Raw genomic sequence first — 115,343 nt, forward strand, 5'->3', positions numbered from 1 at the left:
GAACAGCGCGTTGTCATCACTGAGCCGGTCGATGGCGAGCGTCAGCTCCTGGGGGTGAATCGTCGTGTTGCTCTTCGTATCGTGCGCCGACTTCTCGAGGGATTTTTTATAGCGTTTCAGGCATTTATCGAGCCAGCTCGTGTGCTCGTTGGCCTGGACACTTTGCACCAGCGCCTCGCAAGTTTCGGCGATGGTGCCAACGATGCCGACATCTACCGGATAGCGCTTGCCGATCTGGGTCGGCTCATGGTCGACCTGGATGATGTTCGCTCCGTCCGGATAGAACTGGGCAAACGCGAAACTGCAGCCGAGCAGCAGCAGCGTGTCGCACTCCGCCACCGCGTGGTAGCCGCCTTCCAGCCCGTATACGCCGGTCATGCCGACCTGGTAAGGATTGTCGTACTCGATGTAGTTCTTGGCCCGCGAGGTCCAGGCGATCGGCGCCTTGAGCTTTTCGGCCAGCGCAATCACCTGATCGCGTGCGTCCTCACAGCCGGCGCCAGCGAAAATGGTGATCTTGCCGCCCTTGTTGAGCTCGCGCACCGCCGGTACCAGCGCCTGGGCGCTGGGGCGAATCGAGTAGTCGAAGGTGTGAGCCTTGAAGCTCAGCTCGCCGGACGGTTTTTGGGTCATGACGTCGCCGGGCACGATCAGCACCGCCACACCGCGCTTGGCAATCGCCGCCTGGGCGGCCATGGCCGCCGTGCGCCCGGCCTGCTCAGCCGACACGATGGTTTCGCAAAACACGCTGTACTGCTTGAAGATCGCGCTTTGATCCACCTCCTGGGGAAAGTGGTTACCGACCTCGCCCAACGCAATTTGACTGGCGATCAGCACCACCGGTGCGTTGTTACGGTGGGCGTCGAACAAGCCGTTGACGAAGTGCAGACTGCCCGGCCCGCAGGAGCCTGCACAGAGCGCAAGCTCGCCAGTCATGTACGCCTCGCCGCCAGCGGCAAAGCCCCCGACCTCTTCGTGGCGCACTCCCACCCACTCGATTTCGCTCGTCCTGAGCGCATCAGTGAAGTGGTTGAGCGAATCGCCTACCACGCCGTAGCAGCGCTTGGCGCCGGCGTCTTGTAGGGTATCGACCAGGATTTCAGCTACGTTCTTGCTCATTTGGCGACTCCGTTCGCGAAAGGGAAAACCTCCCCAAGCCTAGCTCCTGCTGCGCCGGTTTGCCGGATTAAAGCGCCGATACGGATAAAAATCGCTTAATGCTGCAGCGCAGCAAGAAAGCGACTATACTGTGAGTGTTCGCACACAAGGAGCACGCGAAAATGTCTACCATGTTGCAGGACCTCGGCCGTAACGAGGTATGGAACTTCTGGGAAGAGCAGGCCAGATGGCAGCGCTTGGCAGCGGAAGGATTCGCCGCTCACGTTGGCTAACGCAGGTCCTCTTAAAAGCGACCAGCATCGTCGCGAACATTGTTACCTACACCGCCACAAACACAGAGCCAGCGCCTAGCGCTGGCTTTTTAGTGTGGCGTGCTAGCGCTTTCTAATCGCGGGAGCCAAGGCGCTTTAGATAGGCGTCCTGGAGCACGTACATGCGCTTGACGTCACGGTAGCGGCCGTTGATGAAAAACTCCTGCACCAGATGCCCCTCCTCGATGAAGCCACAGTCGCGGTAAAGGTGCACCGCCCGGGTGTTCTCGACGGCGACGATCAGGTACACCTTGTGCAGGTTTAAAATGGTGAAGGAGTAGCCGAGCGCCTGATGGATCATCGAACGCGCGTAGCCGCGCCCCTGATGCTCCGGGGCGACGATGATCTGAAACTCGGCACTTCGATGGATGTAATCGATTTCGATCAGCTCGACCAGGCCGATGGCCACGCCAGCGGCGTCTTGCACGACGAAACGGCGCTCGGCGTTGTCATGGATATGCTTGTTGTAGAGCTCCTCGAGCTCATCGAAGGATTCGTAGGGCTCCTCGAACCAATAGGACATGACGCTCTGGTTGTTGTTGAGCTCATGAATAAAGCGCAGATCGCTTCGCTCAAGCGCGCGCAGGTACAGAACCGGGGTCATCGTCGGACTCGCTGAGATGGCGTTCAAAGGAGAAAAAGTCGGCTAGTGGGTGTGGCGTGCCTTCGATCAGCGCGCGCAGAAGCGGTGCGCCCATCATCGAGTAGCTAATGCCGTTGCCGCCGTAAGCCAGGGCGAAGTAGACGTGCGGCCCCCACCGGTTGCAGGCGCCAAAATACGGCAGCCCATCCTCGGTTTCGGCGAAGGTGCCCGCCCAGCTAAAGGTCGGGTTGATCTCTAGATCCGGCCACAGGGCCTCGACCTTGCGGGCCAGGCCATGGGCCTTGTCCATGACCCGTTCGTCGCGCCGCGCCGGAATATCGGTGTCATCGTCGTCGCCGCCGACCAGAAGCCGCCCCTCGTCGGTGGCGCGCATGTACAGATAGGGTCTGGCCGATTCCCACACCATCGTATGGCGCAGCTTGCCGAGCTTTTCCGGCGCAATGGGGTCGGTCACGAAGGCGTAACTGCTGCGATTTTTCGCCACTGAATGATCCAACCAGCGCTGCGACTCATAGCCCGCCGCGATCACTACCTTGCCCGCCTCGAGCGTGGCGCCGTTTTTGAGGCGCACCCGCACGCCGTCGGCGGTAGGGTCGATCGCGTCCACTTCGGTGCGATCGAACACCTCGCCACCCAGGCATCGCACGCGCTCGAACAATCGATACGCCATGCGATAAGGGTCGAGACTGGCGGCCAGCCGCGACAGGATCGCGCAGGGCGCCTTTATTCCGTAGGCCGCATAAAGCGCCTCGCGATCGAGCCACTGCATGTCGAAGCCGTGCTTCTCGCGCAGGGCGAACTCGGCCTCAAGCGCCGGCACGTCCTCTTCGCTGGTGGCGTAATAAAGGCTTTCGTGGCGCTCGAAAGAGACGTTACCGAGCTCTCCGGCGAGACGCTCGAGCGTCAAGATGGCGTCGGCACAGCCCTGATACGCCATGACCGCGTGGCGCTCGTCGTAGCGCTGGGTCAAGTCGACCAGATGAGTATCGATTTCGTACTGTAAAAGCGCGGTGCTCGCCGCCGAGCTGCCCCAACCGATGTCGCGGCGCTCGACCACCACCACGTGGTGGCCGTGCTGGCAAAGCTCATCGGCGATCAGCGCGCCGGTGATGCCGCCGCCGATGACGAGCACATCGCAGGCATGGTCGTGCTCCAGTTGAGGAAAAGAGACAAGCAGGCCATTTTTCACCGCCCAGAACGGATAACCGCTTTTGAGATCCATTTCATCGCCTTTACGTGGCTGTACTGTGAACCATTCTTTTGTTACCTATGGTTCTGTTAACCATAGCGGCTGATGATCGTCTTGTCCGTAGCCTACGGAAAGTAAAGCGCCAGCCATGAAAGGAGCCAGCCCCGTGATCGATCTACGCAGCGATACCGTCACCCGACCAAGCCCGGCCATGCGCGAGGCGATGCTCGCCGCCGCCTTGGGCGACGACGTCTGGGGCGACGACCCCACCGTCAACGCCTTTCAGCAGGGCCTGGCCGAGCGTGCCGGAAAAGAAGCCGCGCTGCTCTTTCCAAGCGGCACTCAAAGCAACCTGGTAGGTCTGATGGCGCACTGCGAGCGCGGTGACGAGTACATCGTTGGTCAGAGCGCCCACACCTACCGCTATGAAGGCGGCGGCGCGGCGGTGCTGGGCAGCATTCAGCCCCAGCCGATCGAAAACGCCTCGGACGGTACGCTGCCGCTTGAAAAGATAGACGCCGCGGTCAAGGCCGACGACCCCCACTTCGCCCGCACCTGCCTGCTGGCGTTGGAGAACACCATCGCCGGCAAGGTGCTGCCCGCGGACTACCTTCAAGAAGCCACCGCGCTCGCCCGTCAGCATGGCCTCGCCACCCACCTGGACGGCGCGCGGCTATTCAACGCCATGGTGGCCACGGATAGCTCGCTCGAGGCGATGTGCCGGCCGTTCGATAGCGTGTCGCTCTGTTTCTCCAAAGGGCTCGGCGCGCCAATCGGCTCGGCGCTGGTGGGCTCCCACGCGTTCATCACAGAGGCGCGGCGCTGGCGCAAGGTGGTCGGCGGCGGCATGCGTCAATCCGGGCTCATCGCCGCGGCCTGCCAGTACGCGCTCGATCACCATGTGGAAGAGTTAAAAGACGACCACCGCCGCGCGGCGCGACTGGGCGAGGGTCTGGCGGCGATGCCCGGGCTCACGGTGACGTCTCAGGCGACCAACATGGTGTTCACCCAGGTCGAGAAGGGCCATATCGCCTCGCTCGCCGCGTGGCTCAAGGAGCACGATATTCTGCTCGATCTGGTCTACGCCACGCGTTTTGTGGTGCATCGTGATATCAACGATAGCGACATCGAGCGCGTGATCGAGGTGATAAAAGCGTATTTCGACCGCTAGGCGTAAGTACTGGACGTAAGCACTAGACGTAAGTGCTCACAGCCGACGTAGCCCCCACATGAAATAGGCGCCGCCGATGAGCGAGGCGACCAGCCCCGCGGGAATGTCGTAGGGGAACATCACCTGGCGGCCAATGAGGTCCGCCAGCACCATCAACAGCGTGCCGATCAGGGCCGCACCTAAAAGATGCCACCAGGCGCGGGAAAAGCCCATCAGCCTCGCCATGTGCGGGGCCAGCAGGCCGATGAACGATAGCGGCCCGACCACCAGCGTTGCGCAGGCGGTGAGCACCGCCACCAGCAGCAACAGCGCCAGCCGCGCGCGGTTGAGCGCGATGCCGAGGCCCTGCGCGGTCGCCGCCCCCAGCGGCAGAATGTCGAGCCAGCGGGTGAAAGGCAGCGCCAAAAGTAGAAGCCCCGCCGCCGCCGCGCCAACCAGTGCCGCACTTGGCACATCGACGTAATAGGTGGAACCGGCAAGCCAGGCGATCACCTGCTGGCCGCGCGGGTCGCCGCCGGCCAGAATGACGCCGCGCACCGCGTCGAACAGCGCCCCGATGGCTACGCCGCTAAGCAGCAGCCGCTCCGGCGCAAAACCGCTTTTGCGATTGACCAGAATCAAAACCCCAAGTGTCAAAAGCGCCCCCAGCGTGCCCACGCTGACCAGCAGTGCGCTACTCGACGCCGGCAGCCAATAAATGCCGAGAATCAGCGCGATCGCGCAGCCGCCGCTGATGCCCAGCACCTCCGGGCTTGCCATTGGGTTACCGGAGAGCCGCTGCAAGAGGGTACCCGCCACCGCCAGCATCAGCCCGCTGGCCGCTGCCGCGATCACCCGGGGGGCGCGCCACTCCATGACGGCGGCGTCGAAAGGCGACACCATGCTCACGCCCTGCCCGCTCTGACCCACCATCAGGGCCAGCAGTATCGCGCCGATCAGCGTTACCAAAAGCTGCGCCGCCAGCCGCGCCGGCGCTTTGTGGCGGCGCAGCGCCACGTGGGACGCCTGGGGCGGGCGGTCGCTTCCAAGCTTCAAGCGTGGAATCAGCCACAGCAGCAGCGGCGCACCCAGTGCGCCGGTCACCGCGCCGGTGGGCAAGAGCGTTGTGAGCTGGCCAGAGAAGCGCTGCAGCAAAAGATCGGTGGTGGCCAGCAGCACCGCCCCCAGAAGCGCTGAAGACACCAGCCGCGGGCCAAGGCGCCGGGCACCGGCCATGCGCACGATGTTCGGCGCCGCCAGGCCGATAAAACCGATGATACCCACCACGCTGACCACGCTTGCGGTAATGAATACCGCGACGCCCAGCCCACCCAGGCGCAGATACTTGAGCGAAAATCCCAGGCTTTTGGCACTGGCGTCGTCGAGTTCCAGCACCGCCAGCGGGCGGATCAAAAGCGCCGCGGCCGCCGCGCTGAAAGCGAAGCGGATCGAGAGCGTGGCCACGCCCTCCCAGCCGTTTTGCGCAAGCGACCCCGCCCCCCAGATCAAAAGTCCCGCCAGGGTTTCATGATTGAACAGCAGCACCGCGGTGGCCAGCGCCCCCAGGTAGAGATTGACGACCAGCCCCGCCAGTACCACCACGACCGGCGCCAAGCGGCGCCGCCAGGCAAGCCCGAACACCAGCGCCATGGCCGCCGCACCGCCGCCAAGCGCCACCCACTCGCGCCCAAACGCCAAAAGCCCCGGCGCCAGCAGCGTGGCCAGCATCAGCGCCAGGTTGGCGCCGCTGGCCACCCCCAGGGTGGTCGGTGAAGCCAGCGGGTTACGCAGCACCTGCTGCATCAACACGCCGGCCAGCGCCAGCGCCGCACCGGCCAGTAGCGACACCGTAAGCCTCGGCCACCACGCAAAATGCAAAAGCTGCGACTCGACGCTTGCAGGATCGGACGCAAAGAGCGCACGAAGACTAACGCTCAAACCGCCCTGGGCGGCGATGGCAGTGGCGAGCAGTACAAGAAGTGGTAGAGCCAACAGGCCGCAAGCCACTTTTGGCGGGATACGCGATGTCGACAGCACGGCTACCAAACGCCCGGTAAAACGAAAAAAACGAAATCAAGCGCAGTCATGGAAAGCCAGTCATAGGAAAAGAAGGAAACGATGAAAAGAAATAATTCGACGCCGGGATTCTAAATGATAAGTATTAACACTACAATTGGACGATTCATTTGCTCATACCCTTGGGAGCCGCGCATGTTCGACGTCCTGGACGCCCGCTTTACCGTCGCCGGCAAGCCCTTGCTTCACCCCATCGCGCATACGTTCGAGCAAGGCAAGGTCGTCGGACTCATCGGCCACAACGGTTCGGGCAAGTCGACCCTGATCAAGCTGCTGGCCCAGCAGAACGCGCTATCCGGCGGCGACATCCTGTTCGACCAGCGCCCGCTCGCCCAGTGGGGGCACCGCGAGTTCGCCCGTCAGGTGGCCTACCTGCCCCAGCACCTGCCCAGCGCCGAAAACCTGACCGCACGCGAGCTGATCGGTTTTGGCCGCTACCCGTGGCACGGGCTTTTGGGTCGTCATACCCAGAAGGACCGGGACGCCGTTGAGCGCGCCATCGCCTTGACCCATACCGATGCCTTTGCCGACCGGCTGGTGGACACGCTCTCCGGCGGGGAGCGCCAGCGCGTTTGGCTCGCCATGCTGCTCGCCCAGGGCAGCCGCTTTCTGCTGCTCGACGAGCCGCTGGCCGCACTCGACATCGCCCACCAGATCGAGGTGCTGGCGCTAACGCGAAAGCTCTGCGACGAGCTCGACTTGGGCGTGATCATCGTGCTGCACGACATCAACATGGCTGCTCGCTACTGCGACGAGCTATTGGCACTCAAAAGCGGCCGGCTGCTGGCGCACGGCACGCCGGAGGAGATGATGCACGCTCAGACGCTGGAGGCGATTTACGGGCTACCCATGCAGGTGATCGACCGCCCCGGCGGGCGCTCCCCCATCGCCGTGGCCCACTAAACGCGCCGATACGCTTGAAGAATTCGTCGGAAGCGGTTTAACTGATAACCATTATCGATTAATCTGGGCGCTGACAGGTCGATGTCTCGATGCCCCTGGAGTGCGACAATGCCCCTGGCTTTCTGCGAACCCGACATTCTACGCCCCACCACACTCGCCGAGTGCTACACCGACCGGCTGGCGCACCTGACACCGCCGCGCATCGGCGGTGCTCCGCCTGCGGGCGCCATCAAGGCATCGCGCTGGCGCAACCCGGCGCTTTTGGAGCAGAGCATCGCACCTTACGCGGCGCGCTTTCCCGGCGGCGATCGCCGCGCGGTCGCCTCACTCTGGTCCAAGTGGCTGTTTAGTTCGCTCACCGTGCCCACCGTTGTCTCTCACCTGCTGCTCGACCGAAACCTGCCGGTGTCGCTGGATGACGTATATGTGCTGCCCAACGAGCAGGGCTGCGTGACCGGGCTTTGGCTTGCCCATGAAGGCGAACGCATCACCACCCGCGATCCGGTCGAGCGCTTCTCGACGCTGATCGACGGGCATTGGGCGCCGCTGATCGAGCGTCTGTCGACGCTGGTAGGACTGGCTCCACGGGTGTTCTGGAGCAACGCCGGCGGCTATCTCGACTACTACGTCAACCTGCTGGCCGAGCACCCCGGCGTTCGCCCGAACGCCCTGACCGCTGCCCGCGCTCTTCTGGAGTCGCGCACCCTGGACGGCCAGCGCAACCCGCTCTACCAGCCGGTACGAAGCTACCAGCCCAAGGGATCGACAGAGGTCAAGCAGGTGCGCAAGCTCTGCTGTTTGCGCTACCTGCTCGACGAGTTCGAGGTCTGCAGCAACTGCCCGCTCGAAGGGTGCGATCGCCGCGCTCGGCGCTAATCGCTCCGCCTCCCACGCGTTTTTGCACTGTTGTTTTTAACTGTTGTTTTTAACTATTGCTTTTCACTGCGGCGTGATCTGCGCCACCGCGTCCAGGCTTGCCCGGGCGCGCTGCTCGCCTTCGAGCTCGAAAAGATGGCCTGCCGACATTTCCAGCAGCCGGTCGGCGTGCACGAAGTAACTGTCATCGTGGCTGATGGCAAAAACGGTCGTGCCCATCGCTTTCAGGTGGGGCAACAGCTCGCGATAGAAAAGCCGGCGAAACTGAGGGTCCTGATCCGCCGCCCATTCGTCGAGCAGCAGCACATCGCGCTCCTCGGCAATGGCGAGCAGCAGCGCCAGCCGCTTTTTCTGCCCCTGGGAGAGCTGGATATTGGTGACGCGTGCGCCCGCCCACTCGAGCTTTTGCGCCATCTGCAGCCGCTCGAGCCAGCGTTCTACCAGTACCGGGTCTGACGGCCCGCCGCCTGCGCCCATGAGCTGGTCAAACGCGTGAAAATCGGTGAATACGCTCGAAAAGCGCGCGCGAAAGGCGTCCCAATTGTGCGCATCGATGCGCGTATCGTCGATCTGGATGTAGCCGCCTTGCGGGCGGTAGAGCCCGGACAAGAGGCGCGCCAACGTCGACTTGCCGCTGCCGTTGCCGCCGATCAGAAACACCTGTTCGCCGCGGTGAAGGGCCAGGTTCACCGGGCCGACCTTGAATGCGCCCTGCCCGTGTGCGTCGCCCGGGTAGGCGTAGGTTACGTCCACCAGGCGGATGCACTGCCAGTCGCGCAGCGTGTCCTTGACGGCGAAGTCGGCGCGGTACTCGGCGAGTTCCAGGCTCTTGAGCTTGTCGAACGCGACCTGAGCGCTAATCAGTGTCGGCCAGGCGCCGATCGCCTGGATCAGCGGGGTACGCAGAAACAGAAGCGTCAGCGCGAAGGTGGCCGCTGCCGCCGGGCCCGCCCAGCCGAGCACGTTGGCCATGAAAAACACCACGCCGATGGCGCCGAGCATCATGATGTTCGACCAGTTGCCGGCGCTCAGGTGATAGGTATCGGCGCGAATGATGTGATAAAGGTAGGTTTTGGCGTTGGTCGTGTAGGTTTCATCAAAAAAGCGCCGGGCGCGGTCGCGGTTGAGGGTGAGCTCCTTGCGCCCTTCGATGGCGGTCTGGTAATCGCGGTACAAGAGATCCTCGCTTTCGCGCACCAAATGAAAGTGACGATACACCCTGGACACCAGCCACCAGCCGACCGCCATGGTCGCTGCCATCCAGAGCACGGTGACCAATACCATCTCCGGCGAGAGCCACGCCAGATACGCCACGCACGCCACGGTCATCACCACACCCTGCACGAGCTCCGGCAGGCGCACGAAGCCAATGGTGATATTGCGCACGTCGCTCGAAAGGCTTGCCAACAGCGTGGCGTTACCCACCCGCTCGATGCGCTCGATATCGGTATCCAGAATGCGCTTCAATAGCCGGCTGCGCAGGTTATAGACGAAGTAGTGACCCAACAGCGTCAGCGCCAGCTGAGTGGCCAGCGTCACGGCCAGCAGCAGCGTTAGAAGCCCGAGAAACGGCACCAGCACCGACAGCGTACTGTCGGCGACGATCAGGCGCTGATTGATGAACGCGATGACCCCGACGCCCAGTCCGGCGCTGAAAAGGCTCAGCCCGATGGCGCCTAAAAAGGGCCAGCGGTAGTGCGTGAAGACCACCCGCAGCAACTCCATTCTCACCTCCCTCATTGGCTGGACGACGAATTGTGACGCACTCGGGCCCCAAGTCAATAAAAGTGAGTGATTTTCATTTACACCGACGCTCGAACGCTTGCGCCAATACCCCTGGTCCTGGTCGCCATAAAAAAGGGACCGGCCGCTTACGTGCCGATCCCTCATGTTGACCGCGAATTCGTCAGTCGAAAAGACTCATCCGCTTGACGACGTTGTCGCGCTTGATTCGCCAGTGAAAGAGCGCCCCGCCCAAGTGGAGCACGATCAGCACCAGAATCGTCCAGCCCAGCACTTCGTGCCAGCCAAAAAGCGTTCGGGAAAGTGCCGCATTCTCGCTCAAAAAGCCCGGCAGGTGCCAGACGAAGAACTCGACCGGATAGCCGCCGGTGGCGGTGGCCGCCCAGCCGATCAGCGGCATCAGCACCAGCGCGATATACAAAAGATGGTGCACGCTTTTACTCACCACCCGCTCGAAGGCGTTCAAGGGCGGGTCGTGATCCGGCACCACGAAAGCCGCCCGGGTGATGATTCGAAGCGTCATCAGCAGCAGGATCGTCACGCCCAGCGTCTTGTGGCCGGTGTACATCACGTTGGTCAAGGTGGTGCCCAACGCGTCGGCGGTGCGCTCGAACCCCCAGGTACCCAGGGTCAGCCCCGTGGCCAGCGACACGAGCACCGCCGCGGCGACCAGCCAGTGCAGCACTCGGTGAGGATAAATGTAGTGGTCCAGCTCATGCATCGGTGGCTCCTGACGCCCAGGTTCTGTCTGAAAAATGCGTGTGGGTAAAACTGCCTTTAACCTTATAACGCTTCGCCAATTGCCGCTAGCTGTTCGCGAATTAACTCGCCCAGCCGCTTGGCGGGCTCCGTTGGCCGATGCGGCGCCCGGTGCAGCGCCAGCTCGATCATCGGTAGCGCAGGCAATCCGCTGGCCTCGTCCAGCGGGCGCAGCGACGGCGTGAGCATACTGCGCGTGATGACCACCACGGCAAGCCCGGCGGTGACGATCGGCGCAAGCCCGGCCATCGACTGGCTGGTATAGGCCACGCGCCAGTCGCGCCCGGCGGCCTGCAGCGCCTGCTCCGCCACTTCGCGAAACACGTCGGCGCCTGGCGAGTAGAGCGCCAGCGGAATCGGGTCGCTCAAAAGCGGCTGCTGATTCATGCCCACCGCCCATAACAGCGGCTCGCGCCGAATCACTTCCCCGCCTGGCGAGTTGCGCTGGCGCGTGACCAGCGCCAGATCGATATCGGCGTTCTTCACCTGCTCGACCAGATGTGCGCTGGTGCCGCAAATCACCGTCAGGCCGACCGCCGGGTAGAGCTGATGAAAGTAAGCGAACACCGACGGTAAAAGCGACGCGTAGTCCTCGGGGATCCCCAGAGTCAAATCGCCGGTCACCTGGCGCGCCTTCATGTCGCTGAAAGCTTCGTCGTTTTGCGCCAGCAGTCGACGGGCGTGGGCCAGAAGGCGCTCGCCTTCCGGGGTGAAGCGAAGCCGTCGACCTTCGCGCTCGTGCAGCGTGAGATCCAGCTGCGCCTCCAACCGGTTGAGCTGCATGCTCACCGTGGATTGGGTATAGGAGAGCCGCTTGGCGGCGGCAGTTACGCTTCCAGTATCGGCGATGGCGACCAGCGTACGCAAAAGCGAGAGGTCGAAAATCGGTGCGCGCATATATCACCGTTGTTGATAGGTATCATCATTAAAGATCGATATTGTGATATGTCACGAGCGATTATGCTGACCTCCACTTAAAGAAAGCAAGGTTTGTCTATCCGCATCGATCGTTAGTGAAGGAGCCATCATGTATCGCGTTCATCTCCCTACCCTGCCCGCTCGCGGCTACAGCATCGTAGCCGCCTCGATCGCGGTGGCGCTCTGGAGCGTCGCTCCGCTGTTGGCGGGCATGGCTCAGACCTCGTCGCCGCTGCAGCTGACCGCGCTGACGCTGCTGGCAGGCGCTTTGGCAACGCTGCCGCTGAGCCGCAAAACGGGAGTGAACACGATGCGCCCACTCTGGGCGATGAGCGTCTGGCTGGGGGTGCCGCTTTTGATTACCGGCGCGGTCAGCAGCTACTTCATCGGCATGCGCCTGGCGCCGGCCGCCGACGCGGCACTGATCACCTACACCTGGCCGGTACTGTTCGTACTGTTGAGCCAGTACAGCCGCCACAAGCGGCTGCGCCTTGAAGGCGTGATCGGCGCGCTGATCGCGTTTTTCGGCGCCTCGCTCTTGATGCTGCCTCAGGCACTTTCCGGTGGCTTCAACGGCGAGCTCACCGGCTACGCCATCGCGCTGCTTTCGGCCTGCTGCTGGGCGCTCTACTCCTGGTTTGGTCAAAGCGCGCCGGTGGCGCTAACGCCGCTTCTGCCGCGCCTGCTGTTGATCGCCTGCGCGTTAGCCACGGGCGCGAGCCTGGTGCTCGAAAACGACCTGACGATGCCGCAAAGCGACGCGCTGCTGGCGGGTATTGCGCTGGGACTGGGGCCTTACGGCATCGCTATGGTGGCCTGGGACAAGGCGCTGCGCCTGGGCCATTCGAGCCTGGTGGGAAGCCTTGCTTACGGCGTGCCGATTCTCGCCGCTCTGCTGCTGGTGCTGGCCGGCATGAGCGTGCTCGACTGGCGCCTGCCCATGGCGGCCATACTGGTCGTGGCGGGCTGCTTGAAGGCGGGGCGCTAGCACTACTCTCTAGTACTACTGCCTAGTACTACCGTCTAGTACTACTGTGTCAAAAACAGCGGCAGGCAGCGCCGTCGTGCGACGGCGCTGCCGGTTACACGTCAAGCAACGCGGTTACTGGTCGAGATAGCGCGGTTTGGCGATACCGCGCAGTGCCTCCAGAGGAATCTCGAGCTCTGGCTGACCCACGGCGTAAGGGGCGATGTCGTAGACGTTGAATTTCACCACCCAGCGGTCCTCGAGCGGGGCGACGTTACGGGACTGGCTTAGCGGCCAGTTGGCCGCGAACGCGGCGTCCTGCTCGATCTCGTCAAGCCAGCGCTGATGCGCCTCGGTGACCAGCCGCTCGAAAGCGGCCTCGCGACCCTCGATCAGCATGTCGCCAAGCCCGACGGTTTCTCCTGAGCGCTCGTCGATCACCATGAACTCGGTGGCGGGCAGGCCGTGCGCCTGGCCGCTAAAGTAGACGTAGCTATTGAGTTCCAGCGTCAACAGATCGTTGTGATGGCCATACTCGTCGGCCTCCAACAGCGCTTCACTCGCCCCGCTTTCGGCAACGGAGGCGCCCTGACGCTCGACCTGATCGAAAAAGGCGTTGGCGTAGCCCGCCCAGGTCGTTTGGACACTCGGCGCCCTGGCGCTTTCGCTTTCAAGCGGGGCCAGCGCGATCAGCCGGCGGCGAAGCTCGCGCGAGAGCGTCTCGGATTTTGGAAACTCGAGTGCGGAGACCCGCAAGTGGGGGCACTGATCGAGCGCGCAGTCGGGGGCAACGAACTGCTTCTCCTGCGCCAGCGTGACGATCGCGTAGGGCTCGACCGGTTGAGACTGATAGCTTTGGCAGCCGCTGAGCAGCAGCGTCGCCGCGGCCAGTGCGCCCACTGTTAAACGTGGCATGATATTTTCCCTTTTGAGTTCCATTCCTTTGGTGTCGCGCCGAATTCGCTCGCTCGCGTGTGATCTTCGCGCGCGCCGACTTCATGCTCGACCCCTTTAAATGTAAACGCCCTTGCCGCACAAAGCGAACAAGGGCGTTTAGCATGATCGGCGGTGCCGCTGGGGTATCAGGCGTCCGGTTCGAGTTCGGTCGGCTCGAGTTCGGCGGTCAGTTCGAACAGACCGCTTTCACTGGCGCTATAGCCACGGGCATGCACGGTATAGGTGCCGGGCAGAAGCGAGGTTTCAAGTCGCGCGTTGGTGCCGGAGCCACCGTCGTCATTGGACTCGGACACACCGTTACCGGTCAATTCGAGATAGGTATCGAAGTGGCTCGAATCCAGCGCGATCGTCACCGCCGAGCTCTGTTCGACCTCGAGCTGGTAGGTCACGTCTTCGCCGCTGTACCAGCCGCTGAGCGTTTCACCGGGCGTCAGCTCGCCGCCGTTTTGAAGCTCGGTGCCCTCGGGCAGCTCGTTCTCTTCCACGGCGAGCGTGAACTGGCCGCCGGATGTGGTCTCAAAAGCGGTGCGGGCGACGATGCGGTAAGTGCCCGGTGCAAGGAAGTCCGCCAGGCGCGCATCGTAGCCGTCGCCGCCGTCGTCGTTATCCCGGTAGTAGCCGTCGTCGTCGTGAAGCTCCAGGAACGCATCGACGTCGCTTGAGCGCATGTCGATCTGATACATCCCCGCCTCTTCGATCTCGAGGGTGTACTCGAGCGGGGCGTTGTTGTACCAGCCGGTCAGCGACTCGCCCGGTGCGATGGGGCCGTCGTTGCGAAAATCGCCGGCCTGGCCGCTCAGTGCGGCGGACAGCGTAAACATGCCGTTTCCGCTATCGTAGGTTTGCGCCTTGACGGTGTACTCGCCAGGCGCGAGGAAGTCGGTGATCTGGGCGTCGAGGTTGCCGCCGCTGTCGTCGTCCTCACGACGGTAGCCGTCCGGGCCTTCGATGGTCAGGTAGGCGTCGAACTCCTCGGAGCGCATGTCGATCTGGTAAAGCCCCGCTTCCTCGACCGTCAGCGTCACGACTTCTTCATCGGACTGCATCCAGTAATCCGCCGGCTCGTCGACGGCTAACGTGTCGCTGTCGCTGATTTCGACGGTACGCGGGTAGAGCGTGAACGGGCCGTAGCTGCTGGCGTCCATACCGCTGACCACCACCAGGTAATCGCCGCCCTCTTCGATGCGATAGCGAAGCGGGGCACCGCTGTCCAGCATCTGCAGATGGTCGTCGTAAAGCGTGACGGTGCCCTGGAGCGCGCCGTTCAGGCCCAGCTCGACCAGCGTGTCTTCGTCGAGCGCCAGGCGGTAGTAAAGCGAGCGGCTGCCGTCGTTGCCGTTGAGCTCGCCACTGGTAGTGAGCTCACCGCGAAGGCGCTCATCGAGGGTCAGGCTACCGAGCCCTTCGATGGAATCGATCGGGAGTGCCTGCTCGGTCTCTTCGGTATCGGCCTGCCCCGAGAAGCCGGGAACGTCCGGTACCACCTGGGCCACGAGAAAACCGGCGAGCGCGCCGCCCAGAACGCCCACGACGAGCGTTAACGATGAACTATTAGCCATTGAAAAAATTCCGTTGAATGACGTTTAAGGTGCGCTTTAGGGTCGCACATCCATTGTTATATCACACGATTCTTATAAAACGCACCGACGGTTTTGCATCGCCTTGTAACGCGAACAAGTGTTACACAAAAGAAGCACTTAAACGGTACCGACCAATTTAAATTATTTTTGGCGAACTAAATTCGAAACTTGGGGTACATCTTCGCCGATTATCGCAAAGCTTGCCCAATGCAGTTGGGGGCGTTACCATCGCGAAGCCTTTAGGCAAACCCTTTATTTATATGCACACGCTGATTAAAGAATGGCCGATCGAGATCAATAGCTGAGGTACTCCAATGGGAGTTCATGCAAACATCATCAAACAAGGTTTATTCGCGGCTTTATTAACGATGGCGTCCAGCACCGCTTTCGCCCAGGGCATCGACCAGCAAGGCGTAGCTTCCTTCTACAGCGACCGCTTCCAGGGCGCGACGACCGCCAGCGGCGAAGCCTTCGACCAGCAGGCGCTGACCGCCGCCCACCCTAGCCTGCCCTTCGGCAGCAAGGTGCTGGTCACCCGCCCGGATACGGGACAGGAAGTCGAAGTACTGATCAACGACCGCGGCCCCTTCGTCAAGGGCCGAATCATCGATCTTTCCAAGCGCGCGGCGCGCCAGCTCGGCATCGTGCGCCGCGGAACGGCCCCGGTCTTGCTGACGGTGGTCAACTAACCCGCCAACGACGCTTGGGCGTTGTGGACTTAACGGCTAGCGTACTCCCCGATGTACGATACCCCTTGAGCTACGTGCTCCACCTGTTGATTTCCGCCTTGCTCGATGATGAAAAAGCGGCCCTCATGGGCCGCTTTTATCGTTTCGACCACACCGGATATTTATTTATTAGCGATTGGCGAACTTGCCCGGGCGCCTATAGTCTTTAACAGGCTGTCTTTAACACGCCGTCTTTAACAGGACACGGCCGCTTGGCGGTGCCGCGAGACGATTCATCTACGCAGGAGGCTTTGATGCAGTCACGCTACTTTACGCTAACCGATTATCCGGAAGGGCTACCCCGCCGCGAGATTTTCAAACTCGAAACCCAGGAGCTTCCCGAGCTCGGCCCGGGCGAGGTGCGCGTTCGCAACCGCTGGCTTTCGGTCGACCCTTATATGCGCGGGCGGATGAGCGGCGTGCATACCTACGTTCCCCCTTTTGAACTTGGCAAGCCCATGGACGGCGGTGCGATCGGCGAGGTGATCGAATCCAACGACGAGAAATTGAAAGTCGGCGACCGGGTCAGCCACATGGGCGGCTGGCGGGATATTGCCCAGGGGTCCGCCCAGGGCGTTTTCAAGCTGCCGGACCACGACGTGCCGGAGCAGGCTTATCTCGGTATTCTCGGTATGCCGGGCATGACCGCCTGGACCGGGCTTAACCGCATTGCCGAGTGCAAGCCCGGCGACAACGTGCTGGTGAGCGCGGCCAGCGGCGCGGTTGGTTCGCTGGTCGCACAGCTGGCCAAGGCCAAGGGTTGCCACGTGGTGGGCATTGCCGGCGCGGCGCACAAGCTCGCCTGGCTCGAGTCGGTGGGCGTGGAGCCGGTCACCTATAAAGAGCGCACCGCCAGTGAGCTGAGCGACGCTATCAAACTGGCAAGCCCGGAAGGCATCGACGTCTATTTCGAAAACGTCGGCGGCATCTGCCTGGAGGCGGCGCTTTCCCAGCTCAACGAAGGCGCGCGCATCGCGGTATGCGGCATGATCGACAGCTACAACGCCGAGAAGCCCGCCCCGGGGCCCAGCAATCTTTCGCAGTTGGTGGTCCGCAAGGCGAAGATGCAGGGCTTCATCGTCGCCGACCACTGGTCGAACTACGGCTACTTCCTCAACGAAGTGGCGCCCCAGGTCGCCGCGGGCAAGTTCGACTACAAGGAGACCGTGGAAGAGGGCCTCGAGCGCACGCCGGATGCCTTCCTCGCGCTGTTCGAAGGCGCCAATACCGGCAAGATGCTGGTCAAGCTCGACGGCTAACCGCTAGCCGCTAGCCGCGCCAGCAGCGCCTTTTCAGCACCCAACAGGCCGTCGCGTACTCGCGGCGGCCTTTTTTCGTGAAAATCGGCAAACCCGTTCGACCAATATCCTATTGACGATTAAAATGTTCACCATAGAGCGTGCGCTAACCCATTGCCCTTTCGGGCCGCTTAACTAAGCGTCTTATCGCCCCCGGCCGATGGGTTAGCGCATCAAGCGGGCGAGGACTCTCACGAGTCGCTTGCCCATCATGCGTGGTAACAGGGATATGGTATGAACGAACACAAACGCGCCCGCGCCGCCTGGCCGGCCGTGATTCTCGGGGTCGTGCTCGGCCTTGCGGGGCTGGCGCTGGCCGTGGGCGGCGGCCAACTCGTGAGCCTGGGCGGCAGCGCCTACTATCTGATCGCCGGTATCGCCGTGCTGGCCACGGGCATTCTGCTCGCGCTACGCAAGGGCGCGGCACTTTGGCTGTACGCCGCCACGCTGCTGGCGACCCTCGTCTGGGCGCTGTGGGAAGTGGGTCTGGACTGGTGGCAACTGGTGCCGCGGGTGGCCATCCCGTGTCTGATCGCCATCGTCATGCTGCTGCCCTGGTGGCGCAAGCCGCTTGATTCACGCGGCGGGAGCCTGGCGCTAGGGCTTGGCGTGATTGCCTCTATCGCGGTCGCGATTGCCAGCCAGTTCACCGCCCCGGGCGTGGTCGAAGGCTCGCTTGCCGATAACCGCGCCAACGCCGAGGCCAACCCCGCCCAGGTCGCCGGTGACGACTGGGCCGCTTACGGCGGCACCAACGCCGGCACCCACTACTCGTCGCTCGATCAGATCACGCTCGACAACATCGGTGAGCTCGAGGAAGCCTGGCGCATCCAGACCGGCGATGAGCCCGGCCCCAACGCGCCGCCGGAGATTACCAATCAGAACACGCCGCTGAAAGTCAACGACCACCTTTATATCTGCACCTCGCACAGCCGCGCCATGGCGCTGTCGCCGGAAACCGGCGAGACGATTTGGGAGTTCGATCCCGAGATCAGCACCCAGGGCGCCGACGACTTCTCCGGCTGGGCGCACATGACCTGCCGCGGGCTCGCCTACTTCGATGCGGCCAACTATTCCGACAACGACGCTGAGGCTGATAACGACGCCAACAGCGAATCGGATAACGCGACGACCAGCGATGTCACCAACGGCGAGAATGCCACGCCTTCACTGCTGTTCGCCGAGCGCGACGCCTTCGCTATCGACGTGGCGATCCTCGAGCGGCTGAGCGCCCCAACGGCCACAGAAGACAGCGCCGTGCCGATGCTGAGCCAAACCGACGTGATGTGCCCGCGTAGGCTCTATCTACCCACGGCGGACGCCCGCCTGATCGCGCTCAACGCCGATACCGGCGAGCCCTGCGAAGGTTTTGGCGAAAGCGGCGAAGTGGATCTGACGCAAAACATCGGCAGCTTCGACCCGGGCGGCTACTACTCCACCTCGCCACCCACCGTCACCGAAAACCTGGTGATTCTGGGCGGCCACGTAACCGACAACAGCTCGGTCGATGAGCCCTCCGGCGTAATTCGCGCGTTCGACGTGCGCACCGGGGAGCTTGTGTGGAACTGGGACAGCGGCAATCCGGACGACACCGCCCCCATCGCCGACGATGAAACCTACACCCGTAACTCGCCCAACGTCTGGGCGCCGATCAGCGTCGACGAGGAGCTCGGGCTCGTCTACCTGCCCATGGGTAACGCCACGCCGGATCAGTTTGGCGGTAACCGCAGCGAAAACGACGAAACCTATAGCGCAGGGCTCGTAGCGCTTGCGCTCGACACCGGCCAGGTCGCCTGGGTCTACCAGTTCGTTCACCACGATTTATGGGATATGGACACGCCCGCCCAGCCGGTGCTGATCGACCTGAACACCGCTGATGGCGTTCAGCCGGCGGTGATCCAGCCCACCAAGCAGGGCAGTCTCTACGTATTGAACCGGGAAACCGGCGAGGCGATCGTGCCGATCGAAGAAGTGCCCGCCCCCCAGGGCGCGGTCGAGGGTGACCGGACCGCTGACACCCAGCCTCGTTCGGCATTGAACCTATTGCCAGCGCCGCTCACCGAGCGCGACATGTGGGGTGCCTCGCCGTTCGATCAGATGATGTGTCGCATCCAGTTCAACTCGCTGCGCTACGAAGGCCAGTACACGCCGCCGTCGCTCGAGGGCAGCATCATCTACCCGGGTAACGTCGGCGTCATGAACTGGGGCGGCGTTGCCGTCGACCCCGAGCGTCAGACGCTGTTCACCGGCGCCAAGTATCTGGCGTTCGTGTCCACGCTGGTCCCGCGTGAGGAGGTCGAAGGCGAACAGGGCTCGGCCAGCGAACAGGGGCTGCAAGCCAACGCCGGCGCGCCTTACGCCGTCGAGCTCGGCCCGCTGCTGTCGATCTTCAACCTGCCCTGCCAGGCGCCCTCCTGGGGCGACGTGGCCGGTATCGACCTGCAAAACGACGAGGTCGTCTGGAAGCACCCCAACGGCACCACCCGTGACAGCATGCCGCTGGGCCTGCCGATTGGCCTGCCGGTCGGCGTTCCTGCGCTGGGCGGCCCGCTCACCACGGCGGGCGGCGTCACCTTCATGAGCGGCACGCTGGATCAGTACCTGCGCGGCTACAACCATGAAACCGGTGAAGAGATCTTCAAGGCGCGCCTGCCCGCCGGCGGCCAGGCCACACCGATGACCTATACCGGCGCTGACGGCCGCCAGTATGTGGTGGTCAGCGCCGGCGGTCACGGCACCTTCGGCACAAAAATGGGCGACTACGTGATCGGCTACGCGCTGCCACAGTAATCCCGCCGCTGGCCGGGTGCGTCATCCGGCCTTCAACGCAAAACGGGCAGCCCAAGGGCTGCCCGTTTTGCGTGTAACGCGCATTTAGCGGTTTAGAACGTAAGCTCCACACCGCCGTAGACGCTGCGCCCCGGCGCCGGCTCATAGTAGCGCCCGAAGGTGCCGTTCAAGCGCACGTTGGAATAGTGCTCCCGGTCGAAGACGTTGCGCAGGCCAACAAACGCATTGAGCCTTGATCGCTCGTCGAGCTGCCAGCCGTCACCGACGCGTAGGTTCACCAGCCAGTAGCTGTCCGCCTCGACCTCATTGGCGTTATCCGCCAGCAGATCGCCGATGTATTCGGTCTCGAGCGTGGCGAAGCGCTCGCCCATGCCTTCCCAGGTGAGCTGGCTGATCCAGGTCTGCTCCGGCAGGCCCGGAATGCGGTTGCCGTCGAAGTTCGCCGTAGGCGTGGCGAACTCATCGAAGGTGTAACGCGCGAGCGTCAGGGCGCTGTCGAGACGCCACTGATCCAAAAACTGCCAGCCAAGCGCGAGCTCCATGCCGTCGCGGTCGGTATTGCCAGCGTTCTGGTAGAAGGTACGCCCGCCCTCATCGAAAGGCACCAGCTCATCACGCACGCGCACTGAAAAGAGCGCCAGATCGTAGTCGAGCGCAAGCGGCGCCACGTAGCCGCGAAGCCCCACCTCGCGATTCCAGGATTTCTGCGGCTCCACACTGGGGTTGAAGCCGCCGCCGGCCGGGTTGGCGAACTCGGCAAACGTCGGCGTTTCAAAAGCCGTGCCGGTATTGAGATAGACCTGATGCTGCGGGCGGTAGCGATAGCTGAGCCCCGCCGAGCCGCTCCACTCGTTGAAGGTCTGATCGCCGCTTTGATCGCCGTCGTCAAGGTAGCGGTCGTCGACCTCGAGCTCGACGCGATCGAAGCGCGCGCCCAGCGACAGCGTGAGCCGATCCGTCAGGCCAAGGTCGCCCTGGGCGAACGCGCCGGTGGCCGTCGCGGTCTGCTTTTCGCGGGCCACCTGCTCGCCCACCGCCCCCGCGCCGCTGACGTCGTTGCGAAAGCGATCGTCTTCCTGGCGCGCGACATCCACACCGACGACGTAATCCAGCGGCAGCGTCCCGAGTTCGATGGCGTGGTGGTACTCGGCGCTGCCGCCAATATAGTCGCGCTCATAGCCCAGCCGGCTATCGCCGACGTAGGGCAGCTGCTGCTCGAAATCGCGCCGAGCGTAGAAGCCTTTCACGTAGAGCTCACCGGGGCCCGCGCTCAGATCCTCGTACTGCAGGCCAACCAGCTGCTGGTCGACGTTCTGGTGTGCGTCCAGCGCGACTGAATTGGGCGCGGCCAGGTGGCGGCCCCGGGTGACTTCGCGGGCGTTGAGCGCGCCCGGGTCTTCTGATCGCGGGTTGTCGAGCAGGTTGACGATCGCGGTCAAGGCGCGTTCGCTTCCCAGCTCGCGGCGAAGCTTGGCATTGAGCAGATACTTCTCGGTGAAGCTCTGCTCGCGGTAGCCGTCCACGTTCAAGCCCGAAAGGCTCACGTGGTGAGACCAGTCGCCATTCTGGCCACCATTTTGAAGCGAAAGCTTCTGGTAGCCGTCGCTGCCCGCCTCGACGCGCACGCTGGAACCCGGATCGCTGCGCCCAACGGCGGTGGTGATGTCGATGACCCCGCCGGCGGCGTTGCCATATAGCACCGAGGAGGGCCCGCGAATCACCTCGATGCGCTCGGCGCTGTCCAGGTCGATGGCGTCGAGCGCTGCCTGGCCATCGGGCAGCGTGTAGGGAATGCCGTCGACGCGCACGGTGATGCCGCGCACGCCAAACGGGGCGCGGGCGCCGAAGCCGCGAATGGCGATACGCTGGCCCTGGGCGAAGTTATCGCGGTTTTGCACGAACACCCCGGGCACGCGAACGAGCGACTCGTCCAGGCGCACGCGCTGCTGACCGCGCTGAATCTCGTCCTCACCCAGCGTCGACACCGCCGCCGGGGTAGCGTAGAGCTCGCGGGCGAGTCTTGGAGCGCTGACCTGGACCGGCGCGAGGGTGACCGCTTGCTCGTCGGGGGTCGTCTGGGCCAATACGGGCTGGACGCCCATGGCGCTTGCCAGAAAAAAGGTGGGCGGCAGCAATATCTTCATGGGGCCTCGATGGGTTAATGAGCGCAGTAACGCTTGGGCACAAGGCCCGGCAATAGAGAAAGAAGCGCAGGATAAGGGGTCAGGCTAGAGATGGCGAGTCGTCGGGGCAAACTTAAATAGCCGACGCTATAAACGTTAAACATTCGCACACTGCCTCAAGGGCAACTACACTTTTCGCTAAGCCGAGCGACAGGCCGTTGCTCGTTTATTGAATAAGCATTGGAGGCTTTATGGCCCTGACCGCCACCGACCCGATCAAGATACTTTTCGCCATTTTGCTGCCCCCGCTGGGCGTCTTCATGGAAGTCGGCTTTAAAGGCCATTTCTGGCTCAACATTCTGCTGACGCTGTTTGGCTTCATTCCTGGCATCATTCACGCGCTTTACGTGATCTTGAAGTACTGATCCTCACCCGCCGGTGACGAGATCGAAAAAACGGGGCGCCTTGAGCGCCCCGTTTTTTGTTCGAATTTTCATTCAGGCGTCGCGGCTGCGATCATGAGGCTTCAAGCGTCTCGTCATGAGTCTCCTCCACCACCCCATCGAGCGCCTCGCCTTCGCTGCGCGCGACCAGCGCCGTGCCGGTCAGATCGCCGGTCACGTTGAGTGCGGTTGCGCCCATACCCACCAGTGCGTCGATCGCGGTCAAAAGCCCCACCACTTCGATGGGCAAGCCCACTTGGGTAAAAACGGTGGAAATCATGATGATCCCGGCGCCGGGCACGCCGGCGGTGCCGACGGACACCAACGTGCCGATCAGCACGATCTGCACCATGCTGGCGAAATCCAGCGGCGCACCGATGACGTTGGCGGCGAACACCGCTGAGATCGCGATGCGAATGGCGGCGCCATCCATGTTCATGGTCGCGCCCAGCGGCAGGCTGAAACCGTAGATGCTTTTCGAAATGCCCAGCCGATGCGCCGCGTTCACCGTCAGCGGCAGTGTCCCGGCGCTACTTTGCGTGGCAAACGCCGTGGCCAGCGGCGTTCGTGCCTCGCGAAAGAAAGTGCGAAGGCGCACGCCGAAAAAGCGTAGCGCCACGCAGTAAAGCGCCAGCTGCACGGCCAGCGCCATGTAGAGCACCAGCACCATATCGCCCAGCGCCAACAGCGTGCCAAGCCCTTGCTGGCTCACGGTGCCGGCGACGATGGCGAATACGCCGATCGGCACGACGTGAAGCACGCCCGCCATCACTTTGAGCGTCACCTCGTTCAACGCCTGCAGCACTTCGTAAAGGCGCTCGCCCAGCGCGCGCTGGTGCGAGGTCTGACGCATCTTCAAAAGCGCGATGCCGAACACCAGCGCGGTGAAGATGATGCCCAGCATATTCAGCTCGACGAAGGCGCCGAACAGGTTGCTTGGCACGATGTTCAAAAGCGCCTCGACCACGCCCGGGTTCTCCGGCACCGAGAAGCTCATGCCCTCCTGGGGCGTGGCGTTGCTGCCCGGATCGAACAGCGAGGCCACGGCCAATCCCACGACGATCGCCAGCGCCGACGAGGCGAGATAATAGAGCAGCACCTTGCCGCCGATACGCCCAACGCTGCCTTCCTGGGATTGATTGATGCCCACCATCAGCGTGAAAAGCACGATCGGTACGATCAAAAAGGTCAACAGGCGCAGCAGCAAATCGCCAAGCGGTGAAAGCCACGCGATCAGCGTCTCGCCGCCGAACAGCCCGGTGAGCACCCCCAGCACCAGCGCGATGCTGACGCGCAGAATCAACGAGGTGCGCAGGTAGCCCTGCAGTAACGTTTTCATGATTCTTGCCCCAACTTGCTCAAATGAATACCGCCTCGCGGGCGAACCCGGCTGGGCGGGAGTATAGACGCCCTGGCGCGCTTTAACTCTCACCAGGCGTCACGCACTCTTTCAGTAATGTCTCCAATGCGTCATCCCGGGCCGCGTAATAGACCAGGCGCAGGTGGTGCTCGTCGTCGATGGTCAATGAAATATGCTCGACCTCCACCGCGCCGAGTGGCGCCACGCTGAGCGTGCGCACGCCCAAACAAGGCCCATGGATCTCCTGGTCCGGCCACCAGACGCGAAACTCCTCGTCGACCTGACTGAGCGTCTCGACCAGAGCATTCAGCGCCGGGTCCGCCGGGGCGCGGGCAGCGTCGCGCTTGAAGCTTCCCAGCATCTGCCGCGCTTGGGCCTGCCAAGGGTCGAACAGCGCGCGGATGGCCGGGTCGGTGAACAGCAGCCACAACAGGTTGCGCGTTTCAACCGCGTGGCGGGAGAAGCCAAACAGCGCATCGGCGGCGGAATTGAACGCCAGCACGTCCCAGCGCAGGTTGAGTACGTAGCTTGGGCGGGTCGGCAGATCCGCCATCAGCCGGTGTACCAGCGGCGGCACCTCGCACCAGGTCTTGCCGGGCTCCGACGGAAGCCGCTGGTGGGCCAGCAAAAACAGATGGCGCCGCTCGGTCGCATCGAGCTTGAAGATGCGCGCCAGGCGCTCGAGAAAGTCGCTCGAGGCGCGAATATCGCGGCCCTGCTCGAGCCAGGTGTACCAGGTCACGCCGACGCCGGCAAGGGCGGCCACCTCTTCACGGCGAAGCCCGGGGGTGCGCCGGCGCGCGCCGCTGGGGAGCCCCGCCGCCTCAGGGGCGATACGCTCGCGGCGGCTTTTCAGAAACGCGCCGAGCTCGGGGCGGGTACGCGCAAGCGTTCGTGTCTGGACCACGCGGATACCTTTTGTAATAGCATAAAGGATTAAATTGTACCCCTTTAAATCGCGCTTCAATATGGCGGCGTTCATTTTTTCACGCCCGACCGGAGCGCCCATGTCCCTCTCTTCTCGATCATCCTTTTCATCGTCAGACGCTACCCGTTTTTCGACGCGACTCAGCGTGGCGCTGATCGCGTTAGGCGCGTTTGCCTTGGGGGTGGCGTCCTACGTCACCGCGGGGCTGATACCGCTGATCACCCGGGAGCTATTCATTCTCGATGCGGCGGCGGCCCAGCTGGTCACGGCCTTCACACTGGCCTACGCCGTGGGCTCGCCGGTGGTCGTGACGCTGCTGCCTGGCCGCTGTCAGCGCGAGGGGCTGATCGCTGCGCTGGTGGTGTTCGTGCTGGCCAACGCGCTCTGCGCGATGAGCACCAGCTTCATCGCACTGCTGATCTGGCGGGGTGTCGCCGGGGTGGCAGCAGGCGTGTACCTGGCACTCGGCATTGCGGCAGCGGGCGCCATTTCACGCGAGGGGCGTCGCGGCCAAGCGCTGGCGGTGATCATGGGCGGCATGGCCAGCGGCACGGTGCTGGGGGTGCCCCTGGGCCTGGCGCTGGCCGAGCGCCTCGGCTGGGCGGTGGCCTTCTGGCTCGTAGCAGCCCTGGGGGCCATCGCCACCGCCGGGCTTGTCATCAAGCTGCCTCGCCTACCCGCCCCCGCGCCAACGCCCTTGCGGCAAAAGCTCGCCATGTTGAAGCATCCGCCAACGCTTGGCATTCTGAGCGTGTCGCTGCTGGCGGCGATCGCCAGTCTTGGCATGTATACCTTTATCGCGCCGTTCATGGCCGCGCCCGCCTTCGGCGGCGTCTCGTCTATCGCGCTCTATCTATGGGTATGGGGAGTGGGCGGCATCGCAGGCAGCTTTCTGATCGGGCCCTTCGTCGACCGCTACCTCGAGGCGCGCGTCACCCTGGTCATCATGCTAGTGCTGACGATGGCACTGATCGCCCTGCCATTGGCTGCGGCCCAGCACCCGCTAATGGCACTCTTACCCATCGCCTTGTGGGGCGCCGTGGGATGGGCGCTTCAGGTGCCGCAGAACAATCGGCTCATGCAGGTGCGCGCCCCTCATGGCGATGCGCATTTGGCGGTGGCGCTGAACGAGTCCGCGCTCTATCTCGGCAGCGCCCTGGGAGCCGGTGCCGGCGGGCTGATCCTCACCGGCGGGCTGTCGCCCTGGCATCTGGCATTGGCAGCGGCCGGCGCTGCCGCGCTGGGTGCTTTTTTGCAACTCTTGCTCCTTGCCAGGGCGCACCGGCGCTGAGATCGCCCGCCGCCTGATGGCTTGCCGACCAGACGTGAAAATAAATGCAAAAAGGCTTTGACGCGTCGCGCCAATCGTGACACTGTGTGGCCAGTGGTTAGCAAGCAGCATGGTTTCAGAAGCGTACGATCTTTTCGGCAGCCTGATATTGTATTCCTTGTTTCACCCGCCACTTCATCTGGGTAATACCAGGAACGTTATAACAGCGCACATTGCGCGAAAGGATTTAGACATGGCAACTGGCACAGTTAAATGGTTCAACGACACTAAAGGTTTCGGTTTCATCGCTCCTTCTGACGGCGGCGACGACCTTTTTGCTCATTTCTCCGAAATTCAAGCTGACGGCTTCAAAACTCTGCAGGAAGGTGCAACTGTATCTTTCGACGTAACCCAGGGTAAAAAAGGCCTTCAGGCTTCTAACATCAAGCAGACTTCTTAATCTTTTAGATTAGACTGTTTGAGCGGGCTCTAGCCCGCACTAAAAGGCCCGCTCATGCGGGCCTTTTTGCGTTTGGGCGCTTCCCTCCAGCGCCCGTTATCACGCCCTAACCCACCGCTTGATCACCACGTCGATCGTCAGCGTCAGCGTCTCGAGCGCCTGCGCCCTCTCCCGCCCTTCACTGCTGGCCCGGTAAAGATGCGGGGTCATCGCCAAGAGATCGGCAATCTCCTCGGCGCTTTCCAGCGTAAAGCGGTCGCTGACACGGCGCGTGCTAGCGTGCTCGAATCCAGCGGGCGTCGGGGCATCATCTGCGCGCGGCGCCTTGAGGCGGGGATAAATGATTTCGCGCAGCTCGCGCAGATGCTCGGGCCCGGCCTCGACCTGTAGCCAGACGCCGCCGGGCTTCAGCACGCGTTCGAACTCGCTCGCCACGGGAAAGCCGAACATGCACAAAAGCCGGTCGAGGGTTTGGCTCTGCACCGGCAGGCTGGCGTTGCTACCGACCGCCCAGCGAATGTCCAGCACCGGCGACGGCGGGCGGCTTTGCCGGGCGGCGGCGAGCACTGCCCACTTCGAAATATCCAACCCCATCAGCGAAAGCGCGCCGTCAGACGCCTGCGCCAGACGGCGCAGGTAGTAGCCTTCCCCGCAGCCGGCGTCCAGACACGCCAACGGTTCGTTCTCTGACGCGCCTTCGAGCGCCGCGGCGCTGACCGCGTCGGCGATGACCTGATAGTGGCCGGCCCCCAGAAAGCGCTGACGCGCCGCCACCATGACCTTGCTGTCGCCGGGGTCGACGGAGCGCTTTTGCTGCACCGGCAAAAGGTTCACGTGGCCCTGTTTGGCGATATCGAAACTGTGCCCCGCCGCGCAGCGCCAGGCGCCGCTGACAAGAGAGAGCGGCTGACCATCGAGCGGGCATGCAAGCGATTGAAACGGAGTCGTCGACATAAAAGTGGCTCTTCATGGAAGGAGATGTGAACCCGGCACGGCGCCGAACTCGAAAACGTGGCCCTGTCGCCCGTCGGGTGAGCCAACCGGGTTAGCCAACCGGGCTTAAACGCAAAAGGGCTAGCGTATCAAAAAGCTGGCCAAAAAGTGGCGCCGTCCTACCAGGCGAGCACGTCATATCGAGTGCGAAAAGCGCGCAATCACTCGAAAAGCTTGCACCCGGGGCGCGCTTAAAAGAAAGTCTAGGCACTTCGAAACGACGAGGCTGACTCTTCATGTGGCACGTGTTAAGCGTCCAGGGCGTTTGGCCCTACCTGATCGCGATCTTTCTCAACGCCTTCATCGATCTGGGCCACAAGGTCGTGATTCAGAACACGCTGTTCAAAAGCGTCGAGGGCGGCGCCCAAATCGCGCTTACGACGCTGTTGAACGCGTTGATTCTGCTGCCATTCATCGTACTCTTCATGCCCGCCGGCTTCGCCGCCAGCGCCTTCGCTCGCGTGCGGGTGTTGCGGGCGTTTGGCTGGCTGGCGCTAGGCATCTCGCTTGCAATCACCGCGGCCTACTACGCCGGGCTTTTCTGGCTGGCGCTTACGCTCACGCTCTTGCTGGCGATTCAGTCGACGTTTTACTCGGCGGCGAAGTACGCGCTGATCAAGGGCCTGTTTGGCAAGCAGCGCCTGGCCGAGGCCAACGGCCTGGTGCAGGCCATCACCATTGCGGCGATTCTGGGCGCCACCCTGGTGTTCACCGCGCTGTTCGAACAGCAAATCGGCGCAAGCGTCGCAACGCCAGGCCAAGTACTGGCCGTCGTCGCACCGCTTGGCTGGCTACTGGTAGCGGGCAGTTTGCTGCAGGTCGTGGCGCTTTATCGCCTGTCGCCGGATCAACCGGTGCAGCCGGCCGGGCGGCGCCAGTACAAGCGCACACTGAGCGCTAGCTCGATGCGCCAAAGCCTTCACCGCGTAGCGCGCCAGCCGGTGCTGCGTCTTTGCATCATCGGGCTTGCCACGTTCTGGTCCGTCGGCCAGGTGCTGCTGGCCACCTTCCCCGCCTACGCCAAGGGAGCGCTGGGCGTCGAGAGCACGCTGGTTTTGCAGGGCATTCTCGCCGCCAGCGGTTTGGGCATCGCGCTCGGCTCGGCGCTTGCCAGCCACTTTTCGAAAAACCGCCTCGAAACCGGGCTGATTCCGATCGGCGCGCTCGGCATGGCGCTGGGGCTTATGTGTTTGCCGTTCATCACCTCTGCCTGGGTCCAGGCGCTCAACTTCGTTTTCCTGGGCACCATGGGCGGGCTCTTCATCGTGGTGCTCAACGCGCTGATCCAGTTTCACGCCGAGGAGCGCGAGCTTGGTTACGTGCTGGCGGTGAGTAACGCGTTCCAGCACCTGACCATGCTCGGCTTTTTGATCGTCACTGCGCTGATGGTGATGGCCGGACTCGATAGCCGCTACCTGCTGGTGCTGATCGCCGCCGTGGCGCTGCTGGGCGGCGCCTACACCCTGGTGAAACTCCCCCAGAGTCTGGTGCGCTTCGTGCTGAGCTTTCTGCTCACCCGCCACTACCGGGTCTCGGTTCAGGGTCTGGAGCACCTGCCCTCCCGCGGCGGGGTGCTGCTGCTCGGTAATCACATCAGTTGGATCGACTGGGCGATGGTGCAGATCGCCTGCCCCCGGCCGGTGCGCTTTGTGATGCTTAAAAGCGTGTTCGATCGCTGGTACCTGCGCGGCTTTTTGAAAGCACTGGGCTGCATTCCGATCGAGCGTGGCGAAAACGCCGAGAAGGCGCTGGAGGCGGTGGCGGCCCAGCTCAACGCCGGTGAGGTGGTGTGCCTGTTTCCCGAAGGCGCGATCAGCCGCACCGGCCAGCTCGGCGCGTTTCGCCGCGGCTACCAGCGCGCCTGTGAAAAGGCCAACCCGGACGTGGTCATCGTGCCGTTTTATCTGCGCGGGCTGTGGGGTAGCCAGTTCTCGCGCTCCTCCGAGCGGCTCAAGACCCTACGCCAGGCGCCGCTTCATCGCGCGGTCGTGGTCGCCTTTGGCGAGGCGCTGCCCAAAAACACCCCGGCGGACGTACTCAAGCGGCGCATTTTCGATCAGGCGACCCGCTCCTGGCATCACGCCCTTGAGCATCTCGATACCCTGAGCGACGCCTGGATCAAAAGCGTCAAACGCCGCCCGAAGGAGTCGGCGCTGATCGATACCGCCCGCCGCTCGCTCAGCGCCCGCCAGGCGCTGGGCGAAAGCCTCATGCTCGCCCGCCGGCTTGCCCCACTCAGCCCCCAGGCGCCGCTGGGGCTGCTGCTGCCCTTGAGTATCGACGGCGTGCTGACCACGATGGCTGCGCTCACGGCGAACAAGACGCCGGTGCACCTCGACCCCGAGGCCGCTGACGTTTTCAAGGCGGTGCTCGCCCGCGCCCATATCACCACGATCGTCACCTCGCGCGCGTACATTGCGCGCCTTGAACGCCGCGGGGTGGACGTCACCGCTTTACTTGCCGACCGGCAGGTAGTGTATCTGGAGGAGCTGGTGCCCGGGCGAGGCGAGCGCATCAAAACCGCGCTGGCGATCAGGTGCCTGCCGGCCTGGGTGCTGATCGGCCTTTACAGCCGGGCACGCCGGCCAGGCGCCACGGCGGCCATCGTGTTTACCGGCGACACGCCCGAGCGACTCAAGGGCGTCAAGCTTAGCCACCGTAACCTGATGGCCAACGTCAAGCAGCTCTCGGATGCGCTCAACACCGAGCACGGCGACGCCATCATGGCAAGCCTTTCGCCGTTCAACGCCTATGGACTGACCGCGACCCAGCTTTTACCGCTGATCGAAGGGCTACCGCTTGTGTGCCACGAGGAGCCCAACGACAGCGTCGGTGTTGCCCGGGCGCTCGCCCGCTACCGGGTCAGCGTGCTGTGCACCAACGCCTCTTTTTTGCGCCGGCTGACGCAAAGCGACGACGTGCATCCGCTCATGCTGGAAAGCCTTCGCGTGGTGGTGGCCGGCGGCGAGCCGGTGGACGGCGAGCTCAGGGACGCCTTCGAGCGCAAGTTCCGCAAGCTGATCCTCGAAGGCTACGGCGTGACCGAAGCCGCCCCGGTCGCCACGGTCAACCTGCCGGACGCGCTCGACGTCAACTACCTGCAGGTGCAGCGCGGCGCCCGGATGGGAAGCGTCGGCATGCCGCTGCCCGGCACCAGCATCAAGATCGTCGACGTCGATAACTTTCAAGAAAGGCCCACCGACGCCGTCGGCCGAATACTGATCAGCGGGCCTCAGGTAATGCAGGGCTACCTCAACGATGAGGCGAGCACGGCCAAAGCGCTCAAGGAGATCGACGGCGACATCTGGCTTGTCACCGACGACGACGGCTACCTGGATGCAGACGGCTTTTTGACGCTGGTGTCATCGGCGACTTCGAGATAGCCGCGCGGCTCGCCTGCGCGAATTTTCTTCACGCCATGCGCGGACTTTTCCCGATGGATTAGCGCATCGCGATGATCTAAATTACGCGCATTGCGATGACGCACCTCCCGGGGGCGTAGCCCCCATATCCTCGATCTACAAGGAGAGTTCGAATGACCAATCCCGCCATTGATGTTTTCGAAAATCGTCGCAGCCAGTACGCGATCGGCAAGGAGATCCCGCTGAGTCAGGATGAAACGTCCGAGCTGATTCAAAAGGCGGTGAAGCTGGCGCCGTCGTCGTTCAACTCGCAAAGCTCGCGCGCAGTCATTCTGTTCGACGAGGCGCACGGCCGGTTCTGGCAGATCGTCATGGATACGCTGCGTGAAATGGTGCCGCCGGAGTCCTTTGACTCGACCGAGAAGAAAGTGAACGGCTTCGCCGCTGGCGCCGGCACGGTGCTCTTTTTCGAAGAGCAGGATGTGATCAAGAATCTGCAGGAGAAATTCCCGCTCTATGCCGACAACTTCCCGGTCTGGTCGGAGCACTCCACCGGCATCGCCCAGTTCGCGGTGTGGACGGCGCTGGCGGAGGCCAACATCGGCGCGAGCCTGCAGCACTACAACCCGATCATCGACGAAGCGGTGGCTAAGGAGTGGAACCTGCCGCCCACCTGGAAGCTTCGCGCGCAGATGCCGTTTGGTTCTCACGAAGGCGAATTTGGTGAGAAAACCTTCATGGACGATAACGAGCGTTTTCGCGTTTTCGCCTAGGCTCTGTCTAAAAAAGTGCCTGCGCTCGCCTACTTTTCAGCCAGACCTAAGCGCTGACGCGACCTGCAGACCTAAAAAAGCCCCGCCGGCGCTCGCCGCGGGGCTTTTGCATGGCGCGCCGGTCAATCGTCGCTTTCCGGCTTGGGCGCGGAGGTGGCCATGATGGTCTTCTGCATTTTGGCGCCCTCGCCCTTGGCGATATCCTCACGGCTCACCACCATGATGTCGCGCGGCCACCATTCGGGATGATGATCGCGGATGAAGGTCAGCATCTTCTCCCTGAGCTCGACCTCGGTGTACCAGCCCAGAAGCGGCTCGGAGGTGACGAAGTAGCAGGTCAGGGTTTGCTGCGAGCCGTTTTGCGCCGTGACCGCGCACATCAAGCGGTGGTTCTCGACCACGTGCTCCTGCTGCTCGGCGTACTCCATGAACTTCTTGCGCAGGGTATTGATATTGGCGCTGATATGCAGCGTCAACTCCACGTAGCGGTAGAGCTTGGAGCTTTTGACCGAGAGGTTCTCGAAGGGTTTGGAGACGAAGTAGGTCACCGGCACGATCAGGCGTCGCTCGTCCCAGACCCGCAGGCGAATGTAGGTGTAGAAGATTCCCTCGACGTAGCTCCACTGCCCCTCGAACATGACCAGATCGCCCACGCGGATCGGCTTGGCGAGCGATAGCTGAAACGAGGAGAGAATGTTGCCCAGCACCGCCTGACCCGCGATACCCACCAGCACTGCCAGCACGCTGGCGGAGGCCAGAATGGAGAGCCCAAGGGTCTCGAACAGCTGGATCTGGCTCAGCACGTAGAGCGACACGCCCACGACGGTGAACAGGATGATCGCCCGGCGCGCGGCGTAGAGCGAGGTGAGAAAGCGGCGCTCGTCGCGGGATTTGGTGTCGTCGATTTCGCCCACGAGCTTGCGCGCCATGTTGAGCAAAATGGTATCGACCAGGCGCAGCGCGATGGAGCCCAGACTCCAGGCAATGACCATGACCAGCAGTACCCGAAACGTGGTCGTGGCCATGGCGGAAAACGACACCACGTAGTCCAGCATCGTGCGGGTAATGAACGACATCACCAAAAGCGACACGGGCAGCTTGATGCGCGTAACGAAGATGCTGATACCGCCCGTGGGCAGCACGTGCGCCAGGAATACGACGACCTTGTTGACGACCCAGCCGAGCGCGGCGATCAGCAACAAAAACAGCGGAATGGCGATCCACTCCCAGACCATGAGCGGGCCCAGCGACACCTTCAAGCGCTCGGGAAGCTGCTCTTCGACCCAGGAAGGGCCGAAGGCGTCGTAGAGAATCGAAATGGAGGCCACGCTTTCGGGCATGATCAGCCAGACAGGCTCCTGATCCTCGACGTGATAGCGCCCCAGACGGATGTCGTAGGTCTCGCCACCACTTTCGAGCGCCGAGATCTCGATATTCCGGCGCGGCTTACCGGCCATCGGGTTTTCGCCGGGGGAGCTTTCGATCACCGCATCCTGCCGGGCAGGAAGATTGGAGGTGGAGAGCCAGTCGCCGCGCTTGAGCACCTCGGAGAGCTGCATGGCAAGCTCGGCGCCGCGCTCGCGCTGCTCGCCAATATCGATATCGGAGAGATTGAGAATGTGCGCTGCGGCGGCGTAGTTCTCATCACGGGTCAGCTGGAGAAAGCTTCGGATCGTGTCGCGCGGCGTCACGCGGGAGACGTCTTCGGGAAGCTCGCCAAGCCCCGGGTTGATTTCATCCACCGAGAACCAGAGCCCGTCGTCGTTGCCAGCCTCCTGGGCCTGAGCCACACCGATGCACAGCCAGGCGAGCAGCGCCAACGCCTGTAAAGGCCACCACCTACTTCGTTTCATGCGAATTTCCATTGATAATACGGCCAGGCGAAAGCAGGACAACTAACGGCGGCGCTTGCTACAGTCACGACCGGTCGTACCGGCCTCGTATCGACCAGGGCCCGGTCGCAAGGGCGCAAAGCTTAACGCAACGGCGTCCAATTGGCGCGACAACATGAGTTAACCGCTACACTAAATCGTTCCAACTGCCATACCTCGCCAAGGGCGTGCGTCTGGTGTGACGATGATCGTTACCACTAAGGACATCATGGGTCTTCAAGAGATCACACTCGGCGGGATTTATATTAGCCCACTGCTCGTTTATGCGCTGGCCGGGTTTATCCTGACGCTGCTCATACGCACGCTGTTACACGTCGTGCTGTCATCGAAAGCGCTCTGGTTCGAGGCCTGGTTCGATGTATCGCTGTTCGTCATTCTCACGGCGCTGATCGCCTTCGTTTTCACCGTTTTGCCAGGGACCTTTTGATGCGCTCCTCGCTTCGCATACTGCTTACGCTGATCATGGTGGCGCTGGCCATTGCCGCCGGCACCTGGCTTTGGCGCTACTACCTCTATACGCCCTGGACGCGCGATGGCCGGGTACACGCCGACGTCATCACCATCGCCCCGGACGTCTCCGGCTGGGTCCGCACGCTGAGCGTGGGCGATACCGACTACGTCGACCAGGGCGACGCGCTTTTTCAGATCGACCAGGCGCGCTATCAGGCCGCCCTCGACCAAGCCCAGGCCGAGGTCAACCACCGCCAGGCCACGCTCGATCTTAACCGGGCCGAGGCGAGCCGGCGCAATCGGCTGGGCAACAGCCGTGCGATCAGCGAAGAGAACCAGCAGATCGCCCAGATCAACGCCCAGGTGGCCGCCGCGGATCTGGAGCAGGCCCAGGCGTCGCTCGAGGCCGCCAGACTCGACCTCGAGCGCGCCAGCGTCACAGCGCCGGCGAGCGGCCACGTGCTCAACGTACAGTTCAGTGAAGGCAACTACGTCAGCCGCGGCACGCCGGTCATGGCGCTGATTCGCGAAGAATCCTACTACGTGGTGGGCTACTTCGAGGAGACGAAAATGGCCTCGATCCGCGTCGGCGACCCCGCCGACGTCACGCTGATGCAAGGCAATACGCGGCTCAACGGGCGCGTGGCGGGCATCGGGCGCGGCATTGCCGACGCCAATACCACGCTCAACGCGCAGCTTCTTCCTCAGGTGACGCCCACCTTCAACTGGGTGCGCCTGGCCCAGCGCATTCCGGTGCGCATCGTGCTCGACGAGGTGCCAGCCGATACGCTATTGAGCGTGGGCATGACCGCCACAGTGCGTATTCACCCGGACGACGCGTAGCCCCATGTCGCCGCTCGTCAAAACCTACCTGATGCCCGAACCGGCGGCGGTGAAGTTCGCCATCAAGACTACGCTGGCGATGATGCTGGCGCTTTACGTCGCCTTCATGTTCGATCTCGAGCGCCCCTATTGGGCGCTGATTTCCGCCGCCTTTCTTCAGGTACGGCCGATGAGCGGGATGGTGATCGAGAAAGGCATCTGCCAGCTCGGCGGCACCTTCATCGGCGCCGTGGCCGGTATCGTCATCATGGCGCTGTTCGCCCAGGCCCGGGTACCGGCGATAATAACGCTGACGCTCTGGATCGTGCTGTGTACCTACGTAGGCTCGCTTTGGCGCAACAACTACACCTACGGCTGCCTGATGGCGGCGGTGACCGCGATGCTGATCGTGGTGATCGCCGGCGGCAGCACCCCGGCCGGCATTTTCGACGTGGCGGTGGCGCGGATGACCGAGCTGGGTCTCGGCGCGATTTGTGCCACCCTCGTAAGCTCACTGCTGTGGCCCTCCAGGGTGGGCCAACATCTCGCCGACCAGGCCGATACGGTCATCAATCGCGCCTTTTATCACGCCGCACTGCGCCTTGAAACGAGCGACGATCGGGACGAGCTGCTCAGGGCGCTGCGCGAAAGCCTCGGCGCGCTAACCCAGCTCGAAACCGACAGCCAGGCTGCCCGTTTCGAGGGCCCGGAAGGTCCCGGGCGCATTCGCGCCTCCCACGTACTCACCCGGCGCACGCTGCGGTTTTTGGCGAGCCTTCACGCGCTGGACCAGCTGTTGTCCGATCATACCGAACGGCTGGACCCTCAAAGCGTGGCCATCGCCCGCGAGCTTGCCCAGGGGTTCACCGACGCCGAGCACGTCCAGGGCGTGGCCGGCGCGCGGCGCTATCTGCAGGCGCTGCGGGGCCAGGTACACGAAAGCGATGACCCCACACTTGCACCGCTGGACCGGCGACTGCGGCTGGGACTACGCGAAGTGCTGGGCCACGCGATGATCATGCTCGACGCCCGCGAAGCCATCGCCTCCCCCGGCACTTACACGCTCAAGGCCGGGCCCCTGGCCTGGCACCGTGACCGGCTGGCCGCCCTGATCAACGGGCTGCGCTCGGGGCTGGTATTCGCCGGGCTTGCGACGTTCTGGATCGTAACGGCTTGGAATAGCGCCATGGTGGCCATGATGCTCGGCACGCTGTTCTCGGCGTTTTTTGCCAGCAGAGACAACCCGGTGGCCATTACCCTGATGTTCTACAAGGGGATGCTCGCCGCCATTCCCAGCGCGTTCCTGTTCGGTCACGTGCTGCTGGCCCAGGTGCATGATTTTCCGTTGATGGCCGTGGTGTTCGGCACGCCGTTATTTTTGGGACTTCTGGGCGCGGCCAACCCGGCCACCATGGGGTACTGTCTGGCGTTCACCATCTTCAACATTCTGCTCACCATGCCGGGCAACGACATGGACTTCTCGTTTGACAGCTTCGCCAACCGCGCGGTGGCGGCGATCATTGGCCTGACCACGGTAGTCACCGCGTTTCGCCTGCTGCCGGGGCTCGGCACACGCCTTCGAAGGCGGCGTTTGATTCGCGCAATCTCCCGGGATATCCACGGCCTGCGCCGGCGCTCGATCACCCAGGGCGAAACCCGCTTCAGCGGCCATATGGCGGACCGCCTTTTGCAGCTCGCCCAGCACGACGACGTGCTGCCCCAAGAGCAGCGCCACCTCTTCGCCCTCGGGCTGACCGGGCTCGATGTCGGCACGGCCATTTTGCGCCTTCGCCACCGCTTCGACAGCGCCGATCATCCGGCCATCCAGAGTGCCCACCAGGCGCTGCTCAAGGCCCTGGCCCTGGGCTTCGAGCAAAGCGCCCGGGGCCACAGGTTCGAAGGCCTCGAGGCAGCGGGCGAGGATCTGAAGGCCGCTTTGCAAGCGCACACCGACGATAGCCCGGGGCGGCTGGCGCTATTGACCGGGCTCATCGAGCGGCTGTCGCTTTCGCTCGACCGCCTGGCCGATACCATGGCGGCCCCGGCGGATCGTGCAAGCGACGCCCCGACCGACGCTAAAAACCCGGCATGAGCGTGGCAACGTTGAGACGTTCAGCGAACTTTTAGCCGCCCTGCTCATCCAAGTGAGCGGCCAAAAGGGTTGGACGAAGCGGCCTTTAGCATATAAACCGAGTAGAGCATAAAAACCGAATAGAACGCGCCCGCCGGCACTTCGCCTCGAGGCCTGCGTCAGGGAGACCACCATGCTGATCAAAATCGCCAAACCCGGTGACCTGCACGAATCCGATGTGACCCCCGAATCCGTTTACCTGAGCCGGCGGCGCTTTCTGGGCGGCGTAGCGGGTATCGGCGCGGGCCTTGCGCTTTCCGGGCGCGTGAAGGCGAGCGAGGCGTACACCGATGTGCCGAGCGGTGACGCGCCGGCCTGGCTCAGCGAGAAGATCGATCAGACCCAGTGGCGCGCCGTGACACCGGCGGACCCCGACAAGGATGCGCTGGCGCCTTTCGAAGACGCCAGCGGCTACAACAACTTCTATGAGTTCGGCACCGGCAAGAGCGACCCGTCCAAACGCGCGGGGAGCCTTTCAACCGAGCCCTGGAGCGTGGTGGTCGATGGCGAGGTCAACAACGGCGGGCGCTTCACGCTCGAGGACTTCGCAAGCCCTTCACAGTTCGAGGAGCGCATCTACCGGCTTCGCTGCGTCGAGGCGTGGTCGATGGTGATTCCCTGGCTCGGTATACCGCTGGCTGACGTTATCCGCCGCGCCGACCCGACCAGCAAGGCCAAATACGTGCGCTTCGAGACCCTGGTCGACCCGGAGCAGATGCCCGGACAGCGTTCGTCGTTTGCGCTGATCGACTGGCCTTACGTTGAGGGGCTTCGCCTGGACGAGGCGATGCATCCGCTGACGATTCTGGCACTCGGCATGTACGGGCGCGAACTGCCCAATCAAAACGGCGCGCCGCTGCGCCTGGTGGTGCCCTGGAAGTATGGATTCAAGAGCATCAAGTCGATCGTTCGCATCTCGCTGGTCGAGGAGCAGCCGGTCAACTCCTGGCAGCTGTTGGCCCCCAACGAGTACGGCTTCTACGCCAACGTGAACCCGAACGTGGATCACCCGCGCTGGAGCCAGGCGAGCGAGCGCCGGCTACCCAACAGCCTGTTCAGCCCCAACAACATCGACACGCGCATGTTCAACGGCTACGAAGACGAGGTCGCCGAGCTCTACGCCGGCATGGACCTAAGCGTCAACTATTAACTTCACAGGCGACCCGGGCAGGTAAGCATGGCAAAGCAGCAAGCCAAATGGCGGCTTTGGCGGGGGGCGGTCTTTCTGGCTGCCCTCGCCCCGCTGATTTACTGGGGGTTTCAAGTCTATCAGAACGCCGCCGGCCCGGAGCCGGGGCGCTATCTGCTGTTGAACATCGGCATTGGCGGGCTCTGGCTGATGCTGCTGACCCTGTCACTGACCCCGCTTTCAAAGCTCACCCGCTGGAAGGGCTTTGCGCTGATTCGCCGACAGCTGGGGCTCTGGACACTGGCCTACGCCACGCTGCACCTTTGCTGCTACGCGCTGTTCATCCTCGGGCTCAACTGGGCGCTGCTCGGCGCCGAAATCGTCAAACGCCCCTATATCATCGTCGGTATGCTGGCACTCATCGGCCTGACAGCGCTGGGAGCCACCTCCAACCGCGCCGCCATGCGTAAACTCGGCAAGCGCTGGAAATCGCTTCACCGGCTCGCCTACCCGATTCTGGCGCTGATTCTTCTGCACTTTTTCTGGGTGGTGCGGGCGGATATGGGCGAGTGGGCGATTTACGCCGCGATTGGCGCTCTGCTGCTCGCCTTGCGACTGCCCCCCATCGCGCGAACGCTACCCCGGTTTCGCCAGCGGTTGGCGGTGAAGTAGCGTCTTTTAAAACCACCTCACTCGCCGAACCATCGGCGTTCACTCCAGGTGAATCGCGGGCGGGCGCTCGCTCACGTTGGGTGGTATGAACGAGTCGGAGCGCGCACTCTCCCAGTACTTCTTGAACACCGTGTGCTCGCACGTCGACTCGAGCAGCTCATTGGGTTTCAAGAACGTGAACAGCTGATCGTAAGACTGAATCTCGTTGTCCGACACTCGGCGGATGATGTGATGCGGCCCAAGCTCACCTGGATGGTGAAGCCCCGCGGCGCCCAGCATTTCCGCCAGCGCTTTTAGCGTGTTCTGGTGAAAGTTGTAGACCCGCTCGGTCTTGTCGGCGACATCCAGGTGGCGGCTGCGTCGAGGGTCTTGGGTCGCCACGCCGCTGGGGCACTTGTCCGAGTGGCAGTTGAGCGCCTGAATACAGCCCAGCGAGAACATGAACCCGCGCGCCGAGTTGCACCAGTCGGCGCCGAGCGCCAGGGTACGGGCGATGTTGAAGCCGGACATCACCTTGCCCGCCGCCCCGACACGAATCTCGTCGCGAAGCCCCGCCCCCACCAGGCTGTTGTGTACCAGCATCAGCGCTTCGGTCAGCGGCACGCCCATGTGGTTGATCAGCTCCAGCGGTGCCGCTCCCGTGCCGCCTTCACCGCCGTCGACGACGATAAAGTCAGGGCGCTCGCCGGATTCGAGCATCGCCTTGACGATCGCGAACCACTCCCAGGGGTGGCCAATCGCCAGCTTGAAACCAACCGGCTTGCCGCCGGAGAGCGCTCGCAATCGCCCGATGAACTCCATCAGCTCCATGGGCGTCGAAAACGCGGAGTGGGCGGCGGGCGAGACCACGTCCTGGCCCATCGGCACTTCGCGCGCCTCGGCGATCTCTTTGGTCACCTTGGCCGCCGGCAGAATACCGCCGTGGCCGGGCTTCGCGCCCTGGGAGAGTTTGATCTCGATCATCTTGACCTGATCGATACTGGCGTTTTCGGCAAAGCGCTCTTCGTTGAACGTGCCGTCGTCATGGCGACAGCCGAAGTAGCCCGAGGCGATCTCCCACACCAGGTCGCCGCCGTGGATGCGGTGATAGCGGGAAATCGAGCCCTCGCCGGTATCGTGATAGAAACCGCCCTTGGCAGCACCCGCGTTCAGCGCCTCGATGGCGTGGCCGGAAAGCGAGCCAAAGCTCATGGCGGAGATGTTCAGCACGCTGGCGTGATAGGGCTGGGTACACCGCTTGCCGCCGACCCGAACGCGGAAATCGCGCTCTTCGACCTTGCTCGGCAACACCGAGTGATTGATCCACTCGTGCCCGGAGTGATACATCTGCAGCAAAGAGCCAAAGGGCTTTTTATCGCCTTCGTTTTTGGAGCGCTGGTACACCATTGCCCGCTGCTCGCGGGAGAACGGACGCTCGTCCAGATCCGACTGGATGAAATACTGGCGGATCTCCGGGCCGATGGACTCCAGGAAATAGCGAAAGTGGGCAAGAATGGGGTAGTTGCGGCTCACCGTGCGCCGCTTTTGCACCCGGTCATGAAGCCCCAGCGCCGTCAGCGCACCGAACACGACCACCCCGGCGAGCCACGCCAACGAATACCAAACGCCCACCAGCGAGACCACCAGTAGCGCAAGGCACACGACCAGGGCGATATTACGCGGCGCAATGCGCGTCAATCCGCGAGCTTTGAACATGACAACGTGATCCTTGTAAATACGACCCCTGACCGGGGCGGCCCTACCGGCCGGATTGAAATGGCGAACACAGATAAGTGTTAGCTAATTATGGCGATCCATCAAATGGGAGGGGCGAACCGGCCGTTTCTGATATCGCGCACCGCGGGCGAAAGGCGATCACGACAACCGTTTCAAAGCGCGGCGAGACGCGGGCTACTTTTTCCTGAACGCTTCGCTGAAGGCTGCGGCCAGAATGCCCGTGGGCATGGCGATGAGGCCTATACCCGACACGGCGGTCAACCCGGCAAAGATCTTGCCAAGCGGCGTGATCGGGGTCACGTCGCCGTAGCCGACCGTGGTCAGCGTGGCGATGCTCCACCAGAGCGCCCGGGGCACACTGCCAAAGGCTTCCGGCTGAGCATCGGCTTCCACTACGTAAAGACAGGCCGACGAGAACAAAAGCAGCAGCCCCGCCACACCGGCACTTAGCCAGAGCTCGTAGGTGCGGGTTTTCAGCGCGCAGGAAAGCGACGACCAGGCCTGGCTAAAGCGCCCCAATCGCGCCAGCCGAAGAATGCGCGCCAGGCGCAAAAGGCGCAGGAGAAAGGCGTTGTCCTGATGAAAAAAGCCGATGAAAAACGGCAAAATCGCGACCAGATCCAGCAGCGCCCAGAACGACACCATGTAGCGAAGCCGCCCCATCACGCCGCGATAGCGCACATCCTCTCCCACCGCGTACAGGCGAATCAGATATTCGATGGAGAAAAGCGCGACGAACAGCGTTTCAAGCGTCGCGAAAAGCGCCGCCGCCGGCTCACGAAGCGTCGGCTCGGTTTCGAGAATGGCGGTCAATGACGCGAGAAGGATTAGCCCGCAGATCACCCAATTGACGCCGGAAAGCCCTCGCTGTCTGCGGGTTTCCGGCGCCAACTGGCGGTAAAGCTCGGCTCTCGTCATGGGGTTTCTCATCAAGGCGTCAAACGCTTTTCAGGATACTACGCCAAAGGCGCGCTGACACCGGCCCGCCCGCGCCCTCCCCTCACAAAAAAGCCTCTGGACGAACCAGAGGCTTTACGCTCGCGGCCGATCAGGAGTCGACGTGAAACGCCATGGTGGCGTTGACCGCCTTTTTCCAGCCGCCGTAGAGTTCGTCGCGCTTTTGCGCTTTCATTTCCGGCGTGAAGCGGCGCTCAAGCGCCCACTGCTCGGTGATCTCCTCACGGGACTTCCAGAAGCCCACCGCCAGCCCCGCCAAATACGCCGCGCCCAGCGCGGTGGTTTCGTTGACCTCGCAGCGCAGCACGTCGACGCCGAGAATATCGGCCTGAAACTGGCCCAGAAAGTCGTTGGCAATCGCCCCGCCATCGGCGCGAAGCTCGGTCAGCGCGATATCGGCATCGGCCTGCATGGCGGTCAGCACGTCGGCGCTCTGGTAGGCCAGCGACTCCACCGCCGCGCGGATGAAGTGCTCCTTTTGCGTACCGCGAGAGAGCCCGAACATCGCGCCGCGCACGTTGGAGTTCCAGTACGGCGCGCCCAGGCCGGTAAAGGCCGGCACCATGTAGACGCCATCGTTATCCTTGGCACGCACGGCGTAGGCTTCGGAGTCCGAGGCCTTGCCCAGCATGCGCAGGCCGTCGCGCAGCCACTGAATGACCGAGCCGGCCACGAACACGCTGCCTTCCAGGGCGTACTCGAGGGTGCCGTCCACTTCCCAGGCGACGGTGGTGAGCAGGCCGTTTTTCGACGGCGTGGCGCTGGTGCCGGTATTCATCAGCGTGAAGCAGCCGGTACCGTAGGTGTTCTTGGCCATGCCCGGCGTGAAGCAGGCCTGGCCGAACAGCGCGGCGTTCTGGTCGCCGGCGATCCCGGCGATCGGGATTTCCTGGCCCATCAGGTATTTCGGCAGAATCTGGCCGACCACTTCGCTCGAGGATTTGACCTCGGGCAGCATCGATTCGGGCACGCCGAAAAGCTCAAGAAGCTCCGGGTCCCACTTTCGCTCGCGGATGTTGAACAACATCGTGCGCGAGGCGTTGCTGACGTCGGTGGCGTGCACCTTGCCGCCGGTCAGATTCCACACGAGCCACGAATCGATGGTGCCGAACAAGAGCTCGCCCTTCTCGGCTTTCTCCTTGACGCCGGTGACGTTATCGAAGATCCACTTGAGCTTGGTCGCCGAGAAATAGGCGTCGATGACCAGCCCGGTCTTGTCACGAATCATGTCGGCGTGGCCGGCTTCACGCAGCGCGTCGCAGATCTCGGCGGAGTGGCGCGACTGCCAGACGATGGCGTTGTGCACGGGCTGGCCGGTGTTCTTGTCCCACACCACAGTGGTTTCACGCTGATTGGTGATACCGATGGAGGCGATCTCGGCGACGTCCACGCCGCTTTGGTTGATGACCTCGGTCAACGTGGTCAGCACGCTGGTCATGATCTCGCGCGGGCAGTGCTCGACCCAGCCCGGCCGTGTAAAGATCTGCTCGAACTCGTGCTGCGCCGTGCTGGCGACCCGGCCTTCATGATCGAATAGCATTGCCCGCGAGCTGGTCGTGCCCTGGTCGATAGCGAGAACGTATTTTTTCTGGCTCATGAACTGTCTCTCAAACGTTGGCGTAAGAAATAGGGTAACGGGCGTCAAGCCGCGCTAATAGACGTGGGCGGCAAGCCCGGCAAGCGTGCTGCCAATCAAGGGCCCGGCGATGGGCACCCAGGCGTAGGCCCAGTTGCTGCCCTGTTTGTGTTTGATGGGTAATAGCGCGTGGGCGATGCGCGGGCCCAAATCGCGGGCGGGGTTGATCGCGTAGCCGGTGGGCCCACCTAATGAAGCGCCGATCGACACCACCAACAGCGCCACCGCCAGCGGGCCGAGCCCGGAAGGTGTATTGCCGAACATGATGATGACAAAGATCAGCACGAAGGTACCGATAATCTCGGTCACCAGGTTCCACCCGTAGGCAGCGATGGATGGCCCGGTCGAAAACGTGGCGAGAATCGCAGGGGCCTGGTCGGTGGCGTCGTAGTGCTTTTTATAGGCCAGATAGCACACCACGGCGCCGATGAAGGCGCCGATGAATTCGGCGCTAAAGTAGGCAAGCGTAGTGGCCACCGTAATCGGAATATTCGGTGCGTACTCGCTGGCCGGTCCCACCAAAAGCGCCAGCGTCACCGCCGGGTTGATGTGCGCGCCGGTATCGAAGGCAACGTACACCGCGCAAAACACGGCCAGCCCCCAGCCGAAGAAGATGACGATACCGTCGCTTCCCTTGCCATTGGTGTCGTTTAACAGCACGTTCGCCACTACCCCGCAGCCCAGTAGCGTCAGTAGGGCCGTTCCAGCGACTTCGTGAAAAAAGATGGTTCCAAGCATGGTGTTCCAACCGGTACGTGTATCGACTCGCACGTCTGCCTTTCTTCATTACTCCGGCAAGCGCTGCGTGTTCTTTTTCGAAAACGTCGTTTTCATTTTTGGCATCCTATCGGCGCGATAATAAAAAACAATATAAAATTCCGAAAAAACCATAATATCGCCGATAAGATTATGATTTTAGTTAATTTACAGACTACTTAGACATTAGTTGAGCAACCAATTACCGCATATTGATAGTGACTTACGCGAAAGCAAAAAAATTTCGACGTGTCAATTAACGAACACTTCGATTCAGGCCGATTGGACGCTCGAGCGCTGCCGAATGAGGACTGGCGCTCAAAAGGAATGTTGTCTGTCCCGGCGTAACGTCTCCTATACTCAAGCACACGGTCATCGACCGGGCACCTGAAAGCTTGCCATGGAGCGAACGTGTCCGGCGCACCGCACCGGGTCATCCATCAAGGAGGAACACCATGCAGACGACTGCACACCCCAGGGCTTATGGCGGCATTCACCCGCTTCATGCCGTTCTGTTGGCGGGCATGCTCCCGCTTTTTCTCGGCGCCGCCCTGTGCGACTACGTCTATTTCACCAGCTATCACATCCAGTGGGGTACGTTCGCTTCCTGGCTGATCGCCGGGGGTCTGGTCTTCAACGGTTTGGCGATTCTTGCCGCGCTAATCGGCGTTTTTCGCGCCGAGCGGCGCAAGGGGCTGTCGCTTGTGTATCTGGCGGTGCTGGTGGTGAGCTGGGTGCTCGGCTTCATCAACGCCCTGGTTCACGCTAAAGACGCCTGGGCGATGATGCCCGCAGGCCTCATGCTCTCGATCGTCGTGGTCGTTTTGACCCTGGTCGCTCTTTTTCTCGGATTCACCCGCACGCGCGCTGCCGGAGTCGCCTCATGAATGCCTTTCGCCTCAAGTCTCGCGTCAACTATCTGGCGCCTCTTTCCGCCTTACTGGTGGCCACCAGCGTCAACGCCGCCGATGTCGAGCAGCCCTATGGCCCTAACCCAACGCTGCCGGAGCCCGAGCGCGGCCTGTTACCAAACATGACCGTGCCGGAGCCCGCTGAATGGGGCGATCAACTCCCCACCGTGCCCGAGGGCTATACGATCTCCGCCATTGGCACTGACCTTTTGGTGCCGCGCCAGACCATCGTGCTGCCGGGCGGCGATATTCTGGTGGCCGAGGGCAGCGGCGGCAACGCCCCGCAGCTCAAGCCCAAGGACTTCATCGCCGGGGTGATCAAAAGCAAGGGCAACACCTCGGTCGAAAGCGGCGATCGTCTGACGCTGTTGCGTCCCAACGGCGACGGCACCTATGAGCAGTCCGTCTTTGCCGAGAACCTGAACGCTCCTTACGGCCTGGCGCTGATCGGCAATGACCTGTTCGTGGCCAATCAGGATGCGCTGGTACGCTTTGATTACGAAGAGGGCCAGCGTGAGGCCAGCGGCGCGCCGGAAGTGATCGCCCAGCTTCCCGCCGAGATCAATCACCACTGGACCAAGGCAATGGTCGCCAGCGCCGACGGCGAGTATCTCTACGTCGGCATCGGCTCGAACAGCAACATCACCGAGCGCGGCATGGACGCCGAGGTGAACCGTGCCGAGGTGTGGGAGATCGATGCCGAGACCGGTGCTCACCGCCCCTACGCCACCGGCCTTCGTAACCCTACCGACTTCGCCATCCAGCCCGGTACCGATCAGCTCTGGGCGGTGGTCAACGAGCGCGACGAGCTGGGCCCGAACCTGGTACCGGACTATCTGACCACGGTACAGGAGGGCGGCTTCTACGGCTGGCCCTACAGCTATTGGGGCCAGAACGTCGACCCACGCGTTCAGCCGCAGAACCAGGAAAAGGTCGATGCCGCGATCGCCCCGGACTACAGCCTGAGCTCTCACGTGGCGCCGCTGGGCGTGGCGTTCTCCATCCCCGAGGTCGGCGATGAGTACGCCGACGGCGTGTTCGTCGGCGAGCACGGCAGCTGGAACCGCGCCGACCCGGTCGGCTACAAGGTGGTGTTCATCCCCTTCGAGAACGATGCGCCCGCCGGTGACCCGATCGATTTCGTCAGCGGCTTTTTGACCGAGGACGGCAACGCTCGCGGCCGCCCGGTCGGCGTCACCGTCGCCCCGGACGGCGCGGTGATCGTCGCTGATGATCTAACCAACGTGGTCTGGCGCATCGCCCCAGACGAGCCGGTCGTAACCGCCGCCAGAAGCGATGCGGAAAACAGCGAGGCCAACGAGACATCCAGCGCCGTTGAGCCGGCCTCGAACGAGGCCGATGATATCGATAGTGAAGAGACCGACACTGACGACGAGGAACCGGAAGCCCAGGAGTAATCGCGTCATCAGGCCGGTCGGTTAAAACGGTCTGTAAAAAAAGAGGGGCGCTGATCAGATGGTCAGCGCCCCTCATTCTTTCCTATCGGTTCTTTCCTATCGGTTCTTTCCTGTCTGTTTTTTCCTATCTGTTCTTCCCAATCTGTCTTTACGATTTTTCTACACGTCGAGGGTAAGCGCGGCGAGCCGCTCGCGGTCGATTTCGATGCCGAGCCCCGGCCCTTTCGGCAGCGCCAGTCGGCCATGATCCAAACATAGCGGTTGGCTCAAAAGCGCCTCGCGCAGCGGGTTGTCGGCGGAGACATCGAACTCGACCCAGGTCGGGGTGTGATCGCGCGCCGGGTGCGGGTGCGGCGCTAGCGCAGCGGCGTAATGGGCGGCAGCCACGATGCCCACCGCGCTTCCCCACACGTGAGGCGATATCCTTAAGCCGTTCAACTGCGCCATGTCGGCGATACGCAGCGCTTCGACGAAGCCGCCGCACAGATTGAGATCCGGCATCAGCACATCGACCCCGCCGGTCGCCGCCAGCTCGCGAAATTCCACTGCGTTGACCGAGGCTTCCCCCGCCGCGACGCGCCCCGACCGGCGCGAGGCCAGTCGCCGGAACCCGGGCAGGTCCTCCGGCGCGACGGGCTCTTCGATCCAGTAGGGACGAAACGGCGCGAGTGCCTCCATGGCTTCCAGCGCGATGTCCGCGGTGTAGGCGCCGTTGATGTCCGCCATGATCGCCACGTCATCGCCCAGGATACGCCGTGCGCTCGCCATCCGCTCGACGTCGCTCTTGATGCCGCGGCCGATCTTGATCTTGTAGCCCTCGAACTTACCGGCCACGCGCTCGAGCTGTGCCTCGAGCGAAAGCGCGGCTGGCTCATGGAAGTAGCCGCCGGAGGCGTAGACCTGGACCGATGCCTGCTCCTCGCCGCCGAGCAGGCGGTAGATCGGGAGCCCCAGCAGTTGGCCGATCCCGTCGTGCAGCGCGATATCCAGCCCGCTGACCGCGGCGGCGAGCTGGCTTTGAGCGCGCACGTGATAGAGCACGTTGGTCATGCGCCGCCAGATCACCCGGTGATCGAAGGCGCTCTGGCCAATGTAGGCCTCGCGCAGAATGTCGAGGTAGCCACGCGTCGTTTTCGGTGGCCCGTAGCACTCGCCGACCCCCACGATGCCCGAGGCCAGGCGCACGAAGACCAGCGTTGCCATACGCGCGTGGCCGATTTCACGAGCGCTGCCGTAACCGCCATCCGCTGGCAAAAAGCTTCCGATGGGCACCATGTCGATCGACTCGATCCGCGCATCCCGAACGGTGGCGGCGCCATCGCGGGCAGTGTCGAGAGGTTGATTCATGCAAAAGGCTCCAAATTAGATGAGGCTGGGCAGCCAGAGCGTCAGCGCCGGAATGAAGGTAATCAGTACCAGCGATACCAAAAGGGCCGCGATGAACGGAAGCGTCGCGCGCACCGCGCGAGGAAAGGAGATATCGGCCACCCGCGCCAGCACGAACAGCACCAGCCCCACCGGCGGCGTCAAAAGCCCGATCATCAGGTTGAGCACCATGATGATGCCGAACTGCACCGGGTCGACGCCGGCCTGCACGGCCAACGGCAAGAGCACCGGCGTCAGGATCGTGATCGCCGCCACGGTTTCCATGAAGCAGCCCACCACCAGCAAGATCAAATTGATCAGAATCAGGATCAAAATCGGGTTGTCGGCCACCGCCATGACGGCGCCGGCAAAGGCCGTCGGTACGCCTTCGCGGGTCAGAATCCAGGCAAAAATGGAAGATGCCGCGACGATCAAGAGCACCACCGAGGTCATTTCGATGGTTTCACGAAACACGGTGATGATCTGGCGCCAGCCGGCGCTGCGGTAAACGAGCGTGGCCAGCACCAGCACGTAGGCCACCGCCGCGATCGCACTTTCAGTGGGTGTGAAGATCCCCAGCACGATGCCGCCCACGATGATCACCGGAATCAGCAGCGATAGCGCCGCGTGCACAAAGGTCGAGGCCAGCCGCGTCAGAGAAAAGCGCGCCCCGACAGGGTAGCCGCGCCGATGCGAGATCACCGCGACCATCAGCATCAAAAGCCCCGCGATCAGAAGCCCCGGCACGATACCGGCAACGAACAGCTGGCCGATCGAGGCGCCGGCCACTACGCCGTACACCACCAGCGGCAGCGACGGCGGGATGATCGGCCCGACCGTCGAGGATGCGCCGGTGATGCCCACGGCGAAATCGACGTCATAGCCCTGTTCGCGCATCGCCTTGATTTCGACCGCGCCAAGCCCGCCGGCATCGGCGATCGCCGCCCCGGACATCCCGGCAAAGATGACCGATGCGCCCACGTTGACATGGCCAAGCCCACCGCGCATCCAACCCACCATGGAATCGGCGAAATTGAAGATACGCTCGGTCACGCCGCACACGTTCATCAGGTTGCCGGCGAGGATGAAAAACGGCACCGCCAGCAACGGGAAGCTGTCCACGCCGCCCACCATGCGCTGAATCAGGACGATATCCGGAATGCGGTCGGCGGCGAGCAGGTAGATCAGCGATGAGCCGGCCAACGCCACCGCTACCGGCGCGCCGATCAACAGCAGTACGCCAAGCGCTGCGAAAAGCAAAATGATCATAGCGACGTTTCTCCTCGCCAGTGGCTGATTCCCTGGCGCGCGAGCCGATACGCCATCATCAAAAGGGCGGCGGCCACGAGCGTGTAGATCCACCCCTTGGAGATCGGCAGCGTGCTCATGCTGGAATTCCAGACCCGCTGGCCCACCTGCCAGGCAAGCCAGGCTACATAGGCGAAAAAGACCGCGCTCAGCAGGTTATTGAAACCCTTCAGCCAGCGCTTGCCGCGCTCGGGCAGCACCAGCTCGAGAATCTCCACGTAGATATGGCCGCGTCTCGAGGCCGCCCCGGCGGCGCCGATGAAGACCAGCAGTACCAGCAGCATACGAGCGCCCTCCTCGGTCCAGCCGATCGAGTGGTTGAACACGTAGCGCGATAGAAACTGCGCAAAGACCACGCCGCCGAGCAGTATCAGTACTCCAAGCGCCACGTGATCCTCGAAAACCCATCGAGGGGCGGGCGCATCAACCTCGGACGTGGCCGGTATAGCGCTAGCAGGTATGGCGTTAGACGAGGGCGGTGGCGCAGAGCCGGCCGCATCGTCGCGGCCGGGTGAGACATCCGCCGCCCGAGAGGTCGGGAGGTGTCTGTCCTCTGGAGAGTTCATTACTCGATCGCCTCCAGACGCTCGAGCTGTTCTGCACTCCAGCCCACGTCATCCGCGGTCAGATAAGGGCGCACCAGCGCTGCAAAGGGCTCGCGATCCACTTCGTGAACATTGGTACCGTTCTCCTCGAACCAGGTGACCAGTTCTTGCTCCTGCTGCTGAATATCCGCACTCCCCTTCTCGCCGGCCTCACGGAAGACCTCGCGAAACAGTGTCTGATCCTCTTCGGAAAGCTGCGACCAGGCGTCGCCGCTCATGATGATCGGCTGACTGTCGAAGATATGGCCGGTCAGCGAGATATCCGATTGCACCTCGTTGAACTTCATCGCCTTGATGATCGGCAGCGGGTTTTCCTGGCCGTCGACCACGCCCTGCTGCAGCGCCAAATACACTTCTGAAAACGCGATCGGCGTGGGGTTGGCGCCTACGGCGCGCGGGAACATGAGCAGAAGTGCTGCGTCAGGCACGCGAATCTTCATGCCCTGCATGTCCTCCGGCGTGAGGATGGGCTGGTTGGCGGTGACGTGGCGCTGGCCGAAGTAGATCAGACCCAGCGGCACGTGGCCGGTGGTCTCTTCGTACCCCTGAGCAAGCTCCTGAAACAGGTCGCTACGGGCGTAAGCTAGCCAATGATCGAAATTCCTGAAAACGAAGGGGGCACTGCCCAGGGCAATGGGCGGATAGGCGTTGCCGGCAAAGGCGTTACCCGTGTAGATGATGTCGACGACGCCCAGATCCAGCCCTTCGTTGAGTTCGACCTCATTACCCAGCTGTGAAGAGGGAAAGACTTCAACGGTGTGGCGACCTTCGCTGCGCTTTTCGATCTCCTCGGCAGCCCACTGCGCCCATTGGTGATGGCTATGGCTTGCCTCGTAAATGTGTCCGAAAACGAAGTCATTGGCCTGGGCGGTCGATGCCAAGGAAAGCGCCAAAAACAGCGCGGTAAGCGGATGACGTGCACGCATTGTTATCTCCTTATTAGAATGAAGAACCGACCCATGCAGTACACTTGGAATAGCAAATCAGCGCAATTTGTTTGTTTTAAAACCCATTGAAATGGCCTAAATAACTGTAAAATAAAGGTATTGATATCGACATCGAGTTTCAGGGCATGACAACAAAGACCAAAGTCGAAAAGACCAAAGCCTTATACGACGACATGCATCACTGGATACTACGCGGGCAGTATTTGCGCGGGGCCAAGCTTCCTACCGAAGCCGAGCTTTCACAACGCTATACGCTGAGCCGTAGCGCGGTCAGGGAAGTAACGGCGCGCCTCAAAGCGGAAGGCCTAATCGTCTCACGTCAGGGGGCCGGGCTCTTCGTCGCGACCCGCCCGACCACGGCGCTGGACGCGCCAAGTTTCATCGATAGCCGCCAGGACCTGGATGCGCTTTTCGATTTTCGCTTATTGATCGAGACCGAGTCGGCAGCGCTGGCCGCACGCCGCCAGACGCCCGGCGATATCGAGCGCATTGAACAAAAGGCGCAGGCGCTTTGCGCGCTATTTCGCAAGGAACAACAGGGCACCCAGGAGGATTTCGACTTTCACCTGCAGATCGCTAAAACGTCCGGTAACAAGTTTTTGCTCAGCTCGCTTCTGGCGCTTCAAACCGGGGTCATTTTTGGCGCCCGGTTCAACCAGCCCAAATCCGAACGCGACCGTCTACTGCATTCACGCCAGGTGGCGCAAGAGCACGCCGCGATTGTGACCGCGCTGCATCATCGCGATGAGGTGAGCGCGCGCGAGGCCATGAAACGTCATATCGAAGCGTCGCGTTTGCGCATCAGGGTGTGAGCCTCAATGTTATTGGCTACGCTTTCAAGGCCGGGCGTGTATCCACGCGCGCGGACATTCGCTTAAATCGGGTAACGCTGCAGGGAAGGCAGCGATGCGCGACCTCGCAAGCCGACGCAAGGAGAAACGCAATGATCGAAACCGTCGCAGAGCTCGAAAACGCGAAAAAAGCGTGTCAAAAGAAGGTGAACCGCAGCTCGAGCCTTTCCGCCGGCGCCGCCATCATCCCGATTCCGGGCGTGGACATCGGCTCTGATGTGGCGATTCTTCTGCGCTTGATTCCGCAGATAAACGAGCGCTTTGGCCTTACGCCGGAGCAGATCGACGATCTGGATACCCAGTCGAAGGTCATGGTGATGACCGCGATTTCCAACGTGGGCAGCAAGATGGCGGGCAAGTACATCACCCGCAAGCTGATTATCAACCTGCTGCAGAAGATGGGTTTCAAGATCGCCGCCAAGGGGACGTCGAAATTCGTGCCGGTCATCGGCAGCGCCGTGGCCGGCACCATCAGCTACACCGCCATGAAGTACATGGGCACCAAGCATATCGAGGAGTGCTATCAGATAGCGCTCGAAACGCTGGAGCAAAAACAGGCGCTGCGCGAGCCTATCGACATCACGCCCGAACCGATCGAGGCGCCAGACGAGCCGCGCTAACGCTTGACTCCTCTCAAAACCCCACTACCCGGCGGCGCAGCGGGCGCAGGGCGAAAAAGCCCAACACCGCCAGCGCCGCCCACTCGATACCCGACGGCAACAGCGCCTGCACTTGCCCTGCCTGGCTGACCGGGTCGATACCGACGTGCGCCAGCACCGCATCGACCAGCGCGCCCAGTGCCACCGTCACCACGAAAATGCTGCCCATGTAGATCGCCAGCGCCGCGGTGCCGAGCTCGCGGCGAAAGACGGCCAGCGTGGCAAGGCTCGTGATCGGGCCGGCCAGCAAAAACACCAGCGCCATGCCCGGGGTAATACCGGCGAGCAAAAGTCCCGCGGCGATGGGCGTGGCCGCGGCGGCGCACACGTAAAGCGGAATGCCGACGAGGGCCATCAGCGCAAGCGCCAGCGGCCCTCCCGAGAGTCCGGCCAGCGCGTCCGGCGACACCCAGGCCATCAGTACGCCGGCCAGCAGCAACCCGGCAAAGATCCAGACGCTGAAATCGTCCAGCAGCTCGCTGAAGGCGTAGCGAAGCCCGGCCAGCAAGCGACCCAACAGTGTGTCGGGCGCATCATGGGTCGCGCCACTTTGGTGGTCGTGAGTATCGTGCGAGCCACAGCAGCCACCGCATGACGCTTCAGGGGCCGCCACGGCGCGCTCTTTGGTAAAGCTGACCAGAAGGCCGGTCACGATCGCGGTCACCAGGGCTCCCAGTACGCGCAACAGGGCCATCAAGGGGCCGAGCAGCGCACTGGTCAAAAAGATGGAGTCCGCCCCGACGCCGGGGGTGCTGATCAAAAACGCCGTGGTCGGGCCGCGCCCGGCCCCGCCCCGATGCAGCGCCATGGCCGTGGGAATGGCGCCGCAGGAGCACAGTGGTAGCGGCATACCGATGATTGAGGCGCGCAAAATGCTGCCCAAACCGGTACCACCCAGCCAGTGTGTGAGCATCTGCTCGGAAAGAAAGGCCTTGATCAGCCCGGCGACGAATAGCCCCAGCAGCAGCCAGGGAGCGGCACTAAGGGCAACGCTCAATAGCGCTTCGATCGTGTTCATGGCGACCTCCTGCTTGTACGTTCAGGGGAGAATGACTAGCCTAGACCCTGTAACCGTTACAGGGTCAAGCCATGAGCAATGTCTATCGCATCGGCGAGGTGGCCCAACGCACGGGCTGCTCACCGGAAAGCATCCGCCATTACGAAAAGCTCGGTTTATTGAAGCCACCCGCTCGCGGCGAGCAGGGCTATCGGTACTACAGCGACGAGGCGCTGTCGCGTATCGGCTTCATTCGCCACGGCCGAGAACTGGGGCTGGATTTGGGCACCATTCAGGAGCTTTTGACACTGTCAGATCAGCCGGAGCACAGCTGCGCCGTCGCCGACGATATCGCCAGCCGCCACTTGACGCATTTGGAAGAGCGTATTCGCGCACTGCAAGCGCTAGCCGATGAGCTGCGCCAGGTGGTCGATCAGTGCCGTGGCGGTACGGCTGCCGAGTGTCGGATCATTCAAACGCTTTATGAGCACCAACTGCCTCACTCGAAGCCCACCGACTGATAATAAAAAAGCCTCCCCGGTGCCGGGGAGGCTTTGAAGCGCTGTGCAAAGCGTTACTGAGCATCGCGCGGTCTGTCCGGATCAGCGTCCACCAGGCAGTTGACGGTTTCGCCACCCTGATCGTTGATCAGAGCACTTTCCGGCAAGCGATTCTGACCGCTCAACGTCAGCGACGCGTTCAGCCAGTCGACAAGCGTATCCCCCAAGTCAAGCGCCTCGCTGGCACGTTGCTGGCTAAAGAAGGTCAGAAGCTGCTGCGCTTCGGCGCGCTTGTCTTGCTCGATCAAAAGCTCGGCGGCGCTCTCTACCCATTCCAGATCATCGAAGCTCGCCTGCTCGAATCCTTCCAGCAGTTCGGTCACCTCCTCGTGGAAGCGCTCGGGCTGTTCACACATCAGATACATCACCTGCTTGAAGCGGCGGCCGGCGAAGTGACTGCCCTCCTGCACCTGGAAATCAGGGTTCAAGAACGTCGAAGGCGCTGCCTTGGTGAGGTAGCGGTGCTGACCGTACTCCATCGGCACCTCCTGGACGCCCAGCCACCAAGGAATGAATGGCGCGGCCAGCGAGCCGGTGGGCGCAACCCAGATCCTCTGCATGTCCGGGTCGGTATCGGCCTTGAGTGTCGCGACCTGGCCGTAACCCGCTTCGTCGTCGGCGATACGTTGATCGCGCACCATGTCCATCATGTCGCGCTCGGTAAGCGGTGCAAGATCCTGAAGTTCGTCTTCAATATCCGCCTGTGACATGTACTTGAAACCGCCGGTGCGTGCTTCGGCCCCCTGACGACCGTAAATGGCGAACACATTGAAAGCGTCTCCGCTTTCGTACCAGCCCTGCTCTTCAGCAAAGGAGACGAGGTTGTCCGATCCCATGAAGTCGGGATCGTCGGCGAAATCGACGGGGAAGTCTTCGATGTATCCTGGGTAGAGCACGCGAATATCGTCGTCGCCCAGTCGCTCGGCGGCCCACAGCCCTTGGCTTCCGGCGAACTCCCAGACCACCCAGCCTTCGTCGGCATCGGCAATCAGGTGGGTGTTGCCGCCGTAGGTCGAGTAGCCGTGCTCGGCGATCAGTTCACCGATCAGCTCGACGCCCTCACGCGCGGTGGTGGCCCGTTCCAGCACCAGTCGCGCCAAGTCGCTGTACTGCGGTCCTCGCTGAGGATCGGCGGTCATGTTCACGAGTTCTTCGCGATTGGTTGCCCAGACGTCTCGCACGGCCACGCCGTGCTCGTTGATACCGCCGTTGGTCAGCGGCGCTGGAAAGCCCTCGTAGTCGGAGTAGGACATCGACAGATAGCGAAAGGTACGCGAGACCTGGGGAATATCGATCAGCTCGCCAGGCATGGACGCCTCGTCGGTGACACCGACGCTGACGGTGTCACCGGACGCGTGATCGGTGGCGGATTCGATGTGCAGCCAGTGACTGGAAACTTCCTCACCGGTACCGCCAATCATCACTGCCCCATCGGCGGTGTGATTTTTCCCCACGTAGTAAGCATAACTTGCAAAAGCAGAAGAGCTAAGCACAAGCAATGGAGCGGCCAGGGTAGCCGTTTTCAAGAGAGAGCGTTTTGTCATCCTTTGTATGTCCCTATCATGCTATTAAAACAAATATTATAAAAGATTATTATTATATATAAAAAAATCCATAAATAAATATTTATTTAAGTAACGCTCGGCACTTCCAAAAATTTTATAGCAACGCTTTTTTTATCGCGGCTGAAGCTCATCAAGAAACAAATAGGCTATTTATAAAAAAACAATCATTATCATATGCATTTACATTAAACGATCGTTTTTATACTATTTATAGCAGCGATATGCATAAAAACTGCCGACGAGCATCGGCACACCTTACTTCAAGGGATCCTATGAAAACCGCACCTTTCGTCGCCAATGCGACCGTCACGGTTCTGGCCTCGAGCTGCCTGCTGTGCGCCGGTCAGGCGTTCGCACAAGCTGAAAACGAGTCTCAAACGCTCGAAACCGTGACGGTCACCGCCACCAACCTTTACGACAATGTCGGCTACACGCGGCGCAGCACCACCGCCGGCACGGGGCTTACGCTCACGCAAAGAGAGCTGCCCCAGGCGATCAGTATCGTGACCGAACAGCGCATTCGCGATCAGAACCTGGACTCCATCGAGGACGTGCTGGCCAACACCACCGGCATTTCCACCAACAAGATCGACAGCGAGCGGGTCAGCTTCAATTCACGCGGTTTTCGGATCAACAGCTATCAGTACGACGGCATTCCCACGCTCAACCGCGACGGCCGCTGGTACTTTGGCGAAGGCCGGCTCAACACCGCCATTTACGACCGCGTGGAAGTCATTCGCGGCGCCAACGGCTTGACGACCGGCTCGGGCAACCCCGGCGCCTCGGTCAACTTCGTGCGCAAGCGCGCCGATAGCCGCGAGTTCGAAGGCTCCATTTCCGGGACGCTTGGCAGCTGGGACGAGCGCGGCTCGACGGTGGATCTTTCGACCCCGCTCACCGCCTCCGGCGACGTGCGCGCGCGCTTCATCGGCGGCTATGAAGAAGGCGGCGCGTTTCTTGATCGCGAAGACAAGCGCCGCACCTTCGGCTACGGCGTGATCGACGCGGACGTCACCGACGCAACGACCGTATCACTGGGTTTTGACTACCAGGACAGCCACACCTCCTCGCCCACCTGGGGCGGGCTTCCGCTGTGGTTCGACGACGGGTCGCCGACCGACTACTCGCGCTCGTTCAGCGTCGCCCCCGACTGGTCCTACTACGATTTCGACTCCGAGAAGGTCTTCGCCGAAATTAGTCATCGGTTCGCCAACGGCTGGCAGGCGCGAGTAGTGGGCACCCACGAAGAGACGGACATGGACGGCAAGCTCGCCTACCCCTACGTGGAGGGGACGCTGCCCAGCCGTGCAGACGGCAGCGGCGTGTTCTTCTACACCGGCTGGAACCGTGGCCACCGCGAGGTCGACTCCGTCGATGCCCAGGCAAGCGGCCCCTTTAAGCTATTCGGTCGTGAGCACGAGCTGGTCGTCGGCGGAAGCTACAGCGACCAGACGAATGATTACGAAAACACCTTCATCGACGGCTTCGCGGTTGAAGATTTCAATAACTGGAACGGCGCCGCGCCCAATGAAGGCTGGGCACCGTTTGCGCCGTCCGAGGCGTCGAGCACGCGGCAAAAGGCCGTCTACTCGGCGGCACGTTTTTCGCTGGCCGAGCCGCTTTCGCTGATCGCCGGCGCGCGCTACACCGAGTGGGAAGGCATGACCCAGTTTCGCGGCCTGGACAGTCAGAGCAAGTACGAAGTCACGCCTTACGGCGGGCTGGTGTTCGATTTCGACGACACCTACTCGGCGTTTGCCAGCTACACCGAAATCTTCGAGCCGCAGAACTATCTCGACATTGGCGGCAGCTACCTCGACCCGGTCGAGGGCAAGAACTATGAAACCGGCCTCAAGGCCGCCTGGTTCGATGGCCTTTTGAACGGCTCCGTTTCCGTATTTCGCATCGAGCAGGACAACGTCGCCGCGGCCTTGCCGGGGCTTCCCGGCCAGACCGAGACGTTTTACGAAGGCGTCGACGGCATTGTCAGCGAAGGCTTCGAGGTAGAACTCAGCGGCGCGGTAACCGAGGATCTGGATTTGACCGCAGGCTACTCGCACTTTACGGCGACCTCCGATGAGAACGACTTCAATCTCAACCAGCCGCGCTCGCTGTTCAAGCTGTTTGCAAGCTACCACGTGCCCACACTTCGTGAGCTGACCCTGGGCGGCGGCGTCAACTGGCAAAGCAGCCTGAGTGCCAGCAATCTCAGCACGCCGGCGGGCCTGCCTGAGCGCTTCGAGCAGGGCAGCTACACGCTGACCAACCTGTTCGGCCGCTATGAATTCACTCCGGCACTCAGCCTGCAGGTCAACGTGGATAACCTGTTCGACGAGAAGTACTACAGCCACGTCAACGGCTACGGTGTCTACGGCGAGCCGCGTAGCCTCTCAACCACGCTGCGCTACGACTTCTAGGCGACTCGCCCCTCTCCGCCGCCCGGGCATGCCCCGGGCGGCGGCTTTGTTAAAGGAACCGTCCATGTACGCCCTCAAACGTCTCAAGGCGCCTGGCTTCAAGCGACTTGGCTTCAAGCGACTTGGCCGCAACAGACTCGGCCTCAAGAGACTTGGCCTGACGGCGCTGGCCGCAGCGGCTCTGCCGCTGTCGCCGGCCAGCGCTACAGACTACCCCTTGAGCATCGACCATGCGCTGGGCACCGCCGTACTCAAACAGGCGCCTGAACGTATCGCCACCGTCGCCTGGGCGAACCACGAGGTGCCGCTGGCGCTGGGCGTGGTACCGGTGGGCTTTGCCGCTGCCAACTTCGGCGACGAAAACGGCAGCGGCCTGCTGCCTTGGGTCGAGGCGCGCCTTCAAGCGCTCGATGCCCCCGCGCCGACGCTTTATGACGAAGGCGACGGCATCGACTTCGAGGCCGTCGCCGCCAGCCGCCCGGACGTGATTCTGGCCGGCTACTCCGGGCTTAGCCAAAGCGACTACGACACGCTCAGCCAGATCGCCCCGGTAGTGGGTTACCGCGAAGGCCCCTGGGCGACGAGCTGGCGCGACATGATTCGCCTGAACAGCGCCGGCATGGGCATGGCACAAGAAGGCGACGCGCTGATTGCTGAACTCGAGGCGCAGATTCGCGAGACTGCCGCGCGCTATCCGGTGCTCGACGGCAAGACCGCGATGTTCGTCACGCATCTCGACCCCAACCACCTGGGACGGATCGCCTTCTACTCGGATAACGATGCCCGCGTGCAGTTCTTCCACGATCTCGGCCTCGCCTCCCCCCAGGTGGTGCTGGATAACGCCGCCGAAGGTCAGTTTTCCGGCGCCATCAGCGCCGAGCTGATCGACGAACTCAACGACGTGGATATTCTGGTCACCTACGGCGGTGAGTCACTGCTGGATGAGCTCAAGGCCAACCCGCTCACCTCGCGCCTGCCCGCTGTAGCGAACGGCGCGGTGGTGATGCTCGACGACAGCCCCCTGGGCACCGCCGCCAACCCGACGCCGATGTCGATTGCCTGGGTACTGGATGACTATGCAATGCTCCTCGCCGACGCCGCGCGCAAGGCCGAGTGACGCGATGCCCGCGCGCCCGAGCGCCTACCGCCGGTACCTGGCCAAGCGCCTGACTGGCGCGGCGCTATTGGTGGTGCTTTTGATCGGGGCCGCAGCGCTTTCGATCGCGCTGGGCGCGCGAAGCGTCGGCTGGGCGGAGATTCACGCCGCGCTCACAGGCCAGGTGCAGAGCGTGGGCGACGCCGCCGTGGCCAGCCGCCTGCCGCGCACGCTGCTGGCGCTGCTCGCCGGTGCCGCACTGGGCGTGGCCGGCGGCGTCATGCAGGGGCTGACGCGCAACCCGCTGGCCGACCCTGGTCTTCTCGGCGTCAACGCCGGGGCCGCACTGGCCGTCGTGATCGGCATTGCCTGGTTCGACATGCAGACCAGCCTCGGTTTCATCATTAGCGCCCTGACCGGGGCAAGCCTTTCGGCGGTCGCGGTCTACACCATCGCAAGCCTGGGCCGCGGCGGGGCCACGCCGCTTCGCCTGGCGCTGGCCGGCGCGGCGATCACCGCCGCGCTCACATCGCTCACCACCGCCGTGATTCTGCCCCGGGGCGATATCTCGGGACTGGTGCAGTCCTGGCTGGTCGGCGGCGTAGGCGGGGCGACCTACGGCCAACTCCTTCCCATCCTGCCCTGCCTGGCGATGGGCTTCATCGTGTCGGTCGCCTCGGCGCGCCAGCTCAACCTGCTGGCACTGGGCGACGATACCGCCGCCGGGCTCGGCGAAAACGTCGTGCTGGCCCGAGCGATGTCGGCGATCGGCGCGGTGCTCTTGTGCGGCGCGACCACCGCGGCGTGCGGGCCGATCGGCTTCGTGGGCCTGGTCGTGCCCCACGCCTGCCGCCTGCTGGTGGGCACCGACTATCGCTGGCTGTTGCCGTTCTCCGCGCTGGGCGGGGCGATTCTTCTGATGACGGCGGATGTTGCCGGGCGGCTGGCGGCGCATCCGGCGGAGCTCGACGTGGGCATCGTCACGGCGTTCGTCGGCGCGCCGGTGTTCATCTGGATCGTGCGCCGTCGCAAGGTGGGCGCGCCATGAAGCAGGCGACCCTTACGCAGCGGGCGCATCTGAACGCGCTGCGCCGTGCCCAATCAAGGCGACGCCGGGGCGTGCTGACGCTGCTCGCCGCCGGGCTTTTGTTGGGCGTGCTGGTGACGCTCGCGCTGGGTCAGTCCTACACCCCGCTTTCCACGGTGGCGCGGGTGCTCGCCGGCATCGACGTACCGGGCGCGAGCTTCACCGTGCGCGAGCTGCGCCTGCCCCGGGCGGTGGCGTGCCTGCTCGCCGGCGCCTGCTTTGGTCTCGGCGGCGTGGCCTTCCAGACGCTCTTGCGCAACCCCTTGGCGAGTCCGGACATCATCGGCATCAGCAGCGGCGCCAGCGCCGGTGCGGTGTTTGCCATCGTCGCGCTCTCCTGGAGCGGGCCGGCGGTGGCGCTTGCGGCGGTGGCCTCGGGGCTTGGCGTGGCGCTTTCGATCTACCTGCTCTCCTGGCGCGACGGCGTGACCGGCGCTCGGCTGATCCTGATCGGCATCGGCCTTGCCGCCATGCTGCAAAGCGTAACGGCGTATCTTCTGATGCAGGCGCCGAGCTGGTCGCTGCAGGAGGCGCTTCGCTGGATCACCGGCAGCGTCAACGGCGTGCGCCTGGCGCAAGCGCTGCCGCTGGGTCTGGCGCTGACTCTGCTGGGCGGGCTGTTGCTGAGCCGACGCGCTGATCTCGACGCGCTGCGCCTGGGGGACGAGCTCGCCGCTGGGCTCGGCGTGCGCCTTGGCGTTACCCGTCTCGTCGTGGTGCTGGCGGCGGTAGGCCTGGTGGCCTTCGCCACGGCGGTGACCGGGCCGATCGCCTTCGTGGCGTTTCTTTCCGGGCCGATCGCCGCGCGCATCAACGGCCAGAACGGCTCGCTGCTCTGGTCGGCGGCGCTGGTGGGAGCGCTTTTGGTGCTCGCCAGCGACTACGCCGGGCAGTTCCTGCTGCCCGCCCGCTACCCGGTCGGCATCGTCACCGGCGTGCTGGGCGCGCCTTACCTCGTTTATCTGATCGTTCGCGACAACCAACGCAAGGGCGCCCCATGAACGCATCCTCCCTGCAGGCCGACGCGCTCACTGCCGGCTACGGCGAGCGCCGCGTGCTCGAAAACGTCAGCGTCACAGTGACGCCCGGCCATATCACCGCCATCGTCGGGGCCAACGCCTGCGGCAAGTCGACGCTGTTGCGCGTGCTCTCAAGGCTGATCACCCCGGCCAGCGGGCGTGTGCTGCTCGACGGCCACGCCATCGACGGTGTCCCCGGGCGAAAGCTCGCCCGCCAGCTCGGCTTTTTGCCGCAGTCGCCCATTGCGCCGGAGGGCATCAGCGTGCTGGAGCTGGTCAGCCGGGGCCGCCACCCCCACCAGGGGCTGTTCAAGCGCTGGAGCGCAGCGGACGAGGCGGCGGTCGCCGATGCGCTGGCCGCCACCAACCTTTGCGAGCTTGCCGAGCGCGCGGTGGACGAACTCTCTGGCGGCCAACGCCAGCGGGTGTGGATCGCCATGGCGCTGGCCCAGCAGACCCGCGTCCTGCTGCTCGACGAGCCCACCACCTTTCTCGACATCAACCACCAGATCGACGTGCTGGATCTACTCACCGAGCTCAACCAGACCCGCGGCACTACGGTCGTGATGGTGCTCCACGAGCTGAACCTGGCCGCCCGCTACGCCGATACGCTGATCGCCATGGCGGGCGGGCGCGTGTACGCGGCGGGGCCGCCCGAAAGCGTGCTGACCGAGCAGATGGTGCGTGAGGTGTTCGGCCTGGAAAGCCGGGTCATTGACGACCCGGTGACCGGCAAGCCGATGATGATTCCGCTGGGGCGCCACGGCGGCGTAAAGGCTAAATCACGGGCCAAGGTATCGCAGCCCAATGAATTAACGCCTGAGTACGAAAAAGCCCCGCAATGACGGCGGGGCGATCAAGCGGCGCGAGGGGGCGGCGCTACTCGCTCATCTTCATCTCTTTCACCACCGCGTCGAGATGGCTCTGGTTGATCTCGGCGGGTGAATTAGCGCCGATCAGCGTCATGGTCACGCGCATGTCCGCGGCGATCAGCTCCAGAAGGTGCGAGACCCCCGCCTCGCCCCGGGCGGCCAGCGCGTAGGCGTAGGCGCGGCCGAGCAGCACGCCTTTGGCGCCGAGGGCCAGCATGCGCACCACGTCGAGCCCGGAGCGCACGCCGGAGTCCGCCAGTACGGTGAGTTCGTCGCCGACTTCTTCGACGATGTGGGGCAGCGCCTGGGCGGTGGAGATCGCGCCGTCGAGCTGGCGACCGCCGTGATTCGACACCACAATGCCGTCGGCGCCCATGCGCTGCGCCTCGCGGGCATCGTCCTTGTCCAGAAGCCCCTTGATGATAAGCTTGCCCTTCCAGCTTTCGCGAATCCAGGCCAGCTCATCCCAACTGATCGAGGGATCGAAGTTCTTGGCCAGAAAACCCATGTAATCGTCCATGCCCATCGTGCGCTGCGTGTAGGCCTCGATATTTCCAAACGACAGCGGCTTGCCCTTGAGCCCCACGTCATAGGCCCACTGCGGATGGGTGATCGCCTGGGCGTACTGGCGAAGCTTGGCGTTGGGGCCGGACATGCCCGAGCGCCGGTCACGATAGCGCGAACCGGGCAGCGGCATGTCCACGGTGAACACCAGCGTTTTCATGCCTGCCGCCCAGGAGCGCTCCAGGGCGTTTTTCATGAAGCCGCGATCCTTCAATACATAAAGCTGCGACCACTGCTCGCCTTGGGCATCGCGAGCCACCTCCTCGATCGAGCAGACTGACACGGTCGAGAGCGTATAGGGAATCCCCGCCTTCTCGGCGGCGCGCGCCGCCTGTACCTCGCCGCGCCGCGCGTACAGGCCCGTGGCCCCGACTGGGGCGAGCGCCACCGGCATTTTCCACTGGCTTCCCAGAATCTCGGTATCGAGAGTGGGCGTACCACCGCCTTTCAATACCCGCTGGCGCAGCGGAATGCCCTGCAGCGCCTCGACGTTGCCGCGCAGCGTGCTCTCGGTCACCGAGCCGCCGTCGAGGTAGTCGAACAGAAAGCGGGGAATGCGCTGCTTGGCGGCTTGCCGGTAATCCGAAGGGCTTGAAATGATCATGGAATCGCCTTACCTCTCGAGACGGGAAACTGTGAAGCGTCCGTACCTCCAACGCCTTACGCTACCGGCTAGCGTACCAAGTAAACCCGCCCGGGGAGCGCCCCACTGCCCCCAACTTTAGTCTATGGAAAGCTCACTCGGACGGCGTTCGACTCGCGCCTTTTACCTCGTGGGATCGATCGACGCCAGGAGACTGCGCGGCCATCAGCGCAGCGACCCACTCGATGAACACGCGCAGCCTGGCGCTGACGTGACGATGAGGTCGAAAGGCAACGAACATCGGCATCGGCGCTAGTTGCCAGTCATCGAATAGCCACACCACGCCTGGCTCCACCACCAGCTCAGGCTCCTCGACGGTTAGCGCCCTGCTGCTAAAGTTAGAAAAGCGCCTAACGCGACGAGGAGCACAGAATGAGCACACCCACGCTCGAAACGCTTTATCTTGAAGGCGATGTTCAACGCGGCTTTCCCAACTCACGGCTGCCGGTGCTGATTTACCGTGGCGTGGTCGCGCACGGTGACGCCGAACAGTACGCCCAGGCGCTCGAGGCGCTGTTCGAGCAAAACGGCTGGCCGCCCGCCTGGCGCTATCACCTCTACGATTTTCAGCACTTCCACGCCGATGCCCACGAAGCGCTAGGCGTGTTTCGCGGCCGCGCCCGGGCGCAGCTGGGTGGCCCCGACGGGCCCGTCATTACGCTTACCCCGGGCGATGTGCTGGTGCTGCCGGCGGGCACCGGTCACGCCTGCCTGCAGGATGAAGGCGATTTCTGCATGGTGGGCGCCTACCCACCCGGCCAAACGCCGGATTTGGAGCGCGGCAATCCGCAGGATTTCGACGCGTTGAAAGCGCGGGCCGCCGCCGTTGCTCTGCCTGCCCAGGGCCCGGTCGATGGCGACGCCATGACGTTCTGGCAAGCGCGTTAAAGTGTGATCGTACCTGTCAGGTACGGCGCGACCCGCCCCTGAATCACGACGTACTCATCCTTCAGGTGAACCCGAAGCGTACCCTGACGTGCGCCGCCCTGACGCGCCGTAAGTGAGTGCTTACCCAGCCGCTTGGCCCAGTAGGGCGCAAGCGAGGTATGCGCCGAGCCGGTGACCGGGTCCTCTTCAACGCCGACCTTCGGGCCGAACCAGCGCGAAACGAAGTCTTCCTCCTGACCAGGCGCGGTCACGGCGACGCCCCTTCCCGGTAGCGCCCTGAGTTTTGCCATGTCCGGCGTGATCGTGGCGACGACCTGGGCGTTTTCCACCACCGCGATGATATCGTCGGCGATCAGCACCTCGTCGACTTGGGAAAGCCCCAGGGCAGCGGCGACCTCGTCTTTCAATGCAAGTGATGCGGGCGGTTTGGCGGGAAACGTCATGGCCAACGCCTCACCGTCGCGGGCGACCAACAGCTCACCGCTTCGCGTTTGAAACGCAAGCGTCTCGGTATTCACGCCCAGCGCGTTAAAGATTACCCAGGCGGCGGCCAGCGTGGCGTGACCGCAAAGATCCACTTCGACCGTGGGCGTAAACCAGCGCAGCCGGTACCCCGCCCCCTCAGGTACGAAAAACGCGGTTTCCGATAGATTGTTTTCCGCCGCGATGGCCTGTAGCAGGGTGTCATCCAGCCACGCGTCGAGCGGGCAAACGGCGGCGGGGTTGCCTTCAAACGGCCGGTCGGCAAAGGCATCGACCTGGTAAAGATCCACATGCATACAAGAGGCTCAAAAGCGAAAAAAGGAGCGCCATTTTATCATGGCGGCGACGGGCACCAACACGCGGCGGTGGACGCCCTATCGATCTCGGGCCAGAATTCAGGGTTCTTGACGGCCCCAGGCCGGATGCCCGAAGACCTCGCCATCCGGCGCATGACAGGAGTAAATGCATGTCCGCCTACGTTGTACTAATTAAAGAACGCACCCACAACGAGCAGGAGTTCAAAACCTACGGTGAAAAGGCCAAGGCCGCTCGCGAAGGTCATGACCCTGAGCCGCTGGCGTTCTACGGCGACTTCGAGGTGCTGGAAGGCAGCGCCATGGAAGGCGGCGTGATTCTGCGCTTCCCCGACATGGACGCCGCCCGCGCCTGGTACCACAGCCCCGCTTACCAGGCGGCTCGAAAGCACCGCTTTCTAGGCGCCGACTACCGCGTACTGCTGCTCGACGGGCTGCCAGAGGGCTAACCCCCAGTGCGAACCGCCCCGGCACGTTGGCAACAGCGGGCCGAGTTACCTACGCTCAAGTGAGTCTTTTCCTGTACATGTTTGACCACACAAGGAGTCAGCGATGAACATTCTGATGGTCGTGACCTCTCACGATAAGCTCGGCGACACCGGCAACAAGACCGGCTTCTGGCTCGAAGAGCTGGCCGCGCCCTACTACACCTTTCTGGATGCGGGCGCCAAGCTGACTCTGGCCTCCCCTGCCGGCGGCCAGCCGCCGCTGGACCCATCGAGCGACGCGCCGGACGCCCAAACCGACGCCACCAACCGTTTCAAGCAGGATCTTGACGCGCAGCACGCGCTGGCTCACACCCAAACGCTCGACGATATCGATGTCAGTGATTTCGATGCGATCTTCTATCCCGGTGGCCACGGCCCGCTGTGGGATTTGGCCGAAAGCGCCACCTCGGCCCGCCTGATCGAAGACGCCCTGGCCGCCGACAAGCCGGTTGCTGCGGTGTGCCACGCCCCCGGCGTGCTTCGCCACGTGCGCAAAAGCGATGGCAAACCGCTGGTCGCCGGGCGCAAGGTGACAGGCTTTAGCAATAGCGAAGAAGAAGCCGTAGGGCTTACCAAAGTGGTGCCGTTTCTGGTCGAGGACATGCTCAAGGAGCAAGGCGGCGAGTACTCGAAGGGCGATGACTGGAGCGCCTACGTGGTGGAGGACGGTCTTTTGATCACCGGCCAGAACCCCGGCTCCTCCGAGGCGACTGCCGAGGCGCTATTGAAGAGGCTCAAGCGATAAATCCAACGCCTGGAACCTTGCGCTGCTCCCTTCGCGCTGAAACCCCTCACGCTGAAAATGATGCGCCTGACGCCCCGATAATGCATCGATCCACGCACATTGGCCCTCTTCAACCTCCCCGGCTGAAGAGGGTTTTATGTATCTGCGGCACCACCAACACATTGCATGCCACCTTCGCTCGCTTGATCCAACCAGGCTCGGTACGCCTGACAAGAGCTCCATATTGAACTCTTCATTGCCAAAACCCTCAAAAGGTACAAGAATTGTACAACGTACAATTTTCGAGGATGCCTTTGATGGCGGATTTCAAGCAGCGCGAGTGGGTGAAATGGAAATGGGGTGACAACTGGGCCCAAGGTCAGGTCACCAAAAAGTACTGCGAGAAAGTGACGCGCAAACTTCAGGGCAGCGAGGTGACCCGCAAGGGTAGTGAAAAAACCCCCGCCTATCTGATCAAACAGGAGGACGGCAGTCGCGTTCTCAAACTGCACACTGAAATCAAGAAAGCGTAGCCAAGGAGGCCACCATGACGTTCGACGAGTTCGTAAAACTTGCCGGTCAGTCGAGTATCAAGGAACTGCACATCGAGTCTCACGAAGGCGATGTGTTCGTCTTTCGCGCCATGACCGACGATGACGAAGAGCATGTACTGGTCGACCACCACGGCAAGCCCATACGTCCGCAGTCGCTTACCGACGCGCGCAAACGCTTGAGCGACGTGGGCGGGCTGGAAAACGTGCCGCTCTATCTCGTCCAGCAGGTGCCCTACGATGAAATGATCGGCCTCGACGCCGACCAGGAGTCCCACAAGACACCACTGACGCTTCACTCCGGGGCGTAGAAAGCGCTTCTCATAAAAACGGCGAGCGTCGAAAGCACTCGCCGTTTTTTTGCGCGCCGTGTTCAAGCGCCGCTCGGTTCGAGAGCATTGGTCGGACATGGTAAGTAAACGGCCCGATTGCGTCCGCTTGTCTTGGCCTGATAAAGCGCCTGGTCGGCGCCCTTTAACAGCACACCACCGCCGGTTGCGCGCATCGTTACGGCGGCTTCGGTGCTCGATACTCCGGCGCTCAGTGTCACCCAGGCGCTCGTGCTTGAGTCTTCGTTGGGTATTTCAAGCGCTTCGACCGCCTGGCATAGCCGATCCGCGATATGGCGCGCCCCCTGAGCGGCAGTATTCGGCAGCACGATGACGAACTCCTCACCGCCATAGCGCGCGATCAGATCCGAGGGCCTTGAAAGCCCTTCCTTCAAGGCGGCGGTGACGCGCTTGAGACATTCATCGCCCGCGTCGTGACCGTAGCGGTCGTTGAAGCGCTTGAAGTGGTCGATATCACACATGATGATCGAGAGCGCTCCGGAATGTCGTGAAAGCCGCGACCACTCGCGCTCCAACGCCTCGTCCAGCACCCGCCGGTTGGCAAGCCCGGTTAGCGGGTCGGTATTGCTCAGCGTTTTGAAATGGCGACTCAATAGCATCAACTCGCGCTCGGCATGATCGATCTGCTGGCGAAACAGACACAGAAAAATACCCAATAACGTCAGCACCCCAATGCCGCTGCCCACGTACATGACGTTCACCCAAGGGGCGGGAACCGGCGATAGCGCTCTGGACGGCGTAAACAGAAAGTGGGCCGTCATATAGAGCGTACCCAGAAGCGCCATGTGAGCGATATATCGTCGTCGCCCGCGCTGCTTCATGAACACCAGTACCGCGGCAATGGTGAAGTAAAAAAGATGCACCCCGGCATCGGCACCGATCAGCGCGGTCACGACGAACATCTGGATATTGACGTTGATCAACAGCGTTCGCTGCGCCAGCCCGTAGCGCCGCATCCCATTGAGCACGAGCACTGACAAATACCCTAGAGTAAAAACGATATTGGCAGTAAACACGCTGTTGAAATAGGCGAAGTCGTACAAATAGTAGAACAGCTGATAAGGAGCCGTCGCTACCGCGCCGAATAGCCCTATCTGGTTGGCCAGTTCGATTTGGCGACGTCGCTGCATGGTATTACCGGCCACGCCTGCCGCCCAAACCCATTTGACTCTCTTTAACATTGTAGGCGCCCTAAAAGAGAAGCTTGGAATTCAGCGCAAAAAGACGCGTGGCGAGACGTTTCAGGTGAGCGAGTAGCAGCCCATACAGACCGTTTGATCGCGTCCGTTTTTCTTGGCCAGATAGAGCGCCTGGTCGGCGCACTTGAGCAGGCGCTCGCCACTTTGCTCGAAATGCGTGCTGGTAAAGCAAGTGGAACTCGAGACACCGACACTGACAGTCACGATACCGCCTTTTATATGTGGATTGGGGATGGCCAAACGCCGCACCGCTTCGTTGATTTTTTCCCCCACGTGTCGAGCGCCCTGCTCGTCGGTCGCGGGCAGCACGACCGCGAACTCCTCGCCACCATAGCGCACCGCCAAATCCGAAGGCCGCTCGAGCACCTCCTTGATCGCCCAGGCAATTTGACGTAAGCACTCGTCGCCCCCATCGTGACCAAAATAGTCGTTATAGCCCTTGAAGTGATCGACATCGCACATGATGACCGAGAGCGTGCCCGGATGACGCGCAAGCCGCAGCCACTCGGCGCGCAGGGCCTCGTCCAGCGCGCGCCGATTGGCGAGTCCGGTTAGCGGATCGGTGCTCGAGCGGACCTGGAGCATCTGGCTGGTCGTCAACAGCTCCTTCTCGGTGTTCTCGATTTGGTGTCGAAAAAGATTGAGTAAGGCTACCATCAGCAGCAGCGCGCCGGAGGCGCTGCACACGTACATGAGATCCACCCAGGGATGGGGCACCGGCGTAATCGCGACTTCTGACGTCAACAATAGCTGAGTGCCGAGATAGAGCGCACCGCATACGAGCTGCCAGGCGACCAACCCCAGCCAGCAAAGCCCAGGAAACAAAAAGACCAGCACGGCGGCCTGGGTAAAATAGAAAAGATTAACGCCTACGCCAGAACCCGCCATGAGCGATGAAACGAACATGTGGGTGCTCACACACAACATAAGCAAATTGCGCGCCGCCCCGTACTCGCCGCGCCGGTTGAGCAGTAGCACCGTCGCGTAACAGGACATGAACATCAGATTGATAATGAATATTTCGCTAAAGTAAGCGAGATCGTAAAAGATATAGAAAAGCTGGTAAGGAAGAGGCGTAAAAAACGCAAAAATACCCAACTGATCACACACCAGAACCTGACGCTGACGCTTGGCGGGCAGCTCCCTCATATCGACGGCGCTTAGCTTCATCCATTGATCGAGCATTCTTCGTACTCCCAAAGCGCCGCTATCCTGCCGCGTACGTCAAAAAAACGGCCCGGTCGCGACCGAGACTCTTGGCCTGGTAAAGCGCCTGGTCTGCGCACTTGAGCAGGCTTTCACCCTCTTCCGCATTCAGGCCGTTACAGTTCAGCGCATGGATACTCGATACGCCGACGCTGACGGTGACAAAGCCGTCACCCGCGCCGGGATTGGGTATTTCAAGGCGTCGTACCGCCTCGCACAGTCTATGTGCCACGTGGCGCGCGCCTCGTTCATCGGTTTCCGGAAGTACCAGCGCAAACTCCTCTCCGCCGTAGCGCACGATGAGATCCGCAGGCCGGCTAAGCTCGGCCTGAAGCACCAGCGCGACTCGCTGCAGACACCGATCCCCCCCATCGTGACCAAAGCGATCGTTGTAATGTTTGAAATGATCCACGTCGCACATGATGACCGAAAGCGCCCCTGGGTGGCGGGTCAACCGCAGCCATTCGCGCCTTAAGGTGTCATCGAGCACCCGTCGATTCGCAAGCCCCGTCAACGGGTCGGTATTGCTGAGCGTTTCGAGCGCGTGGTTGTTGATCAAAAGCTCGCTTTCGGTGATCTCGAACTGATGGCGGTAGTGGAAAAGCAGCGTACCCAGCACCAGCAACACGCCCACGACGCTAAAACCGTGCAGCAGATTGGCCCAGGGCAGTGGCACCGGCGTATAGGCGGTACCGGAAGGAAACAAAACGTTCGCCGCGACGAAAAGCGCCACGCTGAGCAGCGTTAAACTCATCGAGAGGTACCACTGCTTACGGGGAAACAGAAACGACAGTGTCCCAGCCAGCGTGATATAGAAAAGAGGCACTCCGGCATCGACACTCAAATAGAACGCGCTAATGAACAGTTGCACCATGACCAGCGCCGTGAAAACGAGGCACGCCGTCATGTACCAGCGCCGATGATTGATCCATAAAATCGAGGCATAGCCGCCCATGAACAGCATATTGATGGTGAAATAAGTGCTATAGAGGTCGAAATCGGAAAGTATGAAGAAGGTCTGGTAACAGGTGCACATGAAGAACGCAAACAGACCCAGCTGGTTACACAGCTCGATTTGTCGACGCAGTCGCACGGGGTTGTCCGCCACACCCGGCGACCAGATTTTTTGAAGGTTACTCAGCATTCAGGGGGTTCCCGTTTTAAACGCCATACCGCGCTATATTCATCCATACCATCCATCCACTATAGGCACCCATTGACCGCAAGATAGTCGACCATAACGCGACGATTCACCGCGCTTTTCAGAACCCGGAATTCATAAACAAGAGCGAACCGGCCACCAGCGCTCTCTGTCCCAAAAAGGAACGCCACTGAATTCGAGTTACCTACTCCAAAAGGCTCTACACCAATTCACCCTGCAATGGCCCGCCCCTCTTAACGCTGACACATTCCAACCGGGTTTTGGCCTTTACAAGCCTGAATTAATTTGGGTTACAGCTATCTATCGGCGCATAGCTATCCGGCTTTATAGCCATACCACTTTTAAGCCGCGCAAAGAATACAGACGCCCATCCAACAAACGGAAATTAAACGAATCTACAATCACAATTTTGTTGTTCGCTCCTACACCATACGCACCGCCCCACGGCTTGGGAGGCCGCCGCGATTGTGTTGGTGTCGTTTTTTTGACGCTTTGATTTTTGAGCCAAGGGGCCCATTTTCCGACCTCATAGTGCAACAACCTTTTGGCGTTCTGCTGAATGGGCCGCTGGCGCCGTGACTACGCTGTTGTGGCTTGTCGGTCGCGGGCTTACCGGTGTTGGTCGGTGACGCGAAAGGTTGGGTGGAGTTCATTGGTGCAACAACGAAGTATCTGTTCACCTTCCCGCTGTGCAAATGCGCGACAGCCAGCGGCTACAATAAAGTTGGCATCGTCCCGGTTTAGCGCCTCGCTTTAACGCTCCTCTTTTATCTCACCCTTTATCACGACCCTCTATAACCACTTCTTGATGAGCCAAACGAGAACTATTCCTGCGTCCAGGCGTCGTACAGGTGACTGCTACATGGACGTTGGAGGTCTACCTTGCTGATCAAGAAGAAAAAAGTGCGTTCTCATACCGAAGATCGCTACCTGGCGCTGGTGTTGGCCACGGCGGCGGGCATTCTCAACGCGATGGCGCTGGGCGCCTTTGGTTTTCTCCCTTCCCACATGAGCGGCAATGTCTCGCAAATCTCTGATGAGGTCGCCAGCGCCGACACCCACGGCTTTTTGTTTCTGGCCACGCTGCTGCTCGTCTTCGTCATGGGCGGCATGCTGGCCCGCATTGTCGTGGTGTTGGGCCAACGCATTCGCACCATCTTCTGTTTGATCTTGCTGGCGGAAGGCGCGGCGCTGGCCGCGGTCTCGCTGTTCGAAATTCTGATGTACTCCCCGCGTTTCAACTCGGAAGTACTGCTGGCGCTGGGCTTTTTGATGGGAGTGCATAATTCGACCTCGACCCAGCTTTCCAACGGCCGCGTGCGCGCCACCCACGTGACCGGCACGCTGACCGATGCAGGTATCGCGCTGGGCTCGTTCATCTCGTCACGCTTTTCTCAGGACGCGGCGCTCGACCGGCGCTTTTCCCGCAAGCAGCTGTATACGCACCTGACCACGATCTTCTCTTTTCTGACCGGCTGTATCGCCGGACTTCTGTTGTTCGATCTGTTCGATTTCAAGGCGATGCTGGCGCTGGGGCTGTTTCTAATCATGGTCGCGGCCAGCGCCATCGTGATGACCGTGCGCACCGCCAGCCGGCTAATGGTCGTCAAACGCGCCCAGGTAGAAGGCTCATAATACCCGTAAGGTTCAGGCCCGTTGCGCAATGCCCGCCGTAAAGGCGGGCATTGGCAGGGATGGTGAGCGACTCCTCAAGCTTACTCGGCGTGCGCCTTGTGGAGCGTCAAAAAACGCATAATCGCTACCGCCACCGAATTAACCCGAAAACCGATTACCTGGGTTCTCACGAAGGTTCTCCATCTCGCGGGCCAGGTGTGAAAGCATGGGAACGCGCGCCCCAGGCGACGCTGAAGGCGATCACCAGCAGCACCACCAGCGACCAGGGGAAGGCGCTGACTCCCCAGGAATCAAGCAGCATACCGCCAGCAACGCCGCCGCCCGCAATCGCGCCGTTCCATGCCACCACATTCATGGAAAGCGCCACATCCGCGCCACTTCCGGCGGTATCCGCCAACGCGGTTTGCATCAAGGTGGAAGCACCGCCGAAGGTAATCCCCCACACCATAATGCCGATAAAAACGACCACGGAGCTTTGCGTGTTGATACCGAAAATGAACGCGGTGATTGCGAAGGCCGCCAGGCTTGTCAGCACCGTGATTCGCAAATGGCTGTCCACCAACTTGCCGGCCATCCAGATACCGCCAAGCGATGCAACGCCAAAGGTCAATAGCGCCAGATCAACCCGTTCGCCGAGTGCCGTGGCCGCCACAAACGGCGCAATGTAGGTGTAGAGAATATTGTGAGCCAGCATCCATGTGATGACCACGGCAAGCACCGGCCGCACACCCGGCGTCGTGAAGACGTTTCGCAATGGCATGCGCTCGCCTTTCGGCTGGCCGGGATAGTCGGGAACCCTGGCCATTACCCATACTGCCAGCACCAGTGTCAACGCGGACATCACCCAGAAAGCGGTACGCCAGCCGGCGACCGAGCCCATATAGGTGCCAAGCGGCACACCCAGAGACAGCGCCACGGGAATGCCGACCATCGCCACGGCCATGGCACGCCCCTGTTGATGAGCCGCCACCATACGCCGCGCATAACCGGCGAGTAGACTCCAGGCAAGCCCGGCGGCCACCCCCGCAAAGAAGCGGGCAACCAACGTCAGGCCATAGCTACTGGACAGCGCCGTGACCGAGTTGAAAACGAAGAATCCGCCGATGGTAAGCAGCAGCACATTGCGCCGCCGCCAGCCGCGTGTCGCAATCGTCAAAGGAATCGCCGCCAGCATCGAACCCAGCGCATACGCCGTCACCATCTGGCCTGCCAACGACTGGCTGACCCCGAGGCCGTCACTGATTTGAGGCAACAATCCCGCCGGCAGCGTTTCTGTCACGATGCAGATAAAGCCCGTCATGGCCAGGGCCAGCAGGGCGGACATGGGCAGCTTATCGGACGCCGCCGATTCCGCTTGAGTAGAGGAGTAGGCCACAAAAAATACCCTTTCGAAGATGAGGTTTAACCCTGGGCAACAGGCAGCCAGAGCATTCCACGAAACATATGTATCGATCGGTACAAATATGTGGCGACGGGCAGATTATTGTCAAGGACTTTTGTATCGAGTAGTATATAAGTCATCCATAGTGAGTGACGCAAGGGAGTTCGACATGGCACAGATGGGGCGCCCCAGAGTGTTTGATCGACAGCAAGCCATCGAGCAAGCGATGCACCTTTTCTGGGAGCAGGGTTACGAGACAACGTCTCTAAGCCAGCTCAAGGCTCAGATCGGCGGCGGCATTTCTGCACCCAGCTTTTACGCCGCTTTCGGCTCCAAGGAAGCCTTGTTCGAAGAGGCGGTTCAGTGCTACCTGGAGAGCTACGCCCGCGTGACAGACGGCCTATGGGACGACGCCATACCGCCCAGAGAAGCGGTCGAGCTGACGCTACGTCGTTCGACGAAAATGCAGTGCGAATCGGGGCATCCCAAAGGCTGCATGGTGGCCCTGGGCACCATGAGCGCCTCAAAACCCGAGCATGCTCATATTACGAAGCCGCTGACCGTTTCACGGGCGCGCACTCATGCCGGGTTTGTACGCTGCGTTGAGCGTGGCATTGCCAGTGGCGAGCTCCAGGAAGGCACCAATGCTCAGGCCCTGGGCACGGCGTTCAGTAGTTTTCTGCTGGGGGTGTCGATATCAGCGAGAGACGGCGTCAAGTTATCAGCCTTCAATGCCTCTATTGCCGAGCTCATGAAGTTGTGGGACGCCGCATGCCACGAGCGGCACTGAGCAAACGTTGTTAGTACGGCGGGAGTAACGGCGTTTAAGCGACGGTTTTCAAGCCCCCCGGTTTTCAAGCAACGACTGAGAGAGAGGGCCTCGAAAACGGCCCTCCCGGGAGCTGATCACGAATTTTTAAGCCGTGAAGGAATCGCGCACGCCGCGCCCCGTGTTATCCCTACTGATACCTTATGCCGAATGCGCTTTTCTGAAAGGAACGAGGTGCAGCACACCCACCACCACCGAGCCTACCAAAAAGCCAATCACCGCCGAGCACAGCGTATTGAAGCCCCAGCCCAGCGCCCCGCCCAAAGTGCCGACGGATTCGTGGATGTTGAGTTCGATGTGATGCACCCAGTCATAAGGCGCGTTGAGCCAGCCCACGCCCTCCTCCCCCAGGTTGACCAGCAGAATATGCCCTCCGACCCAGAGCATGGCGATAGTCCCCACGAAGGCGATGCCCGCCAGCACCTTCGGCATGGCCGCCACCATGCCGCGGCCCAGCTTTTTCATCGTGGAGCTCTCTTTTTGAGCCAGCCTCAAGCCGATATCGTCCATTCGAATCAGCCCCGCGACCACACCGTACACCAGCACGGTGATCACCAGCGCCACGACCACCAGGCTCACCAGCTGCGACCAGAACCCCTGGTGGGCCACCGTCGACAGCGCAATGACCATGATTTCGGCGGAAAGGATCAGGTCGGTGCGAATGGCGCCGCTGACGATGCGCTTCTCGGCCTCCGGCCCTTTCATGACCGCGGGCGTCTCGTCTTCCTCCACCCCGCTTAGCCGATGCCATACCTTTTCCGCGCCCTCAAACGCCAGATAGGTGCCGCCCAGCATCAAAATGATCGGCAGCAGCATGGGCAGAAAGTGGTTCAACAACAGCGCCACCGGCAGAATGATCAGCAGTTTGTTGCGAATCGAACCCAGCGCGATCTTTTTCACGATCGGCAGTTCGCGCTCGGCCTTGATCCCTTGCAGGTATTGCGGCGTCACCGCCGTGTCGTCGACCACCACTCCCGCCGCCTTCGCCGTGGCGCGCCCGGCGGCGGTACTCACGTCGTCGAGCGACGACACCGAAAGCTTTGCCAATGCAGCGATATCATCCAGTAAGCCTAACAATCCACCCATCATGGGGCGTTCTCCGTCTTTGATGGCACATGCCTTGCGTCAAGCATAACGCGAGTGAGCGCGGCTGACGCGATAGACTTAAGCGCTTTCAAACAAGCGCCGCCCTGACCCGCCGGGTAAACGCCTCGTTGGTTACGACGAGCAAAGCCGTTCCCATGCCGCTGCTGGCGCTCTGATATCCTGACTCGCTCATCAACACCGCCATGGAGGCCTCGTGGGCCAGCAACCCCGCCCGGTCAGCGATCTCGAGCGCTACCACGCCCGCACGGTGCAAACCGGCTTGAAACTCATCAACGCCCTGGCCATGACCACTGGTGTCACTTCTCTGTTTTGCGGTCTGGCACTCCCCGTGGCGTTTATGGCCGACGGCAAGCGTGTGCCGCTGCTCGCCAAATACGGGCGGCACTACCTGCTGCGTTATCATGCCGGCACGGCGCTCTGGGCGACTGCCCTGGCGGCGCTGACGCTGTTCGTCCTCATGCAGCCCGTCACGACGGATTTTCTGGTCAGCATCAACTTTTCCTTGAGCCTTCTGGCCGTTGTGGGGTATCTCGCGGGGCTTGCGGTGATCTCGTTGCTGGCCTTCAAGGGTTACCGAACGCTGCGCCGACGCGTCGACCCTGGTTTCGATGAAACGCCGCACGTGGAAAAATTGAAGGGGTAAGCGCTCACATCCTTTCAGTGAATCGAGCCGCCTTTAGCAAGCCGCGCTTCCCTTTCACCTGTAATGAATCACCAGGAATTCCCTTGAACCACGAGCCCCGCCCCCTGAGCGCCCTGGAGCGCACCCATGCACGCACGGCGTACCTGCGCTTGACGCTGTTCAAGTGGCTGCTGGTAGTATTCGCAAGCCTGATACTGATGCTCGGCATCATACTGCCGGTTGCCTTCGTGATCGACGATACCCGCGCACCCCTGGCCCTGATCATCTTCATGGGCTTGCTGGATCTACTCGTGGTGGCGCTCGCCCTTTTCATCATGGCCCATGGCCTGGGGCGGGCCGCCACGCTCAGGCCTACCACCGCGCAACTGCGCGGCCGGCTGATCGAAAAAAAGCATACGGCGAGTACAGGCAACGGCGCCGGGCGCTATACCGTGTACACCTATTTCATCGATGACCAACAGATTGTCTGGCCCGCCGGGGCCGAGCGCCTCTACAAGCCGCTGGTGGGTCAAACGATCACGCTGACGGTGGCCATGATCGACATGCGAAGCCGGGCCGGGCTGAAGGCGCTGCTCGAGGGGATCGGTATCGAAGCGCTCAAGAAGCAACCTGCCGCCGTGGGCGTGGTGCTCGCGTGCCCGCCCGTGATCGACGTTCACGGCACGCTTACCAGGTACGGCCGTTACTATCTGCTGCGCTACCAGCTCAAGACGGCGGCGGCCATCGGTCTGTTCGTCGCGCTTTTCCTGCTGCCCTCTCTGTATCCGGCGACGACCGACTGGCTGGTGGGGCAAAGCCACGTCACGATGCTCGCAATCATTCTGGGGTGGGCCATTGGCAGCGTCGTGGTGACATATTTAATCGCTCGTGGCTATCAGGGGCTGCGCAAGTGGCTGAATCCGGCGTATGACGATACGCCGCACGAGGAAAGGCTGAAGGGGTAAGCGCCGTCTTCCAGCGAATCGCCCCGTTTTAGCCTGACTGTCTCGTCATCACCCTGCTTTAGATCATCAGGAGTTCTTTTGAATCACAACGCCCGCCCGCTGACGGCTTTGGAAAAAACCCATGTGCGCACGGTTTACCTGCGCCTGGTCGCGCTTAAATGGGTGGCGCTGCTGTTCGGTGGGCTTTTTTGTCTACTCGGCTTGGCGCTGCCCGCAGCGCTGGTGGTCGACCCACAGGGCTTACCGGAATTGGCGGGCCTTTTCATACTGCTTCTGAGCCTTTTTTCCCTTACCGTTTGCACTCTTTTCCTAGCACTCGGGCTTAGGCTGGCGCTAAGGCAGAGAGGCACAACCACTCAGCTTCGCGGCACGCTGACCGAGGTCCGGATCAACGTTCGAGGTTCTGTCTATTATCGCTACTTCATCGACGACATCCAGATCATGTGGCCACCTGGCGCGCAGGATCTGTATGTCCGCTCGATCGGCCGCCCGCTCTCGCTGACGGTGGCCATGATCGACCTTGCCCCGCGCCAAAAGGTACACGCTTTTCTTGCACGCTGGGCCCCCAAAACGCTCAAGCGACAGCCATTGGGCTTCGCCGTCGTGCTCAACTATTCGCCCTACATCAATATTCACGGGGCGCTTGCGAAATACGGGCGCTACTTTCTGCTCTTGTATCAGCTCAAGTGGGCCCTGGGGATGGGCCTTTGGGTAGCGCTCACGCTCCTAGTCATCATGCAGCCTTTTGTGCTCACGCTGGTGGCTCGCAGCTCCATTATTACATTCCTCCTGGCGCTCGTTGGCTATTTCATCGTCACCGGCCTGGTCTTTTGTGCAGTGATAAAGGGCTACCACACGCTGCGTAAATGGCTGAATCCGGATTACGACGATACGCCGCACGAGGAAAGACTGAAGGGTTAGCCTGTGCCGACGCGGCGCACGTGGTCCAGAAATGCGCGGAAAGCGGGCGGCTGCTGGGGTAGTAGATATAGAATCCCGGAAACGGCGGCGTCCAGTCGGCGATCAGCTGGATCAGCTTACCGCTTTCCAGAAAGGGGTCGACCTGATGGGCGAACTGATAGGCGATGCCTGTCACTCCCGCAGCAGATCAATAAAGGCCCGCAAATTGGGCGGCACATGGCGGTTATTGGGGTAGTAAAGGTACAAGCCGGAGATGTAAGGGCACCAATCCTCAAGCACCGTCACTAACGTCTCATCGCTAAGGTACGCGTGTGCATAGGGTTCCGGCACATACGCGATACCCAAGCCCGCCACGGCCGCCTCCACCATCAGTTGGCTGCTATCCAGCGCTATGGCGCCAGAAACATCAACCAACACCTCCTGGCCGTGCTGCTGGAATTCCCAGCGGTAGCGTTTGCCACTGGGCAACCTCTGCCTGATGCACTGGTGCAGGGCGAGCTCATCGGGCTTTTCAGGCATCGGTTTGCCCTGTAAATAACCAGGCGAGGCAACGGCAAGAAACCGCAGCTCTCCGCCAACAGGAACGGCAATCATATCCTTGGGGACCGCTTCCCTTAACCTTATCCCGGCATCGAACCCCTCCTCGACAATATCGACCAGTCGTCCCTCTGCCACCAGGTCAAGCTCGACATCCTCATACAGCGTCAGGAATCGGGGCACGACACGCGTAAGCAATAGGCGAATCGCTGCTTCACTGGCGTTGATCCTTAACCTCCCCGTGATCTTACCTTCAAGGCTTGAGGCTTCTTCCAGCAGGGTGTCCAGCTCCCCTAAAAGCGGGCCCAAACGCAAGAGTAAACGCTCACCACTCTCGGTCAACGAGACACTCCGCGTCGTTCGATGCAGTAGCCGCGTACCCAATCTGCGCTCGAGGGTTCGCAGGGTATGGCTTAGCGACGACCGACTAACGCCCATCAGATCAGCCGCACGGCGAAAGCTCTGGTGTTCGGCCACCGCCTTGAATGCTTTAAGGTCGGCTAACGTCGGCTTATTCATTGATGAACATGCTTCACTAACTTGTGCCAATTGTTGAGTATTCTATTAACAGTATTACTGGCCTAGCCTATCTCTCGCAACGCTCAATCGCTTCAAAGGAGATAATAAATGGCTAAAACCTGGCTGATTACAGGCACCTCGACCGGCCTAGGCCGCCTGCTCACTGAACGCCTGCTAGAACGCGGCGACCGCGTGGTGGCCACCCTACGCCGTCCCGGCGCCCTGGATAACTTGCTGGCCCAGCACGGAGAGCGCCTTTACGTGGTGAACTTCGACGTGACCGATACGCAGGCAATGAGACAGGGCGTAGCGCATGCCTTCGACGCTTTCGGACGAATTGATGTGGTGGTCAGCAACGCAGGCTATGGCATGTTTGGCGCCGCCGAAGAAGCCACGGACGAACAGATCGAGCGGCAATTAACGACCAATCTCAGCGGCTCGATTCAATTGATTCGAGCGGTGCTACCCCACCTGCGCGAGCAAGGCGGTGGGCGTATCGTGCAGGTATCGTCGGAAGGCGGCCAAATCGCCTACCCGTGTTTCAGTCTTTACCACGCCAGCAAATGGGGCATCGAAGGGTTCGTTGAGTCGGTCGCGCAAGAAGTCGCTCCCTTTGGCATCGACTTCATCCTTGCCGAACCCGGCCCCACCGCTACCCAATTCGGCGAAGCGCTGGACCGCACGACCCCCATGCCCGAATATGATGAAACACCCGCGGGCGAAACGCGCCGTGCGTTAGCGTCGGGGGCTTTCGCCATTAAAGGCGATGCGATTAAAACGGTGAACAGCCTCATCGATACCGCCGACCTTCCCTCTGCCCCGTTTAGGCTAGCCTTGGGCAGCACGGCTTATCACTCCATTAGCCAAGCGCTGACGCAAAGGATGAATGAACTGGAGACAAACAAACCGCTGACGCTGGCGGTCGATCAAGATGCGTTCATCGCCTAGAGCGTGCCCTAAACAGAGGAGAAATTAAGCCGATGACGGCGCCCTTTCGGCTCAATACCGAGAGCCGTAAAAATAAGCGGGCCAGCCAAGTAATGCGTCTCTGCCTACGAGGCAAGGCGTTCGCTGACGGTGACAGCAGGCGATGACTGCCTCTAACCGGCGCTTGCCAACCAATGAAACTCGCCGAGCAAAACGCTATTATCCGGCTCAGTTATTTTTATGCCGACTCCGTTCGCTTTCACACTCTTGCTGGACACGCCATGCACAACCTCTGGATTCCCGTCGTCGCCATTGTCGTCGTAGCGGGTTTGATCTTCGGCAGCCAGGCCTACTCCGAGGCCCAGCGCGATGCCCATATTTCTGAAGCGATTTCGCAGCGTCTCGACCGCCAAACGCCGGCCGAGATCTCCAACCTGATGAGCGTCAACAAGGGCTATGGGGTGTGCGGCGACTATGCGCTTTCAGGCGCCGAGACCGGGCGCTTTTACTACAACAGCGCCACCGAGCGGCTCGCGGTGGGTAGTGACGAGGCGCTGTACCAGGATAACTGCGCGAGCGTTACGAATTAATCTTCCCGAAATCCAGCCGAGCGCATTTGTAAACCAAGCATTTGCACCTTGGTTAACATGGTGGCTAGAATAATGCAGTAAACCCATCCCATAAAAAAAGGTTACTGCCAATATGTACGATACGTCTCGTTCTTTCACACTCCCTACGCCTTCGGCTCTTTCGCACTACTCGCTGAGTTGGAAAATAGTCGCGGTCGTGCTGGGCTCTCTCTTTCTGACCCTGTGCTCCTATATCCAAGTGCCCATGGTGCCGGTGCCCGTTACGATGCAAACCTTCGGGGTGCTGTTGATCGGCGCACTCTACGGCTGGCGCTTGGGCGCGCTGACCACGCTTGCGTGGCTGGGTCAGGCTGCCATGGGCCTGCCGGTGCTGGCGGGCGGTGCCAACGGCTGGGTGGCATTTGCCGGGCCGACGGCGGGCTATCTATTCGCCTTCCCGCTGTGCGCGGCGCTGACGGGCTGGCTGGCCCAGCGCGGCTGGAACGGCCAGCGCGCAGCACTTGCCTTTACGGGCATGATGCTGGCCCACGTACTCTGCCTGGCCGCCGGCGGCGCCTGGCTTTCACAGTTCGTGGGCATGGAGCAAGCCATCGCCTTGGGTGTGACGCCCTTTTTGGTCGGCAGCGTGCTGAAATCGGCCCTGGCCACCGTGACGCTCAAGCTGATCGCCAGCCGCCACCGCGATAACGCGTGACCATCCGGCTACGCGGCCACCACCTGCTCTGCCTGCTCACCTATGTGGGCAAGGGCTACAGTGCCGCCTTCGTGGCCAACTACAACCGGCTCGCCCAGCGCCTCTCTGGCGGCGAGCCGGTAGAGCTGGTCGCGGGGCCGGATGACATCTGCGCCCCGCTGCTGGCCCCCGCCTGCGAGGCGCCCCACTGCCTGAACGACAGCGTCATCGCACGTGACAGAGCCGCGCTCGAGGATATTAGCGAGACGCTGGGCCGCCCGCTGGCGGTTGGCGATAGCTTGAAACTGGATAGCGCCACGCTAGCATCGCTGAGAGCGGCCTTTCGCGTTGGGCGTATTCGGCGGGCGTGCGTTGACTGTCAGTGGCATTCGCTTTGTACGGGCGTGGCGATAAGTGGTTATGCGGGAGTACGGGTCAACATTATTTGACCCTGTCTTACTCGAATTAGCTATTGCCCCCCCTAGACCTCGATGTCGGCCCTTAATACTAGCCTTGAAGTAGGTAACTCATTGTTGGCGAGCTTGTGTGAAAAAGAGGAGTGCTACTACGGCTTTTTTTAGTACCACATGTTTCTTTCACTCAGCGTTTATTACTTGATGGCGCGCCCGTGTTATGAAGATAAGACATAATGACCTCGACGGCGTGCGCTCGCCGCTCGGCCAGCCACTTCGCGTCGGCTAAATCCTGCTCGAAAATGATTGTTAGCGTGTCTCGCTGGTTTATATGAATGATCGACAGTGAAAGAATTGAGATGTAGAGCTGAGTCGGGTCGACGGCGCTACGAAACACCCCTGCCACCTCGCCGCGTTCGAGGGTGTCACGAATCATGCCCACCAGCGGCGTAGTCTGTTGCACCACCTTCGCCGATTTTCGTAGCATGCGACCACCCAGCAGGTTCTCGTTACGCACGAGGCTTGTAAACTCCGGGTGCTCGGCCATGTGATCGAAGGTGAACTCGACCAGCGCCTGCATCCCCGCAGCCGGCTCAAGATCGCTCAGGTTGAGCGCTTTTTCCTTGGCCCGCAGCTCCTCGTAAACGCGCTCTAACACCGCCAGATAAAGGCCTTCCTTGTCGCCGAAGTAGTGGTACGCCATACGCACGTTGCATGCCGCGGCGCGCACGATGCGCTGCATCCGCGCCCCGTCGAAACCGCACTCGCAGAATTCATCCGTGGCCGCCTGTAGCAGGCGCTCGCGCGTCTCATGGGCGTTACGGCGGGGTTTGCCGGTCTGTGCGTTCGACAATACGCCAAGCGCCTCGCTTTCACTCATTCATACATCCTTGTCTATTGTAGTGTCTCGCGCTATTGCCCTAACGCAATACCATCGCTGCGCGGGTCGTGGGCCGCGTATAACCCTTTTGAGGGATCGATTAGCACTGCCCCAGGGTGGCCAGCCAGCGCGCTCTGGGCGGGCATCGGGCTAACCTGGTGGCCACGACGGGAAAGCTCTGCAAAGACCGCCTCCCCCGCGTCCTCCTCCAGTTTCAACGTATCACGCCCGTCAGAAAACGTGCGCCCCAACAGAAAGCGTGGCTTTTTCAACGCGGTAAGCGGGTCCAGGCCGTAATCGATCAGGCGGGTAAGCACCGCCGCCAGGGTTTGCGGCTGGCCATCCGCCCCTTGGGTGCCGTACAGCAGGCGCGGCTTACCATCGACGCGGTACATGCCCGGGTTAAGAGTATGAAAAGGCCGCTTACCCGGTGCCAGCGCGTTGGGATGGGATGGATCCGTGTTGAACGCCGCCCCCCGGTTGTGCCACAAAATGCCCGTATCGCCCACGCTGACGCCGCTGCCCCAGTCGTAGTAGATCGTCTGCAGCATCGAAACGGCGTTGCCGAAACGGTCCGAAGCGGCCAGGTACACCGTATCACCATGCTGGTAAGCGTGGGGCCACGCCAGCGCGTTGTCTGCCTCAATATGGGCGGCCTGCGCATCGAGATAACGTGGCGAAAGCAGCTCTTCGAAGGGTATCGATGCAAAATCCGGGTCGCCCAGGTGGGCGTTTCGATCCAGAAAGGCGCGCTTCACCGCCTCGACCAGCAGATGGTAATAGTCCGCGCTTCCCTCTTCGATGCCGGCAAAATCGAAACGCTCGAGAATACCCATGATCTCCAGCGTGGTCATGCCTTGGGTAGGCGGGCGGTGGGCCAGCAGCTCGCCGCCCCGGTAAGGTATAGAGAGCGGCGATTCGACTCGCGCCCGCGTTGCCGCCAGGTCCTGAGCCGTCAACGGGGAGCCTGCCGCCGCCAGCCCGGCGGCAATCTTCGCGCCCAGTTCGCCTTCATAGAAATCCCGGTAGCCATGGGCGGCCATCGAGCGCAGCGAAGCGGCCAGCGCCGGCTGACGTAGAATATCACCCGGCTCGGGCATTTTGCCTTCCGCCATGAATAGCGACTGCACGCCGGGCATCGTCGCTATCTCGTCACGCCTGAAATCGAGCCAGAAGCGCTGCGAGGGCGTGACCTCAAAGCCCTGCTCGGCAAGCTCGATGGCTGGCGCCAGCAAGGCCTGCCATCTCATCCGACCGCTACAGTGTTGACGCGAGATATCGTGGGCTTGGCCCCAAGTGTCCACCGTGGCCGCCGTGGTCAAAAGCGACCCCGGCCCTCTATCGGGTAGCGCGCCATCGTGCTCGAGCTTGGCCTGAGGTGCCTGGCCAATGCCGGAGAGCGTGCGCACTCCGCCTTGGGCGTCGGCGATGATCATGAAGGCGTCGCCGCCCAGGCCGGTAAAATGCGGGTAGGTCACCGACAGGCAAGCGCCCATGGTGATCGCCGCCTCGACGGCGTTGCCCCCTTGGCGCAATACCTCGCGCCCGGCTCGGGTGGCGAGGGTGTGCGGGCTCGTCACCACGCCTTCCTGGGAGTGCGCCAAAGCGCCTGGGGCCGTGTTTGGGGAAGTTGCCACTATCGTCATCCTTGTTTCAGGCGTTTAGCCGCCGTACACCATATTGGGAAGCCACATGCTGACCGCAGGGAGGTAGGTCAGCAGTAGCAAGGCGATGAGCGCGAGGCCGATAAAGGGCAGCGCCCCGCGCACCGTCTGCATGTAATCGACACCCTCGAGCGTCCCCGCGACGAACAGGTTGAGCCCGAAAGGCGGCGTGAACATGCCGATCGCCCCATTCACGGTGAGCACCGCCCCCAGGTGGACCGGATCAATGCCGATGCGCGTGCCCACCGCGTAAAACAGCGGCCCGAGGATCACCATGATCGAGGAAGCATCCAAGAACATGCCAGCAATCAACACCGTCACGTTGATCAGCAAAAAGATGTGGTAGGGGTTCTCAGAGAGCGACAGGATGGTATTGGCAAGCTGGGTGGCCAAGCCATTACTGGTCAGAAACCAGGCCAGTACCGAGGCCGCCGCGAGAATGATCATCACTTGTGCGGTCGTGGTCGCCGCGTCGACCATGCTCTGAAACAGCTCCTTGACGCTTTTCTCGCGGTAAATCAGCGCCGCGACCAGTAACGCGTAGACCACTGACACCGCGGCGGCCTCGGTGGGCGTGAAGATACCCAGATAAATACCGCCCAGCACGACGACGGGCACACCAAGCCCCCAGGAGGCGTCTTTCAGCCCGGCCAGCACCTCGCGCCAACTGGGTGGATCCATCGGGGCGACGCCATCTTTTTTAGCGCGATACCAGCAGTACGGTAGCAAGCACGCGGCGTATAAAAGCCCCGCGCCCACCCCCGCCATGAACAGCGCGCCCACCGACACCCCGGTGACCGCCGCGTAAACGATCATCACCACCGAAGGCGGGATGATAATGCCAAGCGAGCCGGAGGAGACCAGCAAACCAATCGAGAACGGCCCGGAGTACCCCTCCTTACGCATCGCCGGGTAGAGCAGTGACCCCACCGCAACCACCGTCGCTGGGCTGGAGCCAGAAATGGCGCCGAAGAACATGCTCGACGACACCGCCGTCATCCCCATGCCTCCGGTAAAACGACCCACCAGCAAATTGGCGAAGCGGATGATACGCTGCGAGAGCCCACCAGCACTCATCAGGCTACCGGTCAGGATGAAAAACGGAATCGCCATGAGCGGAAACTTGTCCAGCCCCGCGAACAGCCGTTCGACGACGATGGCCAGCGGAATGTGGCTAAAGCTGCTCATCGTCGCCATGACCGAGCCGGCCAGGGCGATAAAGATCGGCGCCCCCACCAGCATCAACGCCGCCAACAGCGCTAAAAAAGTGATAACCATGGGCTCATCCAATCTGATCGAGGTGGGCGCTGGCCTGCCGGCGGCCGAGCAAAGCGCGGAAGAAATGCTGGGTAAAGCGAATGCCCATTAACAAGGCCCCTACGGGAATGGCCAGTTGCACGACCCACATGGGCGCCTGCAATGCCGAGCTTACCTGGCCGAACCGGTGGGTCTGCTCGGTGAGTTCGATACCGTAGAACACCAGAAAGGCGCAGAAGCCAATCGAGATCGCGTGCACCAGCAGTTCCAGAGCCCGCGCAATGGGCGGTGGGCTGAAGCGGCGTAGAATATCGATGCCGATATGAATGCCTTGCCGGGCGGCAACGCTGGCGCCCAGCAGCACCATCCAGACAATCTGGTAGCGCACCAACTCCTCCGCCCAGGAGAACCCAAAATTGAACACGTAGCGGGCCACCACGTTGGCAAAGAGGATGAGCGCGGCGGAGAGAATTAGCAGGCCGATCACGACCTCCTCGCTGCGCGACAGCCAGGCATCAAGTTTGCGCATGGCGCACTCCCAATGAGGACACTGCAAGGAAAAGAGAGCCAGCGGGATACCCGGCCGGCCCTCCCAGGAAGGAACGTTATTCTGCGCTGGCAATCGCTTGCTGGAACTCATCCATCAGATCGGCGCCGATTTCGCTGGCGAAGGCCTCGTGCACTGAGGCGGTCGCCTCACGAAACGCCGCCAGTTGCTCGTCATCGAGGGAGCTTACGTTGGTGCCACTGGCTTCGATGGTAGCGATGTAGCCCTCTTCGCGACGGGCGGTTTCTTCGCGCTGGAACGTGGTGGCTTCGCGCGCAACCTCGGTCAACAGCGCTTGGTCGTCCTCGCTCAGGCCATCGAACCAGCGCTGGCTGAACAGGAACGCGTAGCCCAGATACGCATGGTTGCTAATGACCACGTCCGATTGCACTTCGAAAAACCGCATCTGGGTAATCGAGACCAGCGGGTTCTCCTGGCAATCCACTACGCGCTGCTGCAAGGCGTTGTAGGTTTCTCCGAAGGCGATGGGCACCGGGTTGGCGCCCATGGCGCTGAACTGCTCCATGATGATGGGGCTCTGCATCACCCGCACCTTCTGGCCTTCGAAGCTCTCTGGCCCTTCAATCGCGTGGTTACAGGTGAACTGCTTGAAGCCACTCTCCCAGAACGTCACCCCCTTTAGCCCCACCTGCTCGGTGGTGGCGAGCAGATCGTCACCGGCCTGGCCGTCCAGCACGGTGTGAGCGACTTCCGGAGAAGGAAATAAAAACGGCAGGTCGACGATCTGCATGGCCGGCACGAAGCCCGAGAGCTTGGCGGTCGGGATGATGGCGGCTTCTACCGCGCCCATCTGCATTTGCTGGGTCACCTCGACATCGTCGCCCAGCGTATTGTTGGGAAAGAGCTGCACGGTGATCTCGCCGTTGCTGCGCTCCTCAATGGCCTGCTTGAAGCGCTCCGCTGCCAAATGCTGAGCACTGTCTTCTGGCAGGTCGTGGTGAAACTTCAGGTGTGTATTGGCGCTTGCAGTGCCGGCAAGGGTCAAAGCGCCCAGTGCTACGCTATAAGCAAGTACTTTAAGTTTGGCGTTGTTGAGTTGCGTTTTCATGGTGAGACCCTCTGCCAAGGCGCTGGTAGATGTAGCGCTCTACGTTGGTTGAGTTAAGTAACTGTTTACTTACCTCAGTACTTAGCAAGGATCGTGCCATGCCCGAGAAAGCCGTATTTCGTGGGCTTGGTCGCATTCATAAGCCATTTCGTCGCACCATATATGTGCCTTAAGCACGAAGGTGGTGCGACGATGGGTAAATTTTCGCCAATATAAGGTTTTTATCTGGCTCGTAGGGTAGTGACCGTATGCTTCAAGCCTTTTCTTTAGGTGTACTCTCGGCTCACAAGATAGAGTCGAACTCAAGATACGTCTTACGGAGATGAGGAATGAAGCAACTAACCGGTGGCTGCTTGTGCGGCAAGGTGCGATTCGAAGCGCGTGGCGAACCGCAGAGTGTAGGCACCTGCCACTGCATGGATTGCCGCAAACACCACGGTGCGCTTTTCTACGCGGCGGCGGATTACCCCAGGAAAGCGGTCGTGATCGAAGGCGAGCCCGCCTGCTACCAGGGGCGCTACTTCTGCGCGACCTGCGGCTCATCACTGTTTTCGATCAGCGAGCATGAAATCGAGATACACCTTGGTGCCCTCGATGCACCGAACCAATAAAAGCCGACCTACGAGCTTTGGAATATTCGCCGTGAAGATTGGCTCCCGCCCTTCCCTGACGTTGAGCGCCATGATCGGGACCGGAATCGAGCGCATGCGCCACGCGATAAGCTTTGAAATATGCCATGTGGGATCAACGTATCTGGAGATGCTTTCTAGCTTCAATTACCGATCGGTAATTTTTAAAAAACCTTATCGCGTTTTTTCCATAAAATTACCGATCGGTAACTAGGTGGTAGCACCCTACCAAAAACGAACCTATAATTACCGAACGGTAATCAAAAGCAGGCTTTCCATGTCGACCGATAATGCCACCGCCCCTACGATCATTCGTCAAAGCGAAGAGCTGGGCCAACTGGTTCGCCAAATGCGCAATGAACAAGGCTTGTTGCAGATGGATCTGGCAGGCCTTGCCGGCACCGGCAATCGATTCATCGTTGACTTGGAGCGAGGAAAGCCCACCCTTCAGCTGCAAAAGGTGCTGGATGTATTGGACTTAATGGGGCTAGAGGTGGTCGTGAAGCGCAAAGGATCTAATCGCCATGGCGAGTGACGCCGTCCTGACGCTTTATCAGGGCGAGAGACTCGTCGGGTGGCTATTTAATACCCAGCCATTGCGTTTTGAGTACGCCCCGGCATGGCGCGAGCAATCTGACGCAGTGAGTCTCTCACCTTCACTGCCGCTTTCGCAGCTCGTTCACGAAGGCGATAGCGTACTGACCTATTTCGAGAACCTGTTACCGGAAGGCGACTTGCGCCACCAGCTGGAACTTCGCCACCACACCACCACCGTTTTTGGGCTATTGAACGCCATTGGCGGTGATACGGCCAGCGGCTTCACCCTGCTATCACCCAATGAATCACCCGTTTTACCCCACTATAGGCCCACTCGTTGGGCGACCGTGGCGGCGCATCTACAAGCGCGCACCCAAGGCGCGTTATTTACACAACACGATAACGAGCCGCGTATCTCGCTCGCGGGGGCACAAAACAAGCTACTGCTGATGGTCATGCCGGATGGAAGTCCTGCCATACCGGAAGGCTCGGCCCCTTCCAGTCATATTCTCAAACCCGACATTCAAGGCTTGAAAGGTGTGTGGGCAACGGCGCTCAACGAAACGTTCTGCATGCAGCTGGCCGCAGAACTTGGGCTCGATGCGGCTGAGACGAGCTACCAGCCTGACACCCGCGCTTGTCTGGTGCGCCGGTATGATCGTAGGATTGATGCCCAAGGCAGCTTGCAGCGCCTGCACCAACTCGATTTCTGCCAGCTGGCCGGCACGCCCTCAACAATCAAATATGAAAGCGACGGCGGCCCCGGCCTGATACGCTGCCGTGAGCTCTTGCAGCAACAGGGCGCACCGGCTAAAGACATGCAGCGGTTGATCGGCTGGCTCTTCTTCAACCTGTTGATGGGCAATAACGATAGCCACGCCAAGAACCTCGCCATTCTTTACACCGCTGATGGGCCACGGCTGGCACCGTTCTACGACTTGATGTGCACCACACTTTACAGCGGCCTTTCGAGCCGTTTTGCCATGAGCATCAGCGGTGAAGACCGCCCCGGCCACATCGAGCGTTCACACCTCGAAGCATTGGCCCGCGCGCTGCGCTTTCAGCCACGTTACTTCTTGAAGCAAGGACTCGAACTGGCCGAGCGAATGCCGCAAGCCATCGACGCAACAGTCGCCTCTCTGAGTCATGTAGCGGGTAAAGGAACCGAACAGACGTTGCTGGAAAGGCTACAACGGCGGCTGTCAGACAACTGCCGGAAAATGACGCAGCGGTGGGTTGGCAAGCGATGAGCATGGCGCTCGCTGATCGGAAGATGTCGCGGCGATAAAGCCCATCTGTGAGCTCGATATCAACCATCCTGTTTCGGGTAGCCCTTACAGCGCGCTCGCAAGGGTGGGCTCGAACGGTATCGAGTAACGCGTACTACGCCCGCCCCCGGGCAGTTTGACGAGGCATCCCTTCTCCAGCAGTTCAGCCAGGTCCCGGGTAGCGGTGGCCTTGCTCACCTTCGCTAACGACTGATACTTGCGCGCGTTGATGCCTTGCGCGAACTCCACGCCGGCCGTATCCAGCAAGCGGTTCAATACCTTGATCTGGCGTTCGTTTAGTACAGTGGTCGCATGGCGCTGCCAGAAGCGGGTTTTCTCGAGCACCCGGTCGATTCTCGATAGCGCCTGCTCGAGTGCTGCTTTTAATGTATCCAGAAACCACGCAAGCCAAGGCGTGATATCCAGGCCGCCCTTTTGCGTGCTCTCGAGGTGATCGTAGTACGCCTCCCGGCGCGCCATGATCGCTGCACTCAGCGAGTAAAAGCGCACCGACTGCCGCTCGGCCTGGGCCAGCGCCCTATCCGTGACCGCGCGCGTCAAGCGCCCGTTGCCGTCGTCAAAGGGATGCAGCGTGACCAACCAAAGGTGAGCAATGCCCGCACGAATGAGCGGGTCGAGGCTCTCCGGCGGCTGGTTGAACCAGGCCAGGAACGCATCCAGCTCTGCTTCGAGCTGACGCCGCGGCGGCGCCTCGAAATGAACGGTGGGCCGATCGATTCGCCCGGAAACGACCTTCATGGGCTGCTCACCGCGTAGCTCGCCCACCCGCACTTTATCGATCACGCCCGAGCCCTGTACGAAAAGAAGGGACTGCCAATGGCACAGCCGCTCAAGAGTGAGCGGCTGATCCGGGTAGTGCGTCGCTTGCAGCAGAAGCTCGATAAGCGCCTCGGATTCAGGCGTCGTGCTGCCAGGAGCACCAGCCTGCTCCACCCCCAACTGGCGAGCTACCGACGAGCGCACGGAGCCTACATCCAACCGCTCCCCTTCGATCTCGCTGGTACGAATGGCGTTCTGAATGAGCGCATCCATTTCCACGCTTGCATCCGCATGCTCGGAGGCTGACTCCGTTCTCCCCACCACCCGGCCTTGCAGCAGCCTGAGTTCATCCAACATGGGGCGTAAGATGGGTTCACTCCATTCAAACGATGGCCAACCCTTTAGTTCCCAAATATACATGAGCCGATTACCCCGTCTATTTGGATCAATAAATGAGCCGAATATAGCGTTCATTCGGCTCAAATTGCAAAGTGATCATAGCAGCGTCACTCAGCGGCTCATGGTAGACGCTACTTTTATTGCGGGAACAATGTTGTGCCTGACACTACCGGACAACCAGGCTGACCGTAGAGTCACGCCTCGCCCGACACGACTCCCTCTCTCGGTTACACTAACGCGACCGCCTCCCAGCCTCTTCCCGACCGGTGATGCACCCCATGTCCATTTCCCAACGCCCTTCGAAGCTGAGCCTGCCGCAGGTCAATCCCGGTGTGTCGACGGTGCTTGAGTATCTGCTGCTCACGTTTCCGGCCATTGATGAAGCGACATGGCGTGAGCGCATGGCCACTGGCAAGGTGCATCGCGAGGACGGCACCTGGATTACGCCGGCCTCATGCTTCAAGCCCCATCTTCGCGTGTTCTATTATCGCGAAGTCGCCAGCGAGCCGGTCATTCCCTTCGCCGAGCATATTGTCTACCGCGATGAGCACATTCTGGTGGCCTACAAACCGCACTTTTTGCCCGTTACGCCCGGAGGGCGCTATGTGAATGAGTGCCTGCAGCAGCGCCTACGACAAAGCACGGGGATCGAGGCACTGCAGCCGGTGCATCGTCTGGATCGCGTGACAGCAGGATTGGTGCTCTGCTCGCTGAATCCCGAGACCCGCCCGCTGTATCACCAGCTGTTCACGTCACGCCAGATTCACAAGACCTATCAGGCTATCGCCGAGGTAGACGGCACTACGTCATGGGTGGGTCGAGAGTGGGACGTCAAGAATCGCATCGAGCCAAGCGAGCAGCGCTTTCGCATGCGGATTGGTGAGGGCGAGGCTAACAGCCACTCGGTGATCCGCTGCGTGCAGCAAACTGGCACCCAGGCGCTGTTTGAATTACACCCCGTCAGCGGTCGCCGCCACCAGCTGCGCCTGCACATGCAGTCACTCGGCTGGCCGATTTTGAACGACCGCTACTACCCGGTGCTGCAGCCGCTCTCGCCGGATGACTATAAGTGTCCCTTGCAGCTGCTTTCCAAGGGCTTCGAGTTCATTGACCCCGTGACGAATGAGCATCGATGCATTAAATACGATGGCGGCCTGACGCTTGAATAGCGCGGCGTTATCACTCTCCTATCCGTTACTCCGCTAAGCGCTTCTCGAGCCAGACCACCATTTTCATTTCGGCAATTGCATTCTGAGCTGAAAGACACCGGACTGTTCGCACCAGCAGATCTGAAAGGGGTCGCCCCCTTCAAGCCATATTATCAAGCTTGGTATTCAAGGCTTTAGGTGTTCGAGCGAGCGCTTAATGAAACCTTCTGCATGCAACTGGCCGCTGAGCTCGAACTAGGCGTCGCCGAGGTGAGCTACCAACCCGACACCCGCGTCTCCCTGATGCGCCGGTATGATCGTAGGGCCGATGCGTAAGGCAATTTGCAGCGCTTGCACCAACTCGATGTCTGCCAACTGGCCGGCACGACTTTTTTCAATCAAATACGAAAGCGACTGCGGCATGATTCGCTGCAGCGATCTCTTGAAGCAACAAGGCACACCGTATCGCGACTCGTCAAGAAAAGCTGGCCCGTAGCTTTTAGGCGATGGTATGCGTTACTTAATACGTTGATACATACGAGCGGGCTCTTCATTCAATGTAGTAGCACCTCATACTGCCAAAAGAGTAGATAGTCAGTGGCCAATATCTGCATCGGATCAGCTACTATGTATACTTTGCCATAGCTTGATGCTGACAGTGCCCAAGGAGAGCATGGTGTGGGTCGATAACGAAACAGATACTGACTTCCTCAATTTTTCCGGGGTTGCCGACACCGTTACAGAGATCGTTTACCAAGCCAATGGACGTCCTATTTCCGTTGGTGTTTCTGGCGCCTGGGGGGCTGGTAAGTCCTCAATGATCAAGCTCATTCAGGCATCGCTGCGCAACCCTCCGGAATCCGGGCAAAAGCCTGAAAAAGACTTTGTCTTTGTCGAGTTCAATGCTTGGCTGTACCAAGGGTATGACGATGCCCGTGCTGCGTTAATGGACGTCATCGCGTCCCGTCTACAGGAAGAGGCTGAGGCGCGTCAAACAGCTCTAGGCAAGGTTTACGAGCTGGGTGAACGTGTGAATTGGCTGCGGGTGGCTAAGATCATGGGAATTTCGGCAGTTTCTGTCGCAGCCGGTGTGCCGATGCCTGGCCTAATAGGTGACGCGTGGGGTTTGACCAAGCAATGGTGGTCTGGCGACGTCAATCAGGCGACGATTGACGCCACCCATGACAAAGCTGGGAAGGCGGCGGATGAGGCCAAACAGCTCATCAAAGCTAAACCCCAGATGCCTTCGCCGCCCAAGGAAATCCAGGCACTACGAGATAATTTCGAAGCTGTGTTGGATGAGCTAGGCGTCACGCTCGTTGTGTTGATTGACGACCTGGACCGCTGCCTGCCCGAAACTACTATCTCAACCCTTGAGGCTTTCAGGCTGTTCTTATTCCTGCGTAATACAGCCTTCATCATCGCGGCAGACAACGAGATGATCAAGCATGCGGTGCGCCGTCACTTCAATGGTGTCCCGGATGACGTGTTGGTCACCAGCTACTTCGACAAGCTGATCCAGGTACCAATTCGGGTACCACCTCTGGGGACGCAAGAAGTTCGGGCGTACATGATGATGCTTTTCACCGAGAACAGTGGATTGCCCAGGGAGGAGATCGAGTCCATTCGCGTCAGAGTTCGCGATCAGCTTCGGACAACATGGCAAGGTGGTCGGGTCGATCGGGCCTTCATGCAGTCCCTGTCTAAGAAATACCCTGCGGAACTGATCGGGAAATTCGACACCGCAGAGCGTCTCGCGGCGGTGATGACCTCGGCGTCTGGTATTCACGGCAACCCCCGGCTCATCAAACGTTTTCTTAACGCACTGGCGATCCGGATGAGCATTTCACGTGCCCATGGCGTAGGTGTCGATGAAGCGACGCTGGTCAAGCTGATGTTGTTTGAGCGCAGCGGCAATCCGAAGGCCTTTGAAGAACTAATGAAAGCGGTTGCGGCAGATAAGCACGGCAAACCAGAAATACTCGCTAGTTGGGAGGCCGATGTGAAACAAGGCAAGGACTTCTCTTTGAGCCAACCTTGGGATCACCCGTTTGTGAAGGAGTGGTTAGCCTTGCCACCTGCGCTGGCGGACAAGGATTTGCGAGGTGCCATTTACGTCAGCCGCGAGCATGCACCGATTATCACGGACGAAGATCGCCTTTCTTCGAACGCTGCCGGGCTACTAACCGCGCTGCTCGATTCGCCCGATATGGCACCTCAACTCAGGGGAGCTCTTGGGGAGATTGCTCCCATCGAGATCAGCGTCATCATGGATCGGCTACTCGACAACGCGGGTAACGAGCAGGAATGGGGCGTACCGCCCGTTTTGGATGCAATGCTGGTTATCGCTGACATCGATGGATTGCAGGGCCCGCGCCTCGCTGCCTTTTTGAAAGAGCGTCCACCCGCACAGATCCAAGCTGGGATCGTGCCAAAGCTCAAAGATGAGAGTTGGGCGAAGTCCGTATTCGATTATTGGCAAAGCCTTGATATCAGCCCCCCTGTGAAGGCCGCGATAAGGAAAATGAATGGGAACATCACAGAATAGCGATGGGCCAAGCAAAGGAGTGCCAATAGTGCCTTCGTGGACGCCTCCATTGCCGCCGATACCACTGGAACTACCTCAGTCTCAAGAGCCGCCGGCTCCGCCAGCCTCTGAGCCGCCAGATTCTGAAGAGGATCAGGTTGATCAGGATGGGCAGTCTGATGGCCCCCCGGAGGGGGATAACGAGCCCAACACTGCACCGCAGTCGCCACCTCCATTGGCGCCGCCAGGCCGCTTTGGGGGCGCACGCAAGGGATTAGGTGACTACGCTAGAACCGGTGATCGCAGCGGCCTCCAACGCAGCCTGAAGCACTACGTTAAACATGGATACGGCGGTGCTAAAACCACTACGGCTCGATTCGGTGGTACGGCGGCAGTCGCCTCGATTCTGGGCGGTACCCTCCAGTCGGTGGCAGAAGGAACCAGTCAGACCAATGCAAACCTCATTGACCCCGTCCTGCTGAAAGGTCGATCTGCCTCGGAAGTCATGGACGCGCTGGTCGAGGCCGTTCGGCCTGTCGATGGGACTCAAGATGCAGAGGCAGAGCGGGCCTCGATTCGGGGGTCGCTGTCCGATGTTCTCGTGAAGTACCCTAACGCCGATCTGCTGAACTTGGCCCCTGAAGAGCGGGCCTACGCGATCGAACGCTTCACCGCAATGGATGTGTTTCACCGGTACGAGCTTGATCTGGGGAAAACCGTCCAAGAGAAAGCCTCATCGGCTCTAGTTGCAGTGCGTCGGCTGAAAGAGATCAAGGTATACATTAAAGAGTGCGTCTCAGCCTCGTTTCGCTCCATTGCAGCCACTGGAGTAGGGCTAACGACCGGACGTATTTCCCAAGTCGTAACCCAAGCGCTACAGGAGACCTTTGAGGTCTTCGAGGGGTATATCGAATGAAGTTTGTTTGCGGCCCCGCAGGATTTCAGGTGCAGGCTGTCGATCCGGCGATGCCGGTGGTGATCTATGGCCAGGCGGAAAAGGGGCAAGTCAGTGTTGGGGGATACACCCGTCACCTGATTAAGAAAACACACTTGGAAATCTCACCTCAGGCATGGGATTTTCTGAGTATTGCCCTTTCCATAGTTGCGGCAGATTTCTCCGATCTACGCGCCAAAAGCGCAGACGGCTGGACGCGTACACTCGAACTTCATATTGCGGTTCAAGATCCTGTATTCTGGAATGCCCAAGCACAAGCGTTGGAAGCTGCGTTGCGCTTTTTGACGACGGACATTTGGACATTCGTCTTTTATTCTGGTGGGTATGGACCACCCGCTCAGTTGCAAGCATTTCATCCTCGAGAAGATTCAGTCGCCTTGCTTTCTGGCGGGATGGATAGCCTGATCGGCACCATCGACTTGGTCAGCCAAGGGCGGAATCCTTACGCCGTCAGCCAGATTGTCCGCGGTGATGGGCAGAAGCAAGACGATTTCGCTCAGAGTCTTGAGTTATCCAGGATCGGGCTCAATCACGTTGCCAAGTCTCCAGGACTTCAAGAGCCTTCCCAGCGGGCACGATCCATCGTTTTCCTGGCATTTGGATTGGCCGTTGCGACATCACTTGATCGTTACCATCAGGGTGATCGCGTACCTCTTTACATCTGCGAGAATGGCTTCATCGCGATCAACCCTCCATTGACTGTAACTCGGCTGGGTAGCTTGAGCACCCGCACCGCGCATCCGGAATACCTAGGTCGATTGCAACAGATCTTCGATGCTGCTGGCATCAATGTTCAGATTCAGAACCCATACGCGCTGAAAACCAAAGGTGAGATGATGGCGGGATGTCTCAACCAACATTTACTCAAACAGCATGCAGTGACATCCACCAGCTGCGGGCGTTTTCAGCGGTTTGGGTATAAGCATTGCGGGCGATGTGTTCCGTGTCAGGTTAGAAGAGCCTCCTTCATGCGATGGAGAGAGGTGAAAGACAGCACGCCATACGTGTATGACAATCTTAGTATCGATACCCCCCAGTATGGGCGCTTTGAAGATGTACGCTCTGTAGGAATGGCAGTAGCGAGCGCTGCGCAGGACGGTTTCGATCAGTGGCTAGGTCACAGTCTTTTTTCGCCGTTTATTATTGACAGGGCTGGGTATAGGCGAATGCTCGTCCAAGGTCTAGACGAGCTGGCGACGTTGCACGCTTTCTATGGACTTGGCTGAATGAAGCTGTACAGATCATTCTTTATTCATCTATCCATGTTCAGGCGAGCCTCTTAGATATTCGATGAATCTCTGTGTCCTGGTGGTAAGGAGCCTCGCTTATATCTGTACAGAACCTACGGTTCTGTTAAATATTACGCTCTCTCCATTCATTGAGCAGACGGCCTCAAGGCTTCCGGTCTCATGCCAGGAGACTACCGTCAGTCGACTCAAGGCCGGATGAGCGTTGGGCCACCGACCTGACGCCTGTATAGTGCGACAAGGATCGGGCGGTGCAGCTTGGGGGTCATCATTGACCACTGCACACGTGAGGTCCTCGGCTGGTGATTATCGGATATTGACAGCAGCAAGATGGTAGAAGCTGCCTGTCAGGAAATGACCATTACGGGCCCATTTCAGTCAACTCATGGCTTCGATGAACCAGGCAAACTAGATCAGTCAGTGCTATACCGAGCAGCTTTATCTGGCGTTGTGGAAGCAGATGGTGCTTTTCGAAGTATCTCAAGCTCTGTAGTGGCCGCTGCCAGTCGCGCAAGATAATCCTGCGTTGCTAAATTTTTTTGCACCTGCCGCCATTCCCTGAAACTGCCAGTTAGTCGAAGAATGTTCTGTTCCAATTGTTCCAGAAACGAAAGGCCTGCCTTACTCGGCCATAGCATTTTGCGTCCTAGCAGCTGCGCTTCCATCACGGCGAGCAGGGAGTCGGGAGGAGACATGACTGAGGACGTGTCGATGCCCGGAACCAAAATCGGATCTGGCGTCGGGAAGAAGCTGCTATCAAGCAGAGCACTGGCAAGCTGCTGCAAGTTCAATCTTTCAAAACGAATTCGTGATCGCAAACGAAATGGCCAGTCTCCTGAGCCGCTGCCTGGAATCTGAATGGATGCTCCGTCTAACACCTCAAAACTCACGTTTTCGATTCTTCCTTGAGTAAACGTCTGCCCAGAGCAGTGAAAATCATGTAAAGGTTTTGAGTCACCGCGCTCGTACGATTGCACTGCAAGACCGGGTAAAAACTCAAGATACCCGACCACCCATCCATCAGGATCCCAGCCAAGGGTTAAGTAGACTTGTTCGACCGCGTGAACAGTCCCGCTAACCACCCTTTTTTTTTCGTTGAGAGTTAGTCGAGCAGGTTTATTATCACGGCTTATCGCGCATAGGTAAACCCAAGGCCAGTACGACGTAGAGGGGGCAAGCACTCTATCCTGCTCCCAAGATTCGGGATTCAGGAGGTTCTCGTCATAAGACGCCCACATGCTATAGGCATCTTTGAAAAACTGCTTTAGCTGATGACGTTCGACAATAATTGCCAACTCAGTCTTGAGCAGCTCCCACACGGCTTTTACGGGTGGTAGTTGCTCATCATCAAGCCTCGCGGTAGCACTGAAAAGGTTTGATCCCTCCGTGAGCTGATTGATAACAGAAGATCGCATCATTCCCGCCAGCATTGCAGTAGCCAGCGCAAGCTTTAAATAATTTTGCGGGTGTGCACACAAGCGCGGTTCAGCCGTACGTTTGCTATTAGGCAGGATACAAAAAGTGTTTAAGGCATTCGCGGGCGCATCCGCGTTGTGTGGGATGCGCGACTCGATCACAATCGCACTCTTTTTGACCTTCTGTTCTTTCGCTGTCGTAAGCAATCTCCCCAAGTTGCGAGCGAGAGTCTTGCGTTCGTAAACAGGCATTACTCCTTTATATTCATTGATTTTTTCTTCAATGATGAGCGCGAGATATGCACTGTATTCCTGAGAGGAACTGGAACTGGCTTCCGATTTCATTCCGTCGCGCCCCTACGATCAATATCTATACGCATTACGGTTAGGCTGTTGCGCCCGGATATACCTAGCCCGGGTTGCTCGGGCCCTAGAGATTTTCTTGGTTAAGGGTGTCTGGACACGCAGCCAGATTTCACCGCGTTCGCCACGCTCGATACCAATAACCCGCCATACGCAACCAAAATCAGTGCCTTTCAAATGCACTAGCATTCCGACATACAAGGCGTGCAAAGGGATTGGAGTTCCTTCGTTCAAACGTCTGCGCATCTCGTTCTCCTCAAAATTGACATTTCGGGAGAAATTTTAGCTATCAGGCAAAATTCGTCTCTACGAAAATACTGGATTCATCAAAAAATCTGCATAGATCTGTTTAGCTTTTCTACATAGATAATGCTTGAGGTCGCTTGAACCAGGGGCCTCAAAAGTATCGTAAATGCAATGTAACCCACTGATTTAGTTTGCCAGTATCGGTCACGTACAACCCATCGCGGTCACTCAGCTTGTAGAGATTTTCCTAGGGCTTGAGATTTCGAAGCTTGGTATCAGTAAGCATAGCTTCCACTATTTCAATGAAAAAATACCTTGCTCAGAAAAGCACGGCAAAACTGAGCCTAACCCCAGTAAAACCGAGACTTCGGGCCAACTTGACACCATGCCAACCCTGAGATAATGGATATAGTATTGATCGTCATACATAGCATTGGATGCAGTTGATACCCCGTCCCATGCCACATAAATACCGTGCTTGAAGATGCAGAACGCTACCTGAACTTGCCAGACAAAAAAAGCCAAAAGCCCGCAATTACGCGGGCTTCAGGGCATTTTTTGCTAGATCGTACCGGTCAATGCCGGACTTAGGGTCACTCCCACTCAATAGTAGCCGGCGGCTTACTACTCACATCATAAGTAACCCGCGAAACCCCCTCCAGCTCATTGATCACCCGGTTGGACACCTTCTCCAGCAGCTCATAGGGCAGGTGCGCCCAGCGGGCGGTCATGAAGTCGATGGTTTCGACGGCGCGTAGCGCGATGACCCATTCGTAGCGACGGCCGTCGCCGACCACGCCGACGGATTTGACCGGCAGGAACACGGCGAACGCCTGACTGGTTTTCTCGTACCAGCCGGAGGCGCGCAGCTCTTCGATGAAGATGGCGTCGGCTTCACGCAGGATGTCGGCGTACTCTTTCTTCACTTCGCCCAGAATCCGCACGCCCAGGCCCGGCCCCGGGAAGGGGTGGCGGTAGACCATGTCGTAGGGCAAGCCGAGTTCGAGGCCGAGTTTGCGCACTTCGTCCTTGAACAGTTCGCGCAGCGGCTCGACCAGCTTGAGCTTCATGGTTTCCGGCAGGCCGCCCACGTTGTGGTGGGATTTGATCACGTGCGCCTTGCCGGTTTTAGAGGCAGCAGATTCGATCACGTCCGGGTAGATGGTGCCCTGGGCCAGGAACTCAACACCTTCGATCTTGCTGGCCTCGTCGTCGAACACGTCGATGAAGGTGTTGCCGATGATCTTACGCTTGGCTTCCGGGTCGTTTTCGCCCTTGAGCTTGTCGAGGAACAGGTCCTCGGCGTCGACGCGGATCACCTTCACGCCCATGTGGCTGGCGAAGGTTTCCATTACCTGGTTGCCTTCGTCCTTGCGCAGCAGGCCGTTGTCGACGAATACGCAGGTGAGCTGGTCGCCGATCGCCTTGTGCAGCAGTGCCGCGACTACGGAAGAGTCGACGCCGCCGGAGAGGCCGAGCAGCACGTGGCGGTCGCCCACCTGCTCGCGTACGCGCTGCACCTGGTCTTCGATGATCTGCGCCGGGGTCCAGAGCTTCTCGGACTGACAGATATCCAGCACGAAGTGCTCGAGGATACGCTGGCCCTGCAGCGTGTGGGTCACTTCCGGGTGGAACTGCACGCCGTAGAACTGCTTCTCTTCCCACACCATGGCGGCAATCGGGCAGCTCGGGGTCGAGGCGGTCACGGTGAACTCGGCGGGGGCCTGGGCCACCTTGTCGCCGTGGCTCATCCATACGTCCAGAAGCGCCTTGCCGCTGTCGGCATCCACGTGATCCTTGATGCCGTTGAACAGGGCGTTGTCCGAATCGATCTGGATCTGGGCGTAGCCGAACTCGCGCTTTTGCGAGCCTTCCACCTTGCCGCCCAGCTGCTCGGCCATGGTCTGCATGCCGTAGCAGATGCCGAAGATCGGAAGGCCCATTTCGAACACGCACGCCGGTGCGCGCGGGGATTCGAGCTCGGTCACGGATTCCGGGCCGCCGGCCAGGATGATGCCGTTCGGGTTGTACTCGCGGATCTCCTCTTCGGTGATATCGAAGGCGCGCACTTCGGAATAGACGCCGATTTCGCGCACGCGGCGGGCGATCAGCTGGGTGTACTGGGAGCCGAAATCGAGGATCAGAATCTTGTGGGCGTGAATGTCGGTCATGGCGGTATCTCTCAAGCAGTGTAAGCGCGGCCGCGAAGGCTTTGATAAGGCTCTAAAAGCAAGCGACGGGCCAAGGCCCGCCGCATCAATACTGACCCCCGGGGTTAGCTCACCCGGTAGTTGGGGGCTTCCTTGGTGATCTGCACGTCGTGCACGTGCGACTCGTTGAAGCCGGCGCCGGTGATCTGCACGAACTCCGGCTTGGTGCGCATCTCTTCGACGTTATGGCAGCCGGTGTAGCCCATGGAGGCGCGCAGCCCGCCCATCAGCTGATGCACGATGGCGCTCATCAGACCCTTGTAGGGCACGCGGCCTTCGATGCCTTCCGGCACCAGCTTCTCGGCACCCGCGCTCTTGTCCTGGAAGTAACGATCCGCGCTGCCCTGGCTTTGCGACATCGCGCCCATGGAGCCCATGCCGCGGTACGCCTTGTAGGTACGGCCCTGGTAGAGCTCGACCTCGCCCGGCGCTTCCTCGGTACCGGCCAGGAGGCCACCCACCATCACCGCGCTGGCGCCGGCGGCAATCGCCTTGGCCAGATCACCGGAGAAGCGCACGCCGCCGTCGGCGATCAGCGGAATATCGAACTCCTTGAGCGCGGCGGCGACGTTGGAAACGGCGGTGATCTGCGGCACGCCCACACCGGCGACGATGCGCGTGGTGCAGATCGAGCCCGGGCCGATACCCACTTTCACGCCGTCGGCACCGGCTTCGGCCAGTGCGCGGGCGGCGGCGGCGGTGGCGATGTTGCCGCCGATCACCTGAATCTCGGGGAAGTGCTCTTTCACCCAGCGGATGCGGTCGATCACGCCCTGGGAGTGGCCGTGGGCGGTATCGACGATCACTACGTCCACGCCGGCTTCGGCCAGTGCGGTGATGCGATCGGCGGTTTCCGGGCCAGTACCCACGGCCGCGCCGACCAGCAGGCGGCCGTCGCTGTCTTTCGCGGCGTTCGGGTAGGTGCGCGCCTTCTCGATGTCCTGGAAGGTGACCAGGCCACGCAGGTGGAAGGCGTCATCGACGATCAGCATCTTCTCGATGCGGTGCTCGCGCATCTTGGCCTTGCTGGTTTCGAGATCGGTGCCTTCGGATACGGTAACCAGCCGCTCGCGCGGGGTCATGATGTCGGCGACGGTGTCGCCCACATTGGGCTGAAAGCGCATGTCACGCTCGGTGACGATACCCACCAGCGTTTCGCCTTCGACCACCGGGAAGCCGGAGAAGCCGAACTCGTTCGCCATGTTGAGCAGGTCTTCGAGCTTGGCGTTGGGGCTGACGGTGACCGGGTCCTTCACGATCACGCTTTCGTGCTTTTTGACCTTGCGCACTTCCGCGGACTGCTGCGCGATGCTCATGTTCTTGTGGATGATACCGATGCCGCCTTCCTGGGCCATCGCAATTGCCAGCCGCGCTTCGGTCACCGTGTCCATGGCGGCGGAAACCAGCGGAATGTTGAGCGTGATATTGCGGGTCAGGCGGGTTTTGAGGCTGACATCCTTGGGAAGAACGTCGGAGAAGCCGGGAACGAGGAGAACGTCATCGAACGTAAGCGCTTCTTGGGCCATACGTAGCATAGCGGCAACACCCATTGAACAGTGGGAAGATGGGGCGAGGAAAATTAATCGACCATTATAGCGTTTTCGGGGATGCATCATCAATGTGGAGGAGCGCTCGCGCGGTGGCTAATTTCGAACAAGCAGTGCCGCCACAGGTGCTGAACTCGCTACGCGGCTGCTTCGATCCAGTATCTGGTCGAGGTAACCGACACGATACCGTGGCGTTTGCCAATGCAGTGATCGCCTACTGGTAGCCGGGGCTGCCGCCCAAGTGCCGGTGGGCGACAAATGCGCTATGTTACGTGGCCTGATGTATGAATTCCCGAATCGATCTGGAAAACGCCTTCATGAGTGCTCAAACGCCTACCGCCCTTTCTGTCAGCGACCTCAATAAACGCTCGCGCCAGGCGCTCGAGCGCGACATGGGCGAGGTGTGGGTCGAGGGCGAGCTTTCGAACGTTTCCAAACCCGCCTCTGGGCATATCTACTTCACGTTGAAGGACGACCGCGCCCAGGTGCGCTGCGCGCTATTTCGCCAGCGGGCGCGGTTCGTGGCCGCGCCGATGCGCGACGGCGACCAGGTGAAGCTCAGAGGCAAGGTGTCGCTGTTCGAGCCGCGCGGCGACTACCAGCTGATCGCCGAGGCGGTGCAGGCGGCGGGGCTGGGTGAGCTGTTGGCGGCCTTCGAGCGGCTGAAAGCGCAGCTCGACGGTGAAGGCGTGTTCGCCAACGCCCGCCCCCTGCCCTACCCGCCACGCAAGCTTTTGATTTTAAGCTCGGCCAGCGGCGCGGCGATTCGCGACGTGCTGGCGGTTCTCAACGCGCGCTGGCCGCTGGCGGACGTAACGCTGATCCCCGTGCCGGTACAGGGGGCAGAGGCGGCGCCAGCGATGATTTCGGCGCTGGCGCTGCTCAACCGGCAAAAGCAGCTCGACCCGGCACGCGACGCCGTGCTGATCACCCGCGGCGGTGGGAGCCTGGAAGACCTGTGGGCGTTCAACAGCGAACACCTGGCGCGGGCGATTTTCAACTCCCGCCTGCCGGTGATGTCCGCCGTGGGCCACGAGGTGGATACGACGCTTGCCGACTTCGCCGCCGATGTGCGCGCGCCCACGCCCTCGGCGGCAGCGGAGCGGCTGGTGCCGGATGGGCGGGCGCTTTTGCAGGCGCTGGGCCAAAGCGAGGCGCGCCTGACCCGCGCCGTTCGGGCCAGCCTTCAGCGTGAAAGCCAGCGGCTGGATCACCTGCGCGCCCGGCTCAAACATCCCGGCGAGCAGCTCGCCCAGCGCCGCCAGCACGTCGAAACCCTGTTCCAGCGCCTGCAGCGCGCCATGAACCATTCGCTTGGCCAGCAGCAGAGCCGTACCGCGCAGCTCGCCAAACGGCTGGCAAGCCAGGACATGGCAAGGCTACAGCAGGCCGAGCAGGCGCGCCTGGCCCAGCTCGACCGTCGCCTGAAAAGCGCGGTGGCGCGCACGCTGGAGGCGCGCCGCGCAAGGCTTTCGAGCGTTGCCCGCGAGCTCAACGCAGTGAGCCCGCTGGCCGTACTGGGCCGAGGCTACGCCATCGCTCAGGACAGCGCCGGCCAGGTGGTGCGCCGCGCCGAGGACACCGCGCCGGGCCAGACGCTGTCGCTGCGTTTGGGAGAGGGCCGCCTGAGCGTGGAGGTCAAACGCCGCCACAAAAAATAGCGCCCGGCGGTGGCCGGGCGCTATCAGCGTGTCTTGCCTAATGTTTCATAGGAGCACTAACGAGCGTTCACACCCCGTTTAACGCTTGGGCGGCTCGAGCGTGTCGTCGCCCTGGGTGTTGCCAGAGGGCGTGTCGGAGTCGGCCAGGCCGTGCTCTTTCTTGCTCTTGTCCTTGTCGTGGGGTGTGGGCTGCTTGCCCGGGTTGCCGCTCTGGCCCGAGGCGGCGTTGTGCCCCGGCATCGCCTCGTCGGAGTAGCGCATGTGCTCGCTGTCGGTGTCGCTCGGCGTATGGCGCGTGTCGTGCTCCTGATGCTCGTTTTGATGCGAGTCTTTCTCGTGCTGGTCTTTCTGTTGCTGGTCCTTGTCGGTTTCGTTTTTCATCTTCTCGGTCCTTTCGTGAAGAGAGTGCTGCATCTTATCGGCCTGCTGGTGGCCCATCTCGGCGGCCTCGCCCATCAGGCGGTCGCGATATTCGCCCATATAAGCGTCTTCCCGCCGTGTTGAGGGTAGAAGCCCGCCAAGCGCGGCGCCAATGGCAAACCCCAGTGCCCCGGCGACCAGCGGGTGCTCCTGAATGAAGTCCGACGAGTGGCGGCCGGCGTCTCTGGCCCACTGCCCGGCGTCGTGCATGCCGTGCTGGGTGGAGCGGTACAAGCCTGAGGTCGTGTCGCGCATGTTGCCTCCCATGTGGTGAGCCCGTTCGCTGATATGGTGGACGGCGTCACTGGCACTGTGGCCCATGTGGCGGGCGCCGCCGACGACGCGCTCCTTCATGCCCGAGTTCATGCCCGCGCCCTGGTCGAAACCGGTATCCGGGCGGTCGCTGTCATCGAACGCCGGTGGATGAGAAAAGGCGCTGCGCCCGGGGTGGTCAAACGGGGCGCCGCCTTCGAGACCCGCCGGGCGCGCGCCGCCCGTCAAGGCATCGGCGTACTCACCGGTAGGGCGGTCCACCCGGTTGGAGAACGGCTGCGACATCGGCGGGGGGTTCATGCGCGAATCGAAGCGCCCTTGCGGGCCGCTGTGCGGGTAGGCTTCGGAATTGGCGTAGTGGCGGTCATCGCGCTGAGCGCCGCTGCGCTGGGCGGTCAACAGCCAGCCAAGCCCTGCCCCGGTGACCAGAAACGGAACCGGGTTCTCCTTGATGGTCGTACCCAGATTAGTGAAGAACTCGTTGGCGCCGCCGTGACGAAGGTAGTCGTAGGAAGCGTTGAGCAGCCGCTGGGGTGAAAAGCGCTCCTCCAGCTCGCCAAGCGTGGAGTCGAGCCGCTCGCGGGAGTGCTGAATGTCCTTTTCGATCTCTTCGGGGGTGCGGTGATCCTTGTGATCGCTCATTTCAACGCCTCCTTAACGTTATGCTCGTGCTCCTGGGCCAGCTCCTTGTCCCGCTGTAAACTTTTTAGCGTGCGCTGCGGTGCCAAACGCTGCGCCTTGATCTTGTTGAGCCCCACGTTGAGCATGATCAACCCGATAACGGCGGTCACGACGCCGACGATGGCGGCGGAGAGCCAGGGGGTCATGTCCGACGGCAGGATTTCGTTGAGCAGGGCGACCGCCGATGCCAGCAGCACCAGAAAGCCGGCGAAGATCACCGCGCCCGCCACGGCGATTGCGGCGATGCCGGTCAGGGCCTGATGGGTCTTTTCCGAGACCTCGGCCTTGGCGAGTTCGGCTTCGCCTCGAACCAGGTCGGTTACCTCGCGGGTTAACGTCGTTAAAAGCGAGCCGACGGACGCTCCCTGCGTCGTGCTATTGCGCTGCGTTTCCATATAAGCCTCGTTCGTACTGGCCAATCGTTGAGCGTTAAACGCGTGGAGGGTTATCGCGGTGTGCGGTAAGGGTCGCGATCGCCGGGCAGCGGGTCATCGCCGGGCCGGGGGGTAATTCTCGGCCGCGCGTCATTGGCATCAAAAGGCTCGCTCGGGTCGCGCTCGGCGCTGCTGCCGCCAGGCACAGGGCCGTCGTTATCGAAGGATGACAGGGGACGAGACGAAGGGTGCTGAGAGGTAAAGCGCGACCCGGCGGCGTTCATGTCCGTATGGCGCTCGCGGTAGTCGCCCTGACCACCGAAAGCCGAGCCGCGATTCACAGCCCCAAAGCCTTCAGCGCCATAATGGCGGGGGTCGTCTTGAGGGTTCTGGCGTCTGGCGTTGTATGCTTGCGAACCGTAGCCTTGCGAACCGTAGCCTTGTGAACCGTAGCCTTGTGAACCATAGCCATGAGAACCATTGCCACGAGAACCGCGCTCTTGGGAATCATGGTGCTGCGAGCTTCGCAGAAAGCGGGCGACGAGAAAGCCCGCGGCGATGGCGCCGCCAATGAACACTGCCGGTTCGCGGCGGCTGTAGCCCTGAACGTCGTGGAAGACGCGCTTGAGGTCCTTGTCGCGAAACTGGTTCGAGAAGTCGTCGGCAAGCGCTGCCGCCTTGCGTGCCTGCTGCGAGAAAAAGGGCTGGTGCTGGCTTTCGAACTCGTCTGCGGCCTGGTTCAGAACCTTCGTGAACTTGCCGGCTTGCTTGGCGACCAGCTCGCGCTGCTGCTCATAGAAGTGCTCGGCCTGGTGCTGGGCGGCGTCGCCAAGGTCGTGAGCGGCCTCTTTACCCTGGCTTTTGAGCCGTTCGGTATCGAGAGTATCGTGTTCCTGAGAGGTGTCAGCGCTTTTTGCGCCGCTGGCATCGGGGTGGGAGTACTTTCCTTGATCGCTCATTAATTGCATCCTCCATGCGTTGCATTGTTTGCAGCCGGGGTAGTGAACAAAATGAACTTTTAGCGCTGATAAACGCCATCCTTTTTTATAACATGAGTTAACTACTTATTTTTAAAACTTCTTACAGACCACTTATGAACTATAGCGGGGGGTTAATAACTGTCAATTTTAAAACAACGCTTTTACAAAAAACTCCAGAAACTTATTCCCAAAACCAACAAAATATTTATATTTCAATGACTTAAAACTAATATAAAACTTGAAATCTCGGCCGCAAGGATTATTAAAAAACCCCTTTAACTAATGCTTTTAAAAACAAACGCGTTTTCCTGAAATACAAGTAGACCATCCTTTTTTTAAAAAAGTGTTAAGTAAAAATCATTTAAAGCAAACCGTAAAAGTGGCCAGGTTTGGCCCTTTCGTAACGTTGGACTAAGGTAAACGATGGTGCGACCCAGGAGCGGGTCGGCCATCGCTATACACCGCGTCGAAACGGTTACAAAGGAAGGAATCAATATGAGCGAGCAGAAACAGCCCCCGCAGCATCAGGACAAACAGCCCGGCGACGAATACGCCATGCGCCCGGCGCCGGAGTACATCCGCGCAAGCTATCGCGGCTCCGATAAGCTCAAGGACAAGGTAGCACTCATCACCGGCGGCGACAGCGGCATCGGCCGCGCCGTGGCCGTACACTTTGCCCGCGAAGGCGCCGACAGCGTGATCGTACATCTGGAAGAGGATGAGGACGCCGAAGAGACAAAGCGCCTGGTGGAAGCCGAGGGCCGGCGCTGCCTGGTGCTCAAGGGCGACGTGGCCCAGCCGGTCTTTTGCCGCGAGGTCATTCAAAAGACCCTCGATGAGTACGGCAAGCTCAACGTGCTGATCAATAACGCCGCCGAGCAGTACGACTGGGACGATATCACCGATATTCCCGACGACCAGCTTTTGCGCACTTTCCAGACCAACATCTTCAGCCACTTCTACATGATCAAGGCGGCCCTGCCGCACTTGAGCGAAGGCGATACCATCATCGAAACCTCGTCTATCAACGCCTTCAAGGGCAACGACACCCTGATCGATTATACCGCGACCAAGGGCGCCATTCAGGGGCTGATGCGCTCGATGGCCATGTCGCTGATGGAGCGCGGCATTCGGGTCAACGCCGTAGCACCAGGCCCGGTCTGGACGCCGCTGATTCCCGCCAGCATGAGTGAGGAGAAGGTCGAAAGCTTTGGCGGCCAGGTGCCGATGAAGCGCGCCGGCCAGCCCAGCGAAATGGGCCCCGCCTACGTGTATCTGGCAAGCGAAGACTCGTCCTACATGAGTGGCCAAACCCTCCACCTGAACGGCGGCGTGATTCTGAACACCTGATACGCCACGTTGAACGCACAAGGCGGCTTGCGGGCCGCCTTGTGCGTAGGTAGAGCGTAAGTAGAGCGATGACCGCGTGCGCGGCGCCAGCCGCCTTTCAGGCGCTCTGGCGCGCCACGGTATCGACCAGCACGTACTCGAACAGAATCGACTCGAACTGCTCCATGGGCGTGACCGACTTGAGCGTTTTGGCGCGCAAAATCGCCCCTTCCCAGCCGCTCAGGATGAAGCTGGCCAGCGCCTGGACGTCAGCCCGAGGGCTCACCGCGCCCTGGGCTTGAGCGGCCTGAAGGCAGGCCACGAAGTGCTGCTCCCAGCGCTGGAAGACCGTGTTCAGCGCGTCGCGAAAGACATCGCTTTGGCCCGAAAGCTCCTGGCCCAGGTTGCCGATCAAACAACCGGTTTCGTGGTTGCAGGTCTGCATGTAGTCCCGGCCGCGGGCGAAGTAGCGCTGCAAACGCTCGAGCGGCGTCACGCTTTCATCTTCCAACAGCGCCTTCAGACCCACGGCGTAGTCGTCGGCAAAGCGCTCGATCACCGCCAGCCCGAAATCCTCCTTGCTGGAGAAGTAGTGATAGAACGAGCCCTTGGGTACCCCGCAGGAATTGAGCACGGCGTTGATACCGGTGGCGTTGTAGCCGTGCTGAGCGATCAGCTCGGCGCCGGTATCGATCAATTTGTCGCGGGTCGAGGTGTTTTTCATATCGTCCAGGCCTGTCGGTCAAGGCAATCAATCAACGTGAAGCCGGTCTAGTTGTTAGGGTCGAGTGGTTAGATGCAGATGTTTTTATCAATGCGTCACGTTGCACGCTCTTTACACATTGCTTGCCTAATCACTGCTTAACTGGAGTAGATGCTAGCATACTACGCTTATCTTCCAGCATTTTTAGCTTCCAGCCAACGGATGACGTGCGGTAATGACCCTTCTTGATAAAACGCCGGCCCGCCAGCGCGGCCGGGTGCGTTGGGGCGCCATCGCGGCGCTTTTGATTCTGGCCGGCGGCCTGGCCCTGGCCTGGTGGATCGTCACTCAACCCCCGCGTATCGAGCGCCGCCCGCCGCCGCCGGCCTCACCGCCGCTGGTCGATGTCATCAGCGTCGAGCGCCGCGTTCAGGCCCCATCACTTTCAGGCTTCGGCCGGGTAGAGGCCGAGAAATCGACCATGATCTCGAGCCGAGTGGCCGGCGAGCTCGAACGCTTTGCCGAAGGCGTGGTGCCCGGCGAGGTCGTAGAGGAAGGCGCCCCGCTTGCCTATATCGACCGCGCGGATCTCGAGCTTGCGCTGCAGGATGCCCAGGCCCAGGTCGCCACCGCCGAAGCCGGCGTTGCGCTCGAACGTGCCGAGCAGCAGCGCGCCGAGGGTGACTACGCCCGCTTTGGCCGCGAGCTTACCGCCGAGCGCCGGGCGCTGGTGCTGCGCGAGCCCCAAAAGCGCCAGGCCGAAGCTGCCCTGACCCAGGCCCGGGTGCTACGCGACCAGGCCGCCCTGAATCTGGAACGCGCCACGCTCACCGCGCCCTGGCGGGCGATGGTCGCCGAACGCACCCTCGGCGCCGGCAGCCTGTTGAGCCAAGGCACCGAGGTGCTGAGTCTGGTCGGCGTCGAACAGTTTTGGGTGCGCGCCTCGCTTCCCGGCGACACGCTTGCCTGGCTCGAGCCCGGCGATCGCGTCACGCTCACCAGCCAAAGCTGGCCGGCGGAGGAGAGCCGCGAAGGTGAGTTGACCTCGATTCTGCCGAATCTCGAAGAGAACGGCCTGCAGGCACAGCTGCTCGTCTCCGTCGACGACCCGCTGGCACTGGACCAGAACGGGCCGGCGCTGCGCCTGGGGGATGTCGTGCGCCTTCGCTACCACACCACCGCGCGCGAGGCGTTGATCGCCCTGCCCTCCTCGGCGCTGCGCCCGGGCGACGTGGTGTGGTGGCTCGATGACGACGACCGTCTCCAGAGCTCGACGGTGACGCTTGCCTACCGCGGCGAAGAGCAGGCGCTGGTGAGCGACGGGCTCAGCCCGGGTCAGCGCGTGGTCACCGCCGGGCTTGCCCAGCCGCGCGTTGGCCAGCAGGTGCGCCCGCGCTCGTCCACTGAGGCGCCGGCCCACCCGGATGAGGAGAACGCCCCATGACGCGCAAGGGCCCGCTTGCCTGGATGGTGGATCACGGTGTCGCGCCGAACCTGATGATGGCGCTGTTCATCGTCGGTGGCCTGATGGCCTCGCTTGCGATCAAGAAGGAGGTCTTTCCCGACTTTGAAAGCGAAACCGTGCAGGTCACCATCAGCTACCCCGGCGCAACGCCAGAAGATATCGAGCAGAGCCTGCTGCTACCGGTCGAGGCGGCGATCTCCAACGTCGAAGGGATCGACGAGCTGACCGCGACCGCCAATGAAAGCAGCGGCGTGGTCCAGGCCACGCTGATCGACGGCGTGGAGGTGATGCGCGTCTATCAGGAGATCCAGCAGGCGGTGAATGGGATCACCACTTTCCCCAACGCCGCCGACCCGCCGCGCTTTAGCCTGGCGGGCTACTCGCGCGGCGTGGTGAGTTTGCAGGTGTATGGCGATGCCAGCCTTTCCGCGCTGCACGACGCCGCCGAAAACGTGCGCGCCGAGCTTCAGGCCAATAGCGGCATCTCCCGGGCGGAGCTTTCCGGCAACCGCGACCGTGAGATTCAGGTGCTGCTGGATGACGAGGCGATCGAGCGTTACGGGCTGGACCACCAGGCGCTTGCCGCGCGCATCGGCGAGGAAGCGCTGGATCTGGCCAGCGGCCAGCTCACCACTGCCGAAGGCGAGTGGCTGATCCGCTACCAGGGCCGGCGCCAAAGTGCCGCCGAGTTCGCGCGCCTGCCGATTCTGACCACCGCCCAGGGCGCACCGGTAACGCTTGGCCAGATCGCCCAGGTGCGCGAAGGCTTTGCCGAAACCGACCGCGAGGAGTTTTATAACGGCCAGCAGGGCCTCTCCGTCGAGGTTTTCCAGGTGGGCAATCAAACCCCCACCAGCGTCTCGAAGGCGGTGCAGAGCGAACTCGAGCGCCTGCGCGCCGGGCTTCCCCCGAACATTCATCTGGACGTAGCCCGCGACAGCTCCGAGGTGTACGAGGACCGCCTGGGGCTTCTGCTCAAGAACGCCTGGATGGGCCTGGCGCTGGTGATGATTCTCATGGCGCTGTTTCTCGAGGCGCGCCTGGCGTTCTGGGTGACGCTCGGCATTCCCACCGCGTTTTTGGGCGCGATGCTGTTTCTGCCCTGGATCGGGGTGTCGCTGAACATGATGTCGATGTTCGCCTTCATCATCGCGCTCGGCATCGTCGTGGATGACGCGATCATGGTGGGCGAGAACATCTACAGCTACCGCGAAGAGGGCTATTCGCTGCGCGATGCGGCGGTCAAGGGCGCCAAAGAGATCGCGGTGCCGCTCACCTTCGCCATTCTGTCCAATATCGTGGCGTTCATGCCGCTGCTGTTTTTGCCGGGCTTTTTGGGCATGATCTTCGCCACCGTACCGGTGGTGGTGGTCACGGTCTTTCTGATCTCCTGGGCCGAGGCACTGTTCATCCTGCCAGCGCACCTGGCCCACAGCCACAAGCCGCGCAAAACGCCGGCCTGGCAGCGCCCGCTGGAGCGCCTTCGCCACGCCTTGCAAGGGGGCCTGCACGCGTTTACCTACCGCCGCTTCGAGCCGTTTTTGCAGCGCGCGCTGAATCAGCGGCTTCTGAGCGTAAGCCTGGGGGTTACGCTGCTGGTGGTAGCGCTGGCCTGGGCGATGAGCGGGCGGCTCGGCTTTTCGCTGATGCCCCGGGTCGAGTCGGACCAGGTGCGCGCCACCGTGACCCTGCCGATCGGCAGTAACATCAGCGTCAGCCGCGAACTCGGCCAGCAGTTGATCGACGCCGCCGAGACGCTCAGCGGCGAGGAGCCGACGCTTTCATTCGCCAGCACCCGCAGCCGGCTGGACGGTGAAAGTCTGGAAGTAACGCTGGATATCGCCAGCGAGAGTCTCGATCAGTGGCCGCCATCGCGCATCGCCGAGCGCTGGCGCGACGTGAGCGGCGATCTGGTCGGCGCGCAGTCGGTGCGCTTCGCCTCGGACGTGGGCGGGCCGGGCAGCGGCGCCGCGCTCAGCCTGCGCCTTTCCCACCCGGATACCCAGGTGCTGGAAGCCGCCGCCACGCGCCTGGCCGAGCAGCTCGGCGAATACGGCCTGACCGATATCGACAGCGGCCTGGGCGACGGCAAGCCGCAGCTCGAAATGCGCCTGTCCGCCGAGGGTCGCGCGCTGGGCCTGACCGGCAGCGATCTGGCCCAAGCGCTACGCGGCCCGCTGCAGGGCGCCACCGCTGTCGAGCAGTTCATCGGCCGTCAGGAGGTCAGTGTCGAGGTGCGCCTGCCCGAGCAGGACCGGGCGAGTCTGAACGAGCTCTACCGCCTGCCGGTGCGCACTGCCGATGGCTTGAGCGTTTCGCTGTCGCGGGCGGCCGATATCACCCTGAGCCAGGCCTCGAGCAGCCTGACGCGTATCGACGGGCGACGCATCATCACCGTGACCGCCGACTCCGACAACGACCAGACGATCAACCAGGTGCTCGCCACGCTGCAGGAGGACGTGTTCCCTACGCTGACCAACACCTGGCCGGGGCTCGAAGTGGCTCTCGGCGGGCGCCAGCAGGACACCGCCGACAACCTCGCCACGCTCAGAACCGCCATGTGGCTGATGCTCGCCGCGCTCTATGCCTTGCTCGCCATTCCGTTTAGAAGCTACCTGCAGCCGCTATTGGTGCTGGCCGCCATTCCTTTTGGCCTGGTCGGCGCGGTGGCGGGCCATATGGTCATGGGCTTTGGGCTCTCGATCATCAGCCTGCTGGGAATGCTGGCGCTCTCCGGGGTGGTCATCAACGATGCGCTGGTGCTGATCGACTACGCCAATCGCAAGCGCCGCGAGGGCATGGCGGCGCGCGAAGCGATCGTCGCCGCGGCCACTCGGCGCCTTCGCCCGATCATGATGACCACGCTCACCACCTTTTTGGGGCTGGCGCCGATGATTCTGGAAACCTCGCGTCAGGCACGCTTCATGATCCCCATGGCCATCTCGCTGGGCTTCGGGATGATCTTCGCCACCGCCATTCTGCTCATTCTGGTGCCCTGCCTGTACCTGGGGCTTGAAAACCTGCGCGAGCGCCTGAGCGCCCCGCCGCAGCCAACCCCACAACCCGACCAAAGCGGTGGCGTATCATGACCCGGCTTCAAACGCTGTCACGCTGGCGTCCGTCGCGTCTTGGGTGGCGCCTGTTCGCGGTGATTCTGAGTGTCAACGTGGCGATCGCCGCCAGCACCTTTCTGGCGGTCTCCTACAGCATCGACCGGGGCTTCATCGAGTACCTGACCCAGGCTCAGGAGCGCCGGGCGACCCTACTGGCCGACGGCCTGGTGACCCGCTGGAACGGCCAGCGAAACTGGGCGTGGCTCGAGCGCTCCCCGGACCGCTGGCCTCGCGTGGTGCGCTTCGAGCTCGGCCGCGGGCGCGAGGAGCGCGCCTCTCCTTTGGGCGAAGCGCGAGACTTCGCGCTGCGCGACGCCGAGGGCCGCTTCGTGGTGCGCCCTCGCCCGCTGGGCGAGCCAAGCGACTGGCACTGGCTAACGCTTTACAGCGAAAGCGCCACCGGCGGCGAGCGCGTGAGTATCGGTGAGCTGGGCTTTCGCTCGCCCCAGCAGGTCATGGAGCGCATGGAGAGCCGTTTTCTGGAGCGCCAGCAGCGCAACCTCATCATTATCGTCCTGTCGTTGGTGGTCGCCTCGCTGCTGCTGGCCGGCGGGCTCTCCTGGTGGCTCGGCGGGCGCACCCGGGCGCTGGCCGGCGCCACGCGCCGGCTCACCGAAGGCGACTACCACATCCGCCTGCGCGCGCGCGGACGCGACGAGCTCTCGCGGCTGGCCCAGGACTTCAATCTGCTGGCCGAAACGCTGGAGGCGAGCCGCAACGCCCGGGCGCGCTGGGTATCGGACACCGCCCACGAACTTCGCACTCCGCTGGCCGTGCTGCGCGGCGAGATCGAGGCGATGCAGGACGGCGTGCGAGCGCTCGACCAGGAGAATCTGGGGTCGCTCGCCCAGGAGGTCGATCAGCTCGAGCGGCTGGTGGCGGATCTTCGCCTGCTATCGCAAAGCGACGCCGGCGCGCTCGATATTCACCTGTCGCCGATGGATCTCAGCGACAGCCTGTTGGGCCGGCTCTCGGATGCCGACCGCTGGCTGGCGGACAGCGGCCTTGCGCTTTCCACCGAGATCGCCCCGAACGTCATGGTGCTGGGCGACCCGCAGCGTCTGCGCCAGCTCTGGAGCAACCTGTTGGATAACAGCTGCGCCTACACCGTGGCCCCGGGCACGCTCGACGTTCGCTTGACCGTCGAGGCCCACCAGGCCGTGGTGATATGGCAAGATAGCGCCCCGGGCGTACCGGAAAGCGAGCTTTCACGGCTGACCGAACGGCTCTACCGGGTCGAGGGCTCGCGCAGTCGCGCAAGCGGCGGCAGCGGACTGGGGCTATCGATTGCAAGCGCGCTGGCCGGCGCCCACGGCGCGACGCTCACCGCCAGCGCCTCTCCCCTGGGCGGGCTTTGCTGGACGCTGCGCTTCCCGCTTCTGTCTTCGCGTTAGCGTTAGCGTTACATTAGCTTCACGCTGGATTTTCACTCTGGAGCCTCGAGTGCCCATGTCATCGACCGATTCGTACCCCGCCAACGCCTCACTTCTGATCGTCGAGGATGAGCCGAAGATCGCGCGCCTGATGGCCGACTACCTGACCGGCCACCACTTCGCGCCGACGCTGATCGAGCACGGCGACGACGTGCTTGCCTGGCTCGACGCGAATACGCCGGCGCTGGTACTGCTGGATTTGATGCTGCCGGGCATGGATGGCACCACGCTCTGCCGCGAGATCCGCCAGCGCTGGCCGGCGCTGCCCATCATCATGGTGACGGCCAAGGTCGAAGAGGTGGACCGTCTGGTGGGGCTCGAGATGGGCGCCGACGACTATATCTGCAAGCCGTTCAGCCCGCGGGAAGTGGTGGCCCGGGTCAAGGCGGTGCTGCGCAGAAGCCGCGCCGCCGAAAGCGCCCCCATTGAGGCCACCGCCCCAATCGCGCCGGTCACCCTGGACGATGAAGGCTGGGTGGCACTTGCCAAGGGCCAGGACCTGGGCCTCACCGCGGTGGAGTTTCAGCTTTTGCGCGTGATGATGCACGCCCCCGGGCGGATCTTTAGCCGCGAGCAGCTGATGGATCACATGTACCGCGACAACCGCATCGTTTCCGAGCGCACCGTGGATAGCCACATCAAGAAGCTGCGCAAAAAGATCACCGAAGCGCTCCCCGACCAGGAGATCATCCGCTCGGTGTATGGCGTCGGTTACAAGTATCAGCCTGAAGGCTGAGTGTCGGGGCCATTATCCACCTTACGATTCACTTCTCGATTGAGAAACGCGATCGCCGCATCAACAGCTCCGCCGCGCAGTAGAAAAGCCGCAATGTGCCCGCGGCCGTGCTGCAGGTAGAGCTCGGCGGGTGTGCCCTGGGCGCGCAGCGCCTCATAAAAGTCCCGGGCGTGATCCACCGGCACTAGCCGGTCGCGATTGCCGTGGAAAAGGAAAAACGGCGGCGCCTTTGGCGTGAGCTGGCGAATCGGTGAGGCCTGCACGTAGGCGTCGTACAC

Annotated in this window: 101 protein-coding genes (2 of these 101 cut by a window edge); 54 read left to right on the forward strand and 47 right to left on the reverse strand. The window is 61.5% G+C overall.

Going from position 1 to position 115,343, the window contains the following annotated elements; translation table 11 throughout:
* The 3 genes from RN347_RS12905 to RN347_RS12915 all read right to left on the reverse strand — a co-directional run.
* Positions 1–1,119 carry the 5' portion of a thiamine pyrophosphate-dependent enzyme gene (locus RN347_RS12905; protein ID WP_263586401.1) on the reverse strand. 594 nt of this gene lie to the left of the window's left edge, so 1,119 of the gene's 1,713 nt are visible here — the first part of the coding sequence; it begins with the start codon at positions 1,117–1,119; its stop codon lies off the left edge, out of view.
* Between the two features lie 384 nt (positions 1,120–1,503).
* On the reverse strand, positions 1,504–2,034 hold the full coding sequence (gene speG / locus RN347_RS12910) for a spermidine N1-acetyltransferase (RefSeq protein WP_263586400.1): 531 nt from the start codon (positions 2,032–2,034) through the stop codon (positions 1,504–1,506).
* On the reverse strand, positions 2,003–3,256 hold the full coding sequence (locus RN347_RS12915; RefSeq protein WP_311958484.1) for an FAD-dependent oxidoreductase: 1,254 nt from the start codon (positions 3,254–3,256) through the stop codon (positions 2,003–2,005). Before RN347_RS12915 ends, speG begins: the two co-directional genes overlap by 32 nt.
* Positions 3,257–3,389: 133 nt before the next feature.
* Between RN347_RS12915 and ltaE the strand changes: the two genes are divergently transcribed.
* Positions 3,390–4,394, forward strand: coding sequence for a low-specificity L-threonine aldolase (gene ltaE / locus RN347_RS12920; RefSeq protein ID WP_311958485.1), 1,005 nt, complete (start codon positions 3,390–3,392; stop codon positions 4,392–4,394).
* A 36-nt stretch (positions 4,395–4,430) separates the two neighbouring features.
* Here the strand turns inward: ltaE and fhuB are convergent, their stop codons facing one another.
* Positions 4,431–6,410 (reverse strand): Fe(3+)-hydroxamate ABC transporter permease FhuB, encoded by a 1,980-nt coding sequence (gene fhuB, locus RN347_RS12925; protein ID WP_311958486.1) that lies wholly within the window; start codon positions 6,408–6,410, stop codon positions 4,431–4,433.
* 174 nt (positions 6,411–6,584) lie between these two features.
* Between fhuB and RN347_RS12930 the strand changes: the two genes are divergently transcribed.
* Both RN347_RS12930 and fhuF read left to right on the forward strand, forming a co-directional pair.
* Positions 6,585–7,352: an ATP-binding cassette domain-containing protein gene (locus tag RN347_RS12930; RefSeq protein WP_263586396.1), complete on the forward strand. Its 768-nt coding sequence runs from the start codon at positions 6,585–6,587 to the stop codon at positions 7,350–7,352.
* Positions 7,353–7,460: 108 nt separating this feature from the next.
* Positions 7,461–8,228: a siderophore-iron reductase FhuF gene (fhuF, locus tag RN347_RS12935; protein WP_263586395.1), complete on the forward strand. Its 768-nt coding sequence runs from the start codon at positions 7,461–7,463 to the stop codon at positions 8,226–8,228.
* A 63-nt stretch (positions 8,229–8,291) separates the two neighbouring features.
* On the opposite strand, the gene RN347_RS12940 is transcribed toward fhuF, so the two are convergent.
* The 3 genes from RN347_RS12940 to RN347_RS12950 form a co-directional block, all read right to left on the reverse strand.
* The gene (locus RN347_RS12940; RefSeq protein ID WP_311958487.1) at positions 8,292–9,953 is read right to left on the reverse strand and encodes a multidrug ABC transporter permease/ATP-binding protein; all 1,662 of its coding nucleotides are present in this window, start codon (positions 9,951–9,953) and stop codon (positions 8,292–8,294) included.
* Positions 9,954–10,134: 181 nt separating this feature from the next.
* Entirely contained in the window at positions 10,135–10,692 is a 558-nt protein-coding gene (locus tag RN347_RS12945) for a cytochrome b (RefSeq protein ID WP_311958488.1), read from the reverse strand.
* A gap of 62 nt (positions 10,693–10,754) precedes the next feature.
* Positions 10,755–11,627, reverse strand: coding sequence for a LysR substrate-binding domain-containing protein (locus RN347_RS12950; protein ID WP_263586392.1), 873 nt, complete (start codon positions 11,625–11,627; stop codon positions 10,755–10,757).
* A gap of 130 nt (positions 11,628–11,757) precedes the next feature.
* Here RN347_RS12950 and RN347_RS12955 point away from each other — a divergent pair, with 130 nt between their 5' ends.
* Complete coding sequence (locus tag RN347_RS12955) at positions 11,758–12,636, forward strand: DMT family transporter (protein WP_263586391.1); 879 nt, start codon at positions 11,758–11,760, stop codon at positions 12,634–12,636.
* Between the two features lie 114 nt (positions 12,637–12,750).
* Here the strand turns inward: RN347_RS12955 and RN347_RS12960 are convergent, their stop codons facing one another.
* Positions 12,751–13,530, reverse strand: a complete 780-nt coding sequence (locus RN347_RS12960) for an RsiV family protein (RefSeq protein ID WP_311958489.1) — start codon at positions 13,528–13,530, stop codon at positions 12,751–12,753.
* A gap of 167 nt (positions 13,531–13,697) precedes the next feature.
* Positions 13,698–15,131: a hypothetical protein gene (locus RN347_RS12965; protein WP_311958490.1), complete on the reverse strand. Its 1,434-nt coding sequence runs from the start codon at positions 15,129–15,131 to the stop codon at positions 13,698–13,700.
* Positions 15,132–15,520: 389 nt separating this feature from the next.
* On the opposite strand from RN347_RS12965, the gene RN347_RS12970 reads away from it, so the two are divergent.
* The 3 genes from RN347_RS12970 (at position 15,521) to RN347_RS12980 (ending at position 19,968) form a co-directional block, all read left to right on the forward strand.
* Positions 15,521–15,841, forward strand: a complete 321-nt coding sequence (locus RN347_RS12970) for a septal ring lytic transglycosylase RlpA family protein (RefSeq protein WP_263586388.1) — start codon at positions 15,521–15,523, stop codon at positions 15,839–15,841.
* Positions 15,842–16,134: 293 nt separating this feature from the next.
* The gene (locus RN347_RS12975) at positions 16,135–17,139 is read left to right on the forward strand and encodes an NADP-dependent oxidoreductase (RefSeq protein WP_311958491.1); all 1,005 of its coding nucleotides are present in this window, start codon (positions 16,135–16,137) and stop codon (positions 17,137–17,139) included.
* Positions 17,140–17,412: 273 nt separating this feature from the next.
* On the forward strand, positions 17,413–19,968 hold the full coding sequence (locus tag RN347_RS12980; RefSeq protein ID WP_311958492.1) for a glucose/quinate/shikimate family membrane-bound PQQ-dependent dehydrogenase: 2,556 nt from the start codon (positions 17,413–17,415) through the stop codon (positions 19,966–19,968).
* 92 nt (positions 19,969–20,060) lie between these two features.
* On the opposite strand, the gene RN347_RS12985 is transcribed toward RN347_RS12980, so the two are convergent.
* Entirely contained in the window at positions 20,061–22,112 is a 2,052-nt protein-coding gene (locus tag RN347_RS12985) for a TonB-dependent receptor (protein WP_311958493.1), read from the reverse strand.
* 230 nt (positions 22,113–22,342) lie between these two features.
* On the opposite strand from RN347_RS12985, the gene RN347_RS12990 reads away from it, so the two are divergent.
* The gene (locus tag RN347_RS12990) at positions 22,343–22,516 is read left to right on the forward strand and encodes a YqaE/Pmp3 family membrane protein (protein WP_263586384.1); all 174 of its coding nucleotides are present in this window, start codon (positions 22,343–22,345) and stop codon (positions 22,514–22,516) included.
* A gap of 91 nt (positions 22,517–22,607) precedes the next feature.
* Here RN347_RS12990 and RN347_RS12995 read toward each other — a convergent pair whose 3' ends face one another.
* Together RN347_RS12995 and RN347_RS13000 are read right to left on the reverse strand one after the other, a co-directional pair.
* Entirely contained in the window at positions 22,608–23,873 is a 1,266-nt protein-coding gene (locus tag RN347_RS12995) for a dicarboxylate/amino acid:cation symporter (protein ID WP_311958494.1), read from the reverse strand.
* 82 nt (positions 23,874–23,955) lie between these two features.
* The gene (locus tag RN347_RS13000; protein ID WP_311958495.1) at positions 23,956–24,801 is read right to left on the reverse strand and encodes a helix-turn-helix transcriptional regulator; all 846 of its coding nucleotides are present in this window, start codon (positions 24,799–24,801) and stop codon (positions 23,956–23,958) included.
* 100 nt (positions 24,802–24,901) lie between these two features.
* Between RN347_RS13000 and RN347_RS13005 the strand changes: the two genes are divergently transcribed.
* Both RN347_RS13005 and RN347_RS13010 read left to right on the forward strand, forming a co-directional pair.
* On the forward strand, positions 24,902–26,113 hold the full coding sequence (locus tag RN347_RS13005) for an MFS transporter (RefSeq protein WP_311958496.1): 1,212 nt from the start codon (positions 24,902–24,904) through the stop codon (positions 26,111–26,113).
* A gap of 232 nt (positions 26,114–26,345) precedes the next feature.
* Positions 26,346–26,552, forward strand: coding sequence for a cold-shock protein (locus RN347_RS13010; RefSeq protein ID WP_252106441.1), 207 nt, complete (start codon positions 26,346–26,348; stop codon positions 26,550–26,552).
* 99 nt (positions 26,553–26,651) lie between these two features.
* Here RN347_RS13010 and RN347_RS13015 read toward each other — a convergent pair whose 3' ends face one another.
* Positions 26,652–27,506 carry a putative RNA methyltransferase gene (locus RN347_RS13015; RefSeq protein ID WP_311958497.1) on the reverse strand — a complete coding sequence of 285 codons (855 nt, stop codon included), beginning with the start codon at positions 27,504–27,506 and terminating at the stop codon, positions 26,652–26,654.
* A 275-nt stretch (positions 27,507–27,781) separates the two neighbouring features.
* Between RN347_RS13015 and RN347_RS13020 the strand changes: the two genes are divergently transcribed.
* Positions 27,782–30,928 (forward strand): MFS transporter, encoded by a 3,147-nt coding sequence (locus RN347_RS13020; protein ID WP_311958498.1) that lies wholly within the window; start codon positions 27,782–27,784, stop codon positions 30,926–30,928.
* 152 nt (positions 30,929–31,080) lie between these two features.
* Positions 31,081–31,680, forward strand: a complete 600-nt coding sequence (locus RN347_RS13025) for a nitroreductase family protein (RefSeq protein WP_263586378.1) — start codon at positions 31,081–31,083, stop codon at positions 31,678–31,680.
* Positions 31,681–31,802: 122 nt separating this feature from the next.
* Here RN347_RS13025 and RN347_RS13030 read toward each other — a convergent pair whose 3' ends face one another.
* Entirely contained in the window at positions 31,803–33,533 is a 1,731-nt protein-coding gene (locus RN347_RS13030) for a mechanosensitive ion channel family protein (RefSeq protein ID WP_311958499.1), read from the reverse strand.
* A 223-nt stretch (positions 33,534–33,756) separates the two neighbouring features.
* On the opposite strand from RN347_RS13030, the gene RN347_RS13035 reads away from it, so the two are divergent.
* The 5 genes from RN347_RS13035 (at position 33,757) to msrQ (ending at position 38,776) form a co-directional block, all read left to right on the forward strand.
* A complete protein-coding gene (locus RN347_RS13035) occupies positions 33,757–33,999 on the forward strand; it encodes a DUF1656 domain-containing protein (protein ID WP_311958500.1) in 243 nt (80 codons plus the stop codon).
* Positions 33,999–34,865, forward strand: a complete 867-nt coding sequence (locus RN347_RS13040) for an HlyD family secretion protein (protein WP_263586375.1) — start codon at positions 33,999–34,001, stop codon at positions 34,863–34,865. The genes RN347_RS13035 and RN347_RS13040 overlap by 1 nt, the downstream gene beginning before the upstream one ends.
* A gap of 4 nt (positions 34,866–34,869) precedes the next feature.
* The gene (locus RN347_RS13045) at positions 34,870–36,936 is read left to right on the forward strand and encodes an FUSC family protein (protein WP_311958501.1); all 2,067 of its coding nucleotides are present in this window, start codon (positions 34,870–34,872) and stop codon (positions 36,934–36,936) included.
* 172 nt (positions 36,937–37,108) lie between these two features.
* Positions 37,109–38,125 carry a protein-methionine-sulfoxide reductase catalytic subunit MsrP gene (msrP, locus tag RN347_RS13050; protein ID WP_263586373.1) on the forward strand — a complete coding sequence of 339 codons (1,017 nt, stop codon included), beginning with the start codon at positions 37,109–37,111 and terminating at the stop codon, positions 38,123–38,125.
* A gap of 27 nt (positions 38,126–38,152) precedes the next feature.
* Positions 38,153–38,776 (forward strand): protein-methionine-sulfoxide reductase heme-binding subunit MsrQ, encoded by a 624-nt coding sequence (msrQ, locus tag RN347_RS13055; protein ID WP_311958502.1) that lies wholly within the window; start codon positions 38,153–38,155, stop codon positions 38,774–38,776.
* Between the two features lie 39 nt (positions 38,777–38,815).
* Here msrQ and RN347_RS13060 read toward each other — a convergent pair whose 3' ends face one another.
* From RN347_RS13060 to RN347_RS13075, 4 genes are all read right to left on the reverse strand, one after another.
* On the reverse strand, positions 38,816–40,471 hold the full coding sequence (locus RN347_RS13060; RefSeq protein ID WP_263586371.1) for an FMN-binding glutamate synthase family protein: 1,656 nt from the start codon (positions 40,469–40,471) through the stop codon (positions 38,816–38,818).
* Positions 40,472–40,666: 195 nt separating this feature from the next.
* Entirely contained in the window at positions 40,667–41,410 is a 744-nt protein-coding gene (locus RN347_RS13065) for an ion transporter (protein WP_311958503.1), read from the reverse strand.
* Between the two features lie 130 nt (positions 41,411–41,540).
* Positions 41,541–43,046 carry a glycerol kinase GlpK gene (glpK, locus tag RN347_RS13070; protein ID WP_263586369.1) on the reverse strand — a complete coding sequence of 502 codons (1,506 nt, stop codon included), beginning with the start codon at positions 43,044–43,046 and terminating at the stop codon, positions 41,541–41,543.
* A 54-nt stretch (positions 43,047–43,100) separates the two neighbouring features.
* Positions 43,101–43,823 carry an MIP/aquaporin family protein gene (locus tag RN347_RS13075; protein WP_263586368.1) on the reverse strand — a complete coding sequence of 241 codons (723 nt, stop codon included), beginning with the start codon at positions 43,821–43,823 and terminating at the stop codon, positions 43,101–43,103.
* A gap of 473 nt (positions 43,824–44,296) precedes the next feature.
* Between RN347_RS13075 and RN347_RS13080 the strand changes: the two genes are divergently transcribed.
* A complete protein-coding gene (locus RN347_RS13080; protein WP_263586367.1) occupies positions 44,297–44,728 on the forward strand; it encodes a DUF2231 domain-containing protein in 432 nt (143 codons plus the stop codon).
* Positions 44,725–46,170, forward strand: coding sequence for a sorbosone dehydrogenase family protein (locus RN347_RS13085; RefSeq protein WP_311958504.1), 1,446 nt, complete (start codon positions 44,725–44,727; stop codon positions 46,168–46,170). Before RN347_RS13080 ends, RN347_RS13085 begins: the two co-directional genes overlap by 4 nt.
* Positions 46,171–46,329: 159 nt before the next feature.
* Here the strand turns inward: RN347_RS13085 and RN347_RS13090 are convergent, their stop codons facing one another.
* From RN347_RS13090 to RN347_RS13105, 4 genes are all read right to left on the reverse strand, one after another.
* The gene (locus tag RN347_RS13090) at positions 46,330–47,517 is read right to left on the reverse strand and encodes a mandelate racemase/muconate lactonizing enzyme family protein (protein WP_311958505.1); all 1,188 of its coding nucleotides are present in this window, start codon (positions 47,515–47,517) and stop codon (positions 46,330–46,332) included.
* Positions 47,518–47,532: 15 nt separating this feature from the next.
* A complete protein-coding gene (locus tag RN347_RS13095; RefSeq protein ID WP_263586364.1) occupies positions 47,533–48,804 on the reverse strand; it encodes a TRAP transporter large permease in 1,272 nt (423 codons plus the stop codon).
* Positions 48,801–49,232: a TRAP transporter small permease gene (locus tag RN347_RS13100; protein WP_311958506.1), complete on the reverse strand. Its 432-nt coding sequence runs from the start codon at positions 49,230–49,232 to the stop codon at positions 48,801–48,803. Before RN347_RS13100 ends, RN347_RS13095 begins: the two co-directional genes overlap by 4 nt.
* Before the next feature lie 176 nt (positions 49,233–49,408).
* Positions 49,409–50,374 (reverse strand): sialic acid TRAP transporter substrate-binding protein SiaP, encoded by a 966-nt coding sequence (locus RN347_RS13105; RefSeq protein WP_311958507.1) that lies wholly within the window; start codon positions 50,372–50,374, stop codon positions 49,409–49,411.
* Positions 50,375–50,520: 146 nt separating this feature from the next.
* Between RN347_RS13105 and RN347_RS13110 the strand changes: the two genes are divergently transcribed.
* Both RN347_RS13110 and RN347_RS13115 read left to right on the forward strand, forming a co-directional pair.
* Positions 50,521–51,207 (forward strand): FCD domain-containing protein, encoded by a 687-nt coding sequence (locus RN347_RS13110; protein WP_311958508.1) that lies wholly within the window; start codon positions 50,521–50,523, stop codon positions 51,205–51,207.
* Positions 51,208–51,338: 131 nt separating this feature from the next.
* On the forward strand, positions 51,339–51,866 hold the full coding sequence (locus tag RN347_RS13115; RefSeq protein ID WP_311958509.1) for a hypothetical protein: 528 nt from the start codon (positions 51,339–51,341) through the stop codon (positions 51,864–51,866).
* A 13-nt stretch (positions 51,867–51,879) separates the two neighbouring features.
* Here the strand turns inward: RN347_RS13115 and RN347_RS13120 are convergent, their stop codons facing one another.
* Positions 51,880–52,923, reverse strand: coding sequence for an SO_0444 family Cu/Zn efflux transporter (locus RN347_RS13120; RefSeq protein ID WP_311958510.1), 1,044 nt, complete (start codon positions 52,921–52,923; stop codon positions 51,880–51,882).
* Positions 52,924–52,994: 71 nt separating this feature from the next.
* On the opposite strand from RN347_RS13120, the gene RN347_RS13125 reads away from it, so the two are divergent.
* On the forward strand, positions 52,995–53,423 hold the full coding sequence (locus RN347_RS13125) for a helix-turn-helix domain-containing protein (protein ID WP_311958511.1): 429 nt from the start codon (positions 52,995–52,997) through the stop codon (positions 53,421–53,423).
* Between the two features lie 53 nt (positions 53,424–53,476).
* Here RN347_RS13125 and RN347_RS13130 read toward each other — a convergent pair whose 3' ends face one another.
* Positions 53,477–54,883, reverse strand: a complete 1,407-nt coding sequence (locus RN347_RS13130) for a C69 family dipeptidase (RefSeq protein WP_311958512.1) — start codon at positions 54,881–54,883, stop codon at positions 53,477–53,479.
* Positions 54,884–55,299: 416 nt separating this feature from the next.
* Between RN347_RS13130 and fhuE the strand changes: the two genes are divergently transcribed.
* From fhuE to RN347_RS13155, 5 genes are all read left to right on the forward strand, one after another.
* On the forward strand, positions 55,300–57,444 hold the full coding sequence (gene fhuE / locus RN347_RS13135; RefSeq protein WP_311958513.1) for a ferric-rhodotorulic acid/ferric-coprogen receptor FhuE: 2,145 nt from the start codon (positions 55,300–55,302) through the stop codon (positions 57,442–57,444).
* 64 nt (positions 57,445–57,508) lie between these two features.
* Positions 57,509–58,561 carry an iron-siderophore ABC transporter substrate-binding protein gene (locus RN347_RS13140; protein ID WP_311958514.1) on the forward strand — a complete coding sequence of 351 codons (1,053 nt, stop codon included), beginning with the start codon at positions 57,509–57,511 and terminating at the stop codon, positions 58,559–58,561.
* 4 nt (positions 58,562–58,565) lie between these two features.
* A complete protein-coding gene (locus RN347_RS13145; RefSeq protein ID WP_311958515.1) occupies positions 58,566–59,588 on the forward strand; it encodes an iron ABC transporter permease in 1,023 nt (340 codons plus the stop codon).
* Positions 59,585–60,628 carry an iron chelate uptake ABC transporter family permease subunit gene (locus RN347_RS13150; RefSeq protein ID WP_263586354.1) on the forward strand — a complete coding sequence of 348 codons (1,044 nt, stop codon included), beginning with the start codon at positions 59,585–59,587 and terminating at the stop codon, positions 60,626–60,628. Before RN347_RS13145 ends, RN347_RS13150 begins: the two co-directional genes overlap by 4 nt.
* The gene (locus RN347_RS13155) at positions 60,625–61,491 is read left to right on the forward strand and encodes an ABC transporter ATP-binding protein (protein ID WP_311958516.1); all 867 of its coding nucleotides are present in this window, start codon (positions 60,625–60,627) and stop codon (positions 61,489–61,491) included. The genes RN347_RS13150 and RN347_RS13155 overlap by 4 nt, the downstream gene beginning before the upstream one ends.
* A gap of 34 nt (positions 61,492–61,525) precedes the next feature.
* On the opposite strand, the gene lldD is transcribed toward RN347_RS13155, so the two are convergent.
* Both lldD and RN347_RS13165 read right to left on the reverse strand, forming a co-directional pair.
* Entirely contained in the window at positions 61,526–62,686 is a 1,161-nt protein-coding gene (lldD, locus tag RN347_RS13160) for an FMN-dependent L-lactate dehydrogenase LldD (RefSeq protein ID WP_311958517.1), read from the reverse strand.
* Between the two features lie 133 nt (positions 62,687–62,819).
* On the reverse strand, positions 62,820–63,023 hold the full coding sequence (locus tag RN347_RS13165) for a hypothetical protein (RefSeq protein ID WP_311958518.1): 204 nt from the start codon (positions 63,021–63,023) through the stop codon (positions 62,820–62,822).
* A 74-nt stretch (positions 63,024–63,097) separates the two neighbouring features.
* On the opposite strand from RN347_RS13165, the gene RN347_RS13170 reads away from it, so the two are divergent.
* A complete protein-coding gene (locus RN347_RS13170; RefSeq protein WP_311958519.1) occupies positions 63,098–63,613 on the forward strand; it encodes a cupin in 516 nt (171 codons plus the stop codon).
* Here RN347_RS13170 and RN347_RS13175 read toward each other — a convergent pair.
* Entirely contained in the window at positions 63,610–64,392 is a 783-nt protein-coding gene (locus tag RN347_RS13175) for a PhzF family phenazine biosynthesis protein (RefSeq protein ID WP_263586349.1), read from the reverse strand. The genes RN347_RS13170 and RN347_RS13175 overlap by 4 nt on opposite strands.
* A gap of 170 nt (positions 64,393–64,562) precedes the next feature.
* Between RN347_RS13175 and RN347_RS13180 the strand changes: the two genes are divergently transcribed.
* The 4 genes from RN347_RS13180 (at position 64,563) to RN347_RS13195 (ending at position 66,484) form a co-directional block, all read left to right on the forward strand.
* Positions 64,563–64,859, forward strand: coding sequence for a DUF1330 domain-containing protein (locus RN347_RS13180; protein ID WP_311958520.1), 297 nt, complete (start codon positions 64,563–64,565; stop codon positions 64,857–64,859).
* 103 nt (positions 64,860–64,962) lie between these two features.
* Positions 64,963–65,643: a type 1 glutamine amidotransferase domain-containing protein gene (locus RN347_RS13185; protein WP_263586347.1), complete on the forward strand. Its 681-nt coding sequence runs from the start codon at positions 64,963–64,965 to the stop codon at positions 65,641–65,643.
* Between the two features lie 296 nt (positions 65,644–65,939).
* A complete protein-coding gene (locus RN347_RS13190) occupies positions 65,940–66,155 on the forward strand; it encodes a DUF2945 domain-containing protein (protein ID WP_263586346.1) in 216 nt (71 codons plus the stop codon).
* A gap of 14 nt (positions 66,156–66,169) precedes the next feature.
* Positions 66,170–66,484 carry a DUF6482 family protein gene (locus RN347_RS13195; protein ID WP_263586345.1) on the forward strand — a complete coding sequence of 105 codons (315 nt, stop codon included), beginning with the start codon at positions 66,170–66,172 and terminating at the stop codon, positions 66,482–66,484.
* Between the two features lie 62 nt (positions 66,485–66,546).
* Here the strand turns inward: RN347_RS13195 and RN347_RS13200 are convergent, their stop codons facing one another.
* From RN347_RS13200 to RN347_RS13210, 3 genes are all read right to left on the reverse strand, one after another.
* On the reverse strand, positions 66,547–67,653 hold the full coding sequence (locus RN347_RS13200; protein ID WP_311958521.1) for a diguanylate cyclase: 1,107 nt from the start codon (positions 67,651–67,653) through the stop codon (positions 66,547–66,549).
* Positions 67,654–67,764: 111 nt separating this feature from the next.
* Entirely contained in the window at positions 67,765–68,907 is a 1,143-nt protein-coding gene (locus RN347_RS13205; RefSeq protein WP_311958522.1) for a diguanylate cyclase, read from the reverse strand.
* Positions 68,908–68,929: 22 nt separating this feature from the next.
* The gene (locus RN347_RS13210; protein WP_263586342.1) at positions 68,930–70,072 is read right to left on the reverse strand and encodes a GGDEF domain-containing protein; all 1,143 of its coding nucleotides are present in this window, start codon (positions 70,070–70,072) and stop codon (positions 68,930–68,932) included.
* Between the two features lie 921 nt (positions 70,073–70,993).
* On the opposite strand from RN347_RS13210, the gene RN347_RS13215 reads away from it, so the two are divergent.
* Positions 70,994–71,725, forward strand: coding sequence for a YoaK family protein (locus tag RN347_RS13215; protein ID WP_311958523.1), 732 nt, complete (start codon positions 70,994–70,996; stop codon positions 71,723–71,725).
* Between the two features lie 166 nt (positions 71,726–71,891).
* Here the strand turns inward: RN347_RS13215 and RN347_RS13220 are convergent, their stop codons facing one another.
* Entirely contained in the window at positions 71,892–73,100 is a 1,209-nt protein-coding gene (locus RN347_RS13220; RefSeq protein WP_311958524.1) for an MFS transporter, read from the reverse strand.
* A gap of 175 nt (positions 73,101–73,275) precedes the next feature.
* Here RN347_RS13220 and RN347_RS13225 point away from each other — a divergent pair, with 175 nt between their 5' ends.
* Positions 73,276–73,896: a TetR/AcrR family transcriptional regulator gene (locus tag RN347_RS13225; protein ID WP_311958525.1), complete on the forward strand. Its 621-nt coding sequence runs from the start codon at positions 73,276–73,278 to the stop codon at positions 73,894–73,896.
* A gap of 180 nt (positions 73,897–74,076) precedes the next feature.
* Here the strand turns inward: RN347_RS13225 and RN347_RS13230 are convergent, their stop codons facing one another.
* Positions 74,077–75,024: a DUF808 domain-containing protein gene (locus RN347_RS13230; protein WP_311958526.1), complete on the reverse strand. Its 948-nt coding sequence runs from the start codon at positions 75,022–75,024 to the stop codon at positions 74,077–74,079.
* Positions 75,025–75,235: 211 nt separating this feature from the next.
* On the opposite strand from RN347_RS13230, the gene RN347_RS13235 reads away from it, so the two are divergent.
* The 3 genes from RN347_RS13235 to RN347_RS13245 all read left to right on the forward strand — a co-directional run bounded on the left by RN347_RS13235 (position 75,236) and on the right by RN347_RS13245 (position 77,550).
* The gene (locus RN347_RS13235) at positions 75,236–75,685 is read left to right on the forward strand and encodes a hypothetical protein (protein WP_311958527.1); all 450 of its coding nucleotides are present in this window, start codon (positions 75,236–75,238) and stop codon (positions 75,683–75,685) included.
* Between the two features lie 83 nt (positions 75,686–75,768).
* A complete protein-coding gene (locus RN347_RS13240) occupies positions 75,769–76,629 on the forward strand; it encodes a hypothetical protein (protein WP_311958528.1) in 861 nt (286 codons plus the stop codon).
* A gap of 78 nt (positions 76,630–76,707) precedes the next feature.
* Positions 76,708–77,550 carry a hypothetical protein gene (locus RN347_RS13245; protein ID WP_311958529.1) on the forward strand — a complete coding sequence of 281 codons (843 nt, stop codon included), beginning with the start codon at positions 76,708–76,710 and terminating at the stop codon, positions 77,548–77,550.
* Positions 77,551–77,721: 171 nt separating this feature from the next.
* Here the strand turns inward: RN347_RS13245 and RN347_RS13250 are convergent, their stop codons facing one another.
* A complete protein-coding gene (locus RN347_RS13250; protein ID WP_311958530.1) occupies positions 77,722–78,606 on the reverse strand; it encodes a LysR family transcriptional regulator in 885 nt (294 codons plus the stop codon).
* A 108-nt stretch (positions 78,607–78,714) separates the two neighbouring features.
* Between RN347_RS13250 and RN347_RS13255 the strand changes: the two genes are divergently transcribed.
* From RN347_RS13255 to RN347_RS13270, 4 genes are all read left to right on the forward strand, one after another.
* Positions 78,715–79,554, forward strand: coding sequence for an SDR family oxidoreductase (locus RN347_RS13255; RefSeq protein WP_311958531.1), 840 nt, complete (start codon positions 78,715–78,717; stop codon positions 79,552–79,554).
* Between the two features lie 260 nt (positions 79,555–79,814).
* Entirely contained in the window at positions 79,815–80,123 is a 309-nt protein-coding gene (locus tag RN347_RS13260; protein ID WP_311958532.1) for a hypothetical protein, read from the forward strand.
* A 196-nt stretch (positions 80,124–80,319) separates the two neighbouring features.
* Complete coding sequence (locus RN347_RS13265; protein ID WP_311958533.1) at positions 80,320–80,817, forward strand: biotin transporter BioY; 498 nt, start codon at positions 80,320–80,322, stop codon at positions 80,815–80,817.
* A complete protein-coding gene (locus tag RN347_RS13270) occupies positions 80,814–81,245 on the forward strand; it encodes a DUF1284 domain-containing protein (protein ID WP_311958534.1) in 432 nt (143 codons plus the stop codon). Before RN347_RS13265 ends, RN347_RS13270 begins: the two co-directional genes overlap by 4 nt.
* A 151-nt stretch (positions 81,246–81,396) precedes the next feature.
* Here the strand turns inward: RN347_RS13270 and RN347_RS13275 are convergent, their stop codons facing one another.
* From RN347_RS13275 to RN347_RS13295, 5 genes are all read right to left on the reverse strand, one after another.
* Complete coding sequence (locus RN347_RS13275; protein WP_263586321.1) at positions 81,397–82,089, reverse strand: TetR family transcriptional regulator; 693 nt, start codon at positions 82,087–82,089, stop codon at positions 81,397–81,399.
* 32 nt (positions 82,090–82,121) lie between these two features.
* Positions 82,122–83,726: a gamma-glutamyltransferase gene (ggt, locus tag RN347_RS13280; RefSeq protein WP_263586320.1), complete on the reverse strand. Its 1,605-nt coding sequence runs from the start codon at positions 83,724–83,726 to the stop codon at positions 82,122–82,124.
* Between the two features lie 24 nt (positions 83,727–83,750).
* Positions 83,751–85,031, reverse strand: a complete 1,281-nt coding sequence (locus RN347_RS13285; protein WP_311958535.1) for a TRAP transporter large permease — start codon at positions 85,029–85,031, stop codon at positions 83,751–83,753.
* A gap of 4 nt (positions 85,032–85,035) precedes the next feature.
* Positions 85,036–85,539, reverse strand: a complete 504-nt coding sequence (locus tag RN347_RS13290; RefSeq protein ID WP_263586318.1) for a TRAP transporter small permease — start codon at positions 85,537–85,539, stop codon at positions 85,036–85,038.
* Between the two features lie 76 nt (positions 85,540–85,615).
* The gene (locus RN347_RS13295) at positions 85,616–86,626 is read right to left on the reverse strand and encodes a TRAP transporter substrate-binding protein (RefSeq protein WP_263586317.1); all 1,011 of its coding nucleotides are present in this window, start codon (positions 86,624–86,626) and stop codon (positions 85,616–85,618) included.
* A 329-nt stretch (positions 86,627–86,955) separates the two neighbouring features.
* Here RN347_RS13295 and RN347_RS13300 point away from each other — a divergent pair, with 329 nt between their 5' ends.
* The 3 genes from RN347_RS13300 (at position 86,956) to RN347_RS13310 (ending at position 89,042) form a co-directional block, all read left to right on the forward strand.
* Positions 86,956–87,237: a GFA family protein gene (locus RN347_RS13300; RefSeq protein WP_311958536.1), complete on the forward strand. Its 282-nt coding sequence runs from the start codon at positions 86,956–86,958 to the stop codon at positions 87,235–87,237.
* A 295-nt stretch (positions 87,238–87,532) separates the two neighbouring features.
* Positions 87,533–87,790, forward strand: a complete 258-nt coding sequence (locus RN347_RS13305; RefSeq protein WP_263586315.1) for a helix-turn-helix transcriptional regulator — start codon at positions 87,533–87,535, stop codon at positions 87,788–87,790.
* Complete coding sequence (locus RN347_RS13310; RefSeq protein WP_311958537.1) at positions 87,780–89,042, forward strand: type II toxin-antitoxin system HipA family toxin; 1,263 nt, start codon at positions 87,780–87,782, stop codon at positions 89,040–89,042. The genes RN347_RS13305 and RN347_RS13310 overlap by 11 nt, the downstream gene beginning before the upstream one ends.
* A gap of 84 nt (positions 89,043–89,126) precedes the next feature.
* On the opposite strand, the gene RN347_RS13315 is transcribed toward RN347_RS13310, so the two are convergent.
* On the reverse strand, positions 89,127–90,260 hold the full coding sequence (locus RN347_RS13315) for a Fic family protein (protein ID WP_409365758.1): 1,134 nt from the start codon (positions 90,258–90,260) through the stop codon (positions 89,127–89,129).
* Between the two features lie 257 nt (positions 90,261–90,517).
* Between RN347_RS13315 and RN347_RS13320 the strand changes: the two genes are divergently transcribed.
* The 4 genes from RN347_RS13320 (at position 90,518) to qatC (ending at position 96,095) form a co-directional block, all read left to right on the forward strand.
* Entirely contained in the window at positions 90,518–91,408 is an 891-nt protein-coding gene (locus RN347_RS13320) for a pseudouridine synthase (RefSeq protein ID WP_311958539.1), read from the forward strand.
* Positions 91,409–92,060: 652 nt separating this feature from the next.
* Positions 92,061–93,935, forward strand: a complete 1,875-nt coding sequence (locus RN347_RS13325) for a P-loop NTPase fold protein (protein ID WP_311958540.1) — start codon at positions 92,061–92,063, stop codon at positions 93,933–93,935.
* Complete coding sequence (gene qatB, locus RN347_RS13330; RefSeq protein ID WP_311958541.1) at positions 93,916–94,830, forward strand: Qat anti-phage system associated protein QatB; 915 nt, start codon at positions 93,916–93,918, stop codon at positions 94,828–94,830. The genes RN347_RS13325 and qatB overlap by 20 nt, the downstream gene beginning before the upstream one ends.
* 29 nt (positions 94,831–94,859) lie before the next feature.
* On the forward strand, positions 94,860–96,095 hold the full coding sequence (qatC, locus tag RN347_RS13335) for a Qat anti-phage system QueC-like protein QatC (protein WP_311958542.1): 1,236 nt from the start codon (positions 94,860–94,862) through the stop codon (positions 96,093–96,095).
* 434 nt (positions 96,096–96,529) lie between these two features.
* On the opposite strand, the gene RN347_RS13340 is transcribed toward qatC, so the two are convergent.
* From RN347_RS13340 to guaB, 3 genes are all read right to left on the reverse strand, one after another.
* Positions 96,530–97,876 carry a hypothetical protein gene (locus RN347_RS13340; RefSeq protein WP_311958543.1) on the reverse strand — a complete coding sequence of 449 codons (1,347 nt, stop codon included), beginning with the start codon at positions 97,874–97,876 and terminating at the stop codon, positions 96,530–96,532.
* Positions 97,877–98,733: 857 nt separating this feature from the next.
* Complete coding sequence (gene guaA / locus RN347_RS13345) at positions 98,734–100,311, reverse strand: glutamine-hydrolyzing GMP synthase (protein ID WP_311958544.1); 1,578 nt, start codon at positions 100,309–100,311, stop codon at positions 98,734–98,736.
* Between the two features lie 104 nt (positions 100,312–100,415).
* Positions 100,416–101,885: an IMP dehydrogenase gene (guaB, locus tag RN347_RS13350; RefSeq protein WP_311958545.1), complete on the reverse strand. Its 1,470-nt coding sequence runs from the start codon at positions 101,883–101,885 to the stop codon at positions 100,416–100,418.
* 329 nt (positions 101,886–102,214) lie between these two features.
* Between guaB and xseA the strand changes: the two genes are divergently transcribed.
* Positions 102,215–103,558: an exodeoxyribonuclease VII large subunit gene (gene xseA, locus RN347_RS13355; protein ID WP_409365782.1), complete on the forward strand. Its 1,344-nt coding sequence runs from the start codon at positions 102,215–102,217 to the stop codon at positions 103,556–103,558.
* 78 nt (positions 103,559–103,636) lie between these two features.
* Here the strand turns inward: xseA and RN347_RS13360 are convergent, their stop codons facing one another.
* The 3 genes from RN347_RS13360 to RN347_RS13370 are packed head-to-tail and all read right to left on the reverse strand — an operon-like array spanning position 103,637 to position 106,265.
* Positions 103,637–104,893 (reverse strand): DUF3618 domain-containing protein, encoded by a 1,257-nt coding sequence (locus tag RN347_RS13360; RefSeq protein WP_311958547.1) that lies wholly within the window; start codon positions 104,891–104,893, stop codon positions 103,637–103,639.
* Positions 104,890–105,327, reverse strand: coding sequence for a phage holin family protein (locus RN347_RS13365; RefSeq protein WP_311958548.1), 438 nt, complete (start codon positions 105,325–105,327; stop codon positions 104,890–104,892). The genes RN347_RS13360 and RN347_RS13365 overlap by 4 nt, the downstream gene beginning before the upstream one ends.
* A gap of 50 nt (positions 105,328–105,377) precedes the next feature.
* Positions 105,378–106,265, reverse strand: a complete 888-nt coding sequence (locus RN347_RS13370) for a hypothetical protein (RefSeq protein WP_311958549.1) — start codon at positions 106,263–106,265, stop codon at positions 105,378–105,380.
* Positions 106,266–106,781: 516 nt separating this feature from the next.
* Here RN347_RS13370 and RN347_RS13375 point away from each other — a divergent pair.
* Positions 106,782–107,636 carry an SDR family oxidoreductase gene (locus tag RN347_RS13375; RefSeq protein WP_311958550.1) on the forward strand — a complete coding sequence of 285 codons (855 nt, stop codon included), beginning with the start codon at positions 106,782–106,784 and terminating at the stop codon, positions 107,634–107,636.
* A 97-nt stretch (positions 107,637–107,733) separates the two neighbouring features.
* On the opposite strand, the gene RN347_RS13380 is transcribed toward RN347_RS13375, so the two are convergent.
* Positions 107,734–108,339 carry a TetR family transcriptional regulator C-terminal domain-containing protein gene (locus RN347_RS13380; protein ID WP_311958551.1) on the reverse strand — a complete coding sequence of 202 codons (606 nt, stop codon included), beginning with the start codon at positions 108,337–108,339 and terminating at the stop codon, positions 107,734–107,736.
* Between the two features lie 214 nt (positions 108,340–108,553).
* Between RN347_RS13380 and RN347_RS13385 the strand changes: the two genes are divergently transcribed.
* The 4 genes from RN347_RS13385 to RN347_RS13400 are packed head-to-tail and all read left to right on the forward strand — an operon-like array spanning position 108,554 to position 115,065.
* Positions 108,554–109,762 (forward strand): efflux RND transporter periplasmic adaptor subunit, encoded by a 1,209-nt coding sequence (locus tag RN347_RS13385; protein WP_311958552.1) that lies wholly within the window; start codon positions 108,554–108,556, stop codon positions 109,760–109,762.
* A complete protein-coding gene (locus tag RN347_RS13390; RefSeq protein ID WP_311958553.1) occupies positions 109,759–112,872 on the forward strand; it encodes an efflux RND transporter permease subunit in 3,114 nt (1,037 codons plus the stop codon). The genes RN347_RS13385 and RN347_RS13390 overlap by 4 nt, the downstream gene beginning before the upstream one ends.
* Positions 112,869–114,290: an ATP-binding protein gene (locus RN347_RS13395; RefSeq protein ID WP_311958554.1), complete on the forward strand. Its 1,422-nt coding sequence runs from the start codon at positions 112,869–112,871 to the stop codon at positions 114,288–114,290. The genes RN347_RS13390 and RN347_RS13395 overlap by 4 nt, the downstream gene beginning before the upstream one ends.
* 55 nt (positions 114,291–114,345) lie before the next feature.
* Positions 114,346–115,065, forward strand: coding sequence for a response regulator (locus tag RN347_RS13400; RefSeq protein WP_311958555.1), 720 nt, complete (start codon positions 114,346–114,348; stop codon positions 115,063–115,065).
* Here the strand turns inward: RN347_RS13400 and RN347_RS13405 are convergent.
* A protein-coding gene (locus tag RN347_RS13405; protein ID WP_311958556.1) for an alpha/beta hydrolase crosses the window boundary here: on the reverse strand, positions 115,050–115,343 show its 3' portion. The gene runs 672 nt beyond the window's last position; 294 of the gene's 966 nt are visible here — the last part of the coding sequence; its start codon lies beyond the right edge, outside the window; its stop codon occupies positions 115,050–115,052. The two genes, RN347_RS13400 and RN347_RS13405, sit on opposite strands and share 16 nt — an antisense overlap.

The organism is Halomonas sp. PAMB 3264 (assembly GCF_031954245.1).
Classification (GTDB): Bacteria; Pseudomonadota; Gammaproteobacteria; order Pseudomonadales; family Halomonadaceae; genus Vreelandella.

Excerpts from the sequence above, each read along its gene's own strand:
- speG (WP_263586400.1), bottom strand. The coding sequence starts at position 2,034 with ATGACCCCGGTTCTGTACCTGCGCGCGCTTGAGCGAAGCGATCTGCGC.
- RN347_RS12915 (WP_311958484.1), bottom strand. The coding sequence starts at position 3,256 with ATGGATCTCAAAAGCGGTTATCCGTTCTGGGCGGTGAAAAATGGCCTG.
- RN347_RS12930 (WP_263586396.1), top strand. The coding sequence starts at position 6,585 with ATGTTCGACGTCCTGGACGCCCGCTTTACCGTCGCCGGCAAGCCCTTG.
- fhuF (WP_263586395.1), top strand. The coding sequence starts at position 7,461 with ATGCCCCTGGCTTTCTGCGAACCCGACATTCTACGCCCCACCACACTC.
- RN347_RS12940 (WP_311958487.1), bottom strand. The coding sequence starts at position 9,953 with ATGGAGTTGCTGCGGGTGGTCTTCACGCACTACCGCTGGCCCTTTTTA.
- RN347_RS12945 (WP_311958488.1), bottom strand. The coding sequence starts at position 10,692 with ATGCATGAGCTGGACCACTACATTTATCCTCACCGAGTGCTGCACTGG.
- RN347_RS12950 (WP_263586392.1), bottom strand. The coding sequence starts at position 11,627 with ATGCGCGCACCGATTTTCGACCTCTCGCTTTTGCGTACGCTGGTCGCC.
- RN347_RS12955 (WP_263586391.1), top strand. The coding sequence starts at position 11,758 with ATGTATCGCGTTCATCTCCCTACCCTGCCCGCTCGCGGCTACAGCATC.
- RN347_RS12960 (WP_311958489.1), bottom strand. The coding sequence starts at position 13,530 with ATGCCACGTTTAACAGTGGGCGCACTGGCCGCGGCGACGCTGCTGCTC.
- RN347_RS12965 (WP_311958490.1), bottom strand. The coding sequence starts at position 15,131 with ATGGCTAATAGTTCATCGTTAACGCTCGTCGTGGGCGTTCTGGGCGGC.
- RN347_RS12970 (WP_263586388.1), top strand. The coding sequence starts at position 15,521 with ATGGCGTCCAGCACCGCTTTCGCCCAGGGCATCGACCAGCAAGGCGTA.
- RN347_RS12975 (WP_311958491.1), top strand. The coding sequence starts at position 16,135 with ATGCAGTCACGCTACTTTACGCTAACCGATTATCCGGAAGGGCTACCC.
- RN347_RS12980 (WP_311958492.1), top strand. The coding sequence starts at position 17,413 with ATGAACGAACACAAACGCGCCCGCGCCGCCTGGCCGGCCGTGATTCTC.
- RN347_RS12985 (WP_311958493.1), bottom strand. The coding sequence starts at position 22,112 with ATGAAGATATTGCTGCCGCCCACCTTTTTTCTGGCAAGCGCCATGGGC.
- RN347_RS12990 (WP_263586384.1), top strand. The coding sequence starts at position 22,343 with ATGGCCCTGACCGCCACCGACCCGATCAAGATACTTTTCGCCATTTTG.
- RN347_RS12995 (WP_311958494.1), bottom strand. The coding sequence starts at position 23,873 with ATGAAAACGTTACTGCAGGGCTACCTGCGCACCTCGTTGATTCTGCGC.
- RN347_RS13005 (WP_311958496.1), top strand. The coding sequence starts at position 24,902 with ATGTCCCTCTCTTCTCGATCATCCTTTTCATCGTCAGACGCTACCCGT.
- RN347_RS13010 (WP_252106441.1), top strand. The coding sequence starts at position 26,346 with ATGGCAACTGGCACAGTTAAATGGTTCAACGACACTAAAGGTTTCGGT.
- RN347_RS13015 (WP_311958497.1), bottom strand. The coding sequence starts at position 27,506 with ATGTCGACGACTCCGTTTCAATCGCTTGCATGCCCGCTCGATGGTCAG.
- RN347_RS13020 (WP_311958498.1), top strand. The coding sequence starts at position 27,782 with ATGTGGCACGTGTTAAGCGTCCAGGGCGTTTGGCCCTACCTGATCGCG.
- RN347_RS13025 (WP_263586378.1), top strand. The coding sequence starts at position 31,081 with ATGACCAATCCCGCCATTGATGTTTTCGAAAATCGTCGCAGCCAGTAC.
- RN347_RS13030 (WP_311958499.1), bottom strand. The coding sequence starts at position 33,533 with ATGAAACGAAGTAGGTGGTGGCCTTTACAGGCGTTGGCGCTGCTCGCC.
- RN347_RS13035 (WP_311958500.1), top strand. The coding sequence starts at position 33,757 with ATGATCGTTACCACTAAGGACATCATGGGTCTTCAAGAGATCACACTC.
- RN347_RS13040 (WP_263586375.1), top strand. The coding sequence starts at position 33,999 with ATGCGCTCCTCGCTTCGCATACTGCTTACGCTGATCATGGTGGCGCTG.
- RN347_RS13045 (WP_311958501.1), top strand. The coding sequence starts at position 34,870 with ATGTCGCCGCTCGTCAAAACCTACCTGATGCCCGAACCGGCGGCGGTG.
- msrP (WP_263586373.1), top strand. The coding sequence starts at position 37,109 with ATGCTGATCAAAATCGCCAAACCCGGTGACCTGCACGAATCCGATGTG.
- msrQ (WP_311958502.1), top strand. The coding sequence starts at position 38,153 with ATGGCAAAGCAGCAAGCCAAATGGCGGCTTTGGCGGGGGGCGGTCTTT.
- RN347_RS13060 (WP_263586371.1), bottom strand. The coding sequence starts at position 40,471 with ATGTTCAAAGCTCGCGGATTGACGCGCATTGCGCCGCGTAATATCGCC.
- RN347_RS13065 (WP_311958503.1), bottom strand. The coding sequence starts at position 41,410 with ATGACGAGAGCCGAGCTTTACCGCCAGTTGGCGCCGGAAACCCGCAGA.
- glpK (WP_263586369.1), bottom strand. The coding sequence starts at position 43,046 with ATGAGCCAGAAAAAATACGTTCTCGCTATCGACCAGGGCACGACCAGC.
- RN347_RS13075 (WP_263586368.1), bottom strand. The coding sequence starts at position 43,823 with ATGCTTGGAACCATCTTTTTTCACGAAGTCGCTGGAACGGCCCTACTG.
- RN347_RS13080 (WP_263586367.1), top strand. The coding sequence starts at position 44,297 with ATGCAGACGACTGCACACCCCAGGGCTTATGGCGGCATTCACCCGCTT.
- RN347_RS13085 (WP_311958504.1), top strand. The coding sequence starts at position 44,725 with ATGAATGCCTTTCGCCTCAAGTCTCGCGTCAACTATCTGGCGCCTCTT.
- RN347_RS13090 (WP_311958505.1), bottom strand. The coding sequence starts at position 47,517 with ATGAATCAACCTCTCGACACTGCCCGCGATGGCGCCGCCACCGTTCGG.
- RN347_RS13095 (WP_263586364.1), bottom strand. The coding sequence starts at position 48,804 with ATGATCATTTTGCTTTTCGCAGCGCTTGGCGTACTGCTGTTGATCGGC.
- RN347_RS13105 (WP_311958507.1), bottom strand. The coding sequence starts at position 50,374 with ATGCGTGCACGTCATCCGCTTACCGCGCTGTTTTTGGCGCTTTCCTTG.
- RN347_RS13110 (WP_311958508.1), top strand. The coding sequence starts at position 50,521 with ATGACAACAAAGACCAAAGTCGAAAAGACCAAAGCCTTATACGACGAC.
- RN347_RS13115 (WP_311958509.1), top strand. The coding sequence starts at position 51,339 with ATGATCGAAACCGTCGCAGAGCTCGAAAACGCGAAAAAAGCGTGTCAA.
- RN347_RS13120 (WP_311958510.1), bottom strand. The coding sequence starts at position 52,923 with ATGAACACGATCGAAGCGCTATTGAGCGTTGCCCTTAGTGCCGCTCCC.
- RN347_RS13125 (WP_311958511.1), top strand. The coding sequence starts at position 52,995 with ATGAGCAATGTCTATCGCATCGGCGAGGTGGCCCAACGCACGGGCTGC.
- RN347_RS13130 (WP_311958512.1), bottom strand. The coding sequence starts at position 54,883 with ATGATTGGCGGTACCGGTGAGGAAGTTTCCAGTCACTGGCTGCACATC.
- fhuE (WP_311958513.1), top strand. The coding sequence starts at position 55,300 with ATGAAAACCGCACCTTTCGTCGCCAATGCGACCGTCACGGTTCTGGCC.
- RN347_RS13140 (WP_311958514.1), top strand. The coding sequence starts at position 57,509 with ATGTACGCCCTCAAACGTCTCAAGGCGCCTGGCTTCAAGCGACTTGGC.
- RN347_RS13145 (WP_311958515.1), top strand. The coding sequence starts at position 58,566 with ATGCCCGCGCGCCCGAGCGCCTACCGCCGGTACCTGGCCAAGCGCCTG.
- RN347_RS13150 (WP_263586354.1), top strand. The coding sequence starts at position 59,585 with ATGAAGCAGGCGACCCTTACGCAGCGGGCGCATCTGAACGCGCTGCGC.
- RN347_RS13155 (WP_311958516.1), top strand. The coding sequence starts at position 60,625 with ATGAACGCATCCTCCCTGCAGGCCGACGCGCTCACTGCCGGCTACGGC.
- lldD (WP_311958517.1), bottom strand. The coding sequence starts at position 62,686 with ATGATCATTTCAAGCCCTTCGGATTACCGGCAAGCCGCCAAGCAGCGC.
- RN347_RS13170 (WP_311958519.1), top strand. The coding sequence starts at position 63,098 with ATGAGCACACCCACGCTCGAAACGCTTTATCTTGAAGGCGATGTTCAA.
- RN347_RS13175 (WP_263586349.1), bottom strand. The coding sequence starts at position 64,392 with ATGCATGTGGATCTTTACCAGGTCGATGCCTTTGCCGACCGGCCGTTT.
- RN347_RS13180 (WP_311958520.1), top strand. The coding sequence starts at position 64,563 with ATGTCCGCCTACGTTGTACTAATTAAAGAACGCACCCACAACGAGCAG.
- RN347_RS13185 (WP_263586347.1), top strand. The coding sequence starts at position 64,963 with ATGAACATTCTGATGGTCGTGACCTCTCACGATAAGCTCGGCGACACC.
- RN347_RS13190 (WP_263586346.1), top strand. The coding sequence starts at position 65,940 with ATGGCGGATTTCAAGCAGCGCGAGTGGGTGAAATGGAAATGGGGTGAC.
- RN347_RS13195 (WP_263586345.1), top strand. The coding sequence starts at position 66,170 with ATGACGTTCGACGAGTTCGTAAAACTTGCCGGTCAGTCGAGTATCAAG.
- RN347_RS13200 (WP_311958521.1), bottom strand. The coding sequence starts at position 67,653 with ATGCAGCGACGTCGCCAAATCGAACTGGCCAACCAGATAGGGCTATTC.
- RN347_RS13205 (WP_311958522.1), bottom strand. The coding sequence starts at position 68,907 with ATGCTCGATCAATGGATGAAGCTAAGCGCCGTCGATATGAGGGAGCTG.
- RN347_RS13210 (WP_263586342.1), bottom strand. The coding sequence starts at position 70,072 with ATGCTGAGTAACCTTCAAAAAATCTGGTCGCCGGGTGTGGCGGACAAC.
- RN347_RS13225 (WP_311958525.1), top strand. The coding sequence starts at position 73,276 with ATGGCACAGATGGGGCGCCCCAGAGTGTTTGATCGACAGCAAGCCATC.
- RN347_RS13230 (WP_311958526.1), bottom strand. The coding sequence starts at position 75,024 with ATGATGGGTGGATTGTTAGGCTTACTGGATGATATCGCTGCATTGGCA.
- RN347_RS13250 (WP_311958530.1), bottom strand. The coding sequence starts at position 78,606 with ATGAATAAGCCGACGTTAGCCGACCTTAAAGCATTCAAGGCGGTGGCC.
- RN347_RS13255 (WP_311958531.1), top strand. The coding sequence starts at position 78,715 with ATGGCTAAAACCTGGCTGATTACAGGCACCTCGACCGGCCTAGGCCGC.
- RN347_RS13260 (WP_311958532.1), top strand. The coding sequence starts at position 79,815 with ATGCACAACCTCTGGATTCCCGTCGTCGCCATTGTCGTCGTAGCGGGT.
- RN347_RS13275 (WP_263586321.1), bottom strand. The coding sequence starts at position 82,089 with ATGAGTGAAAGCGAGGCGCTTGGCGTATTGTCGAACGCACAGACCGGC.
- RN347_RS13285 (WP_311958535.1), bottom strand. The coding sequence starts at position 85,031 with ATGGTTATCACTTTTTTAGCGCTGTTGGCGGCGTTGATGCTGGTGGGG.
- RN347_RS13290 (WP_263586318.1), bottom strand. The coding sequence starts at position 85,539 with ATGCGCAAACTTGATGCCTGGCTGTCGCGCAGCGAGGAGGTCGTGATC.
- RN347_RS13295 (WP_263586317.1), bottom strand. The coding sequence starts at position 86,626 with ATGAAAACGCAACTCAACAACGCCAAACTTAAAGTACTTGCTTATAGC.
- RN347_RS13300 (WP_311958536.1), top strand. The coding sequence starts at position 86,956 with ATGAAGCAACTAACCGGTGGCTGCTTGTGCGGCAAGGTGCGATTCGAA.
- RN347_RS13305 (WP_263586315.1), top strand. The coding sequence starts at position 87,533 with ATGTCGACCGATAATGCCACCGCCCCTACGATCATTCGTCAAAGCGAA.
- RN347_RS13310 (WP_311958537.1), top strand. The coding sequence starts at position 87,780 with ATGGCGAGTGACGCCGTCCTGACGCTTTATCAGGGCGAGAGACTCGTC.
- RN347_RS13315 (WP_409365758.1), bottom strand. The coding sequence starts at position 90,260 with ATGTATATTTGGGAACTAAAGGGTTGGCCATCGTTTGAATGGAGTGAA.
- RN347_RS13320 (WP_311958539.1), top strand. The coding sequence starts at position 90,518 with ATGTCCATTTCCCAACGCCCTTCGAAGCTGAGCCTGCCGCAGGTCAAT.
- RN347_RS13325 (WP_311958540.1), top strand. The coding sequence starts at position 92,061 with ATGGTGTGGGTCGATAACGAAACAGATACTGACTTCCTCAATTTTTCC.
- qatB (WP_311958541.1), top strand. The coding sequence starts at position 93,916 with ATGGGAACATCACAGAATAGCGATGGGCCAAGCAAAGGAGTGCCAATA.
- RN347_RS13340 (WP_311958543.1), bottom strand. The coding sequence starts at position 97,876 with ATGAAATCGGAAGCCAGTTCCAGTTCCTCTCAGGAATACAGTGCATAT.
- guaA (WP_311958544.1), bottom strand. The coding sequence starts at position 100,311 with ATGACCGACATTCACGCCCACAAGATTCTGATCCTCGATTTCGGCTCC.
- guaB (WP_311958545.1), bottom strand. The coding sequence starts at position 101,885 with ATGCTACGTATGGCCCAAGAAGCGCTTACGTTCGATGACGTTCTCCTC.
- xseA (WP_409365782.1), top strand. The coding sequence starts at position 102,215 with ATGAGTGCTCAAACGCCTACCGCCCTTTCTGTCAGCGACCTCAATAAA.
- RN347_RS13360 (WP_311958547.1), bottom strand. The coding sequence starts at position 104,893 with ATGAGCGATCACAAGGATCACCGCACCCCCGAAGAGATCGAAAAGGAC.
- RN347_RS13365 (WP_311958548.1), bottom strand. The coding sequence starts at position 105,327 with ATGGAAACGCAGCGCAATAGCACGACGCAGGGAGCGTCCGTCGGCTCG.
- RN347_RS13370 (WP_311958549.1), bottom strand. The coding sequence starts at position 106,265 with ATGAGCGATCAAGGAAAGTACTCCCACCCCGATGCCAGCGGCGCAAAA.
- RN347_RS13375 (WP_311958550.1), top strand. The coding sequence starts at position 106,782 with ATGAGCGAGCAGAAACAGCCCCCGCAGCATCAGGACAAACAGCCCGGC.
- RN347_RS13380 (WP_311958551.1), bottom strand. The coding sequence starts at position 108,339 with ATGAAAAACACCTCGACCCGCGACAAATTGATCGATACCGGCGCCGAG.
- RN347_RS13385 (WP_311958552.1), top strand. The coding sequence starts at position 108,554 with ATGACCCTTCTTGATAAAACGCCGGCCCGCCAGCGCGGCCGGGTGCGT.
- RN347_RS13390 (WP_311958553.1), top strand. The coding sequence starts at position 109,759 with ATGACGCGCAAGGGCCCGCTTGCCTGGATGGTGGATCACGGTGTCGCG.
- RN347_RS13395 (WP_311958554.1), top strand. The coding sequence starts at position 112,869 with ATGACCCGGCTTCAAACGCTGTCACGCTGGCGTCCGTCGCGTCTTGGG.
- RN347_RS13400 (WP_311958555.1), top strand. The coding sequence starts at position 114,346 with ATGTCATCGACCGATTCGTACCCCGCCAACGCCTCACTTCTGATCGTC.